Here is a 115,343-nt window from a genome sequence, read left to right as displayed (position 1 = left end):
CGTCACCTGGAAATGGCTGCGCGGATCGGTGGAGATCATCACGGGGATACCCAGCCGGCCACTGGCTGCGATCTCCTGCAACCGGTTGTTCTCCGTCGCGAACTCGACCGGTTTCACGGCCATGCGGGTGATCATGGAGGTGACATGCCGGTCCAGGATCATGGCGCGCGCAGGCTCCAGATCATAGGCCGGACCAGCCGACATCATGCCGCCCTGAACGGGGGCGGTGCCATGCACCGCCTCCCCTGCCTTCTCATCCAGGGTCATGCGCGACACCAGATCGGCGGCACGCACCTCCGGCGACAGGCGCCAATCCTCATAGGGGTTCAGTTTGCCGTCGCGGTTCAGGTCGCGGAAGGTCAGGCCATCGGCCTTCACCTGCGGCTGCCCCCTGGGCAGGGCCGGCTGCGGCGGTGCTGCAACGCTGCCGGCGGCCAGCAGCAACGCACCGAGCGAGACCATGCCGGCAGTGGTTCTGTTCGACATCTTGGCCCCCTTACGGCTTCAGCGTGCGCTGGCTGACGCGAGCCTTGCCCGATAGCACGGTCTGCGCAGCGGACGGTCCGACGGCCACGTCGTAATCGCCGCCATCGATGCGCCACTGCCGACCGGCCTCGTCAAAATGGGCCAGCAGGCGCGGATCGGCCTTCACCGTCACGGTGCGGCGCTCACCGGGCTTCAGGTCGATCTTCTCAAACCCGATCAGGCGGCGCAGCGGTTTGCCGGCGGCACCGGCCAGATAGATCTGCGGCGCGTCCTTGCCCTGCAACTTGCCGGTATTGGTCACTTCAAAGCTGACGGTCAGCGTATCGCCACCCTTCACCCGCAGCTTGTCGTAGGTGAAGGTCGTGTAGGATAGGCCATGGCCGAACGGGAACAGCGGCTTCATGCCCTTTGCCGCGAAACGGCGGTAACCCACGTCGGAACCCTCCTCATACACCACATCGAACTGCTGCTTTTCCGGCAAACCCCAGCCGGGCAGGTCGCGGCGCGGATACTGGTCCAGGCTGGCCGGGAAGGTGACGGGCAGGCGCCCGGAGGGATTGACCTTGCCGGTCAGGACATCGGCAATGGCCTCGCCCCCCTTCTGCCCGCTGTACCAGGCGGAAACGACGCCGCCGACCTTGTCCAGCCAGGGCATCAGAACCGGGCCACCCGTCTGCAACACAACGATGCTGTTGGGATTGGCGGCTGCCACCGCCTCAATCAGCTGATCCTGTCCCTGCGGCAGGGAAATATCGTAGGCGTCCAACCCTTCGGACATCCACTGGTTGGCGAAGATGATGACGACATCGGCATCCTTGGCCAGGGCAGCAGCAGCAGCCGGGTAACGGCCATCATTGAAGCTGACCGTAGCGCCGGGCAGTGCCGCGCGCAGGGCCTTCAAGGGGGAGGAATTATGGAACGCCTGACGCAGCCAGGCCGCCATGAAGCCTTCACCACCCACCGGTATCACTGTGGGATTGCCGCCATGGCCGGTGACCTGGGACGAACCGGCGCCGGACAGGACACCGCTATCGGCATGGCCGCCGATGATCGCTACCTTCTTCACACCTGGCGCCAGGGGCAGGATGCCCTTGTTGGCCAAGAGCACGATGCCTTCATCGGCCACCTGCTTGGCAATGGCTTCATGAGCGGCAATATCGATGGCCGGTGCCGGCTTCGCCTCAAATAGGCCAGCGGCGAACATGGAGCGCAGGATGCGGCGCGACATGTCGGAAAGGTGTGCTTCTGGAATGGTCCCGGCGGCTACCGCCTGCTTCAGGGGTTCACCAAACCAGACCTGATCATCCAACTGCTCGCCCGACTGCTGATCCAGGCCCTTGGCGGCATAGTCGGTGGCGTGCACGGCACCCCAATCCGACATGACCCAGCCCTTGTAGCCCCAATCACCCTTCAGTACCTTGTTCAGCAGATGATCGCTGCCACAGGAATAGTCGCCATTCACAAGGTTGTAGGCGCACATTACGGAGCCGGGCTGGCCCTTCTCAATGGCAATCTGAAAGGCCAGCAGGTCGCTTTCGCGGTGGGCCGCTTCGCCGATGACCGAGTTGGCCCAATGGCGGTTGGTTTCCTGGCCGTTCAGGCTGAAATGCTTGACGGTGGAGACGATGTTCTGGGACTGGATGCCCTTGATGCTTTCACCGGCCAACGTGCCGGCCAGCAGCGGATCCTCGCCCAGATATTCGAAATTGCGGCCATTGCGCGGGTCGCGGGCCAGATTGGCGCCGCCGGCCAGCAGAACGTTGAAACCCTTGGCGACCGCTTCCTTGGCGATCATCGCGCCGCCATCATGGGCCAACTTCGGATTGAAACTGGCGGCCAGTGCCAGACCGGACGGCAAGGCGGTGGCGGTGTCGCCGGGGCGGATGCCCATGGGATTGGTGACGCCCAGGCTGGCGTCGGTTTCCTTCAGCGCCGGAATGCCAAGACGCGGCACGCCGGGAATATAACCGGCACCACCAATGGCGCCTTCCGGCAACCGCTCGATCTTGAAGGGCAGCGCCATGGGACCATGCAGCAGACCGATCCGCTCATCCGGCGTCAGTTCCGCATCCAGCAGCTTCGCCCGTTCATCGGGCGACAGCGTCGGGTCCCGCCAGTCCTTGGCCTCTGCCATGCGGATGCCGGTGGCAAGCGCCGTCAGGCAGAGGCCGGCGGCGAGGCCGCCCTTGATCAAGCGGTGGATGTTCATCAATGCCTCCAGGTTGGTTGGAAAAAGCGGCGCGGGGGGCCCGTTCTGCGGTGGGATGGAAGGGGGATGCACCATGCAGCCCCCCGCGCCGGAGGGAGATCAGAAGTCGATACCTAGGCGCACGCCGTAGGTGCGCGGCGGGGCGTAGAAATCACCGGTGCCGTTGGACGCCAGACCAGCCGTCGCATTGGGGCCGGACGTCGTGCGGATGTCGTCATTTTCCAGGTTGCGGACGAAGGCCATGACCGTCCACGCACCCTCTGCCGGCTTATAGGTCAGTGTCAGGTCGGTACGGGTGAAGTCGTCCTGCTTGTTTTCCAGGAATCCGTGATATTCCAGATACTTGGAAGATTCGTAGTGGGTCTGGACGCGTGCCGTCAGACTGGCGCCATCGGCCATGGCGAATTCATGCTGGTATCCCAGGTTGATCGACCATTCCGGCGTGCGCGCCATATGGCAGCCAGAGAAATCGGCCGGGCGCGGTGCCGGTGCGGCATAATTCGCACTGTAGCAGCGGGCGATATTGGCGTTGGCGGCATTGTTGGAGAAGGCGTCGCCACGCGGCAGCAGGAACTTCTTGTACCGCGCATGCAGCCAGGAAACGCTGGCATCAATACGGTCGGCTTCGGTCAGCAGATAGTCGGTTTCCAGCTCCAGACCATAGATTTCCGCCTTGTCGGCATTCAGGGTCACGGTCGCATCCTGACCCGCGATGGTGCCGATGGCCGAGATCTGGAAATCCTGATAGTCGTAATAGAAGGCCGAGGCGTTCAGTTGCAGCCGGTTATCCAGCAGCCGGTTCTTCACGCCCAGTTCGTAGGATGTGATGCTCTCCGGCTTGTAATCATTCGGCTCCACCCCGTCGAAATAGCCACCGGCCTTGTAGCCTGTGGCAATATTGGCATAGAGCAGGCTGTCTTCGGCCAGATCATAGTCGACACCGGCACGCCAGTTCACACGGTCCCACGTATTGTCCGACACGTTCAGGGTCACAGTGCTGGTAATGGCGCCGGCATTATTGGTGAAATAGGTGCCACCATTGCGGCCTTTGCGATCCTTGGTGTAGCGCAGGCCACCCGTGAAACGCAGTTCGTCAGTCGCCGACCACGTCGCCTGGGAGAAGACGGCCTTGGTGGAGGCGAAGACATCGGGCTGAATGAAGCTCAGATACCGGTTGTCGGCCAGGAAAATACGGAAATCGACGTCATTGTCTTCCTTGAAATAATAAGCGCCGATCACCCATTTTAGCCTGTCGGTTTCCCCACCCAGACGCAGTTCATGCGACCATGTTTCATCAATACCATAGAAGTAATTCGGAGCATGGGTGGACGGGTTCTCGCCCACGCGGTCATCCTTGGCCGAATTGAAGCCAACCAGATAGGTCAGTTGGGCAAAGTCCAGGTCGTAATTGACCTCCGTCCCCGCACTCCAATAGGTATTGTCGCGATAGGTGTTAACGCGTGACAGGATGGTGCGCGGGTCACCCGTTTCCATCGGATAGGCAACGTCGCCGCCATTATTGCCGCCACGGGCCAGCCAGTCGGCACGCAGATTGATCGACAGGTTCTCCGCCGGCGTCCAAAGGGCCTGGATACGGGCCGACTTGTCGTCCTGGCTGTCCTTGTCATTGCCGGCCACGGGACCGGGCGTGATCGACTTCTGATAGCCGTCATGACGGGTCGTCTGGAAACCAGCGCGCACCGCGAACGTGTCATGCAGCGGCACGTTCAGGACGCCACTGGTGGTCAGCGCGTCGTAATTCCCGAATTCCACCGCGGCAGAGCCTTCAAGCTGCTGCGTCGGCTTCTTGGTGATGACATTGATGGCGCCTGCGGTCGCGTTGCGGCCATACAGTGTCCCCTGCGGCCCGCGCAGCACCTCAACCCGGTCGATGTCATAGAACAGGGCGCCCGTAGCCGTCGCGCGGGCGATGTAGATACCATCGATGTGATAGGCGACGGCAGGATCACCCACCTCCGTCACGTTGGTGCTGCCGATACCGCGCATGAAAATCTGCGAGGCGCCACCACCGGTATTGGTGATCTGCAGGCTGGGGACCGTTGCCGACAGGTCGACAACGCTTTTCACGCCCGCACTTTCCAGGCCTTCGCCGGTGATGGCGGAAACGGCCAGCGGCGTTTCCTGAAGGTTTTCGGCGCGGCGCTGTGCCGTGACGACGATTTCGTCCAGCTGCAGGGCATTGTCTGCCGTCTGTGCCAGGGCGGTAAGGCCGGGCGCCATGGCAACGATGGCGGCACCGAACATCAAAGAGGATTTGCGCATAAAGTCACTCCCTTTTCGTCTTTTGATCGTTATGGGAAGCGAGCAAGAGCATCCGACGTCCATCAGGCGACGACCGGTCGTTTCCGTCACGGAAGACCCGTGCGGATGGATGAAGGCAAGGACCGGCCGCTGACGCGGGAAAGCGTCAGGTGGCGGTGATGGCGCGTGCGGATAGGTTCATTGTCATCTCCCTGGAACCGTCCCCTTATGGGGCTCTCGCTCACGGTTGGCTTTTTAGGGACAACGTTGTCCCCACCAATCCGAAAATAGCCGGTCTCTCTACCGGTCACAAAATCTGTTACCATCGATAATTATCCATCCGCAAGCAAAAAATGTCCAACGTTGTCCCTTCTGTTGCCCACGTCGGTTCCGATAGGGTAAAAGCAAGTATCAACAAGGATTTGGCCGGAGCGCCCCTTCTCGTGAGCAAGCCCACCATCCATGACGTGGCCCGCGTGGCCGGTGTATCGATCAAGACCGTGTCGCGCGTGCTGAACGGGGAACCGAAAGCCAGTCAGGCGACGCGGGAACGGGTGATGGCGGCGGTGGCGTCGCTCGACTATTCTCCCAACTTGTCGGCCCGCAGCCTTTCCGCCTCACGCAACTTCATGATGGCCTTTTTGTTCGGCACCTATCCCGACGTGCCGAACGTATCCTTGCAGAACGAGTATATCGCCGGCCTGCAGGTGGGAGCGGTCACGGCGGCCCGGGCGGCGGGTTTTCATCTGCTGGTCGAGCCGGTGGAAATGGTCGATGACAAATTTGCCGAGCGGGCGGCGCGCATCATTGCAATGCCCGCCGTGGACGGCTTTCTGATCATGCCGGGTCTTGCCGATGATCCAAGGCTGTTGGGGGTGCTGACCGAACGCCGTGGGCATTATGTCCGGGTCAGTCCGGGCGTGGAACTGCCGGAACTGCCGGCCATGGTGCGGATCGATGATTACCGCGCTGCAGCCGACATGACACGGCATCTGCTGGAACTGGGTCATCGCCGTATCGGCTTCATCGGTGGCCGGGCGAATTTCGGTTCCGCCGAACTGCGTCTACAGGCCTTTCGCGATGTTACGTCGGCAGCGGGTGTCTTCGACCCAGCGCTGGTACGTAACGGCGACTATACGCGGGAGTCGGGCCGCACCGCCGGTCGGGAACTTTTGGCGCTTGCCGATCAGCCTACGGCCATCTTCGCAGCCAATGACAGCATGGCCATCGGCGTCATGGCCCTGGCACAGCAACAAGGCCTGTCGGTGCCGAAAGACCTGTCCATCGCCGGGATTGATGATATCAGCATGGCATCCGCCATCTGGCCATCCCTGACGACAGTGCGGCAGCCGATCATTGCAATGGGTGCGGCAGCTGCCGGTTATATCGTTGCGGCCAGCCGATCCGATGTGACGCCCCCGGCCCTGCCCTTTTTCGCGCATGAACTGATCATCCGCGAGAGCACGGCACCACCCGCCCGATAATATTCGGTATCCGATACTTTTGGTCGTTCACGGATGGATTTCCGGCAGCACACGGCCGCCTGCCACTACCGGCTTTGCCTCAATCAGGACAAAGGCGATCCGGCAGGCCTGATCAGGTGACGGGTTTCGCCACAGATGGTTGGTGGCCCGCTGCACCACAATGTCACCCGCCGCCAGCGCCGTCACCGAGCCGTCATCCAACTCCAGTTCGAGCACGCCCGAGAGGATGATCCCGTAATCGATGGACCAAGAGCGGTGCAGCGGTGAGGCGCGACCCGGCAGCATGTCGACAATTCGGATCACCGAGCCGCCATGCAATGTCTTGCCCGCCCCCAGCAAGCCGTCCGTCCCGTCATTGAGATTCGCCGGTACCGTCGGCGTGGCCCACACCAACTGAAAGGCGGCATCCCCGGTATCGATCAGGCTGGGGGTGAGCGTGTCGATGGACCGGATGACGGACAGACCGGTATCATCATGACAGGTTACGATACGACGGAAAGACGCGGTCATGCTGGACTCCAACGCGAACGAAACAACAGAAGAAGCGACATCAGCCCCACCAGCAAGGAGCCAGCCGCAATGATGGGGAAAGCATCAACGGTGCTGCCGGTGGCAACCGCCAGGGCCGGCACCACCAGGGCGGACATGAACTGACCGATGGCAAACGCGGATTGCCACAGTCCCATGCCCCGTCCCCGCACCTCAAACGCAAGGGTGGACATAGCCCAGGTTAGCAGCGTCGGCAGCAGCAGACCCGCTGCCGCCTGCCCCACAAAGGCACCCGCGATGAACCATGCTGCATCAGGGGCATGGGCCATGGCGATGAACGCGACAGCCATCAGCGCGAATTCCATTCCCAGCAGCAGGCGCACATCCCGCCGCGCCACTGTCCAGAAGATCAGACTGCCCACCGGCGTACCGATGCTGGCCACAGCAGAAAACAGGCCGATACGAGCTGGATCGGTGATGCCGAAATCAGGCAGCACTGTGCTGACATTAATCTGGATCGTATAGAACAGGGTCGCCGCCAGGATAGTGGTGACCGATGTCAGCGCCACATGTCGTCCCGGCAGGGCCGACCAGCCCGGCACCTGCCGCTCTACCCGTGGCGGTTCGCGCACCAGCAGAAGTACCGCCAACGCCATGGGCCATATCAGACCATAGATAAGGAACGGCCCCTGCCATCCCTGTCGTCCCAGCAACCCTCCCAGCGCCAAGAACAGCAGGGCGGAAACCGACGCCACCGCCGTCTGTGATGCCAGCCAGCGTTCCCGCGCCCGGCCCGAGAACAGATCACCGACCAGCGTTGTGCACAAAGTCATAATCAGCGCTTCACAGACCCCCACCACCACGCGGCTGGCCAGGATCTGATAAATGTCAGACAGGAGCATCGGTGCCATGCCGGCCAGTCCGTAGACAAGCATGGCACCGATCAGCAGACGCCGGCGGCCCAGCCGGTCGCCCAGCAACCCTGCCACGGGGGAGAACAGGGCGATGCAAAGACCCGGCAGGGTCAGAAGTATGGGCACCAGGAAATCCACCCCCGGCACATCGGAAAAGGCCTGCATCATCTGTGGTGCCACCGGCACCAGCAGCAGGATGCCCATCACAGCGGAGGTGGGGGGCAACAGCAACGCCACCCCCTGGGCAAAGCCCGCCTTTACGCCCTGTTCCATCGTCATCCCCGATCAGAAGCTGACCGAGCCGCGCAACCCGTAGGTGCGTGGCGGGCGTAGGCCGTTATAGACGACGTTCAGGATGGGCCGGGTGGTGGATGTGGAATAGACATCCTTGTCCGTCAGGTTGTTAACATAACCCGTCACGGACCAGCCCTGCCCCGGTGCCTCCAGCGTCAGCCAGGCATCGGACGTCATGTAGCCGCCCTGGTGCTGTTCGGGACGGTAATCGATGGACATGAACCGCCCGCTTTCGATGCGGCTACGCGCGCCCAGGATCAGGTCATGATCAGCCGACAGCTCGAACGTGTGGCTGTAGCTAAGGTTCAGCGACCATTTCGGCGCATTCACCGCCGACCTGCCAGAACAATCGACCGTGAACAGCCGGGCCGGGGCCGCCACCGGCAGAGAGGTATTCGGCGTCACAGCACAGCCGCTAGGCAAGGGCGCACCGCCTGCCGAGATAGCGGTGTAAACAAAGCTTTTGTACTTGCTGTCCAAATATTGAAGATTGATGCCAATCTCGTCATTGCGGGTGGCCAGGAACTGCGCCTCCAACTCCATGCCATACATGCGGGCCTGACCGACATTGGCCGTCACAGAGGCCTGACCATAAACACCGGGGCGCACCTCAACAGGGCCGATATAGCCGATCTGCTGATCCTTGTAGTCCCACCAGAACGCCTCGGCGTTCAGTTGCAGGCGGTTATCCAGGAACCGGTTCTTGGACCCGACCGTGTAGGCTGTCAGCTTTTCCGGATCGAAGCTGTTCTTGCCCACTGCAGGGTAGAAGCCGCCGGCCTTGAAGCCCGTTGCGATATTGGCATAGAGCAGTGATTGTGGCCCTGCATCATATTCGATACCGGCTTTCCAGGTGACGCTGTTGAAATTCTCGTCACCGATAGCCGTCACGAAGGGTGGGTTGGGGTTGCTGACGCTACTCTGGCGAACAGGGGTTTCCTGCTGCTTATTCTCATGCGTGTAGCGGACACCGGCAACCAGACGCAGGCCCTCAGCAACGTCATAGGTACCCTGGCCGAATGCCGCCTTGCTGACCAGTTCCTGGTGCGGCATGAAGGTTGTAGTAGACAGCCCGCCCTGGAAGAAGCTGTTCAGCGCATTGACCTCATCCCGGAACCAGAAGGCACCAATGACATATCGGAAGGCACTGTCTTCAGCAGACGCGAAGCGCACCTCCACCGAGCTTTGCTTGGATACTTCCTGTACTCTGCCCTGGAAGCCGACGCTGTAGAAAAGGAAGTCCGGGCGGCTGTCGCGATAGGCGGGCAGGACCGTCAGAGTGCCCGCATCGAACTGGTAATCCAGCGTCGCCGCCACACCCCAGAAGGTATTGTCATTGAAACCGTCATTTTTGGGTGGGACCACCAGCCCAGGATTAATCAGGCCCGGGAAGCGCAGGCGCAGTTCGGCAATGCTGGCCGCTTCCGAACCACCAATCCGGTCCTTCACGGCGGGTGCCGTCGGACTGAGGCTGCCGGGGACCAGAATGCCGCCAACCCCCTTGCCACCCTGGTGAAAATAATCGCCGGACAGCAGCAGGCTAAACCGGTCATCCGGCTCCCACAGCAGTGAGGCGCGGGCCGCTTGGCCTTCCTCATCGTCGTAACCGTCCGAGAGGTAACCGTCGCGGTCCACCACCTGCCCCGCCACGCGCAGGGCCAGCGTGTCGCTGACAGCGGCATTGATCATGCCATTGGCCTTGCGCAGGTTGTAGTTCCCAATCTCAACCCCGGCCTCGCCAGCATTGCCACTGCTGTCGGGGCGATTGGGGATAACGTTGACGGCACCGCCGGTGGCGTTGCGGCCATACAGTGTGCCCTGCGGCCCCTTCAGAACTTCGATGCGGGCGAGATCGAAGAAGGTACCCACCGGTGCCGTGGGCCGGCCGATGAAAACGCCGCCATAATTAAAGGCGATGGCATTTTCGGAGAAGGAGTTGGGCCCCAGCGTGCCGACGCCCCGCAGATAGAAGCCGGTATTGGACCCGCCGCCCGGCTGTACTACCAGGGCCGGCACCAGCTTGGTCAGGCCTGTCGTATCCGTGACGCCGGCTGTCACCAGATCGTCTGCGGACACGGCCGATACCGCCACGGCAACCTTTTGCAAGTTCTCCGACCGGCGTTGGGCGGTCACGACGATCTCTTCCAGCACACCTGCATCGGTGGATTGTGAATGAGCCGGTATGGCCGCGATCGCCACGAGCGCAGCGGTCGACAAAAGCAGTGGGGCACGCATTCTGGCTTCCTCCATGGTTCGTACCCCGTACCCAGACAAGGCGGGGGCGTTTCCGGACGTCGCGCCGGATTAAGACCAGGAACCAAGAAGCAGGCGGATTGGGGGGGTACAAGGGACCCGTAAACGGACCCCCTCACCTGCATGTGATGAAGGCGGAAACACTGCCGCCAACGACCGCCAATGCGGCACTCTCCCCGACCGCCGGCCTCTGGGCCGGTCTGATGTTTTTTGGTCAGGGAACCATATCAGCGACGAATACATCGCCGAAATCGTATTTTCCGATCCGACCTATCGCTCTGGCCAATGGTTCAGCCGGCGTCCTGTTCAGCGGCAAGGCGGCGCATCAGGTTACGGAACCAGATCAGTGCCGGATCACGCTGAAAATGCCGATGCCATTGCGCCATCTCCGTCAGTACCGGAAACTCAATGGGAAGCGGCAGGATACGCAGGGGAAGGCGCTGCACGTAAAGCCGCGCCAGCCTTTCATGCATGGTAGCCAGTAGATCGGTCCCGATCAGCATGCTGGGCACGGTGGTGAAATCGGCAACGAACAGTTCGGCATTACGGGTATAGCCGAACCGGTCCAGGAACCATTGGTCGAAGCTGGGAGCCCGCCTCATACCAAACCGAACTAGCACATGACCCATAGCCATATACTTCTCAAAACTGATCGTATCTCCGACCATTTTGTTCCCGTCCCAGACCACGACGACATGGGTATCGGTGAACAGTTTCTCCTTGGGGTGGTCGGGATGGGTGAAATTGTCCGGCGTGATCACGAAATCGACCTGCCCCCGCGATAGGCGTTCCATCACGAGATCGTCCATCCCGTCGATTTCCACCTTGATACCGGGGGCCAGTTGCCGTGCCTCCCGGATCACGCGGGCCATCAGCACCTCCGTTACATAATCGGACGCGTGCATGCGGATGGTGCGGGTGGCGCTGGCGGGATCGAAGCTTGGCTTCGTCTCAATAGTGGCCTGGATCTGCATCAGGATATCGCGCACGGGTTCCGCCAGACTTTCAGCCAGCGGTGTGGGCACCATGGACCGCCCGATCTGGGCCAGGATGTCATCGTCGAAAAACTCGCGCAGCCGGGCCAGATTGCCGCTGACAGCGGACTGGCTGAGGTTCAGGCGGTTGGCCGCGCGCGATACGCTGCGTTCCTCCAACAGCACATCCAGCACGACCAGCAGGTTCAGGTCCAGTTTCTGGAACCGCATTATTCATCCCCCATCCATCGGTCACACCGATAGTTTGGTTCAGTAAATACGATTTCGATGATGAACGTACAGCCCCTATCGTCATCTGATCGACTTTCCCAGCCAAGGAACCCTCATGGACGCGACCGATTATGGCCGCCTGTTCGACCTGTCCGGTCGCCGCGCCCTGGTCACCGGCGGGCAGCGCGGGCTTGGCCTGGGCATTGCCACCGCCCTCGCCAGACACGGCGCAGATCTCTGGATTTGCAGCGAGGAAGAGGCGGGTTGCGCCGATGCGGCGGAGCGGTTGCGGATTCAGGGACTGACCGTTCGGGCGGTCACCTGTGACGTCACCGACCGCGCGGCGCTGTCTGCCATGGTAGAACGGGTGACGGCAGCGGGGCCTCTGGACATCCTGGTCTGCAATGCCGGGGTGGCCCCCCATGCGGGTCCCGTCACCTCCGCCAGCGACGTCGACTGGCAGGTGACAATGACCATCAACCTGCAAAGCGTGCTGTGGCTGGCCGGTATGGTCCTGCCCGGCATGGCGGCGGCGGGTGGCGGCAGCATGATCATCATGTCCTCCATCGCCGGTCTGCGCGGCAACCGGGCATTGGGCCTTTACGGTCTATCCAAGGCGGCCAATGCCCAGCTGGCCCGCAATCTGGCCGTGGAATGGGGGCCAGCCAACATCCGGGTCAATGCCATCTCCCCCGGCTTCATCCGCACCGATCTGGCGCGCGACCTGCTGTCCAACCCGGCCTTCATGGAACGACGCATGGCCATGACGCCCCTGCGCCGGCCGGGCGAAGTGACGGAGGTGGCGGGTGTCGCCGTCATGCTGGCATCTGCCGCCGGGGCCTTCATCACGGGACAGAATATCGTCGTTGATGGTGGCACCCTGATCACCGACGGCAATTAAAGAATAACCGGAGGAACGCCATGCATATCCTGATCACCGGCGCCGACGGCTTTGTCGGGCGCGCGCTTGTCCGCCGTCTGCTGTCCGGCACCGACACAGCCTTCACCCGCCTGACCCTGGTGGATCAGCGGTTTGGCGACCTGCCCGCTGATCCACGTGTGGTCTCTGTCGCCGGCAACATTGCCGACAGCGCACTATGGACCGATGCCTTGTCGCTTCCTGCCGACATCGTCTTGCATCTGGCCAGCGTGCCGGGCGGGTTGGCAGAGCAGGAGTTCGACCTGGGCATGTCGGTAAACCTTCAAGGGACGCTGGGCCTGCTGGACGCGCTGCGGGCGCAGGGGCGGACGGCAAGGTTCGTCTTCGCCAGCAGCGTCGCCGTCTATGGCGATCCGTTACCCGATACGGTCGATGATACCACCCCTCCCCGCCCCACCCTGTCCTATGGCGCACAGAAGCTGGCGGCAGAGGTGATGGTGGCGGACTATAGCCGGCGTGGCTTCATCGACGGGTGCAGCCTGCGCCTGCCCGGCATCGTGGCCCGTCCGCCCGCCCCGTCGGGCCTGATCTCCGCCTTCATGAGCGAGGTGATGTGGGCGGCGGCGGAACGGCGGCCGGTGAGCCTGCCGGTCGGCCCCGATGCTGTCTGCTGGTGGATGTCGGTGGCGTCCGCCGTGGATGCGCTGCTTCATGCCGCCAGCCTGCCCGGACAGGGCCGCGTCTGGCTGCCACCGGTCCTGCGCCTGACCATTGCCGAACTGCTTGGCGCCCTGGCCGAACGCTTCGGCCCCGTCAATGTCACCTACAATCCTGACCTGGCAGTTGAAGCGCGGTTCGGGCGGCAGCCGCCGCTTCATGCCGACCAGGCACTGGCGGTGGGTTTCCGCGACGATGGCGATGTGGGCGCGCTGATCAAAGCGGCTTTGGGATGATGGAGAAACACCATCGTCGCCCCACGCGCAGAAAAAGGCGGAACTCTGAAAATTCGCCACAAGCAGATTACAACAATGGAGGAAACATGAGCACCAGACGTGACCTGTTCCGCATGGCACTGGCCGGTTCAGCGGCCATGCCGGCTTCGGCGCTTGGGCTTTTTACAGCCAAAGCCGATACACCGGGGGAAAGGGCGGAGGCCACCAACTGGGCGCGTGGGATTGAGGGGCAGCGTCGTGCCGACCTTGGCGACGGAACCTTTCTGAACCCGATCCTGGCCGGTGACCACCCCGATCCCAGCATCCTGAAGGATGGGGATGATTACTACATGACGCATTCGTCTTTCGAAGCGTCACCGGGCCTGCTGATCTGGCATTCACGCGATCTCGTGAACTGGACCCCGCTCTGCACGGCCTTGGAAAAGCCGCCTGGAATGGTCTTTGCCGTCGATCTGATCAAACATAAGGACCGGTATTATATCTATATCCCCTTCTTGAAGGTTCCATGGGCCACAACCCTGCCGGCACCGATCAATATCTATGTCATTCATGCGCCGAGCATTACAGGGCCGTGGAGTGCGCCGATTGATCTTGGTCTGCGGGGCATGATCGATCCGGGCCATCTGGTCGGTGAGGATGGGCACCGCTACCTGTTCCTTTCGGGTATCAGGCGTGTTCGCCTGTCCGATGATGGTTTGTCCACCATCGGGCCGGTGGAAAAGGTCTATGACGGCTGGCGCTACCCCGATGACTGGATCACGGAAGCCTATGCGCTGGAGGGGCCGAAACTGCTGCGGCGGGGGGACTGGTTCTATCTGATCAGTGCTGTTGGCGGCACCGCCGGCCCGCCAACCGGCCATATGGTCATCGCCGCACGCTCCCGGTCCGTCCATGGGCCCTGGGAAAACTGCCCACACAACCCGATTGTCAGAACCACGGACGCCAACGAACGCTGGATGTCGCGCGGGCATGCCACCCTGGTCTCTGGGCCAGGGGACCAATGGTTCATGGTCTATCACGGCTATGAAAACGGCTACCGCACCCTGGGGCGGCAGACGCTGATGGAACCCGTCGAATGGACGGAGGATGGGTGGTTCAAGGCCACGGGTGGCGACCTTGCGCATCCGTTGCGAAAGCCGCTGAATATCCCGTCCGCCCCCCACGGGGTGGCCCGTTCCGACGACTTCTCAAAGCCGTCCTTTGGCTCCCGGTGGAGTTTCTACGCCGGTGGTCCGAATGAAATTGAACGGGCCAGCCTGACCAAGGGCGGACTTGTCATGCGTGGCAAGGGCAATGGGCCGCATGATTGCTCCCCCCTGACCCAGATGGCCGGCGACCATGCTTATGAGATTTCGGTCACCGTCGCATTGGACGGCAAGGGCGAGGCGGGCCTGCTGCTGTTCTTCAATGACCGTCTGTTCCTGGGCCTGGGGATCAATGGCGAACGCATGAAGACCTATAATGGCGGTAAGGAAAGCCATTGGCGCGAACCGGCACCGGCAGTCAACCGTCTGCATCTGCGGATCACCAATGACCGCTACATCGTCACTTACTATTACAGCCTGAACGGAACGGACTGGATACGGCATGGTGTCCGGGCAGAGACATCGGGCTATCACGCCAACACGATCGGCGATCTGGCAAGCCTGCGCCCGGCCCTGTTCGCGGCGGGGCAAGGGTCAGCGACTTTCAGTGATTTCCGTTACCGGGCACTCTAAAACGAATACGGGGCACCGGAATCTGTCTGGTGCCCCGCGAGCGTTACAACCGTCCGCTTTTCCCACTCAATCCGGCATGATCGCCACGGCGCGAGTCCAGCCGGCGGATGCCGCCCGCACCTTCACGGGGAAGCAGGCTACTGTGAAGCCCGTGGCGGGCAGGCTTTCCAGGTTGGTCAGTTTTTCCATGTGGCAGTAACCGACATCCTTGCCGACATAATGCCCCTCCCAGATCAGGGACGCATCGCCCGTTTCCTTGAACTTCGCGGCGGTGAAGGGGAATGGGGCATCCCAGCTCCAGCCATCGATACCGGTCACGCGCACGCCGCGTTCAACCAGATACAGCGTCGCCTCCCGCCCCATACCGCAGCCCTTAGCCAGGAAGTCGGGGCGGCCATAGGCAGCACCGGCGGCGGTGTTGACCAGCACGATATCCAGCGGCTGCAGCGTGTGGCCGATGCGGGCCAGTTCGGCCTCCACCTCTGCCGCCGTGACGACATGCCCGTCGGGAAGGTGGCGGAAATCCAGCTTCACACCGGGCCGGAAGCACCAGTCCAGCGGCACCTCGTCAATGGTGATGGCGCGTTTGCCGCCATCCATCGTGGAATGGTAATGCCAGGGCGCGTCCATATGCGTGCCGTTATGGGTGGTCAGTTCCACCCACTCCGCCGCCGGGCCCTCACCATCGGGCAGCTGGTCGGCCTTCAGGCCAGGGAACATCTGACAATATTCAGCCGCCCCTTCGGCATGGCTGGCGTAACGGATCTTGGGCCGCATGAAGGGCGGGTCGGCAGGCACGTCATTTTCCAGATGCACCGACAGATCGATGATGCGCGGCATGGCGCTTACTCCGGCTGGATGATGTCAACGCGCAGCCCACAACCGGGCCGCATCTGGCAGGCAAGGCGAATGGCAGGGTCGGTGATGGCAAGCTGGCGGCGCAGATGCGCCTCATCCTGCCCCATCGGGCCGGGATCCCCATCGAGAACCCGCACCCGGCAGGTACCACAAACACAGCAACCGCCGCACAGAGCCGTGATCATCTCACGGTTCCGGGCGGCGATGGCCTGGAACAGGGAATGGCCGGGGGGGACGTCGACCGTCACCACCCCGTCCGCCCTATGCAGTGTCACACTCACGCCGTATGTCCACCCAGCGTGTCGGCGAACCAGTCGGCGATGTAATCGCGGCCGAACGACATGTTGTCGGCCCCGACATGTTCCACGCCCCCTTCCCGCTCGGTGAAGATTTTCAGCTCACGCTGGGGCGAGTTCACCAGTTGATCATAGGTCTGGTGGGCGTAATCGACCGAGATTTGGCGGTCCTTGGCCCCGTGGGTGACCAGGAACGGCACCTTGATCCGGTCCAGCACCCCGTTCAGATGCATGCCTTCCGCCTTGGCGAAGAAATCATCCATGTCCTTGGCGCCGAAGACCCAGCGCACGTGGCCCCAGTAGTGCGGAACCGGGTTCTCTCCTTCCCGCTTCAGGCGCTTCTGCTGCACTTCGCGCCAATCATGATTGGCACCCCACACAGCACCGCTGGCAAAGCGCGGCTCGAACGCTACCGCACGCGGGGTGAAGTATCCACCGAGGGAGATGCCTACCATGCCGATCTTGTCAGCGATGACGTCGGGTCGCGCGGCCAGATAATCAAACACCGGCGTGGCCCAGCGTTCGGTTTCATGCGTGGCGTACAGGTTGTTGGCGCGCAGTGCCTCGCCTGTGCCCGGCTGGTCGATACACAGGGTGGAGATGCCACGCTTGGCCAGGGCATGCGGCAGCCAGGACCAGAATAGCAGCTCCTTGCAGCTGTCCAGGCCGTTCACATAGAGGACGCAAGGGGCGGGACCGTCCACCCCTTCGGCCTTGGTGAACAGGCCGGGGATGAAGCTGTCGCCGAAGGGGATTTCCACGCGGGCGCAGTTCTCCCGCGCCAGGGAAGTGCCGCGACGGAAGGCGTCCTGACCCTTTGCGAAGGTCTCTGCCCGGCCCGGATGGCCATGGCCCTGCATACGTTCCGCCGTGATATAGTAGAGCGACGCGCGTTGCAGCTTGGCCCCAGCGGAAAGGGCACGGCCCCGTGCCTCATCCTCACTGGCCAGGCCGACCAGCTTGTCGCCCATGGCTACCCATTGCGCCAGGAAGGCGCCGGTGCCGGCATCCTCGCCCCGCGCCGCAGCCTCCAGCAGGGGGCGGCACATATCCTCGATCTCACCAACCCGGCCACCGCTTTCGATGGCGATGTTGACGGACAGGTTCCAGATGTAATTGTTGGGGAAGTACTGGAAAAGCGCCATGGTTCAGACCCCCACGGCCTGGAACAGGCCGGCATCGGGTGCGGGATGCGGCATGGTCTGCGGCCCCCCGCTGCCGGCCCCCCACTGATCCATGGTCTCTGGCGTCGGCTTGTGCACGGTGGCGACCCAGGTGGCGTCATCCACCTTCTCCAGCTCCGCCGTATATTCAACCGCAAAGCCCGACGGGGTGGTGAAATAGCTGAAGGTGTTGTTGCCCGCCGTGTGCCGGCCCGGCCCCCAGCGCAGCTCAACCTCCGCCTTTTTCAGCTTGCCCACGCCGCGCATCATCGCATCCATGTCCGGCATGTCATAGGCGACATGGTTCAGGCAGGGCGGGCCCGGCAGGAAGGCCACCCGGTGGTGCCATTCATTACAGCGCAGGAAGCACATGAAATCGCCCAGCCAGTCCGACACGCGGAAGCCCAGGACATTACAGAAGAAATCCACCGCACCCTTGTGATCGGGTGAGTGCATGACAACGTGGCTGATCTTTTCCGGCAGGGCTTCCTTGGCCAGCACGGGCCGCGACGGCCCCTGCTCCACCCCGGCGGAGATCTCAAAGGTCAGGCCGTCCTTCCCGAAGAAGCGGAAACCATAGCCGCCGCCGAAGGAGGCAAGCTCCGTCGGTGCAAAGATCACGCGGCAACCGGCGGCCACAACCTTGTCATGCAGGGCGTCCACATCGGCATTGCTGTCAGCGGCGAAGGCGATGACATCGACCCGCTTCACATCCGATGCACGCAGGCGGACGACATACAGTTCCCGCGCGCCCTCGGCTGCGAAATAGACCATGCCATCCTTGGCCGCCACCTCGCGCAGGCCCCACTTGTCGCGGTAGAAGGCGCGTTCGGCCTCCAGATCCGTCACGCCATAGCCGACATAGCGGATATCCGTCACACGGGTCATCTCAAGCTCACTCCCAATATCAAAGTGGTTGGGCCAGGGCGGCCATGGTCTGGTTCATCAGGCGGGGATGTTCGTCGCTATGGACGCCGCTCAACTCGATCTCGCCCAGGCGGACGGAATTGTTCACCACCATGGCGCAGCGGTCATAACGGCGGGTCATGAAGGCGCTCAGCGCGGCGGACAGGCTGTCACTGGCCGACAGCACATCGCCCAGCACCACCGCATCCTCCATCGCCATGCCGGCACCCGATGCCAGATGCGGGGTGGTGGCGTGGGACGCATCACCGATCAGCAGGCCACGCCGCGTATGCCACGGACCAGGCAGCAGCAGCGTCTCCAAGGGGCGGAAATTCACCACCGACTGGTCGCTGATCTGATCGCGGACAAAGCCGACAGACCCGCCGAACCCCGCCAGCCGTGCGCGCAGAAGACCGGGCAGGTCCGCCTCGGCATGCCGGGTGTTGGGGGCAATGGCCTCCAGCGCGAACAGATACATCTGATCGGGCGAACAGGGGTTCACGCCCGCCTTGATCGGCGCGCCCAGGAACATCTCCACACCCTTCACCCCCTGCGGTCGGGGGGCGGTGACGCGCCAACAGGCCTGACCTGTGAAGCGCGGCTTGGGCGCATCGGGGAAAAGCAGGCCGCGCGTGCGGGAATAGATGCCGTCGGCCCCGATCACCAGATCGTAACGCCCCGTGCGGCCATCGCTGAACGTCACGTCCGCGCCGTCCGCATCCTCGGCATAGTGATCGATGGTGATGCCCAGGCGGATATCGGCTGCGGCCTTACGGGTGCGGCTGGCCAGGATTTCATGCAGGATGGGCCGCATGATGCCGCCGCCAGACGGCAGGTCGGCGGCCAGCGGCGGGATCGCCACCTCCCCAATCGGGTGGCCGGTGGGCGTGAACAGGCGCGTGCTGGCCGCGCAATAACCGTGCTGGCGGAAATCATCCAGGATATCCAGCCGCTGAAACGCGCGCAGCGTCGGGCCGGTTATGGAGATACCGGCGCCATAGACACGCCAGGCCGGGTCCTGGTCGATCACATCAACCGATACACCCAGACGTGACAGCACCAGAGTGGCCGACATGCCGGCGATGCCACCGCCAACGACAAGCGCATTAAGGATCAAGGACACATGCTCCTCCCAGGCCACCCACCCAGGGGGCGGCAGCCGGACATGCCCGCCAGTTCGGCGGGTCTTTATCGTGGATTGGGGCGGAGGGCCGCCGTCGCGGACCTCCATGCCACCAACCATAAGCCCGCCGAACAAATCACCAAAGCCGTTTATACCGATACAATGCATCGGCCACGGTGATAGAGCCCATTCAGCCCTTCACGACCTCTTGGTCGATGGCGCCGAAGACACTTTGCCCGTCGTGCAGCACTTCCATCCGCACCCGGTCACCGAAACGCATGAAGCCGGTGCGGGCAGCACCTTCATCCAGCATTTCGATTCCGCGCCGTTCGGCGATGCAACTGGACCCGACCTGCCGGTAATTCTCGTTCGATACCGTGCCCGAGCCGATGATGGTACCGGCGCACAGGTCGCGGGTGCGGGCGGCATGGGCGATCAACTGTCCGAAACAGAAACCCATGGCCCCGCCATTGGCCGCCCCAAAGCGCGCCCCGTTCCAGTCGACCAGCAGGTTCAGATGGATACGGCCATCGGCCCAGCTTTCCCCCAGCTCATCAGGCGTTACGGCGATGGGTGCCGCCGAACAGGCGGGTTTGGCCTGGACCCAGCCGAAGCCCGTCTCCATTTCCGCCCGGCCCGGGACACGAAGCGACCAGTCATTGACCAGCATGACCAGACGGATATGGGCGCGTGCTGTGTCGGCATCCGTTCCCATGGAGACATCACCGGTCACCACCGCAAATTCACCCTCGAAATCGATGCCGTCGGCTTCGGTCGGCAAGGGCACGGGTGCGGTCGGGGCGATGAAGCGGTGGGACATGCCCTGATACATCAGGGGCTTGTCATGGTGCGGGTTGGTGATGCCGAATACCTTGGCCATCAGTTCGCCATGCGCATGGAAGGCCGAACCGTCCAGCCATTGCCAGGCGCGCGGCAACGGTGCCAGGGCCTTTGCGGGGTCAAAGGCAAAGGCATCCGGGGCGGTACCGGCCTCCAGCGCTGCCGACAGGGCCAGCAGCCTGGGTTCCGCCACCGCCCAATCGTCAAGGGCGGCCTGCAGGGTTTCCGCGATGCCGGTCGCGGCGACGGCGCGGCGCAGATCGCGGGAAACCACCACCAGCCGTCCGTCACGGCCACCAAGGTCAAGGCTTGCGAGCTTCATCTTCAATCCCATGGCGTTCAGCGTTGAACGGCGACATAGGCATGGGCTGTCCCATCCGTTAAGTCGGGATTGCCGATCCATCCTATCGGCGCCAGCGATAGATGGGCCGGCGACGTTTTCGTATGATCAATATTGTTTCAAGACAGAATGTAAGCCTCACGTCCAATCTCGGATCAAACCCACATTAAGTGGCACTATCTTTTAGGAAAAATTTTTCATATAAGAAAAGCGCAACAGGGAGAGCTGGGATGTCCTTATCATCGCCGCCCGATCCGGGACCCAAGCGGGAAGCCGATGCCCGCGCCTGGTACGCCATCGTCATCTTCGCTTTGGCCGCCGTTCTTTCCTATACCGACCGCCTGATCCTGAACCTGCTGGTTGCCCCGATCCGGTCGGAAATGGCGATCACCGATACGCAGGTGAGTTTCCTTCAAGGCGCCGCCTTTGCCATCATCTATGCCTTTGCCGGCCTGCCCATGGGCCGGCATGCCGACCGGCATGGGCGGCGCAACCTGATCCTGGCCGGTATTGGCCTGTGGAGCCTGGCGACCGCGCTCTGCGGTCTGGCGCAGTCCTATGGGCAGTTGTTCGGGGCTCGTATCCTGGTGGGGATCGGGGAGGCGGCATTGGCACCAGCCGTGCTGTCCATGGTGCCAGACCTGTTCCCGCCGCATCGGCGCGGGACAGCGGTTGCCATCTTTATCGGTGGCATGGTGATGGGGGCCGGCATGGCCACACTGGTCGGCGGTATCCTGATCGATGTCTTCAGCCTGGGCGCCCTGTCCGGTCTGGCACAGTCCGCCGGGGTAGCGCCCTGGCGTGCCGTGCTGCTGACCCTGGGGCTGGCCGGTGTTGTCCTGGCCCTTCTGGTCGCCACCATCCGTGAACCGGTGCGGCAGGAAAGCCTGGGCGGTGATGTGAAGCCGGGTTTGGATACGCTGCGCCGCTATCTGGTTGATAATCGGTGGGCATTCGGTCTGCTGCTGGGCGGGCTGACCCTGACACAGATTGTCGATTACGGGGCCAATAGCTGGACACCGTCGCTGCTGATGCGGGTGCATGACTTCACCCCGTCGCAGACGGGAACGGCGCTGGGCTCCATCCTGATCGGGGTGGCGGGGCTGGGCACCATTGTCGGCGGGCTGCTGGCCGATTTCCTGGAGGCACGTGGCCATTCCACGGCCAAGCCGATGGTTGCCGCCGCCGCTGTCAGCCTGGGCGTCCCCTGCCTGCTGTTCGGGGTCATGCCGGGGGTCGGCCTGACGCTGGCCCTGTTCACGGCCTATGCCTTCCTGCTGGCCATCGGGGCCGGGGTCGGCATCGCGGCCATCCTGGATCTGGTGCCATCAGAACTGCGCGGCATGACGACGGCAGTGCAGGCCTTTGCCTATACTGCCTTCGGGCTGGGCCTGGGTCCGACGCTGGTGGCGGTGACCACCGACCATGTTTTTGCCGATCCGCTGGCGGTCGGACTGTCGATCAGCGTGACCGGCATTCCGCTGCTGGCGCTGTCAGCGCTCGCCATGTGGCGGTCGCTGCCCCATTACCGTGATGTGCGCCAACGGTTGGCCCGCGCGGCAAATACTTGAACCAAAACAGAAACCAACGAACAGGGAACCAATCCATGATATTGCCCAAAAGCCTGATCATTCCGCTTCTGGCCGCAACCTGGCTGTCCGCCGTACCGGCGGTGATGGCCCAGGACCCGGCCCCCGCCGCCCCAGGCGCGACCGCCACCGCACAGACAGCCGCCCCTATCGCCCATCCTCTGACCAGGGACGATGTGGAACTGATGGTCGATGGCTTCCTGCCCTACGCGCTGAAGCGCGGGGACATTGCAGGTGCCGTGGTCACGGTGGTCAAAGATGGGCAGATCCTGTTTGCCAAGGGCTACGGCGTTGCCGACCGGGAAACGAATGAGCCTGTGGACCCGGATAAGCATCTGTTCAGGCCCGGTTCCATCTCCAAGCTGTTCACCTGGATCGCGGTGATGCAGCAGGTGGAGGCGGGGCGCATCGATCTGGATGCCGATATCAACCAGTATCTGGACTTCAAGATCCCTAATAGCTGGCCCGAACCCATCACCATGCGCCATGTCATGACGCATACGGCGGGCTTTGCCGAGACGGTGCGCGACCTGATCGTGCGCGGTCAGGATCACCCGCTGGAACTGGAAAAGCTGCTGTCGCGCTGGGTCCCGGAACGGTCCTACAAGCCGGGCACCGTTCCCGCCTACTCGAACTATGCCACCGCACTGGCCGGTCTGATCGTGCAGCGGGTCAGCGGTGAGAAGTTCGAGGATTACATCGACAAGCATATCCTGGCGCCCGCCAACATGAAGCATTCCAGCATGGCGCAGCCCCTGCCCGCCCATCTGGCCCCGCTGATGTCCAAGGGCTATGCCTCCTCCCGCGAACCGGCGCAGGACTTCGAGATTGTAAACCATGCCCCGGCGGGTTCGCTGACGGCCAGCGGGGCCGATATGGGCCGGTTCATGATCGCCCTGCTGAACCAGGGCGAGGGGCCGGGTGGTCGCATCCTGAAGCCGGAAAGCCTGGCGCAGATGTGGAAGCCGCAATACCGCCCTCTGCCCGGCCAGGAACTGGCCATGGGCCTGGGCTTCTATGAGCAGAACCGCAATGGCTACCGCATCATGGGCCATGGCGGCGACACCACCCTGTTCCATAGCGATTTGGCCATGTGGCTGGACGAGGGGGTGGGCCTTTACATCTCCTTCAACAGCACCGGCGATGACATGTCGCGCGGGCCAATCCGCAACGAACTGCACCGTATGTTCGCCGACCGCTATTTCCCGGCCAAGGCCGCCCCGGAGCCTGCCAAGGCTGAGCCGGTGACGCGCAAGGTGCCGGTTGGCGGCACCTTCTACATGTCGCGCCGGGCCGAGGGCACGCTGGTCAGCATGATCAACCTGTTCGGCCAGGGCGACCTGATCACCAATGAGGATGGGACCGCCACCTTCACCCTGTTCCGGGATTATGTCGGCATTCCCAAGCGCTGGCGCGAGGTGGCGCCCGACCGCTGGCAGGAGGTGGGCACCGACAGCCTGATGCACACCAAGACCGATGAGAATGGCCGCGTTACCGGCATTACCACCGATGACTACCCCGCCATCTTCATCGCTCAGCCGGTGCCGACGGGCATCAACAAGGGCTGGAACCTGCCAGCCCTGGGCATCGCCATGGCCATCGCCCTGTTTGCCGTCATCTGGTGGCCCGTGGCCGCCCTGGTCCGCCGCCGCTATGGCTGGCCCCACCCGCTGACGGGCCAGCATCTGCTGGCTGACCGGCTGGTGCGGGGATCGGCGCTGATGATGGTGGGCTGCCTGACCGGCTTTGCACTTGTCATGACGCTGGCCATCGATCCGCTGATGTTCGGGGAGATCGATCTGGTCCTGCGGTTGCTGCAACTGGCGGGGTTGCTGGGTGTGCTGGGCCTGCTGCCGGCGGGGTGGCGCGCCTGGAAGCTGTGGACCGATCCGGCAGCCGGGTGGTGGGCGCGTATCCGGGCCAGCCTGATGATCCTGGTCTTTGCCTATTTCCTCTATTTCGTCGAGCAGTTCCACCTGATCAGCTTCGCGCTGGATTACTGAGCCGTTTCAATCGTTCCCGCCCCCGGATGGCCCATGCCGTCCGGGGGTTTTCTTTGCCCCTTGCGGAGTTCTGAACCCATGTCCGTCGCCCCTGCCCTTTCCCCCGCCATGCCTGCCGGTGACCTGATTTTCCTGTCGGGCCAGCTGGCCTTTGCTGCCGATGGCGCCATCGTGGCGCCCGATGATGTGGCCCGGCAGACCGAACAGGTCCTGGCCAACCTGAACCGCGTGCTGACCGGTTTCGGGCTGGACCTGTCGGACGTGGTGAAGACCACGGTCTGGCTGACCGATACCGCCGATTTTCCAGCGTTCAACGCCGCCTATGCCGCCAGCTTCGGCAGCCACCGCCCAGCCCGGTCCACGGTACGGGCAGATCTGATGCTACCCGGAGCCAGGGTGGAGATCGAGGCGGTGGCCAAGCGGCGGTGACCGGGTCGCAAACCCCTCATTCGGAGGTAATGGCGTGTCCACTCCGACCGAAAATCGGCTTCGTGCAACCAGATGAAACAGAAAATAAAGGGGTGTTTCGCCGTTCACGCCCCGTCCGCGCCCCCCAATGGGGGGCGTTGGATGGAACGGGCACACGGGTGGCGTTGATGGGGTGGATCATAGCAAGGATTGCTCAGGAAGTCAGCAATCACACCCCCTTCCACCTACTCCAGCCCCGTAAAGAAAAAACCCCGGACGGCGGGCCGTCCGGGGTTAAGTCCCTCAACTGGAGCGAACTGCCGTCAGGTATCCAGACCCAACGGATCAGCCACGCGCGGCCAGAAATTCAGCGCGCGCGTGCGATAGGGGATGGTGGTGAATTCTGGGGCGATGGCACCGGGCGTGGAGACATACTGAACCATGGAGGCCATGGGCCCGAACCCGGCATAGAAATGCTGGGTCGATTTCACCACGATCAGGTCCAGGTCCGACAGGTCGATGCCCAGGCCTGTGAAGGCATCGGGCTGAAACACCTGGCTACGCTGGCTGGCCAGCACAATATGCAGGCCGCCCGGCCCTTCCAGCCAGACCGACAGGCCGAGTGCGGTCGGTTCCTTGTCGAGACCCGTCTGGACATGATTGTTCACGATATTGCGGACAGTTACCGGCAGATCGACGGGATCACCCGAGGCCGGGCCGCATTTGCCGCCCAGCCGCAGATCGAAATGCGAACCGATGCCGGCATTGACGCAGATATTGATAGCGCCCAGATCCCAGAAACAGCCGATGGCGGCATTGCCGATGCCCCGGTCCAGCAGGCGGCGCAGGATGAAGGTACTGTCGCCCGCCGCCCCACCACCGGGATTATCGGCAACATCGGCCAGAACCGCTGGGCGGCCCAGCACCTTGGGTGCGGCCACAACATTGTCCAGGGCGGTGTCGATACTGGTGACATTGGGGCGCAGGCTTTCCCGCTGCCGGTACAGCCGTTCACCGAAGGACCGGGCGGTGGATACGGCCTTTGCCGCATCGCCATCGGCCACCACCCACATGCGCGTGCCGGTCCAGGGCGTGTCGCCCCAGGGGAAACCATGGGCGAGCGATACCGACAGGATACCGTCATGACCCTCCGCCGCCTTCATGTCGGCGACGAAGCTTTTCATCGGTTCCACCGTTGTCGGGTAGAGCGTGATCATGCGGCAGTCGAAATCGCGCATCAAAGGGCGGATTTCACGACGCGCCGTCGCCAGGCACAGGTCGAACAGTTCATCGGCACGTTCGACGCCGTCAGTATGCGGATATTCCTTCATGGCAATCAGGATATCGGCACTGTCCAGCATGGCGGGTGACAGGTGGCAATGCGGGTCCAGTTCGGCCCCGATCACCACATCCGGCCCCACCTGTGCCCGGATGGCGGCCAGAAGATCACCCTCGCAATCATCCTGGCCCACGGCCATCATGGCCCCGTGCAGCAGCAGCAGGACCATGTCGACGGGGCCGGCCTTGGCGATGCCGTCCAGCACCTCCGCCTTGAACCCGTCCCAGACGGGGGCCAGGGTGCGGCCCGCTGGCTGTGCATAGGCGCAAAGCCCCTCCACCACCTCGATCCCCGCCGCTTCGGCCCGGCGGTGCCAGTGGCGCAGGAAGGCCCCACCCTCCGTATCCGGCCGGCGCGAGGCGTCGCCATGATAGATGCCATATTCCTGGAAACTGCCCAGGCCGGTGGGCATGGGCGCGAAGCTGTTGGTTTCGGTGGCCACGACGGCCATGAACAGGCGCATGGGTCAATCCCCTTGGCAGCGGTCGGGCGACAGGTCGGCGATGGTGACGCCAGCATCGGCAATATCGGGTGGCAGCACGCCATGGTCCAGCAGGCTGGCCCCCACCCGCGCCAGGGCCGGTGCCATCTGGATACCGTACCCACCCTGGGCGGCGAACCAGAAGAAGGCGGGCTGACTGGCGGGCGAACCCACCACGGGGCTTCGGTCGGCCACGAAGCTGCGCAGGCCGGCCCAGCTGCGCGATACGCGGCGTACCGGCAGGTCGGCGGCGTTCTGCACCCGGTCGATGCAGACGGCGATATCCCATTCATCGGCCTGCGCGTCACAGGGCGGTGACGGGGTTTCATCGGCGGGGGAAGCCAGGATCATCCCGGCATCCGGCTTGAAATAGAAGGAGCCGCCCGCATCGATGACAGCGGGCCAGCGGTGAATATCAAAGCCGGCAGGCGGGTCCAGCATCATGGCGGTCCGCCGCAGCGGCATCAAACCAACGGTCGGCACGCCCGCCATGCGGGCCACATCATCCGCCCAGGCGCCGGCGGCATTCACCAACTTGCCGGCACGCACCGGCCCGCCGGGAAAGGTCAGGGTCCAGGCGGAACCATCCCAGGATGCCGCCTGCAACGGGGCGTCACTGTACAGTTCCACCCCACCGGCCTTGGCCCGGCGCAGGAAACCCTGATGGATGGCATGGACATCCATATCCATGGCGTCGGGTTCCAGCAGCGCGTCGCGCAACGGGCCGGGTTGCAGGATGGGCACCATGTCGCGCGCTTGGCCCGGGGTCAGCGGCAGGGCGCGGGTGCCGGTGCGGGCTGCGGATTCCCGCACCTCGCGCACGGCATCGCTATCCACCTGATCGCTGATATACAGCACCCCGCGCGGGGTCAGCAGCGGATGTTCGGCAAAACCCGGTGGCGGATCGTTGAAAAAGGCGCGGCTGGCCGCCGTCAGCACACAGACGGTGCTGTTTCCATAAAGGACAGAATACAGCGCCGCCGACCGGCCCGTGGTGTGATAGCCGGGGAAACCTTCCCGTTCCGCCAGCAGCACGCGCCGGCCCGGAACCGCATCCGCCAGCATGGCGGCCAGCGAAGCGCCGCCAATACCGGCACCGATGATCGCGATGTCGAATTCCTGCATCTGGAACCTCCCTTGCCCGCCATGGTCAGCATTCTTGGCGGATATGTCAAATATTTTTCGTATAGTAAATGTCATGGATAGCGAACAAGGCGTTCTATGGCTGCCTGCTTGCCTTCGCGAGGTTGGAGGCACCTTCTGCAGCGGCGTTCTTTTGATTAGAAACTTGTTTTCTTCGTCATCCCGGCGCAAGCCGGGACCTAGCGTGAGGCACGGTTAGCGCTGATATGACCCATGTCGCGGCGGACGCCGCTCTACGCTGGGTCCCGGCTTTCTCCGGGATGACGATAGGGGGCGCCTAGAGTCGCGGTAAACCCAATCCAAAGAGGGATTCCTCGCAAATACCCGACAACATCATAAAATTTTCGCATAGGAATAATCATTGTTGACCACTGTGCGGAACCCTGTTTTAATTTTCTGGTAATCAATGAAACGTGCCTCCGCGACCGGCCGCCCACCCCCTGTGGGTAGGGCCGGAACCGGTTCGTGCGTCCCAACGCCAAGGGGTCGGCCAACGGCCCCAGCCTCGGACAGGAAAGGCAATTTCCATGGTTTTCAGGTGTGAGACACCGCGTCGACAGGCGCGGAAGGGATTTCTGGCCGGTATCGCTCTGGCAGCACTTCCGCTGTTGCCGGCAGCGGGACAGGCGGCCAGCACGGAGCCGCTGCTGCTCGAAGAGATCATCGTGACGGCACAGAAACGCCTGGAAAATCTCCAGACAGTGCCAGCCTCCGTATCGGTTCTGAGCGGTGAGCGTATTGCCCGGTCAAGCCCGACCGGCGTCGCCGACTATGCCGCCTATATGCCGGGTCTGGCCATCAGCAGCGGCGGCACGCCGGGACAGGTGTCGCTGGCCCTGCGCGGTGTCGCCCCGGTGGGGCCAGGCGCCACGGTCGGCACCTATATTGATGACACGCCGCTGGGGTCCAGCGCCAATTATGCCCGCGCCGCCATCTATGCGCTGGACCTGTTCCCCTATGACATCCAGCAGGTGGAGGTTCTGCGCGGGCCGCAGGGAACGCTTTATGGTGCCAGCACCATGGGCGGCCTGCTGAAATATGTGACGCGCAAGCCCGACCTGAAGGAAACCCAGATACGGCTGGGCAGTGACATGTCGGCCACCAACAGCGCCGGGGGCGCCAATTGGGGTGTCCGTGGACAGGTCAACCTGCCGCTGATCGAGGACCGGCTGGCGGTGCAGGCCAGTCTCTATAAGCAGAAGAACCAGGGCTATATCGGCAATGCCCGCAGCGGCGCCGATGACATCAACGACAATACCCAGAAGGGGGCGCGCGTTGCCTTGCTGTGGCGTCCAGCGGAACCGGTGACGGTGCGCCTGCAGGCCCTGTTCCAGAAGGTCGACAGCCGCAACAATGCCGTCGTCGCCTATGATGCGGCGACCGACCGGCCCATCGCCGGCAGGCTGGACAGTCAATATTATATGGACCAACCCTTCACCAAGGATCTGGACCTCTATACCGCCACCATCGACTGGGATCTGGACTTTGCCAGCCTGACATCGGCCTCCTCCTATTCCACGGCCAAGGTGGACACGGCCCAGGATGCCAGTGCCATCTATGGCGTTGCCTTTCCGGCCCTGACGGGTGGGGCGGTTCCGGCGGGCCTGTCGCGGTTCGACCTGCTGCTGGATCATGAGAAATTCACGCAGGAAGTGCGGCTGGCATCGCCCAGCGGCGGCGGGTTTGAATGGATGCTGGGCGGGTTCTATACCTGGGAGGACAGCACCAATCTTCAGACGGCCAGCGCACAGACCATGAGCGGCAGTTCCATTGCGGGACTGGACCCGCTGGCCATCGCCAGCCTGCCCACGACCTATGAGGAGGTGGCGGTGTTCGGCAATGCCACCGTCGCCCTGACCGACCGGTTCGACATCACCGCCGGCCTGCGCTGGGCCCACAATAATCAGGATTTCGCACAGATTTCCGATGGTGCCCTGCTGGGCGGTGCGCAGCGGGTGCCGGGCAAATCATCGGAAAATGTGCTGACCTTCATGGCCAGCCCGCGCCTGCGCGTGGATGAGGATGTGACGCTTTATGGCCGGGTCGCCAGTTCCTACCGCCCCGGCGGGCCGAATGTGGCCCTGCCCAATGTGCCGCCCAGCGTGGATGCCGATACGTTGGTGAGTTACGAGGCGGGCGTGAAATCCACCCTGCTGGACGGGCGGCTGCAGGCCAACGCGTCGGTTTTCTATATCGACTGGAAGGATATCCAGATCGCCGGTTCCAATGGCGGGGTTTCCTTTCTGCAAAATGGCGGCAAGGCGCAGAGCAAGGGGCTGGAATTTGAAACCGTGTTCGTGCCGGCGGAAGGCTGGCGTCTGGGGGCCAACGGCGCCTACACCGACGCCAGCTTCAAGGGCGACATCCCGGAGGTGGGTGCCCAGGATGGGGACCGTCTGCCGCTGATCCCCCGATATTCCTTTGCCCTGACCGCTGATTATGAATGGAGCCTGTCCGCCGACTGGACGGCCAATGCCGGTGCCGGCTATCGCTGGACAGGGGCAGTGCACAGCGATCCCGAAAGCTCCCCCGAATTCGTGCGGACCAGGGCCTATGGCGTGCTGGATATAAATGCGGGGGTGCAGAATGACGTCGTGGCCGTCCGCTTCTATATCCGCAACGCCGCCAATTCCCATGCGACGACCACCGCCGATCTGATCACCAGCGCGCTGGGCAGCCCGGTGCAGATCGACCGCACCGTTTTGCAGCCGCGTACCATCGGGCTGAGCGTCGATTTCACTTATTGATACCAGCTGTATTGGATCGTGACCGATCCAATACAGCTTCATTCTCCCTCAGGCGCCGGGCGGCGGTATCCGCCGCCTTGGCTTTACGGCGCACAAGCGCCGGGCCGGCAGTCGCCGACCTGCAGAAGCACGCGTTTTAGCGCGTGCTTCTGCTTCAATTGTCTGGTTTGTAACGCTCCCGCTTCAACTGCTGTGACTTGCCACAGGGAAAGGGGTTTCATTCCCCCCCGCCCCTGTGGCATTTTTTATTTTCCGAAGCGCTAACCAAACCCGCAGGAACGGAAAATGCGGGGTGAACCGGGGGTTGTGAGCAGATGACGCGGAGAGCACCGATCGGCAAGGCACTGCGCCGTCTGCGTCTTCAGAATGACTGGACCCTGGCCGATGTGGCAGAGCGGACGGGTCTGGCCGTTTCCACCCTGTCGAAGGTCGAGAATGACCGCATGTCCCTGACCTTCGACAAGATCGTCAGCCTGTGCGAGGGGCTGGGCGTCGATATAGGCACCCTGTTTACGGGCGATCCGGCCCCGGCAAGCGAGCCGGTTGCCCCCTCCACCGCACCGGTCGCCATGATGACACGGCGCAGCATTGACCGGGGTGGTGGGGAGGATGCGGAGGTTCCCACCAAGAATTACCGCCACCGCTATCTCAACACCGACATCACCCACAAGAAGATGATCCCCATCCTGGTGGAACATCGCGCCCGCACCATGGAGGAATTCGGTTCCCTGGTCCGCCATCCGGGGGAGGAATTCATCTATGTGATGGAGGGCGCCATCGAAGTTCACACCGAATTCTATGCACCCACCATCGTGAAGGCCGGGGAAAGCATCTATCTGGACAGCACCATGGGCCATGCCTATCTGGCAGCATCCGACGGCCCATGCCGCACCCTTTCCGTCTGTTCCAGCCCGGAACCGGCGCTGGCCCGGGCGCTGATGGTGAATGAACCCACCGTCAGCCTGAAAAAGCCGGAAAAGGCTTGAGCGCAGCAGTAACCAGGCTTATGCGCCGAAGGGCAACGGGGCAGCCGGATTGACCAGACCGGCGGCGCGCAGATCGCGCCAGAAATCGGTGGGAATGATTTCCGCCAGGGCCGCGCTGTCTTCGGCGATGCGGTCGGGACGGCTGGCGCCGGGAATGACGGCGGCGACGGCGGGATTGGCCAGCGCGAACTGCAGGCCGGCGGCCTTCATGCTGATGCCGTGGTGGTCGGCCAGGGCCTTGATGCGCGCCACCTTGTCCAGGATGGCGGGCGTGGCCGGTGCATATTCGAAGTTCGGACCACCGACCAGGGCACCGGAGCTGTAGGGGCCACCGACAATGATGCCCAGACCGCGTTCGGCCACCGTCGGCATCACCCGCTGCAAGGCCTTGTCATGGTCGAGCAGCGTATAGCGACCGGCCAGCAGGAAGCCGTCGGGACGGTTGCCCTCCAGACCCAGCAGCAGCTCGATCGGCTCCACCCGGTTGACACCCAGACCCCAGGCCTTGATCACCCCCTCATCCCGCAGCCCGTCCAGGGTCTTGAACGCACCCTTGCGGGCGGATTCAAAGACATCCAGCCATTCATCACCGTAGAAATCCTGGGCCACGTCATGCACCCAGACAATGTCGATCCGGTCGGTCTTCAGCCGCTTCAGGCTGTCCTCGATGGAGCGTAGGGTGGCGTCGGTGGAATAGTCATTGATGATGCGGTTGGGCAGGCCGTGCTTGAACACCTCCCCCTTTTCGCCCAGGTCACGGGCGGAGACATCCTCCACCTCGTCCAGGATCAGGCGGCCAACCTTGGTGCCGATGACATATTCGTCGCGCGGCTTGCCGGTCAGGGCCTGACCCATGCGGATTTCCGCCAAGCCGGCGCCGTAGAAGGGAGCATTGTCGAAGAAGCGGATACCGTCATTCCACGCCGCCTCCACGGTGGCCAGCGCCTCCTCCTCCGGAATGGCGCGGAACATGTTGCCCAGCGGGGCGGCACCGAAGCCAAGGCGGCTGGTGAGGATATTCTTGAGGCCCATGATCAATTCCTTTCAGGTCTGAAGGTCGGAGGGCGCTTACAGCAGGCCCAGAAGCAACGTGGCGGCGGCAGCGGAGGATTGCGGGTTCTGGCCGGTGACCAGATTGCCATCCAGGATGACATTGGAGGTCCAGTCGGGCGCGCCATGATGGATGGCACCCAATTCCTTCAGGCGAGTTTCCAACAGGAAGGGCACCTTTTCCACCCCGTCCACGGCCCACTCCTCGGCATCGGTAAAGGCGGCGACGGTGCGGCCCGCGATGAAGGGCGTTCCGTCGGGACGGCGCATACCGGCAAAGACGGCGGGGGCATGACACAGGGCGGCAATCACCCGGCCCGTGGCATCGAAGCGGAACAGCAGATCGTGCAGTTGCTTGTTATACGGCATGTCGAAGACGGTGCCATGGCCGCCCGGCATATAGACGGCATCGAAGCCATCCGTATCCAGCGTGTCAAAGGCTGGCGTGTCGGACAGCGCGGCAATCGCCTGCTCCCAGGCATTGGCCTGCTCAACGGTCGGCGCGCTTTTCGGATCGACCGGAACCTTGCCGCCGGCGATGGAGGTCACGGTGACTTGATGGCCGGCGCGGGTGAAGGCCAGATAGGGAACTGCATGTTCTTCCAGCCAGACGCCTGTCGGCTCGCCATTCAGCATGCGGTCATGGCTGGTCAGGATGAAGAGGATCTTGGACATCGGGTCGGCTCCGTGGCTTGGGATGTCCAGATCATGCCTTTGCCTAATATATTTCGGCAATTTATCTTTCCTATTTCAGACATTCATATGACATTATAACTGATGCGCTACGATCTGAACCTGCTGCCCACCTTCATCGCGCTGATGGAAGAACGTAACGTGACCCGCGCCGCCGAACGGCTGGGCATGACGCAACCGGCGCTGTCCAACGCGTTGAACCGACTGCGCGTGATGCTGCGCGACCCCCTGTTCATCCGCGAACGCTATGGTATGCAACCGACGGAGAAGGCGCAGGAACTGGCGCCCGTGATCGCCGCCGCCCTGGCCACGCTGGACGATATCGTCCTGGGGCAGCAGGATTTCGATCCGGCGCAGGCCAACCGACTGTTCACCATTGCCCCAAACAGTTACGTCGAATATGTGCTGATGCCGGCGGTGGTGACGCGGCTGCGCGAACAAGCGCCGGGGATCAAGCTGCGCCTGACGCCGTTCGGCACCGATCTGGCTGAAACCGGCGTGGTGTCGGGCAGTACCGCCATGGTAATCGGCCGTATCACCGATCCGCCCGACAATCTGGTGGTCCAGCACATTATGGATGACGGTCTGGCCTGTGTGGTCCGCGCCGACCATCCCACTGTAGGAGACAGCCTGTCGCGCGAACAGTATGAGGCGTTGAAGCATGTGAACATGTTGCCGCCCGGCCGGTTACGCGCCGGCCTGTTCCAGGCATTGCAGAAGCAGGCCTTGAAGCGGGAGGTGGCGGTGTCCGTCACCCATTTCCTGGCGGTGCCAGAACTGGTGGCGGTCACCGACTATTGTTCCACCCTGCCCCGCCTGATCTGCCGGCAGCTGGCCCGCGACAAGCGGTTGAAGGTCATGCCGGCGCCTGTCGATCTGGGCACCTTTCCGGTGGAGATGGCCTGGCATGTCCGTTATCGCCATGATCCGGCCCATCGCTGGCTGCGGGGTCTGGTGGCCGATGTGGCGCGGGAGATATCGGCGGCTTGACCCTACTCCGTCAACGACAGCGGCCCCTCCGCCGCGTCGATCAGCGGGTCCGGCTTTGAAAAGGCCACCAGTTTCGCACGGTCCTGGATCAACAGCCGGTTACCCTGGACCGACAGGCCATGGTCACGCAGGGCTGAAAAGGCGCGGGACAGGTTTTCCGCCGTCATACCAAGGCGCGAGGCCAGGATGCGCTTATCGACGGGCAGCACGACCTCTTCACCCTCACCCGCCAGACCCAGGACGTAGCAGCCCAGACGCTGCACCCCGGTGCGCAGCTTCAAATCCTTGATCTGCCGGACCAGACGGCGGAAATGCTGTGCCAGTTCCGCCATCACGGGGGCAGAGAGAGCGGGATCGGCGGCAACTGCGTGGCGGAAAATTTCCGCATCCAGCAGCAGCACCCGTGACGGCAGCAAGGTGCGCGCCGACATCAGATAGGGTGCCCCCGTCAGAGCGGCGGCCAGGATGAAGCTGTCCACGGGAAACAAGGTTTCCACCACGGCTTCACTGCCGGCCTGGTCCCTTGCGAACAGTTCCACCCCGCCTTCCAGCAGAACCATCAGGAAATCGGCGCGGTCCCCCTCCTGGAACAGCAGGGTTCCGCGCGGATAGCGCTGCAATGATCCCCGTGCGGCCAAGGAGGATAATTGTTCTTTTTCAACCTGCCGGAACATGGGAAGACTGTGTACCAAACTCAGGTCTTCAGGCTTCATGGTTGGATTCCGGCTTATTGGCGGGTTCGGGTGACCCGCGAGATGCTGACCCTTGGTACGGGAACCGGCCCATTGGCGTCAATAAACCATGGGTACCGTCACGGCAGGCCAATGTGACATATTAAGCATATAATAATTCAAATATGACGTGCCTGCGCGTATGGTGGCCGTCAAGCGGCCCCCGCCATGGTCGGAAGATGCCGGGCATGGTGGGCGCCAAGGGGAAACGGGGGAGGATATCGATGGAACTGTCCACATTGGACATTGTTATTGTCGTGCTCTATGGCATCGCCATTTTCGGGCTGGCGCAATATGTGTCACGCGACAAGCCGGGCACCGCGCCCAAGGACACGACTGATTATTTCCTGGCGTCTAAGAATCTCCCCTGGTGGGCCATCGGCGCCTCGCTGATCGCCGCCAACATCTCCGCCGAACAGATCGTGGGCATGTCGGGGTCGGGCTATGCCATCGGGCTGGCCATCGCGTCCTATGAATGGATGGCGGCGGCGACGCTGCTGATCGTGGGCAAGTACTTCCTGCCCATCTTCCTGAAGAATGAAATCTATACGATGCCGCAGTTCCTGGAACGGCGGTATGGTCCGTCGATCCGGACCCTGATGGCCATCTTCTGGCTGGTTCTCTATATCTTCGTGAACCTGACCTCCATCATCTGGCTGGGTTCCATCGCCGTCAACAAGGTGGCGGGCGTGGATCAGAATCTGGCCCTGATCGGCCTGGGCACCTTCGCCCTTCTTTACCAGCTGCGCGGCGGCCTGAAGGCGGTCGCCCTGACCGATATCGTGCAGGTGTCGCTGCTGGTGATGGGTGGCCTGATCATCGCGGGCCTGACGCTGGGAGAGATCGGCGGCGAAGGCGGCATCCTGGCTGGATGGCAACGTTTGACCACGGAACTGCCGGGTCATTTCCACATGATCCTGAAAGCTGACAACCCGCATTACATGGACCTGCCGGGCCTGTCGGTGCTGATCGGCGGCATGTGGATCGCCAATCTCAGCTATTGGGGCTTCAACCAGTACATCATCCAGCGCGCGCTGGCGGCCAAAAGCCTGGACGAAGCGCAGAAGGGCGTGCTGTTCGCGGCCTTCCTGAAGTTGTTGATGCCTGTCATCATCGTGCTGCCGGGTATCGCCGCCGTCATCCTGGCACCCAATCTGGCCAAGCCGGACGAGGCCTATCCCTCTATGATGCGGCTGTTGCCCACGGGCCTGCTGGGTCTGGTGTTTGCGGCCCTGATCGCGGCGATCATCGCCTCCACCGCGTCGAAGATCAATTCCATCGCTACCATCTTCACCCTGGACGTGTTCGCGAAGTTCCGCCATGTGCGCGAAGGCGGGGCCGGGCAGGAACGAAAGTTGGTGATGGTGGGCCGTATCGCGGCCACGGTTTCCATCCTGCTGGCCATCCTGACCGCCCGCCCGCTGCTGGGTCAGTCGGAGCAGGCGTTCCAGTTCATTCAGGAATTCACGGGCTTCTTCACGCCGGGCATCACCGTGATCTTCCTGCTGGGGCTGTTCTGGAAACGTGCCAACGAAGCGGGCGCCATCACGGCGGCCATCGCATCGGTCGCCCTGTCCTGGGCGATGAAGGTCTGGTGGGCCGACCTGCCCTTCATCGACCGGATGGGCATCGTGTTCATCATCTCGTTGGTGCTGGCTGCGGCGGCGTCGCTGGTTATCCCGTCGCGGGCGGGCAGTGACACGATTGATACTGGCACTGTCAGCTATCGCACGGGAACCGGCTTCAATGCCGGTGCAGTGGGCGTGGTCCTGGCCCTGGTGGCGCTGTACGCAACCTGGTGGTGACCGCACCCTTTACGGGCGGCCGGTAAAGGCGGCGGGTCCGGTGAGGCCCGCCGCCTTTTTGCATTTTGGACAAAGCTGTCGCCGCCACATCATGGTAAAGGGAAAAACCAATCCATACAAAGCTGGCAAAAGCCGGCCATATCCGCAGACAGGAGAACAGGGGCATGAGTTTCTGGGGGCGGCGCAAGGCGCTGGACGCGCTGACGCATGTTGACGAGTCACGGCAACTGAAACGCACACTCAGCTGGCCGCATCTGGTGGCGCTGGGCATCGGGGCCATTATCGGCACGGGCATCTATACGCTAACCGGCATTGGGGCAGAGCGTGCGGGTCCCGCCGTGATCCTGGCATTCGCGGCCTGCGGCATCCTCTGCGTCTTCGCGGCCCTGACCTATACGGAGATGGCGACCCTGATGCCGGCGGCGGGCAGCGCCTATACCTACACCTATTCGGTGCTGGGTGAGGGGCTGGCGTGGCTGGTGGGGTGGAGCCTGATTTTGGAATATGCCGTCACCTGCTCCGCCGTGGCCGTCGGCTGGTCCGGCTATATGGTGGGCCTGCTGGAAAGCCTGGGCGTGCATCTGCCGGCCTGGATGATTTCGGGCCCGCATGGCGGGGGCATCATCAACCTGCCCGCCGTCCTGATCACCCTGGCCGTGACGGCGATGCTGGCGCGCGGGGCCAAGGAAAGCGCCACCCTGAACATCGTGCTGGTGGCCATCAAGCTCCTGGCGCTGGCCGTGTTTGTCGGCCTGACGGCGCCGGCCATCATGCCGGAGAATTTTACGCCCTTCATGCCCTATGGCTTTGCCTCGCACAGTGTGGACGGGCAGGTGCGCGGCGTGATGGCAGCGGCCGCTATCGTGTTCTTCGCGTTCTTCGGCTTCGATGCCGTCTCCACCTCGGCAGAGGAGGTCAAGAACCCGGAGCGCGACCTGACCATCGGCATCATCGGGTCCATGGTGGTCTGTACCCTGATCTATATGATTGTCGCTGCCTGTGCCGTCGGTGCCTGGCCGTTCGCGGAATTCGCGACCAGCGGGGAGCCACTGGCCTTCATCCTGCGCGGATTGGAACATCCGGGTGCGGCCTTCGGCATCGGAGCGGCGGCCATCATCGCCCTGCCGTCCGTGATCCTGGTGATGATGTTCGGGCAGACACGCGTGTTCTTCGTCATGGCGCGCGACGGGTTGCTGCCCCGCTCGCTCAGCCAACTGGATGCACAGCGGCGCGGGCCGCTGCGCCTGACCTTCCTGGTCGGCGGGTTCGTGGCGCTGGTGGCCGGCTTCTTCCGGCTGGACCAGATCGCCGAACTGTCAAATGCCGGCACGCTGACCGCCTTCATCGCGGTATCGGTCTGCGTCATGGTCCTGCGCCGCACGCGGCCCGACCTGCCGCGCCTGTTCCGCTGCCCTGCGGTGTGGATCGTGGCGCCGTTGGCCGTGATCGGCTGTCTTTACTTCATGATCAGCCTGCCCACAGGCACCCTGGTGCGCTTTGCCATCTGGAACCTGATCGGTGTCGGTGTCTATCTGGCCTATGGACGGCGGCGTAGCCTTCTGGCTCAGGCCGGCAGTTGAATTCCGGCCCGTTCCACCTTATGTCCTGATGCCGGCAGGGGGCATGGCAGACCCCGCCGACAGAAAGATAAAAGGCAGCATGTCCGCGTCATCCCCCTCCCCCGTTCCCGCCGCTGAAACGGAAAGCGGTGCCCTTTCCCCACGTGCGCTGGCCATGCGCCAGCGCCTTATGCAGGCGGGGGCGGAACTGTTGGGGGAGGTCGGGATCGAGCGTATCTCCACCAATCTGGTCGCCGCGCGGGCCGGCGTGACACCGCCCGTCTTCTATCGTCATTTCAAGGACAAGTACGACCTGCTGGCGGCCCTTGGCGAGGACCTGATGCTGCGCCAGAATACAGTGCTGGCCGCCTGGCTTGAGGGGCATGGCGACAAGGGGTTCGATGGCCTGATCCAGGCGCATTATCAATTCCTGCTGTCATCCATCCAGGTCACGGCCACGCAGCCGGGGGCGGTGTGGATCATGCGGGCACTGCGGGCGGTGCCATCCCTGTCCAGCGTGCGTACCCAGTCGCACGAACTGGTGACCGACCGGATCATGGAGGTGATCCTGTCGCTGCTTCCCAATGCCAATCCCGCCGAACTGCGCCTGCGCACCCGCATCGCGGTCGAGGCCGGATACAGCATCATCGAACTGGCCCTGGAAGACCCTGACCAGTCGCCGGAAGCCCTTTGCCATGGCCTGACCGCCATGTGGCAGGGCGGTCTGCGCAACGGCCTGGAACAGGCCTGACCCCACCACATCACCATCATCGTCATTTCGGAGCGGGCACCGGCGGTGGCCCGCATTATCCGCTTGCGTCGGGCACAAGGATTAGTTATCACTAACTTCATCAGTTAGCGATCACTACAGGCCATCATTGATAGGGGTGCCATGACGACGCCGTTGAGCGTGCGGGCGCTGCCGGGATTGCTTTGCCTTGCGTTCCTGGCCCTGGGGGCCTGCGGACAGAAGGAAACACCGCCGCCGGACGCCGCCACCATCACCGCCCTGCGTCCCGCCGATCCGCGATTGGCGGAGATCTATGCCGCGTCCTGCCTTGCCTGCCACACGATGGCAGATAGCGGGGCGCCGCTGACGGGTGTTGTGGAGCAATGGCAACCACGCCTGAACAAGGGGATGCCTGTTCTTCTTAAAAATGTTGTTGAGGGTGTGAATGGTATGCCGGCAGGGGGGCAATGCTTTGCCTGCACGCCGGAGGATTACACCGCCCTGATCCTGTTCATGAGCCAGCCGCCGCGCTGAAAGGGGAAATGATGGTTTCACGGCGTTCACTTTTCCTTGGCATGGCGGGTGTGGCAGCGGGGGCTGGTGCCGGCGGTTGGGCTGCCAGCCGGGTGGGTGTGCAGCCCGAACCACCCGCACCACCGGGCCAGGACGAGGCGGGCCGGCTGCTGTGGCGCAACTGGTCCGGCATTCAGCACGCCTATCCGGCGCAACGCGCGGCCCCCGGCAGCGAAGATGAACTGACGGCGCTGTTGCGCACGGCACCGGGTCCGCTGCGCGCGGTGGGATCGGGCCATTCCTTCATGCCCCTGGTGCCCACGCCCGGCACCCTGATCACGCTGGACCGGATGACGGGCCTGATCAGCCATGACAAGGCCACCAGCACAGCGGTGGCATGGGGGGGTACAAGGCTGGCCGATCTTGGCGCCGCATTGGCCGGGATCAGACAGGAAATGCCGAACCTGCCCGACATCAACAAGCAATCGCTGGCCGGCGCCACCGCCACGGGTACACACGGCACCGGCGCCACCCTGCCCGCCCTGCACGGCAATATCACGGCCCTGCGTCTGGTCACCGGGCGCGGTGACATTCTTGATTGCGATGTCGCACGTAATGCGGAGTTGTTTCAGGCGGCGCGCATGGGCCTGGGTGCCTTCGGCATTGTCACGCAGGTGACCTTGCAGAACAGCCCGTTAAAGCGGGTGGAGCGGAATGTCTGGCTACAACCGCTGGAACAGACATTGGCCGACTGGCCGCGCCTGCATCAGGTCCACCGCAATATCGAGTTCTACTATCTGCCCTTCACCGACATGACCGCCGTCATCACCCATGACGAAACGGATGCGCCGGCCACGGTACGACCGCCCGCACAGGATAATGAGGCCCTGCTGGACCTTAAAAAGCTGCGCGACTGGCTTGGCTGGTCGCCGACCCTGCGCCGACGGGTGGCACGGCAGGTCATGTCGGGGCTGGAGCCGGAACGGGTGGTGGATGAAAGCTGGCGGCTGCTGTCCAACGAACGGCCCGTGCGCTTCAACGAGATGGAGTTTCATCTGCCGCTGGAAGCGCAGATCGAGGCGTTGAAAGAGGTGATCGCCGCCATCGAGGGGCAGCGCAACGATGTGTTCTTCCCCATCGAGGCGCGGGTCGTCGCCCCCGACGATGCCTGGCTGTCGCCGTTCCAGGGCCGGATGACGGGGTCCATCGCCGTCCATGCCTATTACAAGGATCAGTATGATTTCCTGTATCAGCTGGTGGAGCCGATCCTGCGCCGGCATGGCGGGCGACCGCATTGGGGCAAGCTGAACAGCCTGAAACGCGCCGATTTCGCCGCCCTTTACCCAAGGTTCAACGATGCAACCGAACTGCGCCGGCAGATGGACCCGGAAGGGCGGTTCCTGAATGATTATCTGCGCGGGGTGTTCGCCGATGCCTGACGCGCCCGCCGCCTATTTCGCGTCTCTGTCCGCCGCGTTGAACCGTGCCCGGATTGCCGAACCGGTTTTGATCCTGGACCGGTCACGGATGGATGCGAATATCAGGACGGTGGCCGATACGCTGCGTGGTGGGGCGGCGGTGCGGCTGGTGGTGAAGTCACTGCCCTGCGCGCCGCTGCTGCGTCACCTGTCCACATCGCTGAACAGCAACCGTACCATGGTTTTCAACCGGGCCATGCTGCTGTCGATGCGGGATGTTGATCCGACGTCGGATATCCTGTTGGGCAAGCCGCTGCCAGTGGGTGCTGCCCGTGCCTATTACGACGACGCCGGGATCGACGGGCCTGGCCCGCGCTGGTTGATCGATAATGTGGAGCGGCTGGACCAGTACGCCGCCCTGGCCCGCAGCCTGGGGATTACGCTGGATGCGGCGGTGGAGGTGGATGTCGGCCTGCATCGCGGCGGGGTGGCGGGACCGGCGGCCCTGGCCGCCCTTCTGGACCGGGCCGGACCGGAAATCCGCCTTACCGGCTTGATGGGCTATGATCCGCATCTGGCCAAGCTGCCCCCGGCAATGGGTATCCGGTCACGGGCCTTTGCCGCCATGTGCCGGGATTATGCGGCGATGGCAGGGGTGCTGCGGTCACGCGGGGTGGTGGACCCGCTGCTGAACAGTGCCGGCAGCCCGACCTATGCCCTGCATGCCAAGGGCAGCCCGGCCAATGATCTGGCCATCGGATCGGCGTTCGTGAAGCCCTCGGATTTTGACATTGGCACGCTGTCGCACCATGTGCCGGCCTGTTTCATCGCCACACCCATTTTGAAGGTCGCGCATCCCGCCCGCGTGCCGGGCCTGGGCAGCCTGCCTGCCCGGCTGTTTGCGGGGCATGCACAGGCGCATTTCATCCATGGCGGCAACTGGCTGGCCGACCCCGTCTGGCCCACCGGTCTGCGGCGCAGCGCCATCTTTGGACCATCCAGCAACCAGGAATGCTGGCTGGGGCCACACGCCCCGGCCCGGCAGCCCGGTGACTGGCTGTTTTTGCGTCCCCGGCAATCGGAGGCGCTTTTCCTGCAGTTCGGCTCCCTCACCGTTTTTGACGGGGGGGAGATCACACAGGCATGGCCGGTCTTTCCGGCATCGGCCTGAACAAAGCGGCGAATGCCGCATGCGATGAACAGGGTTGTCTGAACAGGGGAAATGCCATGAAGAACAATGGGTTGAAACTCTTGCTGCTGTCCGGTGCCGTTATCACCGCCCTGCCCGCCACGGCACAGGAGCTGGTGGTGCTGGAGGAAATTGTCGTCACCGCCCAGAAGCGGCAGCAGAACATGCAGGATGTGCCCGTCAGCGTCACCGCCCTGTCGGGTGCGGCGCTGCTGGACCAGGGTGTGCGCGACGTGCAGGATCTGGGCAAGCTGGCGCCCGGCCTGATGATCCAGAGCACCGATGCGTCCGCCAACCCGAAAATCTTCATCCGGGGTGTCGGCCTGTCGGACTTCAACGCCAATGCGGCGGGGGCGGTCGGCATCTATGTCGATGGCGCCTATGTCGCCTCCCCCCTGGCACAGACGGGACAATTCTTCGATCTGGCGCAGGTGGAGGTGCTGAAAGGGCCACAGGGCACGCTTTATGGCCGTAACACCACGGGCGGCACCATCAATGTCACCACCCGCCGCCCGGATTTCACCGTCGGCGGTGAGGGCCGCATCGATTATGGCCGTTACAACGCCATCACGGCGCAGGCCGCCACCAACGCACCCCTGGTGGAAGACAAGGCCGCGATGCGCATCGCCGGCATCTGGGAACGCGATGATGGCCGCACCCTTAACCGGGTCACAGGACGCCATGTCAACGATACCGATCGCTGGGCCGGTCGTGGCAGCCTGCTGCTGACCCCGTCCGACGGGTTCGAGGCGCTGTTGCAGGTGCATGGCGGGCGCAACCGGGGGGACAGTATCCATGCCCAGTCGCGTCCCCTGCTGCCCGGCATTCCCGCCGCCGCGGGCCCGGACGGGCTGTGTGCATCAGGGCTTTATGCATCAGGTGGCTGTACCGACGCGCTTGGCTATGCCGACACGGATGGCGATCCCTATAAAGGCGATTACAATCTGGACGGCAAGGACCGCGTCGACCTGATCGGCGCCACCTTGAACCTTCGCTGGGATCTGTCGGGCGTCACGCTCTATTCCATCACCGCCTGGGACCATGCCAAGCGCAATGATGTGGAGGATACGGACGCCAGTCCGGGCCGCCTGATCGAAACGACCTATTTGGCCAAACAGCGCGATTTCTCCCAGGAACTGCGCCTGGAAGCCGCCCCGACCGACAAGGTGAAGGCCGTCGCGGGCCTTTACTACCTGCACGATTACCTGGATACGGATAGCCAGTATGACGTTCTGCACGACTTGCGCCCCCTGTTCACCACGCCGGACAATCCAACCGGTCTGTCGATTGAAAATAATGTCGCCATGGTCGGCTTTCCCTATCGCCAGACCACGGACGGCTATGCGGCCTTCGGGCAGGTTGATTTCAGCGCCACAGAGCGCCTAACCCTGACGGCGGGCCTGCGCTATTCCAAGGACAAGAAGGATTTCCATTATGCCAGCACGGTGGAGCAGGCGGTGGAACTGTTCGACCTGTCTGCCGACAAATCCTTCGACAGCGTATCAGGCCGGCTAGCCGCAGCATTGACCCTGTCCGACGATGCCATGGCCTATGCCAGCTATAATCGCGGCTACAAAAGCGGTGGATTCTTCGGTGGCTATACCCGTGATCCGGCGGACCTCGAACCCTATGACGATGAGACGGTGGACGCGTTCGAGGTGGGAACCAAGACCGAATGGCTGAACCGTCGCCTGCGCCTCAACCTGTCGGGCTTCTATTATGATTATCAGGATTTGCAGGTTTTCCAGTTGATTGAACGCGACGGCCTGACCGTTCAGACCTTCGACAATGCGGCCAGTGCCCGCATCCTGGGCCTGGAGTTCGAGATGACGGCCCTGCCGGTTGCCGGGCTGGAACTGGGGCTGTCCGGGTCGCTGATCGATTCGGAATATAAGGATTTCGTGTCGCGCGGAGAGGATTTGAACGGCAACCGCCTGCCCTCCACCCCGCGCTGGTCGTTGACGGGTACCGTGTCGCACAGCCAGCGGCTGGACGGGATCGGTGAGATCGGGCTGACGGCCAATCTCTCCTACCGCTCCAGGGTCTATTTCGACAGCCGCAATCTGGAACGCCTGTCGCAGTCCGGTTACTGGCTGGCCGATGTCACCCTGGGCTGGACCAGCGATGATGGCGCCATCGGGGCGGGTATCACTGTGGCCAACCTGTTCGACAAGGATTATGTCGTGGACATCAACAACCTGGAAAGCTTCGGCCTGGATGCCGTCAATTATGGCCGCCCCCGGCGCATCGGCGGCTATTTCCGCTGGCAATACTGACCGGCGGGATGATGTCCATGCATGATCAACTGAATGAAGCCTTTACGCGGCTTCGCGACGCCGTGATGGCCGATCCCAACCCCGATGCGGCAACGCGGCGGGGTTGGCTTCACGCCCTGGCCGACGGGCTTGCCCGCCGGCAAGGGGATTTCGTGGCTGCAATCGATGCGGATTTCGGGGGACGGTTGGCGCACGAGACGCTGTTCGCGGAACTGTTCGTCACGGTTTCGGCCCTGCGGCACAGCGCGTCGCGGCTGAAAGGCTGGATGAAGCGGCGGCGGCGGTCGGTGCCGCTACCATTGCAACCCGGCCGCGCCTGGGTACAGCCGCAGCCGTTGGGCGTGGTGGGGGTCATCGCACCCTGGAACTATCCGTTGCAACTGGCCCTGTGTCCCTTGGCCTGCATCCTGGCGGCGGGTAACCGCGCCCTGCTGAAACCATCCGAACTGACGCCGCGTACCACTGCCCTGATCGCCGAAATGGTGGCCGATGTGCTGCCGCCCGGTGTGGTCACCGTGGTTACGGGCGGGCCGGACATGGGGGAACGGTTCAGCCGCCTGCCGTTCGACCATCTGCTGTTCACCGGTTCCACCCGCGTGGGGCGGATGGTGATGATGGCGGCAGCGGAGAATTTGACGCCGGTCACCCTGGAACTGGGCGGGAAATCGCCGGCCATCATCCTGCCGGGGGCCGATCTGGCCGGTGCGGCGGCGGACATTGCCTATGGCAAATTCACCAATGCCGGCCAGACCTGTGTCGCGCCCGACCATGTGCTGCTGCCCCGTGCAGAGATGGAACCATTCCTGGCCGCCCTGAGGGCCAAGGTGAAGGCCTATTTCCCGACGGAGATGAGCAATGTTTTCGGCGAACGCGGGCGGCAGCGGGCGGGTGCGCTGCTGAGCGAGGCTGTTGAACGCGGCGTGCGGGTGGAGCGTCTGGCCGACAGTGCTCATGCGCTGATCGATCCGCCCGACGATCTTGCGGTCATGCGGGAGGAGATATTCGCGCCGCTGCTGCCCATCATCCCCTATGACCGGGTAGAGGATGCGCTGGACCGCATCCGGCGGGGGGAAAGGCCGCTGGCCATGTACCTGTTCGGACGCGACCGCGCCCTGATCGACCGGGCGCTGGATCAGAGCTGGGCCGGGGGCGTGACAGTGAATGACACGCTGATCCATGTCGCGGTCGACAGCCTGCCGTTCGGTGGCGTCGGACCCAGCGGGATGGGCCGGTATCACGGCCAGGACGGTTTTGACAATTTCAGCCATCTGAAGCCGGTGTTCCAGCGGGGCTGGCCCCGCACCGACCGCATCATTCGCCCGCCGCTGAATGATCTGCACCGCCGCCTGCTGCGTTGGCTGGTGAGATAAACGGCCCTGGAGGCCCCCTGATGTCCGCTTCCCCCATCACGCATGGCCGCGCCCTGGCCTATGGCACCGGGTCCATTGCGGCGGCCAGTTTCGTGGTCGCACCGCAATTGCTGCTGCTGTTCTTCCTGACGGAGACATTGTCGGTGCCGCCGGCCTGGGCGGGGCTGGCGGTGCTGGTGCCCAAGCTGTGGGAGTTTCTGTTCGATCCCGCCGTGGGCATGCTGTCGGATCGCACCAAGCGGCGGTCGGGCCGGCGCTGGCCCTGGCTGCTGGCCGGTGCCCTGCTGCTGCCGCCCTGTTTTATGATGCTGTTCGCGCCGCCAGTGCTGGATGATTGGCGGCTGACGCTGGGCTTCGTCACTCTGGCCTTTCTGGTATCCACCAGCGCCTATTCGATCTTCGCCATCCCCTTCGTCACGCTGCCGGGGGAGGTGTCGGACGATCCGGCGCAGCGTACGCGGGTGGTCGCCTGGCGCATGGCCTTTGTCGGCGTCGGTGTGCTGGCGGCGGGCGGACTGGCCCCCGCACTGGTACAGGCGGGCGGTGGCGGACGGGCCGGATTTGCCCAGATGGGGATGGTGCTGGCCCTGCTGTGCGGTGCGGGCATGCTGCTGGCGGCCTTTGCCGCGCGCGGGTTCCGGCAGGATAGGCCACCGGCGGCCATGGCGGCGGAAAGCCCGCTTCGCCATCTGCTGGCCAACCGTCCCTATCGCTGGCTCTGGGTCACCTATGTGGTGCAGATGGTGGCCATTGCCGTGACGGCGGCCCTGCTGCCCTATGCGGTACAGCATGTCATGAAGGCGCCGGGCGATATGGTGGCCGTGCTGTTCGTGTCGCTGACAGCGGGGTCGATCCTGACCATGCCGCTCTGGGTCCGCATCCGGGCGCGGTTGGGCAGCCTGCCCGCCTATCTTCTGGCCACGCTGGTCTGTGCGGGCGGGACCGCCACGCTTTATGCAGTCGCGGCGCAGGATGTGGTGCTGGCCTGCATCGCGACCTTCCTGGCCGGCGTGGGACAGGCGGGGCAACAACTCCTGCCCCTCACCCTGCTGCCCGCCGCGACGGAGGCGGCGGAGGGTCAGGCCGGGGTGCGGCATGCGGGCCTGTTCGCCGGCGTCTGGGTGGCGGGGGAAAAGCTGGGCATGGCGCTGGGCGGGGCGCTGGCGGCCCTGATGCTGGGCGTGGCGGGGTATGTGGAGGGGGGCGGGGCACAAGCGGCAGGCACGGTGGCGGTCATCCCCGTGCTGTTCGCCCTGCTTCCCGCCGCCATCCTGCTGTTCAGCCTGCTGCCCCTGAGCCACCTGACCCGCCATAGTCCGGGGCTGGGCGACAATCAGGCCAGTCGGGCCGGGTCCGGCAGATAATCGCGGTCGGTGTAGTCGAACCAGTCGAAATCCGCCGGATGGCCGGTTCCGGCCATATCCTGACAGGCCATGCCCACGAAGGCCCCGGTGAAGTTCGGCGCGCCAGGGCTGGTCGCCTCGTCCGACAGGATGCTGGCGTCGAATATCTGCGGCAGCCAGATCCAGTCCCCGCCGTCCAGCCGATAGGCGAAGCGCAGCCGTTCATGATCCAGTTCAGCGCGCAGGCTGATGGGGCCGGGGGGTAGCGGGATGGGATCGGTGAAGGCATCGGCCTGGGTACTGTCTGGCAGGGCCGACATGACGCGCAGATGCTTTCCCACCCCGTCCTCATGGCTGACATGGAGATAGTGGAATTTCGTTCCGCTATAGTAACAGACAAGGCCTGCTGCCTGCTGGAAGTGGCTGGGTTCGAAATCCAGATGGGTGGCGACGCTGACACAGAAGGATTGCAGGCGCCTTGCGACCAACGCCTGACGATAAAGGCTGCCGATCGTTTCACGACCGAAAAGACGCAACCAGCCTGGACGGGTGGTCAGGCTGAACAACTCGTCAGGATGGGGACTGCGCAGCCATTGGAAATCGACGGGCAATGACGGGCCATCGAAATCCGTGCGGGCCGGGATGGTGGGGAATGGATGCGATGGCAGACCGGGTGACGGCGTCGTCAGGCTGGGCAGCCCCTGCCCGTCCACAGTTCGCAGCCAGCCGTCGTCGCCCCAGACCATGCGCTGGATCGCGGTTTCCCGGCCCAGGATGCAACGGCCCCGGTTGGGCAAGGGCCGGCCACAGAGATAGACGGCATAGGTATCGCCATCCGCCGTTTCCACCAGATCGGCATGGCCCGCCCGCTGCAACGGTGCGTCGGGACGGGTGCGGGAACTGAGGATGTAGGTGTCGGGGTGCAGGTCATAAGGGCCGGTAACGTGGCGGGACCGCGCCATGGTCACGGCATGGTTCCAGCCGGTCCCCCCCTCCGCCGTCAGTAGATAGTACCAGCCACCGCGCTTATAGAGATGCGGTGCCTCCGTGAGGCCCAGGGCCGTGCCCTTGAAGATCATCTGCCGGTCCCCGATCAGGGTGCGGGTCTTCGGGCAATATTCCTGGGCCACGATGCCGGCAAAGCGGTTGCGACCGGGCCGGTGGTCCCACAGCATGTTCAGCAGATACTTTCGCCCGTCATCGTCATGGAACAGCGAGGGGTCGAAACCGCTACTGTTCAGATGGACGGGATCGGACCATTCACCATCGATCCGGTCGCAGGTGACCAGATAATTGTGGAAATCGCGCAGTGAAGCGCCCGACGCCCCGCCTACCGTCGTGCGGCCATATCGCTTCACGTCGGTGTAAATCAGATAAAACAGGCCATCGGCATGGGTCAGGCACGGTGCCCAGACGCCACAACTGTCGGGCGCGCCCAGCATGTTCAACTGGCTGGGCCGGGTCAGGGGCCGGGACAGCAGGCGCCAATGCACAAGGTCACGGGAATGATGTATCTGCACCCCCGGAAACCATTCAAAGGTGGAGGTGGCGATATAGTAGTCGGCCCCCACCCGCACGATGGACGGGTCCGGGTTGAAGCCGGGCAGGATCGGGTTACGGATCATGGCCTTACCTTTCCCGTACCAATGTCCAGAGCAGGATAGCGCCCAGCAGGTCAAGCACGCCGAGTGCCAGGAAGAACGGATCATAGCCGACCGTGGCGACCAGCCCGCCGATCAGCAGGGAGAAGATCAGCACACCGAGATTGCCCATGGTCCCCGCCATGCCGGCCACGGTGGCCACCTCGTTCCGGCGGAACAGGTCCGAGGCCATGGTGATGACGGTGACGGACAGTGTCTGATGCGCGAACCCGCCCAGACACAGCAATGCGATGGCCAGATAGGCGCTTTCCACCCGGCCCACGAAGGCCATCCCCACCATCAGCACCGCGCCAACCGTGAAGGCCCCGCGCCGGGCATTAAGCAGGCTGAGGCCACGGCGGTGCAGGAAGGCCGCCACGGTGGGTCCGAACATACAGCCCAGATCGGCGGCGACAAAGGGCAGCCACGCAAACATGGCGATGGCCGTCAGGTCGAAGCCGCGCACCGTCGTCAGGTATAGCGGCACCCAGAAGGCCAAGGTCCCCCATGTCGGGTCGGCCAGGAAACGCGGCAGGGCGATGCCCCAGAAATTGCGCTGTTTCAGCAATTGCCGAAAATCGGGCCGGGCACCGTCGCCCGACAGATGGCTTTCCTGACCCGCCGCGATATGGGCGCGTTCTTCATCGGACAAAGCCGGGTGTGTAGCCGGCGACTGATAGAATTTCAGCCAGGCCGCGACCCAGACCAGCCCCAGGGCGCCGGCCATGACAAAGGCCATCTGCCAGTTCCAGAACAGGATGGCCCAGGCCACCAGCGGCGGGGCCAGCATGGACCCGACCGAGGCACCGATATTATAGACACCACCCGCATGCCCACGCTCGCGCGCCGGGAACCATTCGGCGACGGCCTTCATGCCAGCGGGATTGGCGGACCCTTCGGCCAGCCCCAGCAGCCCGCGCAACCCCATCAGCATGGGCCAGTTATGGGCCAGCCCATGCGCCATAGTCAGCAACGACCAGGCCGTGGCAAAGATGGCGAACCCCATCTTTAGACCGATCACGTCCAGCACATAGCCGCAGAGCGGCTGCATCATCACGCCCAGCTGAAAGGCGGCGGTGATCCAGCCATATTCCTCCGACGTGATGTTCAGATCGGTCAGAACGGTCGGGGCCGCCACGCCCAGGGTCGCCCGCGTCAGATAATTGATGACAGCGCCCAGCATGATCAGGCCGATCATCCACCAGCGCAGCGCCTTGATTGTCCGCGTTCCCATCAGCACCTCTCCCGGTTCGCGGTCAGCGCTGGCTGATCGTCAGCGATTCAATCACGGCATTGTCATCGATACGCCAGAGTTTCACAGTGTGGCGGCCCGCCTTGATGCCGTCGAACCGGGCCTCCACAGTGTGGGCGTGGTTCTTCACCGCCTCCACCCAAGCGGCCTGTTCGGGGCTGTTGACGGCACCCGGCGTGGGGATCAGGTGGGAGGTGACGGTCTGCACCGGCCCATCATCAAGGGAAACGCCGACGCGGATACCCTGCCCGCCCGTGGTGTCCAGGGTCGGGGCCAGCCGCAGCGAGACAGTGGCCGCGCCGTCGGACGGCAACGTTACGCCATAATCAAGCCGCACACCGTCCGCCGGGGTTGTGGACGCCCGCCCCTGCGGCAGGGCGACGACGGCGTCGCCACGGCCCAGATAGGGCACCACCAGCCAGGACAGGCCCTTGCCCGCCACGGCCTTGTCGAACTTTGCCGCCGACAGGGTGATCACCGCCGGATCGGATTTCCGGTCGGTCGTGAACTTGATCTGCGCGGCCAGACGGTCGGGCGGGGTGTCGGCGGAAACGCGGCTGATGCTGGGCATGGATTGCTTGGTGGGCGTCTGCCAGATCACATAGCTCATGTGGACCTGATTCATCATGCCGGCCCATTTGCCGCCATTGATGCTGTGATACTGTGCCGTCAGGTCGGCATCACGCTTGAAGGTTCGCTCCACCTCATTCGCGAAGTAATCGGCGCGCGGGTCATTGCGGGTCATCAGCCGCTTGTTCCAGGCTGCCGCGTAATACATCTCATAGAGGTTCGACAGGGCCAGGACCGGATGTTCGACCAGCTGGAAATAGGCGTCCTGTTGATCGGGGCGCAGGCGGGTCTTGATACCCTCCATCTTCACCACCAGGGTGCGCCACTCCTCCACCATCTGGCCAAACGGCCCCCCATCCAGGACCGGCCCCATGCCTTCACCCAGCGGGAATGTATCCTGGTCGATCAGTTCCGGCTTCCGGCGCGAGGCATAGGCGGCGTAGGTTTCCATCACCTGCGCAATCTCCGGCCCCAGCGCGTCACCGAACATCTGCGACGACCAGCGACTGGGCCATTTGGACAGGGCGTCCAGCGTCATCGCCTCCGGGTTCCAGGCCATATCCAGGAAGAAATCGAGCGGATATTCCACCGGCTTGATATCACCGACATTGACGATCCAGATGTTCCGCGCCCCGGTTTCATAGGCGAGGTCCATCTGTTGCCAGACCTTGGATATCTGGTTGGTGTTGATCCATTTGTAATTTCGGGGACCACCGACATAGTCAAAGTGATAGTAGACACCATAGCCGCCGACCCGGTTCACCGGGTCACGCCCGGCCACGGGCAGGCGGCGGATCTGGCCCCAATTGTCATCGGCAAACAGCAGGGTGACATCGTCGGGCACCCGCATGCCGTGGTCGTAGTAATCCTGTACTTCCTTGTACAGCGCCCAGAGCTGCGGTGTCTGTTCGGGGGGCTTTCCCGTCACCTCGGCAATGATCTTGCGCTGATCGGCCACGATGGTTTCCAGCATCTGGGTGGCCGTTTCCTCTGACATCGGCTCATCCCCGTCGCCGCGCATGCCAACGGTCAGCAGGGTTTCATAGCCCTTGCCATCGCCCTTCGACATCATGCGTTCGATGCCGCCGCGCCAGAAGGCGCGCAGATTGTCGGCATTGGTGGCGTAGTCCCAGCGACCGCCGGTAATGCCCTTATCCTTGTTGCGGTGCCATTCATGCTGCGCCCTGGTCAGCGGCTCATGATGGGAGGTGCCCATGACCACCCCCATCTCATCGGCCAGCACCATGTTGCGCGGGTCATCATCATTGAAGGCCTTGGGCGCCCACATGGCGGGCCACAGGTAATTGCCCTTCAGGCGCAGCAGCAATTCAAAGACATGGCCGTAGAGATCGGCATTGATGCCGCCGAACTTCGCCTTGGCCCAGCCGCTGAAGGCCGGGTCTTCATCATTGATGAAAAAGCCACGATATTTGACGCGCGGATGGTCCGCGCGGGAGCCGGGCAGCAGATACAGGTCGCGCTGGCGCACCACCGGCACATCGGCCCACCAGACCCAGGGCGAAACCCCGATCCGTTCCGACAGGTCATAGGTGCCATAAACAGCACCCCGGCGGTCGGCGCCGACAATGACCAGCGCCTTGGGAATGCCCGGCGCCGGGCGGTCCACCACCACCTGCCGGTACCCTTCCCACTGCCCGGCCAGCCCATCCAGGGTCAGCTTGCCATCCTGCAGCAGACCATCGATGGTCGGGCTGTTGCCCAGCACGCCGATGATGATCACCGGTCCCTTGGCATCCACCAGGGATGACAGTGCCGACGGTGCCTGACCCGCGACACGGCCAAAATCGGCGCGCAGATCATCCGCCGCGTGTTTCACCGCCGGGTCGGCGCCGGCATCGATGAAGACCGGGACGGCCTGACCGCCAAGGATCAGCGGCAGGCTGCCCGGCTTGGCCTTCGTGCATGTGCTGATCGGCACGTCGCAGGCCCATGCCGCCGTGACCGGGGTCAGTGACAGCAGGGCGGCCAGAACGAAGGAGCGGAGCCCTGGGCGGGCGGGGGAAAGGCTGTTTGCATCCACCAAGACGTTTCCTCGACAAAGCCGCCGATGTTTGCCACCGGTCACGGGTTTCCATAGGGGCGAACCAACACCGAAATGATAGCGCTACCATTTTAAAGCGAGGGAATGGCCCGACTGGTATGGTAGTATGTAAACACCCGATGGGCAACCGGCATTGTCATTTCAACGGACGAAAAAGAACAGGGCGGCGGATGGATATCCGCCGCCCTGTTCCGGGATGCATCAATGCGGGAATGGCAAACGCTGATCCTGTCCCCTATCACCCAACTGGCAGTTGGATAGGCAGGTCTACACTGTTCCAACCGACCAGGATATGGTGCGGCCCCGTGGCATTGGTCCAGCCGCCGTCCCATGTCTGGAACGCGCGTGCCGGGACCGAGAGGGTAAAGGAAAGGGTTTCACCCGCTGCAACCGTGACGGCGGCAAACGCCCACAGGTGACGTACATTATCAGCCCCGGCGACATAGAGCTGGGGCACCGCCTTGCCGGGCCGGTCAGAGAGATTGCGTATCCGGCCCGATACGGTAACGCCATGGGCAAGTTCACCGGCAACCGCCGCCTCCAGCAGGTCGAAGCGCGCATAGCCGAAACCGGTGCCGAAGGCATGCAGCGGATCGGCGCCCGCCGCCTGCATGCCTTTGTAGCCGATCAGGTGACCTTCCCGGTACGGCACAGCACCACCGGCCTGCGGCTTCAGGTCGAAGGCGGGGTAATCAGCGTCGCGGGCAGCGATGCTGAGGGGCAGGCGCCCGCCTGGTTCACGGTCACCGGCCAGGACCTGGGCCAGGGCCGGGCCATATTGCTCACCCGGATACCAAGTGATCATCAGGCCGCGCACCTTGTCCTGCCAGGACAGGTCGAAGGCATGGGCGACATTGCATATGGCGACGATGTTGGTGTTTACATGCCGGATACGGTCGATCAGATCGATCTGCGCCGACGGCAATGCAGTACCCGCGCGATCCTTGCTTTCCACACCGGCATCCGCCGTCTCACCCAGCATGAGCAGGACCAGATCGGCCTTGGCAGCGGCGGCAACGGCACGGGCCAGCATGGCGTCGGGCAAGTCCGGGCCGCGCACCCCGTACCACAGGCCCTGCGCGCGGGCGGGGCTGTAGGTCAGTTCGAAACGCAGCAGCACCGGCTGCCCGGCTTTCAGGTCGACAATGACAGACTGACTGTCACCGCCCTTCAGGATGCCCATCAGGTCCGATGGCGACACCGGGCCACCGCCGGCAAAGACCTGTTCGCCATCAACCGACAGCGTGACCGTACCGGTACCTCCAACATGCAGGCGATGCGGGCCGCTGCGTTCCGGGGTGATCCAGCCGGTGGCTCGGATACGCCCCGGCTGTTTCAGGGCGTCGGTGCCCGGCAGCCCCACGAACCAGGTCAGGGAATTGGTGTCGCGGGTTTCGGCATGGACAGGCGTTTCGCCATCCGCCGGCAGCCATTCCACCGTCAGGCCGCGCGTGGCGCCGTCGCCCAGGTCGCGGGCGGGGGTGGCGCTGATCGGCGGCAGGCGGTATTCCGGCTCCACACCCTGTTCATACAGCACCTCGCACTTGTCGCCGAACCGGTCACGGATGGCCTGCAAGGGGGTGATGAAATCCGGACGGACGGCGATCTTGGCGAAGGTGCCGCCCTGCAGGCAGGGACTGGCAGCATTGGGGCCGATGATGGCGATGCGGCGCACCCGCTTGGGCAGAACCGGCAGAACGTCGCCGTCATTCTTCAAAAGCACGAAGCCAGCCGCCGCCGCCTCCACCAATGTGGCATCGGGATTGGCGACGGGCGCCTGACGCGGCAGGGCGTCGATGCGGGCAACGGCGTTGGCAACGCGGCCCGTGGCATCGGCCAGCCGTTCCAGCGGCACCTGTCCGTCGCGCACCGCCGCCGCGAACTTGGTGCCCAGCACCCGGTCCGGGCCCGGCATGTCCAGGTCCAGCCCAGCCTGGGCCGACCGCAAAGTGTCGCGTCCACCGAACCAGTCCGACACGATGAAGCCGGCGAAGCCCCAATCGCCCTTCACGATGTCGGTCAGAAGTTCCTTATGCTCCACGCAATAATCGCCATTCAGGCGGTTATAGGCGGCCAGCATCCCGACACATCCCGCCGCCGCCGCCATTTCGAACGGCAGCAGGTAGCCTTCATGCAGGGCGCGGTCGCTGGCCACCGCATTCATGCTGTCGCGGTCGGTCTCGCTGTCATTGCAGACCAGATGCTTGGCGACGGAACCGACACCCTGGCCCTGCAAACCGCTGATCCAGGCGGCACCCAGGTGCCCCGCCAGAAACGGGTCTTCGCCATAAAGCTCAAACGCCCGACCGCAGAGCGGGCTGCGCTGCAGGTTCAGATTGGGGGCCAGCACGGCATCGACGCCCAGGCGCCGCGCCTCCATGCCCACAATCGCCCCCACCCGCGCCACCAGATCGGCATCAAAGCTGGCGCCCAGCGCCGTGCCGCAGGGCGTCAACACCGCAACATCGCGTTCATCGACGCGACCCGACGCGATCCCCATGGGCCCATCGGCCATCATGATCGAACGGATGCCCGGCAGCGCGGCAGTGGACCACATGTCGCGGCCACTGGTCAGCGCCGCGAGATCAAGCGGATGGGTGGACATGGGTTCTTCCCTGATAGGAGCTTATTGTTGTTTAGCGCCGCGCCAGCGCCATGACCTGTGCGGCCTGGGCATTCACCTGCGCGATGATGTCGGCATCGACCAGACGGCCATCGGCATCGAACGGCTTTTGCGCGATGGTGTTGATGGCGATGCCCAGCGGCGTGGGCCAGCCGCGCATGGCATGGGTGATGCCGCGCAGCGCCGACAGGGTCACCCCGCCCGCTTGCCACCCCGCCGCCGTCACGATCAGCCCCACGGCGCGTCCGTCAAAATAGACGCGGGCGTCGGTGCGCAGATCCTCCAGCAGGTCGATGGCATTCTTCACCAGACCCGATACGCCGCCATGATAGCCGGGCGAACCGATGACGATGCCGTCAGCGGCGCGCACCGCCTCCACGAACTCAATCTGCTCCACCGTGCGGCCCGGATTTTCCGGGGCGAAATGCGGCATGGAGGCCAGGGCCGCCCCACCGAACAGGCGGGTTTCAGCGCCCAGCTGCTCGGTGGCTGCCAGAACGGCAGCCACCATCCGCTCCCCGGACGAGCCGGGTCGGGTGGTGCCCCCGAACCCGACGATCAGCGGCTTGGCCATCACGCACCCCCCTTCAGGGCGGGCATGACGATGCGCGACAAATAATCCATGGTCTGGTTCGCATATGCCTTGCGTTTGGCGGTCAGCGGACCGGTGAGCAGACCGCACAGCACATTGCCGATGCCCAGTTCCTGATAGGGCTTCAGATGTTCGATCACCGTTTCCGGGCTACCATACAGGCACCAGGTGCCGATCCAGTCGTCGGTCAGGGCGTTGGGCGTGCGGTCGGTCTTTTTGTTGGCCTCCGTCGCCTCTGCCTTGGCATTGAAGGCGGCCTCACGCTCCACGGCAGCCTGATAATCGGTCAGGATGTCTTCCAGCTCGGCACGGGCCTGTTCGTCCGTCTCCGCGATATGCACGCATTGATAGGTGTGCGTGGTCCAGGACAGAGCATCGGCGACACGTTCGGCGGAATGGCCGGCAACCAGCAGCAGATCACGATAGATCGTAAAGAATTTCTGCACATGCTTGAACGGTTCGGTCCCGCCGATCTGCGGCGGAGTGAAGGCCGGGATGAAGGCCGGCCAGCCGAACTGTGCGGCGCGCCGTGCACTGCTTTCCTTCATCGCCACCGGCATCAGCCGGGCATGGCCGGGCGTGTAGGCGACGGGGGCGATGCGCTGCACCACCTCACCCTTGTAATGGCCATTGTCGAAGGTGACGGGCGCATCTTCCGCCTTCTTGGCCCAAAGCTGTTCGGCAATGGCCAGGTTCTCTTCGGCCAGACGCGAGGCTTCCTTGTAGTTCACGCCAAAGCCGATCATCTCCTCCGGTGTCGTGCCGCTGCCGACACCGACCAGAAGGCGGCCTTCCGTCAACTGATCCAGGATGTTCACGCGCTCAACAAACCGTACGGGATGGTGCAGCGGAACCGTGGTCACGGAGAAACCGAAATGCATGCGCTTGACCCGCGCGGCCAGATACGCGGCGAACATCATCGGATCGGATGCCATGGGCATGTAGCCGGTGAAATGATGATCAGGCAGGAAGACAGCGTCGAAGCCCGCCGCCTCTGCCTTTTCCACATGCTCCACCAGATCCAGCAACAGGTCACGGTCCTGTTCCTCACCCATGCAGCGGGCATTCAGAAAGGTCGAAAAACGCATGGTTTCCTCCTGTGCGGCCATCGGTGCGTTCCGGCAGCGCCCCGTTCAGGGGTACGGTCACGGCGTCCATGGCTTTCGAATTAGAATTGCTATTCTGAATAGCTAACGGAGCAAACAGCTTGGTGTCAACCGAAACCAGCGGCGGATGGCTGCATTTTTTTTCCGTGCCTTATGGCACTATCGGCGTTGCAATTACCGCATTGACAAAACAGTTCCGCCGCCAGCATCATTATTGGAATCATAATTCTGTTATGGTGCTCGTTGCGCCATCTGGGAGGAAATCCATGGCTGATCAGGCCATCGCGGCGCCGGCATCCGGCGACGTGCGCAAAGCAGGCATTGCCCAAGCCATCATTCTGGTGATCAGCGGCTTCCTGCCGATTCTGGCCATTGTGTCGCTGACCCCGGCGGTTCCCACCATCCTTGACCATTTCAAGGATGTGGCGAATGCCTCCCTGCTGGTGCCGGTGCTGGTTTCGGCACCCGGCCTTGCCATCGCCATCCTGGCGCCGTTTGCCGGCATGCTGGTAGACCGGTTCGGTCGCCGACGGCTTCTGGTCTGGTCGACCTTCTTCTATGGGATCGCCGGTTCACTGCCCTATTTCCTGGATAGCCTACATGCGGTCATCGCCTCGCGCCTGCTGCTGGGTGTGACGGAAGCGGCGATCCTGACCATCGTCAACACTCTGATCGCCGACTATTATGATGCCAAGGGCCGGCGCCGGGTCCTGATGATCCAGGGGCTGGCCGGACCGGCCATGGCATCGGGCGTCATCGCCCTGTCGGGGCTTCTGACGACGCTCAGTTGGAACGGCATGTTCCTGATCTATCTGATCGCACTGCCCATTTTCATGGGCATGCATTTCATGATTTTCGAACCCGGCAAGACTGTCAGCGGCGCACCGGCTGCCAAGCCGGCGGATGAGGGTCCGGCCCTGCCCTTCCCCACCCGTGCGGTGGCACTCTATGGCGTTGTGACCCTGTTTGCCTCCACACTGTATTATGTCTTCATCATCCAGGGTGGTCTGGCCTTCCGCGAGGTTGGGGTGGACAATCCCGCCCGCGTCGGCTCCCTGATCGCGCTGGCCAGCCTGGGCGTGCCGGTCGGGGCGCTGATCTTCGGCTGGATCGGCAAGCGCACCCTGTCGCTGCAGATTTTCTGCTTCTTCGCCTTCCTGGGTGTCGGTCTGGCCGGGATCGGGCTGGCCCCGGATTACAAATCGATGATGGTGGTGCTGGTGATCCAGCAGATGGGCGCTGGCATGACCATCCCCATCCTGATCGCCTGGGCACAGAGCAAGCTGCCCTTTGCCCATCGCGGACGTGGCATGGGCATCTGGGCCTCCTGCTTCTTCCTGGGCCAGTTCACCAGCCCGTTCTTTGTTGCCGGTGCCAAGTCCGTCACGGGCGGCACGGTGCAGGCCGCCTTCCTGACCATGGGGATCGCCGCCCTGATCGGTGCCGCCATCGCCCTACTGGTCCTGGCCAAGGGCAAGGCCGACACCGGCATCCGGTACTGACCCCATCCGGGGGCCCTGTTTTAGCGCTTCGGCGCCAGGTTCGCATGCGCGGGCCGCCGGTGACCACTACCCGGGTTGTCGCCGGTCAAACATGTCCCGTCTGGAGGACATCCATGTACCTCGCCGCCTGTATCGAGTGGCTGTTCGCCGCCGAACACCCGACCTTTGTTGACCGTATCCGCGCCGCCAAGGCAGCCGGCCTTGACGCAGTGGAATTCCATCTGTGGCGGGAAAAGCCGTTGACGGAAATCCGCCAGACCCTGGAAGAGACCGGGGTGAAGCTGGCCAGTTTCGTGGTCGAACCGCGCCGCAGCATCGTTGATCCGGCCCAGCATGGGGAATTCCTGGCCGCCGTGCGCGACAGCCTGATCGCGGCCGGCCAAGCCGGTGCGCCGGCCCTGGTCGTCGCATCCGGCTTCACCCGGCCCGATGTGCCGCGTCAGGATCATTTCGATGCGGCCGTCACGGCCCTTCGTCAGGCAGCGACACTTGCGGAGGAAGCCGGCATCATGCTTCTGCTGGAACCGCTGAACGACCGGGTCGAACATCCCGGCATGTATCTGGTCAGCACGACCGAAGGGCTGGACATGGTTGAGGCTGTAAACAGCCCCAATCTGCGCCTGCTCTATGACATGTACCATTCCACCGTGATGGGGGAAGACCCGGCCAAGGTACTGGCGGGGCGGTTCCATCTTGTTGGGCATGTACAGGTGGCCGACGTGCCGGGCCGGCACCAGCCGGGCAGCGGCACCATCGACTGGCCCCGCTATATCGGCATCCTGCGTGACCTTGGCTACAAGGGGGCCATCGGCCTGGAATACAAGCCGACAGGCCCGACACTGGACGGCCTGACCCAGGCGCGCAAGACGCTGGGCCTGTAAGAAACGCGGAGGAAACGGCGATGTCGATCAACCAAGAGGGGGGCGGCATCGCCGCCCCGCCGCTGTCCTGGCGCGCCAAGCTGAGCTATGGCGCGGGGGATTTCGGTTTCGGCCTGACCTGGAACATGGTCGGGGCGTTTCTGCTGTACTTTTATACCGATGTGGCGCTGCTGCCCGTGGGCGTGGTGGGAACGCTGTTCCTGCTGTCACGCCTGCTGGACGCGGCGTTCGATCCGCTGGTCGGGCTGGCAGTGGACCGCACACGCAGCCGCTGGGGCCGGGTGCGGCCCTATTTCCTGTTCGGGGCGGTTCCGTTCGGCCTGTTCTGTGTGGCCAGTTTCTATGTTCCACCGCTGGATGGGACGGGCAAGCTGCTGTGGGCCTGCGTCAGCTTCGTGGTACTGGGGCTGCTCTATTCCATCGTCAACATCCCCTATGGCGCCTTGATGCCGATGATGACGGTGCGGCAGGATGAACGGGTGCAGTTGGGCAGTCTGCGGGCCGCCGGCACCGCCCTGTCGGTGATCGTCGCGACGGCGGCCACCATGCCGCTGGTCCAGGCGCTGGGCAGCGGGGATCAGGCCCAGGGTTTCCTGTGGGTCGCGGTCCTGATGGCGGCGGTTACCGTACTGCTGACGCTCAACCTGTTTGCCAGTTGCCGGGAGGTAGTGCCCCCGCCCGTGGGCCAGCAGGAAACCAGCCTGTCCTCCATCCGCGACATGCTGCGCAACCGGGCCTGGCTGGTGGTGTTCGGCTTTGCCAGCCTGAACTTCATCCGGTTTGGCGCGGTTCTGTCGGTCACCGCCTATTTCGCCATCAACATCCTGAAGCAACCCTGGATGATCTCCATCCTGCTGCCCGCCGTGTCGGGCACCCTGTTGATCGGGTCGGCCATCGCCCCGCCCTTCCTGAAACGGCTGGGCATGCGAAACGGCAACCGGGTGGCACTGGCGGCGGCACTGGTGCTGTATGGCGTCCTTCCGTTCACAGAGGCGGTGCCGGCCCTGTTCCTAACCGTCTATATCCTGTCCTCGATCCTGATCAGCATCTCCATGACCGCCATCTTTGCCATGGCGGCAGAGGTCGTGGATTATCACGAGGCGCAGTTCGGCACCCGCAATGAGGGGTTGCTGGCTGCCGGCGTCAATCTGTCGATCAAGATCGGCATGGCGCTGGGCGGGGCAATTGTCGCCTTCGGTCTGGCGCAGGCGGGATACGACCCCGCCAATGTCGGCGATGACGCGCGCCGGATGGTCCATATCCTCTATTACGCGCCCGCCATGCTGGCCATCGCGGCCCAGATCGTCTGCATCGGCTTCTGGCCGGAACGGCGGGGGTGACACCAAGGGTCAAAAATTTTGAGCCTTGGTACGGCGGCGACTGGCGCCGCGCGGCACGTGCCGCGTAAGCCAAGCCACTGGATGGCGGCACCCGGCGCATAAGGGTCCAGGATACTCAAACAAAACGGGGCACGGCGTTGATCGCCGTGCCCCGCAGTTTACCGAACCTGAGGGATATGAGGGGAGGTCAGGCCGGGATCACCAGTTCCTTCGTGTCACGCGTGGTGGGCACGAAGGGCAGATAGGAAACGCGGATACGTTCGGAAAGCTGGACCTTGTGCCGGCCCGGCGTCAGGCCGCCGTCGCGCAGCACGGTCACCAGCGCCTTCTCCGCGAAGTTCCAGCGGTCGGTATATTCCGTTTCCATCTCGTCCAGCGTCCAGGTGCGGCCCCGGACGGAGAAGCGGATGTCCTGGCGGGCGACCGGTTCGCCATCGATGATGACGCCGATATCCTCGACCATGGACAGGCCGATGCCCCGGTAATAGGGCAGACGGGCCTGAAAGGCGAAACCGACGGTACGGCCATCCTGCTGGACATTGCCGAAGCCATCTTCACAGATCATGTATTTATCGAACATGGGTATGGCTCCTCAGGCGGCGGTGACGGCGGGTTCGCCGATCAGCTTCTTGAACATTTCCTGCTGACGGCGGACCTGTTCGATGCTGTCCACGGGGAACGCATCCTGAATCCAGCGGTTGCCTTCATACTCGGAGCAGATATAGCCCTTGTAGCCGCCCTTCTTCAGCACCCGGATGATCTCGTCATAGGGGATGCAGGGCTCCACCAGATCCTCGTCCATCTGGTAGAACTTGGCATGGATGTTCCAAATGCGGTCCATATGGTCCAGCATGCGCTTTGGCTCGAACGCCGCATTGTGGCGCAGCGTGGTGGCCATGCCGATGGCCGGACCGACGCCGCCCATCTTCTCCACTTCCAGGATCACATATTCGCTGAGCGTGCGGTCCTCGTACGCCTTGCAGATATAGTCGGCGATATGCTGCGGCACGCCGTCACGGATGAATTTCTCCTTCCAGACGGGCGGGAACTTGAACAGGAACATGCCCATGTCGGGCAGGAAACCCAGATATTTCGATCCCGACTTCTCGAACGCCTCGGCATGGCGGATGATCCAGGGATGGTCGAAATGCAGCGGTGCATGCACCTCGATCAGAATGCGGACATTTTTGCTTTCCGCATAATCGGCGCAGGCGACCAGCACGTTCGGATCGATGGAGACAAGCGCACGCGTATAGGGGCAGCCCAGACGGGCGGCATGGTCGATATCGACCTTGCAACTTGCCACCTGCTCCTCGAACGGCATGGGCCGGTTCTTGTACTTCTTATAATCCAGCATGAAATCATGGCAGACCGGGGTCGTGCCATATTTCGCCATCAGGGCATGCCAATTATCGTAAACGGACTGGTCCAGCGGATTGGGATAATTAGGGAAGGTCTGCTCGCTGATCAGCTCAATCCCATTGGCACCCATCTCGGCGGAGACCTTGATCAGGTCCTCCAGAGACTTGGTACCCAGGAAATATTCCTCCTGATAACTGTAAAGGCTTACGCCCCTTTTGATGTCATAGTTCGACATGGAACCGGTCCTGTCAGGTGCGGCCCCGCCGGGGGCCAAGGATGGCGGCGGTCTCAGGCAAAGCCCGATGGGGGAAGAGCGCAGCCGGCCCGTCCTGGAAAAATCATCAGGAGAAGGAGCCGACGATGCCCGATATCAATATAAGAATTATCATTCTTTTTTTGGCAAATCAATCGCCGACCGATCAGAATAGGCGCTTGTTGTGATTTTTTATAACTGATTGATACAAAATGAAAAGCCGCTCCCCAACCCTCCGCGGAAGGTCGAAGAGCGGCTTTGAAACGTGATCAGAGGCCCAGCAGGCGGCGGTTCAGATCGTCATCCACACCGCTGGCCGCGAAATCATCGAAGGCGTGTTCGGTGACGCGGATGATGTGATCGTGGATGAAAGTGGCCCCTTCCCGTGCGCCATCTTCGGGATGCTTCAAGGCACATTCCCATTCCAGAACGGCCCAGCCGGCGTAATCATAGGCAGTGAGCTTGGAGAAGATCGCCTTGAAATCCACCTGTCCATCCCCCAATGACCGGAAACGACCGGGGCGGTCCACCCAGCCCTGGTAGCCACCATACACGCCCGATTTTCCATTGGGCCGGAACTCCGCATCCTTCACATGGAAGGCGCGGATTCGCGTGTGGTAATGGTCGATGAAGGCCAGATAATCCAGCTGCTGAAGCACAAAATGGCTGGGGTCGAAGAGGATGTTGGCGCGCGGGTGATTGTCCACCGCACCCAGGAACCGCTCAAACGTGACGCCGTCATGCAGGTCTTCGCCGGGGTGAAGTTCGAAGCAGACATCCACCCCAGCCTCGTCAAACGCGTCCAGGATAGGACGCCAGCGGCGGCCCAACTCGGCAAACGCCTCCTCGATCAGGCCGGCGGGACGCTGCGGCCAGGGATAGACATAGGGCCAGGCCAGCGCGCCGGAAAAGCTGGCATGCGCCGTCAGGCCCAGATTGGCGCTGGCCTGCGCCGCCAGCCGCATCTGTTCTACAGCCCAGGCCTGCCGTGCCGCCGGATTGCCGCGCACCGACGGGTCGGCGAAGGCGTCGAACTGTGCATCATAGGCCGGGTGAACGGCCACCAACTGTCCCTGCAGATGCGTGGACAGCTCGGTCACGGCCAGACCCTTGGCCGCCAGCTTGCCCGTCACTTCCTGCGCGTAGGTCTTGCTTTCCGCCGCCAGACGCAGGTCGAACAGGCGGCCATCCCAGGACGGGATCTGGATACCCTTGTAGCCCAGGTTTGCGGCCCAGTCGGCGATGGCATCCAGGCTGTTGAACGGGGCGGCGTCGCCCGCGAACTGTGCCAGGAAGATGCCCGGCCCCTTGATCGTGCGCATTTTTCCTCCCTTTGTTCTTCAGATATCCAGCCGGACCCAGCCGGCGCGGGCGGCAGAGTTGGCGACCGCCGTTTCGATGAAACCCATGCCGCGAAGGCCCGCCTCCAGCCCCGGCAGGCTGCCATCAGCCGGCATGGCGCCGGCACGGATGGCGGACGCAAAGTCGCGGTACAGATTGGCGAAGGCCTCGATATAGCCCTCCGGATGACCGGTCGGCAGGCGCGTCGCGTTACGGGCGGCAAGACCCAGATTGCCGGCGCCGGCATGCAGCACTTCCGTCCTTCCATCCAGGCCATGGATGGTCAGGGTGTTGGGCGTCTCCTGCGACCAGTCCAAGCCCGCCTCCGTCCCATAGACGCGCAGGCGCAGGCCATTGCGGTCACCCGCCGCGATCTGCGACGCCTGCAGCACGCCCGGTACGCCGCGTTCGCTGCCATCCTCAAACCGCAGCAGGATGTTGCAATCATCATCCAGCCGGCGGCCCGGTACCATGATGGACAGGTCGGCGCAGAGTTCACGCACCGGGGCACCGCAGACATATTCCGCCAGATTGAAGGCGTGCACGCCGATATCACCGATACAGCCACCCACCCCGGACTTGGCGGGATCGGTGCGCCAGCCGGCCTGCTTGCTGCCCGCATCCTCCAGCGGGGTGGACAGCCAGCCCTGGCTATATTCCACCACCACCTTGCGCAGCCGTCCGATCCGGCCCGACGCCACCAGCGCCCGTGCCTCCCGCACCAGCGGATAACCGGTATAGGTGTGGGTCAGGGCGTAGAGCCCTTTCGACCCGGATGTCGCGGTTGCCAGCTGCTTCAGTTCGGCCAGCGACAGGGCAGCGGGCTTGTCGCACATCACATGCAGACCTGCCTTCAACGCGTCGATGCTGGCCGGCACATGCAGGTGGTTGGGGGTAACGATGGCGACAAGGTCGATACCGTCGGGCCGCGCACCTTCCGCCGCGATCATGGCCTGGTGGCTGGCATAGGCGCGGGCGGGATCAACGCCGTAACCGGCACCGGCCTGTCGTGACCGCTCCGCATCACTGCTGAAAGCGCCGGCGACCAGCCGGATCTTCCCGTCCAGTTCCGCCGCCATGCGGTGAACCGGACCGATGAAGCTGCCGGGACCACCGCCGATCATGCCCAGGCGCAGCACAGGCTCACTCATCACAACATCCTCCCATCATTTCTTGAAAAGCCGCAGATCGCGCGGCAACCGCGTGATCAGAAAACCAACCATCATCAGCAGAAGGACCAGCAGCGGCATGGTAGCCAGGAAGGCATTGCGCGCCGCCTCTGCCGTCAAACCCTGGGCCAGAGTGAAATAGGTGCCGCCGATCAGGGCCGCGCCGGATGCCGCCCCCAACTGCTGCACCGCCTTCAGTGTCCCGGACGCCGATCCGGCATGGATCAGTTCCACATCCGACAGGGTGATCGGCCCCGTCGGCCCGCCGACAAGACCCATGCCGATACCAGTAATCAGCAAGGCAATGCCCACCAGCACCAGCCCGCCCTGCCCCCAGATCAGTGCGGCCAGCGCCAGCATGCCCGACAGCATCACCGCCACGCCCAGCAGGGGGAGGCGCAGACCCATGCGCGGCAGGGCCCGCCGGGCCACGCCACCGATGGCGACCGACGCGCCCAGCGCATAGGGGACATGGACCAAGGCGGTTTCCAACGGTGTGCAGCCCAACCCATATTGCAGCGTCAGGGTCAGGATGAACAACAAACCCGCCGTCGTCGCCTGGAAACAGAGCGACATGCCCAGCCCAATTGAAAAGCCCCGATTGACGAACAGGACAGGATCGACCAGCCCGGTCCCCGCCCCGGCCCGAATCCTGATATGGCGGATGAACAGCAGCGCCAGCAGTGGGGCGCAGGCCAGCAGGATCAGGCACCAGAGCGGCCATCCCGCCTCCCGCCCCTGCAACAGCGGCAGCATCAAGGCCAACAGGGTGGCCGCGATCAGGGCGGTTCCAGGCAGATCGACACCGCCGCCATGCGGCGACCGGCCCGAAGGCAGCAAGCGCCAAGCGGCATAAAGACCGATCAGACCCAGCGGGCCATTGATCAGGAAGATGGGCCGCCAGCCCAGCCCGAACAGGTTGGCCTCGATCAGCAGCCCGCCGATCACCGGCCCCAATACGGCAGCGACACCGCCCAGCACGCCGAACACCGACAGGGCGGCGATCCGTTCGGCGGGCGGATACATGACCTGGATAAGGGACATGACCTGCGGCAGCATCAGCGCCGCCGTCGCCCCCTGCGCCAGCCGCGCCACCACCAGCATCGGCCCGCTGACCGACAGGCCGCAAAGCAGGGAGGTCAGGGTGAACCCAGCCATGCCGATCATGAACAGCCGGCGGTAGCCATGGGTATCGCCCAGCCGCCCGCCGGTGATCAGCAGGATGGCGAAGGCCACGGCATAGCCGGCGACCAGCCACTGCATCTGGGCCGTATCGGCGGACAGGTCGCGTTGGATCGACGGCAGTGCCACATTGACGATGGTCAGGTCGATCAGGTCCATCATGAAGGCGCCGGCCACCACCACCAGGGCCATCTGACGCCGTTTCGGCGTCAAGGCGGCAGCCTGATCGATGGCGGATAGGGCCGGCCCCCGCTTGCCCCCCGGGCTGGCGGCGGATGCCATGGGATGTGCCTTTCCATTGGGTCTGATCACAGCAGATCAGAACAGAATCGTAATTCTGTTTATAAACGGAACGCCCCATCCGTCAACGGGTCATCGGTTGCCGTTGCGCAGATAGGTGGAGCACATCACACCCACTTCGGTTTTAAGGTTCTTCCAGTCTGCCTTGGTGCCCGTATCGCCAACCGTGCCGAAGCCCAGATAGCGGGCAAAGGCCGAATAGGCGATCCGCAATGTCATTTCACAGGCGAGCTCCGGCAACTCATGGCCAATCTCATCGCGCCGCGACAACAGCGTGGACATGACCTTTTCAACCAAAGAATCATAGCCCTTGCGCCCCATTGCGCGCACCACGGGGTCGGATGACGCGCGTAGCATCATGGGCCGTAGAACCGGCGCATTGCGTTTCAGGAACTCGGCCAGTTCCTCCACGAAATTGCGGACAAGCACATCCAGGCTGGTGGATTTGTCGGTCAGGCGGCCAATCATCTCCGCCTCTTCTTCAGCCATCTTTTCCATGAACCGGCGCTGGATCGCCTGTATCAGGTCATCCTTGCTGTCGAATCGGCAATAGATGGAGCCGATAGAGACCTTGCCGCGCTTAGCCACATCGGTGAGGGCAAAATCGTCATTTCCGCGTTCGATCAGCAAATCCGTAGCGGCGGCCAGCATCCGTTCGAACGAGGCGCGGCTGCGTCCCTGTTTGGGTTCACGACCCGTTGGGTTCAGCAACGGTTCGACTTCCTGATCCTCATCCACCATCGACACTTTCACGCCCCATCATTCATGTGATCGCCCGCGGATGGCGCGATCTGAAAACAAAGTACTGATTCTATATGGTTTATCATAGGCTGCACCCCCACATGACGCCAGCGTAAAAACCCCTGCCACGCAGCAGGTTTCCTGTGCGCATACATTCGTCGCTGAATCCGTCACGGAATGGCTTGACGTCCGAACGATCCTTCGATTACATAGTTTTCAGAATTAGGGTTCTAGTTTTAGAAAAGAACCCAGAGCCTGGCCGGTAAACAGTGCCGGCCTCATCGGGAGGAACCAGAATGCGCATCCGTTCGATGCTCCTGCTTGCAGCAGGGGCAACCACCCTTCATGCCGCTTCCGCCATGGCACAGACCGAAAGCAACAACGCTTTGGTGCTGGAAGAAATCGTGGTGACCGCGACCAAGCGCGCAACCAACCTGCAGGACACGCCCATCGCCATCCGCGCCTTTACGGGCGATGATCTGGTCAAGTCCGGCGTGTCAGACGTCAATGGTCTGGCGCGCCTGGCGCCCGATCTGAATGTCACCAATGACACGATCTTCACGAAGATTTCGGTGCGCGGCGTGTCCAGCCAGGACATTTCCGAAGCGTCCGACCCGGCCCTGACCATCGGCATCGATGGCGAATATATCAACCGTCCGGTCGCGCTGAATGCCAGCTTCTTCGACCTGGAACGGATCGAGGTTCTGCGCGGTCCGCAGGGTACGCTCTATGGCCGCAACGCGACCGCAGGCGCCATCAACATCATCGCCGCCAAGCCGCAGTTGGGCAAGACCGCCGGCTTCCTGACCGTCGGCTATGGCAATTACGACGCCAAGCGGGCCGAGGGTGCCGTCAATGTCCCGCTGGGGGATACGGTTGCCGTCCGTGTCGCCGGCATGCACACCGATCACAAGGGCTATCGCAAGCATGGCGCCGTCGGTCGTGGTGAGGATCAGAATGTCGATGCGGCCCGCCTCGCCATCGCCTGGGAGCCCACGGAGAATATCCGCACCTATCTGGCCGGCGAATATGTGAATGTCGATCAGCTGCCGCCGTCGCAGTTCGGCATCCTGGTGGCCCAGAATGGCGTTCTGACCAATGCCGCCTATTCCGCCGGGGTCATCGACGCCATCCCGTCGACCACCGCGTTTGAAAATAATGGTATTCCCGCCAACCTGACCTTCAGCGGCATCAACACCAAGAATTACCCCCTGGGCGACCTGGGCAATTTCAATAGCGAGCAGTTTGCCCTGCGCGGTCGGATCGAATTTGATTTCGACCTGGGCACGCTGGCTTATCTGGGCGGCTACCGCGACAATGAGACCAACAGCGCCCTGCCGCTGAACGGCTATCTGCCCGCGACCTTCACCTTCCGCAACAACAAGCTGAATTCGCAGACGCAGAGCCACGAGCTGCGCCTGTCGAACACGCTGGATAACGGCCTGTTCTATCAGCTGGGCGGCTTCTACTTCCGTGAGAAGGTTGACCTGTCCCGCGGCCTGTATCTGGAACTGCCCCGCGCCTTCCTGAACTATTTCTACCGCCCGGACATCCTGTCCAAGTCCAAGGCCGCCTTCGGGCAGGTCACGGTGCCGGTGGCTGGTCCGGAACTGACGGTGACCGGCGGCCTGCGCTATACCGACGACGCCAAGAGCGCCACCTTCTACAATTACGGCCCGCGCTTTGGCCGTGGCGAAGGCACGACCCCGCCGGCATTCGGCTCCGCCGGTGCCACCATCCTGCGCCCGCGTTCTTCTTCCGATCAGGTGACGGGCAATATCGGCATCGACTGGAAGCCGGCAGATGACAGCTTGGTCTATGGCAAGCTCAGCACCGGTTATAAGAGTGGCGGTTTCGACAGCGTCGGGGCCTATGAGCCGGAAGAACTGGTTGCCTATGAAGTCGGTACCAAGAACCGCTTCAATGGTGGCCGCCTGCAGTTCAACGCCTCTGCCTTCTACTATGATTATAAGGATCAGCAGATCCAGGTGTTTGTGGACAACAATGTCGGTGCCCGCACCCTGAATGCCGGTAAGTCGCGCGTCTGGGGTATCGAGACCGATACCAGCATCCTCTTGACGGAAAATGACGAACTTTCCTTCACCGTCAATTACCTGGATGCCAAGGTGCAGAGCTTCGCCACTTCGTTGATCGGGGTGAACGGTACCCCCATCAACGATGCCGATCCGGTCACCCCCGGCATCCAGCAGTTCAACCTGAAGGGCAACCGTCCGCCGCAGGCCCCGAAATGGACCCTGTCCGCCGGTTACAGCCATACGTTCGAGCTGGGTGATGGCGCGAATGTCGTGGCCTCGGCCTTCAGCCGGTACAAGTCGGCCCATTACCTGTCAGTCGTGAACTGGGCTGCCCTGCGCCAGAAGGGCTATATGATGACCGACCTGTCGGTCGAATATAACTCGGGCGACGGCAACTATACGGTCCAGGCCTATGTCCGCAATCTGGAGGACAAGCAGCCGCTGGCCTTCGCGAACTTCAACGCCGCTGCCGGTTCGCTGATCTACAATTCCATCTATGGCCCGCCGCGTACGTTTGGCGTGCAGGGCACCTACCGGTTCTGATCGCCGGCGCACTTTAATGGCTTGAGGACATGGATGCCGGGGACCTTCCCCGGCATCCATGTCCGGCTTTAAGGCGGCTTTCAGTATCTGGAGGTGTAAGGTGCGGTGGAGTTTTTCCATTCTGCGGGTTGGTGCATCGTTGCTGGCCCTGTATGCCATGCCGTCAATGGCGGGCGCTGCACGCCCGGACGCCGTGACGGAGGCGGGGAGTGTGGCAGGGTCCACCCAGAACGGTGTCGACCGTTTCCTGGGCATTCCCTATGCCGGTGATACTGGCGGTACCAACCGCTGGCGCCCGCCGCAGCCTGTTGCGGCATGGTCCGGCGTGCGCGACGCCACGCAGTTCAGTGCCGATTGCCAGCAAGAGCCCCCCTATATACCGCCCGGCGGTTCCCCCTGGTCGGCGGAGTATTTCCCAACCCGTCCCATGAGTGAGGGTTGCCTGTCGGTCAATGTCTGGCGCCCGGCGGGAGCCGGCAATGCCAACCATCCGGTCATGGTATGGATCCATGGCGGCGGTTTTGCAGGTGGTTCGGGTTCTGTCCCCCTGTATGATGGGGAGAAGCTGGCCGCACGCGGCATCATCGTCGTCACGATCAATTATCGCGTCGGGATCTATGGCTTCCTGGCCCATCCGGCGCTGACTGCCGAGGCGGGGTCTTCGGGCAATTACGGCCTGATGGATCAGGTGGCAGCCCTGCGCTGGGTCCAGAACAATATTGCGAATTTCGGGGGTGACCCCAAACGGGTGACCATCGCCGGACAATCGGCGGGTGCAGCTTCTGTCCATGCCATACTGTCTTCGCCCAAGGCAGACGGGCTGTTCATCCGCGCCATTGCGCAAAGCGGGTCCGGCATGGGCATTCCCAGCCTGCCACTCTCAGATGCCGAGGTGCGGGGGCAGAAGGTCATGGATGCCGCCGGCGTGACCGGTATCGCCGCCTTGCGTGCCCTGTCGCCCGAACAACTGGCCAAGGCGGCAAAGGACCCGTCCGTCGGGCCGCCGGGCCTGCGCTTCTTTCCCATCACGGAACCAGCCATCCTGCCCAACCCGGAGCGGCAGCGGCAGGACATCCCCGTCCTGACCGGTCTGACAACGGATGAAAGCAGCAATGGCCCCGACTGGCATTTGACCACAGCTGCCAAGCTGAACGACCTGATCGACCGCCGCTTCGGCACACAGGCGCCGTCCTTCCGCCCCTTCTATCGGGCGAGTGACGGTCAGGAGGCGGGTGAAGCGGCCAAGGCCCTGTTACGCGAACAGGCCACCGCCTCCATGCTGATCTGGGCGCAGGCGCGGCAGCCCGGTGCCGCCCCGGTCTATGCCTATCTGTTCCAGCACCCGCAGCCCGGCAGCGATCCGGCCCGGTTCGGCACCTTTCATTCCGCCGAACTGCCCTATGTGTTCGCCACGCTGGACAAGTCCACCCGCCCCTTCACAAAGGCGGACCATGACATCGCCGCGACGCTGGGCCAGTACTGGGCCAATTTCGTGAAGAACGGCAACCCGAACGGTGCGGGGCTGCCCGACTGGCCGGTCCTGGCGAATGGCCGCGTAATGGGCCTTGGCGACAGGACCGGGGTGATCGAACCTTTGTCCCCGGCCAAGCGTCAGGCCTACAGTGCCTTCGTGGCCAGCGGCGGGAAACTGGGCCTGTTCTGACCTTCGGCGGAGAAGGAGAGTTTTGATGCAGGAAGAGATATCGCGCGCCGGCATTGGCCGCCGTGGTCTGCTGCTGTCGGGCATGGCACTGGCCCTGACCCCGGCGGATGTGTGGGCACAGGTGGCAGCGGGCGCCCCCCTGCCCGACCGCCACCGTACCCTTGTTACCCGCGTCTGCGATCTGGTCATTCCCGATACGGACACGCCGGGTGCGGTGAAGGCCGGCGTTCCCGCCTTTCTGGCTCTGGCCATCGGGCACGGAATATCGGGATCAAATGCGCCGGTCGCGGCAGCGCTTTTCACCGGCGGCAAGGCCCCGGCGGAAGCCGGCATCCTGGACTGGCTGTCCTTTGAACTAGACCTCAAGGCGGGCCGGGCGTTCCTGTCGGCCAGCCCTGACATGCAGATCCGGGTGCTGACCGACCTGGATTCACAGGCCTATACGCGCGGCAATGAAAAATCGCCCTGGCGCACGCTGAAGGGTCTGATCGTCACTGGCTATTACACGTCGGAAATCGGCGCCAGCCAGGAACTGCGTTTTGAACTGGTGCCGGGCCGCTTCGACCCGGACATCCCCGTCGGCCCCAAGGATCGGGCTTGGTCAAACGACTGGACAGCGGTGGAATTCGGATGAGCAAAGATTTCGACGCCATCGTCGTCGGCTCCGGCATCACCGGCGGCTGGGCGGCAAAGGAACTGACCGAAAAGGGCCTGAAGGTTCTGATGGTCGAACGGGGCCGCCATATCGAACATGGCGCAGACTATGTCACTGAAATGAAATCCCCGTGGGAGATGCCGTTTCGGGGTGTGGGTGATCCGCAGCTTTATGCGACCGACTTTGCCGTTCAATCCAAAAACCGGCATTTCACCGAATATACCCAGAACCATTTCGTCAATGACCGTGAAAACCCCTATTCCGTGGCCGAGGGTACGGAATTCAACTGGTGGCGCAGCTATCAGCTGGGGGGACGCTCACTGACCTGGGGGCGCCAGTCCTATCGGATGAGCGACCATGATTTCGGGGCCAACAAGCAGGACGGGCATGGCGTCGACTGGCCGATCCGTTATGCCGATCTGAAGCCCTGGTACGATCATGTCGAACGGTTCATCGGCGTGTCAGGGCAGAATGAAGGCCTGTCATCCCTGCCCGACGGCATATATCAGCCGCCGATGGCGCTGAACGTGCTGGAAAAGCATGCCAAGGCCGCGATTGAGGCGAAATGGCCCGACCGCCGCCTGACCATCGGGCGCACCGCCAATCTGACGCAGGAAAAAGAAGGCCGCAGCGCCTGCCAGAACCGGATGATCTGTCAGCGCGGCTGTTCCTATGGCGCCTATTTCAGCACACAAAGTTCCACCCTGCCGGCAGCGCAGGCCACGGGCAACCTGACCCTGATCACCGACACGGTCGTGGAAACCGTCGATTATGACGCCAAGACCAAGCGCGCCAGCGGCGTGTCGGTATTGAATGTTAAGACGGGGGAGCGCCGCCGCTATGCCGCCCGCATCATTTTCATGAATGCGGGGGCATTCAACACCAACCATGTCCTGCTGCGCTCCCGCTCTGCCGCGTTTGCCAACGGGTTGGGCAATAGCAGCGGTCGGCTGGGCACCCATATCATGGACCATGCCAGCACGGTGGGGGCCATCGCCCTGTTCGACAGTTTCCAAGACCGCACCACCTTCGGCAATCGGCCGACGGGCATCGTCATCCCCCGGTTCCGCAATCTGGGTGACCATGCGGAAGGGGATTTCGTCCGTGGCTACAGTTTCCAGGGCGGCGCGCTGCGCAGTGCCTGGACACGCGGCAAGCGGGAACCCGGCATTGGCGCTGGCTTCAAGGAGAACCTGCGCAATGTCGGCCCCTGGCGCATGGTGCTGGTCACCTTCGCCGAAAGCCTGCCACGGGAAACGAACCGCCTGCGGCTGGACCCGGCAAAGGTGGACGCGTTCGGCGCGCCATTGCTGCAGGTGGATTTCACCCATGGCGAGAATGAGCACAAGGCCCTGACCGACGCCGGGAAGGAGGCCAGCGCCATGCTGACCGCCGCTGGCGGCAAGGTGATCATGTCGCTGAACCGTCCGGGCGTGGGCGGCAGCGCCATCCATGAAATGGGCGGAGCCATGATGGGCCATGATCCGCGCACGTCGGTCACCAACCGTTGGAACCAGTTGCATGACGTGCCCAACGTGTTTGTGACCGATGGTGCCGCCATGGCGTCGTCCGCCTGTCAGAACCCGTCGCTGACCTATATGGCCATGACGGCCAGGGCCTGTGACACGGCGGTGAAGATGCTGAAGGAAGGGCGGATATGACGCCATGCTGGACCGAAAGCAGTTCCTGTCTTTGGCCGGTATCATGCCCCTGGTGGCCGCAGGCGGGGCGCAGGCCATGGCCCCGCCTGCCCTCGACATGTTCTGCACCCTGTTCTATCGGCAGAAGCAGGTGCGGGCGGCCTTCGAACGGTACGTCGCCGCCGATTACATTCAGCACAGCAACGGCATGGCGCAGGGCCGGGAGGCCGCCATCAAGGTGCTGGAACCGATGTTTGCGCGCCCGGAGTTCCTGATCAATCCCGTCAGCACCATCAATCAGGGTGCCTTGTCCATCGTGATGCTGGATGTGCGTGTCGGCACCGGGATACGGGCGGCGGTGATGGATATCTTCCGCTGGCAGGATGGCCTGATCCGGGAACATTGGGATTTGAAACAGGAACTGACAGCCGATCAGGCCGCCACCTATTTCGATCGCCTTCGCCCGTAATCACGCATGGTGGCAAATCTCGCCCATGCCTTGCCAGGGAAGCCAGCCATGCCGCAGCCGATATGTCGCCGCCATCTGATGGGGATGGGAATGAGTGGTGCGTTTGCCACTGCCCTGGCCCCCATCGCGATGCGTCACGCGCAAGCTGGTCAGGAGGCCGGCTGGACACCCCTGTTCAATGGCAAGGACCTGTCCGGCTGGACCTTCTTTCAAGACGGGGTGGGCGACACGGATACCGGTGGTGTGCTGGATATCCAGGATGGGACCCTGCATGTGCTTGGGCCGACATTCCGGGGGGATGGCAAGGTCGGTTTCGGCCATCTGGCGACCACGCAGGAATATGGCAACTACCATCTGCGCCTGGAATTCAAATGGGGCAAGCGACGGTTCGCCCCGCGCCGTCTGGCTAAGCGCAACAGCGGCATCCTCTACCATATGAAGGCCACACGCGGTGTTCTCTACCCCGATTCCGTTGAATTCCAGGTGGAGGAAACGGATGTCGGCGATGCCATCATGATCAATACCCAGGCCCTGGAAGGCCCGAACCTGGGCGGCACGGCCCTGTGGCCCAACTATCCGCCCAGCTTTCCGCGTGAATATGCACCTCCCATCAAAGCCGGCCCCATTGAGCGGCAATGGTTCCGCAAGACGGGCGATTTCGAGCGGCTGGACGGTTGGAACCAGCTTGATCTGATCGCGTTTGGGGATCAGGCGGCGCATCTGGTGAATGGCCGGATCGTCACGACCCTTTTCGCGATGCGCACACGGCGGGAGGATAATCCCGCCGAATGGCGGTCCCTTACCGATGGCCGTATCGCCCTGGAGATTGAGGCTGCGGAAATCAGCTTCCGCAATATCGCCCTGCGGCCATTGTCGGATAGCGACATCAAGGCGGTTAGGGACGGGTCCTACTAGGCCTCCAACCGGGACTGGGTGCCACGTTCAACATTCTGACAGGGTCCGGCGGGACGATTTTCATCGTTCCGCCGGTTCCATTTCATGCCCCCGCTTTCTTCGTAAATCGCCCGCATGCCATGCTCCAGAGGAGTGGGGCGGGCATGGTCGGGCTTCTTTATCAATAATATTCACACACACGATAGTGAATGTTGACAGGGGCAAGTGCTTGCCCCATTCTCCCCTTCAAGCACGCTGGCGAAACGACCGGCGGCCAATAGGGAGAACGCTTCACATGAGGGCCAAGCTGCTCGCTTCCGCCTGCGCGGTCGCGCTGACCACGATTTCGACCCATGCCCTGGCGCAGGATACGGCACCCGCCCGCAAGGCCGCGACGCAGGAAGATGCGTTGCAGGAAATCATCGTCACCGCCACCCGCCGCGCCCAGAATATCAGCGAAGTGCCGCTGTCCATCACCGCCTTCTCGCAGGAAGACCTGAACATCAAGGGCGTGGTCGGGTATGAGGGGCTGGCGCGGGAGACACCGGGTGTGGTGCTGAACCGGCCCAGCGCCAACTTCAACAATTTCACGGCACGCGGCATCGCCACCAACGGCTATGGCGCCAATCTGCAAAGCACGGTGGCCGTCTATATCGACGAATTGCCCATTTCCACCATCGGCAACACCACCGTGCTGGACCCGACCTTGTTTGATGTAGAGCGGGTGGAGTTCCTGCGCGGACCGCAGGGGACCTTGTTCGGCTCCGGCTCACTGTCCGGCGCCATGCGCATCCTGACCAAAAGCCCCGATCTGCGGAAGTTTGATGCGGCGGGTCAGGTGGATTACGGCCTGACGGGGTCGGACAGCCTGCGGCAGCGCTATAACCTGATGCTGAACACGCCGCTGGTCGAAGATGAGCTGGCGCTGCGCGTCGTCGGCTTCTATCGGCATGAGGAAGGCTATCTGGATAATGTCGGTACCGGCATCCACAATTCCAACACGCTGGAAAGCTGGGGCGGGCGGGCCATTCTGCAATGGAAGCCGTCGGAACGGATGTCGGTGAGGGTGCTGGCGTCGCGCGAAGACAGCAACCCGCGCGACAGTTCGCTGACCAGTCCGTCGCTGGGCCGGGAGAAGCGTATCTCCGACCGGCCCGATCTCTATTCCGGCGTGCTGACCAGCTATAACGCCACCATCGATTATCAGTTCGATGGCGCCAAGCTGACCAGTTCATCGACATATTCCACGTTCGATCAGAAATTCTGGGTCGATCTGGCCGGCACCTTCAATCAGGCCATCGCGTTTGGACTGGATGCCAATGGCTATCAGGACACGTTCGTGGAGGAGGTGCGGCTGGCATCCGATCCCGGCGGGGATTGGGACTGGACAATCGGCGGCTTCTATCTGGATCGCCGGCATGACGTTGATTATTTCTACCGCTCGTCGCCCGCCTTCCTGGCGGCACGCCGCATCACCGGCCTGCCGGATGAATATTACCAGCGCCAGTATGTCCACACGATCTCCCACGAGCTGGCGGGGTTCGGTGAGCTGACCTATCATGTGAATGAGAAATTCTGGCTGACGGGCGGTCTGCGCTACGGAAAGCTGGATGCGCAGGGTTTTACGGAAGGCGGCTATAACTCCGCCTACCTGACCTGGGCCCTGACAGGACAGTCCGGGCAGTTGCCCACGGTGCCCATTCCGGCCGCCACTGGGGTGAAGGCCAAGGGCTCCAAGCCCTCCTACAAGGTCAGCGCCTCATACCGCGTCAATGACCCCATCACCACCTATGCCAGCGTCTCCACCGGCTTCCGGGCGCCCGTGGTCAATGCCTATGCTGGGCGGCCCAGCGTGGTGAACGCCAACGACCTCATCATCCCCTATGGCGCCAGTTCGGACGATTTGACCAACTATGAGCTGGGGCTGAAGGGACGGTGGCTGAACGGCAAGCTGACGGCGCATCTGGCCGCCTATTACATCGACTGGAAGAATATCCAGGTGCAGGCCAACAGAACATCCGACAGCGTGCAGTTCGCCACCAATATCGGGGCGGCGCGCAGCAAGGGTATCGAGTTTGAAATCGCCGCCGTGCCGGCCACGGGCTTGACCATCGGCCTGAACGGATCGGTCAACACCGCCAAGGTGACGAAGCTGTCGGCGGCGGAGGCCGCAATCTCCGGCGCCGTGGAGGGGGCCCGCCTGTCGTCGCCGCGCTTCCAGGGGTCGGTCTTCGCCCAATACTGGTTTAATCTGGCACCGGAGCTGGATGGGTTCACCACGGCCAACTGGCAGCATGTGGGCTCCTTCCCCTCCTCCTTCCCCAATGTGCCGGGCGCGCCGAACCGCGTCAGCCCGACCTATGGCAAGACCGACAGCTACAGCAATGTCAATGCCAGCTTCGGTTTGACCAAGGGGAACTGGACAGCGACCGCGTATGTGGAGAATCTGTTCGACGATCATTCGATCACCTACATCCACCCGGAGGCCTTCCTGGCCAGCCGCTTCGGCACGATGCGGCCGCGCACTGTGGGCGTCCGCATCGGCTATGAGTATTAAGCCATGAATGCCGCGCCTTCCCCCTTGCACAGTCCGGTGGCCCACCCGCCGCCGGACGCCCGCGCCTGGTACGTGCTGGGTGCGCTGTGTTTCGTCTATGTGCTGAACTTCCTGGACCGGCAGTTGCTGTCGATCCTGGCCAAGCCTATCCAGGATGATCTGGGGGTGACCGACGGGCAGCTGGGCCTGATCAGCGGGCTGTATTTCGCCCTGTTCTATTGCACCATCTCCATCCCCGTGGCGTGGCTGGCCGACCGGGCGAACCGGGTGAAGGTGCTGTCCATTGCATGTGCGCTGTGGAGTGCGGCGACGGTCGCCTGCGGCATGGCATCCACATACCCGCAGTTGGTCGCGGCGCGTATGGCGGTGGGGGTGGGAGAGGCCGGCGGCGTTCCCCCCTCCTACGCCATCATCACCGACTATTTCGCGCCGGGCCAGCGGGGCACGGCACTGGGCCTGTTCAATCTGGGTCCGCCGCTGGGTCAGGCCATGGGGGTTGCCTTCGGCGCCTCCATCGCCGCCGCCTATAGCTGGCGCAGCGCCTTTGTCGTGCTGGGCGTGGTTGGCATCGTGGCGGCGGCCATCGTATGGCTGACCATTAGGGAGCCGAAGCGTGGCGGGCTGGATTTGCCAGCACCGGGCACCGCACCAGCCCCGATGGAGAAGGCCAGATTCATGGAAACCGTCTCCATGTTCTTTGGCCGCAAGGATCTGGTGCTGCTGTCGCTGGCCTGTGGCGCCACACAGTTCGTCACCTATGCCGTGATGAATTTCACCGTCCTGTTCCTGATGCGGGAAAAAGGCATGAGCCTGCAGGAGGTGGCGCTTTATTACGCGCTGCTGATCGGGGTGGGCATCAGCCTGGGCATGTATGCGTCGGGGCGCCTGATCGACCGGTACTCCGTGCGCTACCGGCAGGCCTATGCCCTAATCCCGGCGGTGGGTCTGGTGGGGGCGGTGCCGTTCTTTGCCGGTTTCGTCTGGGCACCGGGCTGGGAGCTGGCGCTGCTGTTCCTGATCGGGCCGACCTTCTTCAACTACTTCTACCTGTCGCCCGCCGTGGCCCTGGTGCAGGAGGCGGTGCGCCCCAATCAGCGGGTGATGTCGGGTGCCCTGCTGCTGCTGGTCATGAACATGATCGGGTTGGGCCTGGGGCCGACATATCTGGGCGCGGCCAGCGATTATTTCCGGGCGGCCAACCCGGACAATTCCCTGCAAATCGCCTTTTACAGCCTGATCCCCTTCTATTTCCTGGCCATCGGCATGTTTTTGATGCTGGCGCGGGTGTTAAAGGGGATGGCACACCGGAACGGAGGCCACTGATGCGCCTTTCCCTTCGCTTGGGCGCCTGCGCGGCGACCGCATTTCTGTCCTTTGCCGCCATGGCGCAGGACAATCCCACCGTCACCGCCCCGGCAGGTGCGGTTGTGGGCCGCGCCAAGGATGGGCTGACCATCTTCAAAGGCATTCCCTACGCCCAACCACCCGTGGGCGACCGCCGCTGGAAGGCACCGGAACCGCTGCCCACCTGGACCGGCGTGCGCGATGCGGGTGATCCAGGCCGCGCCTGTGTGCAGCCGCGCCCGCGTCTGGCCAGCATCTACGCCAACCCGCCCAAGGAGATGGGAGAGGATTGCCTGTCCTTGAATATCTGGGCACCGGAAGGGGCGAAGAATGCGCCGGTCCTGGTCTGGATCCATGGCGGATCGCTGACGGGCGGGTATGGGCATGAGGAAATGTATGATGGATCGGGCTTAGCCAAGCAGGGGTTGATCGTCGTCTCCATCAATTACCGGCTGGGCATCCTGGGCTATCTGGCGCATCCGGGGTTGAGCGCGGAGAACCCGGACGGCATCTCCGGCAATTACGGCCTGCTGGATCAGATCGCGTCCCTGCGCTGGGTGCGCGACAATATCGGCGCCTTCGGTGGTGATGCCGGCAATGTGACCGTGGCAGGAGAGTCCGCTGGCGCCCTGTCGGTCATGTATCTGATGGCTTCACCCCAGGCCAAGGGCCTGTTTGCCAAGGCGATCGCGCAAAGTGCCTACATGATCTCCACGCCCGAACTGAAACAGCCCCGCAATGGGGAGTTCGCGGCGGAAGGAATTGGTGCCTATGTGGCCGGCAAGGTCGGGGCCGCCGATGTCGCCGCATTGCGTGCCATGGACCCGGAAACCCTGACGGCGGAAGCGGTGAAGGCCGGCTATATCCCCTTCGGCACCGTCGATGGCAAGGTGCTGCCGGCACAGCTGGTCGAGGTTTTCGACAAGGGACAGCAGGCGCCCGTCCCCATCCTGACCGGGTTCAACAGCGGCGAAATCCGCTCCCTCCGGTTCCTGCTGCCGCCGAAACCTGCGGATGCCGCCGCTTATGAGGGGATGATCCGCGAACGGTATGGCGATCTGGCTGACCTGTTCCTGCGGCTTTACCCGGCCAGCAATATCGAGGAGAGCATGCTGGCCACCACCCGCGACGCGCTGTATGGCTGGACCTCGGAACGGCTGGCCCACAACCAGACGGCGCTGGGCCAGAGCGCCTATCTCTATATCTTCGACCATGGCTATCCGGCGGCCGACGAACATGGGCTGCACGCGTTCCACGCCGCCGAAATCCCTTATGTGTTCGGCACCGCCGACCGTACCCCGCCGCTCTGGCCCAAGGTGCCGGACAATGCGACCGAACGCCGTCTGTCGGCGGCCATGAACAGCTATTGGGCCAGTTTCGCCCGCACCGGTACGCCGGTGGCGGATGGACAGCCGGCATGGCCCGTCTTCGGCAAGGATGAGGGCTATATGGCCTTTGCCGGCACGCCGAAGCCGGGGGTGCGGATGCGACCGGGCATGTTCGCCCTGCATGAGACCACGGTCTGCCGCCGCCGGGCCGCCGGCACCCTGGCTTGGAATTGGAATACCGGCGTCGCCTCACCCGTGCTGCCGTCCAAGGGGAATGTCTGCTGATGCTGGACGGAACCATGCAGGATTTCCCCCTGACGCTGGATCAGTTCCTGCGCCATGCCGCCAAATGGCACCCCGATGCCATGCTGGTGACGGCACGCGAAGGGGGAAAGCCGACCCGCATTTCCTATGCCGACCTGATGGACCGCAGTCTGGCCGTGACCGGTATCCTTGGCTTCTATGGCATGCGGCGGGGCGGCCGGGTGGCCACGCTAGCCTGGAACAGCCAAGCGCATGTGGAGGTCTGGTACGCCATCATGGGCGCAGGTGCCGTCTGCCACACCCTTAACCCCCGCCTGACGGCGGAACAGCTGGCGGCGATGCTGGATCAGTCGCAGGCGCGCATCCTGGTGGTCAGCGCCGACCTTGTGCCCCTGGCCCGGCAGGTGGCGGCACAGGCGCTGGGCATCATCCAGGTGCTGGTGATTGATGGCGCCGCCCCTGATGACTGGCCGTTGGCCACCGCGCTGGACCCATTGATCAACGGGGCGGCGCGCGATGCGGCGTGGGGCGGGTTTGCGGAAACCGCGCCCTCGGGCCTGTGCTTCACATCGGGCACGACGGGCGCGCCCAAGGGCGTGACCTACACCCACCGGTCCAGCTTCCTGCATACCCTCAAACTGCTGCAGGCCGATGTCATGGCCCTGTCGGGGCGCGACAGCGTGCTGGTCGCCGTCCCCATGTTCCATGCCAATGCCTGGGGTCTGCCCTTTGCCGTGCCGGCGGTGGGTGGGCGGCTGGTGCTGCCGGGGCGGCAGACGGACGGGGCCAGCCTGGCCCGGTTGATCGCATCCGAAGGCGTCACGGTGGGTGTCGGTGTACCCACCGTCTGGCTGGGTCTGGTGGAATATCTGGATGCGACGGGGGGCGAGGTGCCCAGTCTGGAACGCATCATCGTCGGCGGTTCCCCCCTGCCCCCGGCCCTGATGGAACGGATCGAACGGCGACTGGGCGTCATCGTGCAGACAAGCTGGGGCATGACCGAACTATCCCCGTCCGGTACCGTGGCCCCTGCCACCGATGGGGTGCGTGACGCGGCCCTGTCTGGCCGGCCATCGGTGGGGGTGGATCTGCTGTTAACCGACGCGGATGGCAAGCCGCTGCCCCAGCAGCGGGGGATGGAGGGGCATCTGCGGGTACGCGGCGTCGCCGTCATCGACCGTTATTTCGGACAGGATACACCAGCCACCGATGCGGAAGGCTGGTTCCCCACCGGCGATCTGGCCCGCATTGACGGGCGCGGCAACCTGATGATCACGGGCCGGGCCAAGGACCTGATCAAATCGGGCGGCGAATGGATCAATCCGGCAGAGATCGAGGCGCTGGTCGGCGCCCTGCCGGAGGTGTCGCTGGTCGCCGTCATCGGGCGGTCCCACCCCAAATGGGGCGAACGACCCATCCTGCTGGTGGAAACACGGGACAGCATCGATGATGAAGGGCTGCTGGCCCCGTTGCATGGCAAGGTCGCCCCCTGGTGGCTGCCCGATGCCGTAATCCGGTTGGATGCCATGCCGCTGGCGGGAACCGGCAAGATCGACAAAATCCGCCTGCGGGTTCAATATGGTGGCGGTTGAATTGGTGGAGGCGCCCCACGCGTCTTCCGCCACAGTACTGGCAATGACGGAAAGACGAACCGGTGTCTGAACAGGTGAAATCCCGCCGGCGCTCCACCAAGGCGGAGCAGCGCGCGGAGATGATGGAACAGATCCTCGACGAGGCCGAGTACCTTTTCTCCAAGCACGGTCTCTATGGCGTCACGCTGAAGGATGTGGCGCAGCGCGTGGGTGTCCACCATACGCTGCTGAATTACTATTTCGAGGATAAGAAGAAGCTGTTCGACGCCGTCTTTGCGCGCCGTGCCGCCGTGACCAGCGAGCGGCGGATGACCGTGCTGGACGAATATGAAAAGGCAACCGCCGGCAAGCCCACGGTCGAGGGGGCGCTTCACGCCTTCCTGGACACCGACCTTGACCTCTATATCGAGGGGGGGGAGGGCTGGAAAAACTACGCCGCCCTGGGCGCGCAGGTTGCCAATACCCCAGAATGGGGGGCCGAACTGATGGACAAGCATTTCGATCCGGTCGTCCTGCGCCTGATCGAATTGCTGAAGAAGGCCCTGCCCGGCTGTACCGAGGAGGATATCTTCTGGGGCTACCATTTCGTGACAGGGGCGCTGCTGCTGACCCTGGCGCGCACGGGGCGTATCGACAAGCTGTCGGGCGGTCTTTGCAAATCCGATGATTTCGCCGCCGTGAAGGCCCGAATGGCCGCCTTCATGGCCGCCGGCTTCAAGGAAGTCTGCAAGGTGCGGGAGGGGTGATGCCCCTCCCGTAGTGATGGCTTACCGCGCCACGGCCATGACCGGCTGGCTCCAGCCGCTGGCGGCCAGTTCGCGTTCGGCCTGCATGAAACCATATCCCGGCACGATCTCCCCGGTGCGGTCCGTGACCTCGTCCAAGCGGGCCACCACCCTGGCACCCGTTTCAGGATCGCTGCCGATATAGCAACCCTGGGTCAGGGTGATGTTGGCTGCCGCAAAATTGCCGCCGCCAGCGCAGAGGATGGTCCGCGTCGGAGCGTCATCGCACACCAGCGGCAGCAGGGCCGGACTGACCAGGGACGGGTGCAGCCGTTCCAGACTGTCACCCGACAGTACGCCATCGGTCATCTGCGTGGCGGCGGTTGGGGCCAGACAATTGACCCGGATGCCGTACCTCTCCCCCTCGATCGCCAATGTCTGCATCAGGCCGACCAGCGCCATCTTGGCCGCCGCGTAATTGGCCTGCCCAAAATTGCCGTAAAGACCGGAGGAGGATGTGGTCATTACGATGCGGCCATGGCGCTGGGTCCGCATGATCTCCCACACCGCCTTGGTGCAGATGACGGCACCCATCAGATGCACATCCAGGACGATACGGAAATCATCCAGCCCCATCTTGGCAAAGCTCTTGTCACGCAGGATGCCGGCATTGTTGACCAGTATGTCGATCCGGCCCCATTGCGCCATCGTACGGGACACCAGCGACGCCACCGCCGCCTCATCCGTCACCGATCCGGCAACGGCCATGGCATCGCCACCCGCCGCGACAATCTCCGCAGCCACGGCATCGGCTGCTTCCTGGCTGAGATCATTGACAACAACCTTGGCGCCCTGCCGGGCCAGGAACAGCGCATGCTGACGGCCCAATCCACCACCAGCACCCGTGACAATCGCGATACGGTCCTTCAACGCCATTTCGTGGCACCTCCCTGTTTTATCCCTGGCCCTATATACCGGATCAAATATTAACTCACAAGCTAGTGAATATCTTGCTGGCTCAAAATTCCCCCGCTGCCCAAAGCCATCGGGCAGCGGGTTGACGGACCCGGGATTAGCAGGGGCTAAGGCTAAGGCTGCACCACCGGTTTGAGGCTACTTCAGCCGTTTTCCCGTTCCGGGCGGCATCCAGGGTGACGGGCGGTCACACGCCCCAGGCGCCCTGGAACCCCTTCGGCAATCCGGCATCCGGGGTGAAGCCGTACATCTCCGTGTCCGGCAGGGCCGACTTCACGATATCCCGCACGGCCAGCAGCCTTTCAAGATCGACCCCGGTCTCATAGCCCATGGCGGCCAGCATGAAGGCCAGATCTTCGGTCACGATATTGCCGGACGCACCGGGGGCGAAGGGGCAGCCGCCAATCCCGCCCAGCGATGCATCCAGGGTGGTGATGCCTTCATCCAGTGCCGCCAGCGCATTGGCCAGACCCAGGCCGCGTGTGTTGTGCAGGTGAACGCCGGAACAGGCGTGGTGCCCCACCACCCCACGTACCGCGCGGATCAGGCGCTTGACCTGGGCCGGGTTGGCATAGCCGGTGGTGTCGGACAGGCCGACCTCATCACAGCCGGCCTTCATCAATGCCTCGGCGATTTCCAGCACCTTGGCCTCTGGCACCACCCCTTCCAGGGTGCAGCCGAAGGCTGTGGAGAGGCCGCCTTCAAATTTGGGCCGGCCGCCCTGCGGCTGCGCCTTGATCAGGGCGGCGATGGCGGCGGTCTCTTCCAGCATCTGGGCATGGGTACGGCGGACATTGCGCAGGCTGTGCGTCTCGCTAACAGATAGCGGGATTGTGATCTTGTGTGCGCCAGCGGCCACGGCGGCCTCCGCCCCCTTCAGATTGGGCACCAGCACCGCGACCGTCAGGCCGGGGATGGTGCGGGCGAAGGATACCAGTTCGGCGGTATCGGCCAGTTGCGGCAGTATCTTGGCCGGAACGAAGGACCCGACCTCAATCTCCCGCACCCCTGCCGCCGCCTCTGCGGCGATCCAGGCCTTCTTGGCCTCGGTCGGCATGATCGGGCTGATGCTTTGCAGCCCGTCGCGGGGACCGACCTCGGAAATCTCGATGAAGGTACCGGTCATGACTTACCCCTCCGCCTGAACGACGAGACCGCGCGACAGTAGGTCCTGGATGCGGGCCGGGTCGTACCCCAGTTCGGTCAGCACCTCGCCCGTATGCTGACCGGGCTTGGCCAGATCATGCTGGATCGCGGGGCGCTGACCGTCGATCTCGACCGGCAAGGCCGGCAGGCGGATCGGGCGTTGGTCGTCGGGCAGATGCAGGTCCAGCAGCCCGCCAGAGGCCGCCAGATGTGCATCATCAAACAGATCCTCCGGTCGGTTGATCGGCGCGAAGGGCAAACCGATCTCCTCCAGCTTGGCCAACAACTCGGCCTTGGTGAAACTCTTGAACAGGTCCTGCACGCGCGGAATGATCCGGTCGCGGGCCTGCACCCTGCCATTATTCTTGGCCAGCGTCTCGTCGGCGGCGAAATCATCCAGACCGAACGCCTTGCAGAAGCCGACCCATTGCCCGTCGGTGACGACACCGGCAAAGACGGTCTGCTCATCCTTCGTCTGGAACTGGTCATAGATGGCCCAGGCGGAGATACGCACGGGCATGGGGCGCGCGGCGGTGCCGGTCACGACATACTGGGCCATGTGCTGTCCCACCAGGAACACGCAATTCTCATACAGGGCCGATTTCACGGTCTGGCCCCGGCCCAGCGTACCGCGCTGGATCAGCGCTGCCAGCACGCCGATCACCCCGAACAGCCCGCCGATCACGTCGATCACCGACGCCCCGGCGCGCAGGGGGCGGCCCGGCGGACCGGTCATATAGGCAAGGCCGCCCATCATCTGCGCCACCTCATCCAGCGCGGCGCGATGTTCATAGGGACCGGACAGGAAACCCTTGGCGGAGCAATAGATCAGGCCCGGATTACGCGCCTTCAGCGCCTCTTCCCCAAAACCCAGCGCATCCATGGCACCGGGGCGGAAATTCTCGATCAGGACATCGGCCTTATCGATCAGGTCAAAGGCGATCTGCTTGCCTTCCGGCGATTTCAGGTCCACCGACAGGCTGCGCTTGTTGCGGCCATACATGGGGAAATAGCCCGCACCCGAGCCCAGAAGGCGACGGGTATTGTCGCCCCCGATCGGTTCCACCTTCACCACATCGGCGCCCAGGTCACCCAGCACCATGCCCACCGTGGGACCCATGACCATGTGGGTGAATTCCACCACCTTCAATCCAGCCAGGGGTAACGGGGTGGCGGTCTTGTCGTCCTGCGACATGAGAAACCTCGAACGCTGAAAGTCAGAAGAAAAGCCAGGGATTGCGGGCGCGGTAGCTGCCTTCGAAATCCCTGATGGCGGGCAGCCGTTTCAGGGTGACGCCGATGGCATCCAGCCCTTCCAGCAGCATTTCCTTGTCGGCGGGCGCGATGGTGAAGGGCAGTTCGGTGCCGTCGGGCACACGCACACTTTGCGCGGCCAGATCGACGGTCAGGAGCTGCGGCGTTGCCGCCTGCGCCAACGCCGCCACCGACGGTTCCGGCAGCACCAGCGGCAGAATGCCGTTGCGCACGCAATTGCCCTGAAAGATCGCCCCGAAGCTGGGCGCAATCACACAGCGGATGCCGTAATCCTGCAGCGCCCAGACGGCATGTTCGCGTGACGAGCCACAGCCAAAGTTGGGACCGGCCAGCAGGATCGGCGCCTTGCGGAAGCAGGGCCAGTTGAGGATGAAATCCGGGTTCTCGACCCTGTTTGCCACATCGCTATAGCGCCAGTCGGCGAACATGCCCTCGCCCAACCCCTCCTTCGATACTTTCTTCATCTCGCGTGAGGGGATGATGGCGTCGGTATCGACATTGGCGCGGAACAGCGGGGCGGCGATGCCGGTCAGGCGGGTGAACTTTTGCATGATATCACCCCTCCCCCAGAAATGACCGTGGATCGGCGATATGGCCGGCGATGGCAGAGGCCGCCACGGTCACGGGACTGGCCAGATGCGAGCGGGTGCCCGGCCCCTGGCGGTTTTCGAAATTGCGGTTGGTGGAGGTGACAACACGCTGCCCCTTGCCGAAATGTTCGCCGCCCGCGAAGAAGCACATGGAACAGCCGCTTTCACGCCATTCAAAGCCGGCAGCCTGAAACACCAGATGCAGCCCCTCAGCCTCTGCCGCCGCCTTCACCTGCATGGAGCCGGGAACGCAGATGGCGCGAACGCCCGCCGCGACCTTCCGCCCCTTCAGCACGGCAGCCGCCGCGCGCAGGTCCGACAGGCGGCTGTTGGTGCAGCTGCCGATAAAGGCCCCGTCAATGGGCAGACCGACCAGGGCGTCACCCGCCTTCAGGCCCATATAATCCAGCGCCCGGCGCCGCGCCTGCGCCGCTGTAGCATCGGCAGCGATATCGGGATCAGGCACATAGCCGGTCAGCGGCACCGCATGCTGCGGACTGGTGCCCCAGGTGATGGTGGGTGCGATGGCGGCGCAGTCGATGCGGATTTCCTTGTCGAAGACCGCATCCGCATCACTGACCAGCCCCTGCCAGTCGGCAATGGCGGCATCCCAAAGATCGCCCTTGGGTGCAAAGGGGCGGCCCTTCACCCAGTCGATGGTCTTGGCGTCAGGCGCAACCAGCCCCGTCCAGGCCGCGAATTCAACGGCCATGTTGCACAGGGTCATGCGCGCCTCAACCGACAGGGCAGACACCGCAGATCCGGCAAATTCGATGGCGTAGCCCGACCCGCCGCCGGCCCCATGGGCCGCGATCAGGTGCAAGATCATGTCCTTTGCGCCCACGCCGGGGGGCAGCGCCCCGTCGAACCGCACGCGCATGGTCTTGGGCCGTTTGACCACCAGCGTCTGGGTGGCAAGCGCGTGGGCGGCTTCCGTTGATCCGATGCCCCAGGCCAGGGCGCCCAGACCGCCCTGCGTGCAGGTGTGGCTGTCGGGACAGACCAACGTGGCCCCCGGCAAGGCGATACCCTGTTCGGGGGAGACAACATGCACGATGCCCTGACGGACGTCACCGATATCGAAGACGCGGATGCCGGCTTCCGCCGCCGCCGCCCGCGTTTCATGGATGAAGGCGGTACCGCCGGGCATGATGGTCGTGTCACTGCGCCCCGGCAGCGTATCGACAATATGATCCATGCAGACAAAGGCGCGGTCGGGATGGCGTACGGCGCGCCCCTGTTCCTTCAACCCCTTCAGCGCCATGGACCCGGTGCGCTCATGCAGCAGCACACGGTCGATATAAAGCAGGTCGGTACCGTCGCCCAGATCGGCCACGCAGTGACGCGCCCACAGCTTCTCCACAAGGGAAAGGCCCATTTCCTCACCCCCCCGTCGCGGGCCTGGCATCATCGCCGGGCAGGCTTTCCGATGTGGGGTAACGTCCCATGGTCAGCAGCAGGGCCGCACCGGTCAGCAGGGCGATGGCGCCATACAGCAGGGCCGTGTCGTAATGGCCGCTTTGGACGAACATCCGCCCGAAAATGAAGGGACCGAAACCCGCACCGAAGGCAAAGAAGCCGTACATCATGCCGTAAATGGCGCCATAGGACCGCATGCCGTAATAGCGGCTGACCATGAAGGCCAGGATGTCATATTCGACACCCGCCGCGAACCCGATTAGCAATACCGCCACAATGGCGGGCGTGGCCGTAACGCCGTCACCCGTCAGCAGCAGACAGGCCGCCGCCGGCAAGGCCAGCAGCACAAAGGCCACGCCCGGTGCCCAGAACCGGTCGATCAGCCAGCCGCCGATCAGGCGTCCCGCAATGACGGACGGGCCGATCAGGCTGGCAATCTGCACTGCCTGCTGCGCATCCAGCCCCTTGGAGCCCAGGATCTTTTCCAGATTGGGGATCGGGCCGCCAACGGCGAAGGCGATGGGCACAAAGGCAATGGCCAGCACCCAGAACCGGTAGGTGCGCAGTGCCTGACGCAGGGTGAAGCCGCGATGCGCCACCTTGGCCGGCGCCCCCGTTGCCCCCTTGTCCGTCACGTCATGGAACAGAAGGAACGCAACCGGCAGCGCAAGCAACAACGGCAGCAAAGCCAGGCCGACATAGGCCATGCGCCATCCGACCACGCCGATCAGGTAATTGGCATAAAGCTTGGCGAACGCCCCGAACAGGCCCGTGCCCAGCAGCGACAGTCCCAGGGCCAGACCACGATTGGCGTTGAACCAGTTATTGACAGCCCGCGTCCAGGTGATAGGCAGGGTGCCCGCCCCCAGCGCCGCCATCATCATCCAGTTGATGTAGAAAAGCGTCAGCGACCCGTTCGAAAGCGCGAAGCCGGCCAGCGTCACGCCGAACAGCGCCACGGAGATCAGCACGACACGCCGCACACCGAACTTGTCAGCCGCCATGCCGGCAACCGGTCCCATGACCATGGCCCCGAGGGTCATGATCATCAGCGCCAGCATGATCTGATCGACGCCCCAGCCGAATTCCGCCGACAGCGGCGCCACGAAGACACCCATCGTGTAGAAGGGAATGGGCGACAGCCCGGTACCGATGCCAAGGGCGGAGGCGGCGACCACCTTCCAGCCTTGCCTGAATTCAGACCGATCGACAGACATGCACGCCCCCGGCTTTAAATGGTATAATGATATGTCTTTATCATGACACCATCAGCCTTCACCAATGGGAATGCTGGCCGGCGGAAAGTTTTCATCGTCCCATCCACCCAGCGGACAGTGGCGGCGCTGCCAATTGCAGCAGCGGCCCCTTCATCCGTCCACAGGACGGGCCATCCCTGTCCACCTGACAGATGAATGCGGCGCCGGCCATTTCAAAACCCGCCGGTCTGTTGGAAACAGGGTCAGTTCACTTACCAGACGGAAAGACGATACGATGCGGTTCGAGCCGACGATGGTGCGGGAAGAGAAGACGGCCCGCCAATTGTTTGAACAGGTGAAGGCCAATCCGACCCGCGCGAAGTTCGGCTTCGGCAGCAGGGTCGCCATCGTGAATGTCGATTTCCAGCAGGCCTATACGCGGCCCGACCTGTTCCCCAAGACGGCCTATGTCACCGACCCGGATCAGATCGCGCATGTGAACCGGATCAGTGCCGCCGCCCGCCGGCTGGGCATGCCTGTCATCTGGACCCGCGTGATGTACAAGCCCGACGCGGGCGATGCCGGCGTCTGGGGCACGCGCACAAACACGCCTGACAGCCTGCAGAACATCAAGGCCGACAGTGACCGCCACGCCTTCGACCCGCGTGTGGAGATCGATCCTTCCGTGGACTTCGTCTTTGACAAGCGCATGCCATCCGCCTTTTTCGAAACGCCGCTGCCCAGCTATCTGGTCTGGCACAAAGTCGATACGGTGATCGTGACAGGCGGAAGCACATCGGGCTGCGTCCGCGCCACGGCGGTGGACAGCCTGTCCCGCGGCTATCGCACCATCGTTGCGGAGGAATGCGTGGCCGATAAACACGAAAGCTACCACTACGCCAACCTGACCGACCTTCTGCTGAAATATGCCGACGTCGTGAATGTGGCGGAAGTGGACGCCCATCTGGCGGCCCTGGCCGGTTGAGCGGGAGGACGGAAGTGATGCACAGCGATCCCAACCTGTACGATTTCTGGCCCTACCGCGACCGGCCCAAGATCACCTGGCCGGGGAACAAGAAGGTGGCATTCTGGGTGGCGCCGAATATCGAGTTTTATGAACTGGACCCGCCCATCAACCCGTCGCGCAAGCCCTGGGGCCGGCCGCATCCCGACATCGTGCCCTATTCCGCCCGCGACTGGGGCAACCGGGTCGGGCATTGGCGGCTGATGGAAGTGATGGACGAGTTCAATGTGCGCGGCAGCATCAGCCTGTCCGTCGCCATGCTGGACCATCACCCGGAAATCATCCGCGCCTGCGTGGACCGTGACTGGGAATTCTTCAGCCACGGCATCTACAACACCCGCTATTCCTACAACATGACGGAGGCGCAGGAACGCGCCGTGCTGGAAGACAGCATCAAATCCGTCATGGATGCCACGGGGCAGCGCATCCGGGGCTATCTGGCACCGGCATTGACCCATACCGAACGCACGCTCGATCTCTTGGCCGAATATGGCTTCTGGTATAGCTGCGACCTATTCCAGGACGACCAGCCGCAACCCGTGAAGGTGAAGGGCGACAACCGCCTGATTTCCATGCCCTACAGCCTGGAGGTCAATGACGTCATCACCTATGGCATCTATCACCAGAGCCCACGCGCCTATGCCGATGCCCTGAAGCGCCATTTCGACCAGTTGCTGGAGGAAGGGGCGGAGACAGGGACCGTCATGTGCATCCCGCTTCATGCCTATCTGGTCGGCCATCCGCATCGTATTGGCCCGTTCCGGGAGGCCTTGCGCTATATCACCAGCCACCGCGACGATGTCTGGGTGACTACGGCCAAGGAAATCGCCGAGTTCTATATGGCCAACCATTACGACCAGACCCTGGCCGACATCGCCCGGCGCGGCGATGCGCGGCCTGGCACCGGTTTCAATCCGCAGGGGGGCCTGTGATGAGCATCCTGCCCGACAGCTATTTCACCTATGCCAAGCGTCATGCCGGCCCGGACCATGACCATTATCCGGCATCCCCCATTATCGACCGCACGCCCATCACCCTGCCGGGTGGGGCGAAGCTGGGCCTGTGGGTAGTGGTCCCGCTGGAATTCTTCACCCTGAACCCATCGGGGCAGCCGTTCAAGGCGCCGGGTGCCATGCAGACGCCCTATCCGGACCTGCGCCATTACACCACGCGTGATTATGGCAACCGGGTCGGTGCCTATCGTCTGCTGACACTGTTCGGCAAACTGGGACTGCGCGCCACCTTCGCGGTACAAGGCGCGGTCGCGGAACGCTATCCCGGGCTGGTGCGGGATGTCCTGTCCGACGGGCATGACATCTGCGCCCATGGCTGGGATACGGACAGCCTGCACCATTCCGGCCTGTCGGCAGAGGTGGAGGATGGCTACATCACCCGCACCCTGGACGCGGTCCAGACGGCCTGCGGGTATCGCACCGACGGGTGGTTGAGCCCGGCACGGGCCGAGGGCTTTGCCACACCGGCCCGGCTGGCGGCCAAGGGGATAAGCTGGTTCGCGGATTGGGCGCATGACGATCTGCCGACCCGGTTCCGGACGGAAGCCGGCGATCTGGCGGCCCTGCCCCTATCCAATGAGTTGGACGACTGGCAGATCCTGATCAACTACGCACGGCCTGAGCATGAATGGACCACGCAGGTGGCGGATGCCGCCGACTGGCTTCTGGACGAGGCGGGCAGGTTCAACAGCCCGCGCCTTCTCACCCTGACCGTGCGCCCCTATGTCAGCGGCCTGCCTTATCGCGTCAAAGCACTGGGCGACAGTCTGAAGGGCGTGCTGGACCGCGCCGGGGCCGCCGGGGTGACGCCGCACGACCTGACACGCACCCTGTCGGCATGAGGACAGAACGCTTCCGACCGCAACGCCATCCTTGTGCGGCAGGCATAAGATGCGGATAAGTCGGGAGCATTCCCTTCCCATGCCCCCTGGACGCCCCTTCATGGACCAAGAATTGACCCCGGCGGGATTGAGCCCGGATCAACTGGACCCCAGCACACCGGTCCCGCTTTATCACCAGATCTATCTGGTGCTGCGGGAGAAAATCCGCACGGGCGAATTCCCGGCCCATTCGGTGATCCCCGGCGAACAGGAATTGGCCCGGCTGTTCGATGTGTCCCGTATCACGGTGAAACGCGCGCTGAACGAACTGGCGGCCCATGATCTGGTCAGCCGGCATCGCGGGCGTGGCACATTGGTCACCGCATCCGCCGCCCTGCCCCAGGTCCATGGCAGTTTCGACAATCTGATCGACAGCCTGAAGACCATGGGGCTGGAAACACAGGTGCAGGTGCTGGAACTGGCTGATATGCCGGCCCCGCCCGCCGTGGCGGCACTGCTGGATATGGAAGCCGGCACAATGGTGCAGCGCGCCGTACGCCTGCGCAAACTGTCGGGCGAGCCGTTCAGCTATCTGATCCAGTACATGCCCACCGATATCGCCGCCCGCATCAGCCGGGAGGAGATGGAAAGCATCCCCACCCTGGTCCTGCTGGAACGGGTCGGCGCCACCCCGCATGAGGCGGAGCAGTGGATCACGGCAGTCGCAGCCGAACCGCAGATGGCGGCCGCCCTTGACCTCGCCTCCGGATCGCCTTTACTCCGGGTGGAACGGGTGATGCGGGACAAGGCTGGCCGCGCGGTGCAGTTGATCCACGCCCATTACCGGCCAGACCGCTTCAAATACCACATGCGTTCCACCCGCAAATCCGCCGGAAGCTGGCGCGCGGACGGGTGAGAGACAAAGACAAGGTGTGACATGTCCGACAAGGTTATTCTGCGCCGCGACGCCGATGGCATCGGTCGCCTGATCCTGAACCATCCTGCCAAGCGTAATGCCCTGTCGCAGGAAATGTGGCGGCTGGTGCGCGTGCGTCTGGGTGAGGCGGCGACTGACCCCGCCATCCGCGTGCTGGTGGTGCAGGGGGCGGAAGGAACCTTTGCCGCCGGGGCCGATATTTCCGAATTCGAAGCCGCCTATGAAACACGCGAAAGCACCGCCGCCTATGCTGGCGACATTGCGGGCGCCATGGACGGGCTGGCCGATTTCGTGAAGCCGACAATCGCCATGATCCAGGGGGCCTGTGTGGGCGGCGGGCTGGGTCTGGCCCTAGCCTGCGACCTGCGCTTTGCGGCATCCGACGCCCGCATGGGCATCACGCCGGGCAAGCTGGGCCTAGTCTATCCGCTGGGCGATACCAAGCGGCTGGTGCAGGCGGTGGGGCCAAGCCATGCCAAGGACCTACTGTTCACGGGCCGTCTGCTGGGCGCCGACGAAGCGCTTGCCATGGGGCTGGTCAACCGGGTGACGGCGGTGGATGCGCTGGAAGGCGCAGTGCTGGATTATGCCGGACAGATCACGGCGGCCAGCCAGTACACGGCACGCGCCACCAAGCGGATGATCAACCGCGTGCTGGGCGGGCAGTTGACCGACGATCCCGACACGGTGGCAGAATTCCTGGACGCCATCGAAGGTGAGGATTTCATCGAAGGGCGCAATGCCTTCCGGGAGAAGCGCAAACCGAACTTTACCTTTGGGTAAAAGGCTTCACTCCCGCTCCCGGTTGAAGCTCATCGAATAGACGAAGCGGTCGGCGGGATGGATGCTCTCGCTGGCCAGGAACAGCACGCCCTTGGCATCGTGATAGGTGCGGCGGGTACGCAGGGCCGCTGTGCCCGGTTCACAGCCCAGCAGGGCCGCGTTCCGGCTGTCCAGCACCATGGCGCTGATCTGCTGGTCGATACGGCTGGGTGTCAGGCCGAACCGGGCCTCGATCGCGTCGGCCACGGTTGGCGTCTCCTCAATCTCCGCCTGCAAGGGGGCGCAATCGGTGCGGATCAGGATGCGGGTCAGACCCACCACCTTCGCCCCGTCGCGGCGCAGGCCGCGCAATTCCCGCCAGTCCCCCGGCATCAGGCCAAGATCACGGGCCATGCCGTCGGTGGGTGCGGGAACATAAGCCAGAATGGTCAGCCGGGCCGTGCGGGCATATTGCAGCAGATCTTGAAATCCCCCCAGCGGCTGCACGAACAGGGCCGGCTCCGCACTGGCCGCCACCACGGTGCCCGCCCGGCGCTTGCGGGTCACCAGACCGGCATCGGTCAACAGGCGTAGCGCATCGCGGGCCGTGTGGCGGGAAATGCCATGGGTGGCACAAAGCTCCTGCTCCGTCGGCAGAAGGTCGCCGACCTTATAGGTGCCACTGGTGATGGCGGCGCGCAGCATCTGGGCGATCTGCTGGTATCGGGGAACGGCCACGCTGCACTTTCCTTATCTGCGGACGGGGGATGAAACCTCCCGCAAGGCCGCTTCGTCAACCGTGACAGGGACTCCGCATCTCCACCTGTCGGACGGGCGGCATGAAATCCATCCCGTCCCGCCATCGCATGGCTGTTTGATGCCGGGAAGCATGGTACGGAGTTTTGTCCGGACAAATAGGGTCATGATGATGCTGATCGCCCAGTTCGCCGACCATCTTTCCCGCCCGGTTCCCACCGCGATGCGGCGGCGGGCGGCTGTTCATCTTCTGGATTGGGCGGGATGTGCCGTGATCGGGGCGGCAACACCGGTTGCCGACACGCTTGCCGCTGTCTTCCTGGATGGTGCAGGCGGTCCCTGTACCGTGATCGGTCGCGCCCATGGTGCGGGCGCGGAAGCGGCTGCACGGTATAACGGCGCACTGGGCAACATTTATGAAATGGATGACGTGGACAAGCGGGCAAGGGTGCATCCCGGCCCCATAGTCATCCCCGCCGCCCTGGCCTTGGCCCAGGCGACGAACGCCAGTGCCGATGCCCTTCTGGATGCCATTGTGCGCGGGTATGAGGCGGTGATCCGCCTGGGCCGCGCGCTGGGCGACGGGCATTACCGCGTCTGGCATACCACTGCCAGTGCCGGAACCGTCGGCGCGGCGGCGGCCTGCGCCAGCCTGCTGGGCCTTGACCGCGACGGCATGGCCCAGGCCATGGCGCTGGCCATCACGCGCACCGGCGGCCTGTGGGAGACACGCAACGACCCGCGGTCCAGCGCCAAACAGGTTCACAATGCCCAGGCCGCCGGTGATGGGCTGCTGGCCGCACGCATGGCCGCCGCCGGCCTGCGGGGGCCGTCACAGATACTGGAGGGCAAGGAAGGGCTGTTCGCGGCCACGGCCCCCGGTGCCACGCCCGCCGACCTTCTGGCCGGGGTCAGTCCTGCGGGATGGTGCATCACCGATGTCAGCCTGAAGCCCTGGCCCGCCTGCCGCCACGTCCATCCGGTGATCGACGCGGCCCTGGCCCTGCTGTCCAAAACGGGTCGCGAAGGGCTGGACCTGCGGGAGGTGCGGGGGATTGCCATTCAGACCTATGGCGATGCCATACGCTTTTGCGACCGGCCCGCACCGCGCACTGTGATTGAGGCAAAATTCTCGCTCCAGCATGCGGTGGCTGTCAGCCTGTTGGGTGGTCCCCCGCCGCTTTCGGCCTTCGATCCACCGATGATTACCGACCCCACCGTGGCCGAACTGCGGTCGCGGGTGAAGGTGACGGTGGGCGAACCCTATGCCGGGGCCTATCCTAATCATTTCGGGGCACGGGTGGTCCTCAACCTCATCAGTGGCGACCTGCTGGTGCATGAGCAGCCAGACGCCCTGGGCGATCCGGAGAACCCGCTCTCCATCGACCGCACCATCGACAAGGCGCGTGGCCTGATGCAGGCGGCGGGGATGGGGGCGGCGGAGATTGGCATGCTGGTGACGGAATGCCTGGAACTGGCGGAAGGCCGCCCCCTGCCCACGCAATGGCCGGGACGTTTGACGGGAGAAGCCGCATGACCGCCTCGCAAATCATGGCCCGTCACGCCTTGTCGGTGGAATGGGTCACCCTGCCTGAACCGGCGCGCGACGCGGTACGCACCTTCCTTCTGGATACGCTGGGGGTGGGGATCGCGGGGGCCAGGGCGCCATTTGCGCCAGAGATCGGTACCGTGGCGCAGGCATGGGGCGGGGATGGTCAAGCCCCCATCCTGGGGCGCGGATATCGATTGAGCGCGCCGCAGGCGGCCTTCATCAACGCCTTTCAGATACATGCCCAGGAATTTGACTGCGTGCATGAGGTGGCGGTGTTGCATCCGCTGGCCACCATCCTGGCCGCCATGATAGCGGACACGGCACGCCAGCCCTTGCCCGTGACGGGGGCGGAGTTCGGTGCGGCACTGGCCGCCGGTGTCGATATCGCCGTGACACTGGGCCTTGCCGCCAAGACGCCCCTTAAATTCTTCCGCCCGGCCACGGCGGGGATTTTCGGTTGTGTGGCGGCCATGGCCCGGCTGCGGCGACTTGATGTCGATACGACATGCGACGCCTTTGGCCACGCCCTCGCCTTCGCGTCGGGCACCATGCAGGCGCATGTGGAGGGCAAGCCCGGCCTGCCGATCCAGGTGGCACATGCCGCCCAAGCCAGCCTGATGGCGCTGGATCTGGCAATGGCCGGCATACCCGGCACGGCGGGCAGCATCGACGGTCCGTTCGGCTATCTGGCGATGTTCGAAGCAGCAACCGACCTGCCGCCGCTGCTGGACCGGTTGGGCAAGGATTGGCGTATCGCAGAGGTCAGCCACAAGCCTTTTCCCACGGGCCGCGCCGCGCATGGGGGGATCGTCGCCCTACAGACGCTGATGCGCGACCATGGGGTGACAGCCGCCAATCTGGAAAGCCTGATCTACACCGCGCCGCCGCTGATCCAGCGGCTGGTGGGCCGTCCCCTGCCCGCGTATCCGGCGGCACTGACGGCCAATTACGCGCGGCTTTGTTTTGCTTGGCTGGGCGCGGTCGTACTGACGCGCGGCACCGTCGGCCTGTCGGATTTCGCGGGAAGCCGGCTGTCGGACCCGGCACTGCATGCGCTGGGCAGCCGGATCAAGGTGGTGGCGGACGACAATCCCGACCCCGCCGCCTTCACCCCCGGCATCGCGGAGGCCGTCCTGACCGATGGGCGCATCGTGAGGGCCCATATCGACAGCCAGTTGGGCAGTCCCATAAGCCCGCTCAGCCGGGAACAGCATCTGCGGAAGTTCCGCGCCTGTCTGGATTTCGCCGGTGCCGCCGATCTGGCTGATCCGCTGATCCAGGCCATCGACGATCTTCAGGACCAGGCCGACATGGCCCGTCTGCTGCGCCGGGCCGCCGGCCTGTCAGACTGATATCAAGGGAGCAATTTTGCCATGGACGGGCACAAAACCTATTTCAACGCCGTGGACTGGGATGCCCTGCAGAAGGACCATCCGATCGGTGACGATTTCGTGCGGTTTGCCACGCAGACCAGCCGGGACGCACTGACCGCGCATCAGAACCGCCTGTTCATGCGCTGCGTCGCCCGTGCCTGGGCCACCCCCTTCTATCAGCGCCTGTGGGGCAAGGCCGGGATCGAGAAGGGCGACATCCGTTCCATCGCCGATCTGCCGCGTCTGCCCATGTTCGACAAGTCGGACATCATGGCCAGCCTGGAAGTCGCCCCGCCCTTCGGTGACTTCTCCGGTTTCTCCAGCTACCCCGCCGGGGAGCGTCCGCCCGTCGTGTTCCACACGACCAGCGGCACCACCGGCAAGCCGCAGGTCCTGCTGTTCGGGGCCAGGGGGCGTGAGGCGCAGAATCTGCTGCTGGGCCGGCTCTACCGGTTCCAGGGCATGCGACCCGACGATGTGGTCCATTCCGTCTATGGCCATGGCATGATCAATGGTGGCCATTATGTGCGCGAAAGCGTGCTGCACTGGACCTCCTCCATTTTCATGTCGGCAGGCACGGGCGTGGAAACACGGTCGGCGCAGCAGGTGCAGTTGATGAAGGAGTTCGGGGCGACCGTGATTGTCGGCTTCTCCGACTACATCAAGAAGCTGGCCGAGGTGGCGCGGGAGAACGGGATCGACCCTGTCCGCGACCTGAATATCCGCATGATCTCCGGCCATCTGGGCAAGGAGGACAAGGCAGGCCTGTCGGCGGCCTGGGGCGGGGCGGAATGCTTTGACTGGTACGGCGTGGGGGATACGGGCTGTATCGCCGGCGAAGGGCCGGACCGTGATGGTCTTTACGTCATGGAGGATGCGCAGGTCCTGGAGGTTTGCGACATCGACACGGGCGCACCGGTGGCCGATGGCGCCCTGGGCGACATGGTCGTCACCTGCATCTACAAGGACGATATCCACCCCATCATCCGCTTCAACACCCATGACGTGACGCAGGTGCGTACCGGTTCATCCAGCATCGGTGTCGGTTTCAAGCGGATCGAGGGGTTCCTGGGCCGGTCGGACAATATGGTGAAGATCCGCGGCATCAACATCTTCCCGCAGGCCATAGGCCCCATGCTGAACGGCGTGGCCGGGATTACGGGCGAGTATATCTGCAAGGCCGTGCGTGATGCCGCCGGGCGGGATGAGTTCATTGTCATCGCCGAGACGAACGCGGCCGGCAATGACCGTCAGGACGTGGCAGAACGCAGCCGCGCCGTCCTGAAACAGAAGATCGGGATCGAAGTCGGGGTCGAACTGGTCGATCACCGCGCCACCGCCGGCCTGACCCAGATCGACGTGCGGCAGAAGCCGATCCGCCTGATTGATGAGCGGTACAAATGAGCGACGCCATCCTTTCCGCCGGCATTACCGGCCTGCCCGACCTGTACCGGCGGGGCGACGCCGACGCCCTGTCGGTCACCCGCTGCTATCTGGACCGGATCGCGGCCCTGGACGGGCATATCCGCGCCTATAATCAGGTGCTGGCCGACAGTGCCCTGGCGGCGGCGGCGGCATCGGCCCGGCGCTGGCAGGAAGGCCAGCCCCTGTCGGCGATTGACGGGGCACCGGTGGCCGTGAAGGCGAACATCGCCGTGGAGGGTGCCTTCTGGCACGCCGGTATCGGCGCATACCGCGACCGGGTGGCACAACAGGATGCCGACTGCGTGGCGCGACTGCGCGCGGCGGGTGCTGTCATCCTGGGAACCGTCAACATGCATGAAGGGGCCCTGGGCGCCACGACCGACAATGTCTGGTTCGGGCGCACGCAGAACCCGTTGCGCGACGGGTATACGGCGGGTGGGTCCAGCGGCGGATCGGCGGCATCCGTGGCCGGCGGGCTGGCGGCGGCGGCGCTGGGGTCCGACACGATGGGGTCGGTGCGCATTCCCAGCGCCTATTGTGGGATCGTGGGGTACAAGCCGGCGCGGCATGCCATCAGCCTGGATGGCGTCATCCCGCTTTCCACCACGTTGGACCATGTCGGGGTACATGCGCGGTCGCTGGCCGACTGCACCCTGCTGGCTGCCCATGCCGGGGACCGGCGGGCGCTCCTGCCCGTGGATATTGCGGGCCTGCGCCTTGCCATTCCGGACTGGCACGCACGTGTCGATGCACCGGACTTCATCTGGAAGGCATGGGAGGAAGCGGCGACCCTGCTGCTTTTGAACGGCCTGAAACGGGTAATGTCGGACATGCCGGGTTACCAGCCCGGCCAGGCCCGCCGCCTGGGCCTGCTGGTGTCGGAGGTGGAAGGGCTGAACGCCCATGCCGACCGGCTGGCCCAGGGTGAGGATGGTTTCTCACCGGAATTCCTGGGACTTTTACGCTGGGGCGGGCGGCAGCCGGCAACGAAGCTGGCCGCTGCCTATCAGGGGCTGGATGCAATCCGCACTGGCGGCAGCGCCTGGCTGGAAGAGGTGGATGTGGTGCTGCTGCCCACGGCACCGCAGACCGCGTTTCCCTTTGACACCCCAGTACCGGCCAATCAGGCGGATTTCACTGCACTGGCCGATTTCATCGGCTGCCCCGCCGTCGCCATGCCCTTTGGCATGGCACCCGACGGGTTGCCCTTGTCGGTACAGGTGATGGGCCGAGACGCGGCAAAAGTGCTGGCCGTCGCCGCGTGTCTCGCCTGAGCCCCATCGCGACCGCGTGGTGGACAGGCGTGGTGTCAGGCTTGAGCGGTTTCCAGGCCAAACACATCATCCGCCGAACGACCAACGCTCAAAGTTCCGATCCATCCCTGAAAAAAACCCGTGGAACCCCGGTTCTTCACGGAGGGGCGGAGCTTTGCGTGCAAGGCGGGCCGACAAGTGCCCGGCATGCTTTCTGGGACCATGTTTCGACTGGGAGACAAGAATGAAGGAAGTGAAGTTTAAGCCCCCGTCCGGCGCATCACGCCTGGCCATCACCATGGCCATCGGGGCATCCGTGCTGGTATCCGGCGCGCATGCGCAGGAGACAGCCAAGACCAGCAACGGTGAGACGATCCAGCTGGAGGAAATCATCGTGACCGCCCGCAAGCGGTCCGAAAACATCCTGAAGACGCCTGTTTCCGTCACCGCCGTCACGGCGGAAGAGGTGGAGCAGCGGGGCATCACGTCCGTTCAGAACCTGTCCGAACAGACGCCCGGCTTCAACATCAACAATAACAGCAGCGGCCGCGGCGACCGGTCGTTCCAGCAGTTGATCCTGCGCGGCTTCACGCCAGCCACGACCGACAGCACGCCGGTTGCCACCTTCATCGACGGCGTTCCGGTTTCCTCTCCCACCGCGGTGATGAGCGTATCCAGCCCGGAACGCATCGAGCTGCTGCGCGGGCCGCAGTCGGCCTATTTCGGGCGTAACACCTTTGCCGGTGCCCTGAACGTCGTCAACAAGGAGCCGGGCAACGATTATGCCGGCAGCCTGACCACCATGATCGGCACCCGCAACACCCGCCGTGTTCAGGCCGAGCTGGAAGGCCCGCTGGTGGAGGACAAGCTGTCCTTCCGCGTTGCCGGCGACTACAACGCCAAGGACGGCACGTACAAGAACTACGCCAACCCGTCCATGACCCTGGGTGACCAGTCGTCGCGCAATGCCAACCTGCTGCTGGTGGCGACGCCGACCGAGAACCTGACGATCAAGGCGTTCGGCATCCTGTCCCATGACAAGGACGGCCCCGCCGCCCTGGGTCTGATCAGCGCGCGCGCCATCACGGACAGCACGGGCCGCGTCGTCGTGCCGGCACAGGCGAACTGCACCCTGGGCGGGTTCAATCCGTTCATGTGCGGCACCGTTCCGTCCCTGCCCGCCACCACGCCCGCCGGCAACTACAATGTCGACAGCTTCGTGCGCAACGCGCTGGCCGTAACCACCAACCGTCTGATCGACCCGAATGACAGCGTTGACAGCTATGGTCTGGTGCGTGACTACCGCCACGCCCATCTGGTGGTGGATTATGAAATCCCCGATACGAACTTCACCATCAGCTCGCTGACCGGCATCAATCACGAGGAATGGGGCTCGCTGTCGGATATCGGCAATTACGACAGCTCCGGCATCGCCAACCCGGCCTATACGGCCACCAACGGCCTGCGCTCCTATTTCAGTTCGGCCTATCTGGTGGAAAACGTCTCCAAGGACATCTCTCAGGAACTGCGCACCAGCTACGATGATGGCGAGGCGCTGCGCTTCGTCGCCGGCGTGTCGTATCTGGGTGCGAACGGCAAGCGGACCGTCGACACCCTGGATAACATGATCCTGAACAAGCAGGTCACGCCGTCCGGCAAGACGGAATCCAAGACCTATGGCGGCTTCTTCGGCGTCACCTACGACATCACCGACAAGCTGACCGCCAGCGTCGAAGGCCGTTATCAGATCGACAAACTGTTCGCCTATATCTCGCCGCTGGCCGATGCCGTGGTCACCGACCCCACCTTCGTACCGGTTGGCACCTACAAGGCTGGGTCGAAGCTGGCGGAACAGACCTACAAGAACTTCCTGCCCCGCGTGATCGCCCAGTATCAGTGGACCGATCAGGTCATGACCTATGCCTCCGTGGCCAAGGGCGTGAACCCGGCATCGCTAAATTCCGGTGTGACCACCTATACCGGTCAGGCCGCGACCATTGCCAAGACGCTGGGCATCGACCTGTTCGTCAGCCCGGAAAAGGTCACGACCTACGAGATCGGCCTGAAGGGCACCGCCGTCGATAACCGTCTGCGCTATGCCTTTGCCGCCTATTACTCGCAGTGGCGGGATCAGCTGAACCAGGTCATCCAGACCTTCGTGACGCCCACCGGTGGTTTCGGCAGCGTGTTCGGCACCATCAATAGCGGCAATTCCGACATGAAGGGTCTGGAGTTCGACGGGTCGTTCCGTGTTACCAACATGATCACGCTGACGGCAGCAGGCGCGCTGAACGACAGCAAGATCAAGGATTACAACGCCCCGCTGGTTACGTTCCTGGTTGGCAGCAGCGATTTCTCCGGCAATGAACTGCCGTCGACGTCCAAGTACTCCGCCTCCGGCGGTGTGATGTTCAATGGCGAGTTTGACCAGTGGGAAGATGCAAACTGGTTCGCGCGCGTCGACTATAACTACAAGTCCGGCGTCTGGTCAGATGTGGCCAACGTCGTGAAGACGGCCGAAACCCATATCTTTAATGCCCGGGCCGGTGTCACTGTTGGTGCTGTGTCGGTCGATGTGTTCGCCAATAATGTGTTCGACAGCCGCCGTTACACCACGGTGAACAATAACATCCTGTTCACGCCGGCCCCGTCCTTCACCTACTCGACGCTGAATGTCGGTCTGCGTGAAGGCCGCACCCTGGGCGTCCAGGCGAAGTACAAGTTCTGAGCATAAAGTCACGCCCCTGGGGACAACCTTGTCCCTAGGGGTAATGTGTTTCAGGCCCACGCCACGCCCTTCGAGGAGCGATCATGCGCCAGCTTTTACTGTCCGCCGTTGCCGCCCTGCCGCTTGTCCTGGCAACCCTGCCAGCCCAAGCGGCCCAGCCCGCCTGTGAGGCCCGGACCTTCTTCCAGCCGCCGCTGGAATATCAGTCGGTCGAACATCTGCCCGACGGTCGCGTCACCTTCCGCCTGTGCGCCAAAGACGCCAAGGAAGTCGTCGCCCTGCCGCAGGAAATGAACAGCGTCCCCATGGGTATGGATGGCAAGCCGCCGGGCCTGCCCATGACCAAGGATGCCGATGGCTACTGGTCGGTTACCACGACTGGCTCCGTCGATGCCGGCGTCTATACCTATGTCTTCAAGGTCGATGGCATGCGCATCGCCGATCCGCGCGGCACCCGCTTTGCCGAAGCTTTGGGTGGCGTGCAATCGATTGTGCAGCTGCCGGGTGACGGCAAGTCCAATCAGTTCTACAAGGCCGAGGTGCCGCACGGCGTCGTGTCAGTCGTGGAGTATCCGTCTTCCACCCTGGGCATCACGCGCCGCGCCCATGTCTATACCCCGCCGGGGTATGAGGCGGGGGGTAAGGACCGTTATCCGGTGCTGTATCTGGTCCATGGCTATAGCGACAGCGACGATGCCTGGACCATGAAGGGCAACGCCAATTACATCCTGGACAACCTGATCGCGGCGGGTAAGGCCAAGCCGATGATCATCGTCATGCCCTATGGCCACACGCCGACGCGTGACGGCGTGCAGGGCATGGAGAATACCGATTTCGGCAGCGACCTGCACAAGGACCTGATCCCCTTCATCGACAAGCATTTCCGAACCCAGGCGGCGGCCAAGACCCGCGCCATGGTCGGCCTGTCGATGGGCGGGGCGCACACGATCCAGTTCGGCCTGCCGCGCGCGGACGTGTTCGGCTCCATCGGCGTCTTCTCCATCGGCATGTTGTCGGCGGAACAGACGGCGAATTACCGCAAGGTCAATGACGCCGCCCTGAAGGCCCGCGCCAAGGCTGGCGGTCTGGTCTTCTATGCCGTCGGCAAGGAGGATTTCGTCATCCAGATGGCACCGCCCTTCCGCCAGATCCTGGGCGATTACGGTATCAAATATACCTATGTCGAAAGCGGCGGCGGCCACACCTGGACCAACTGGCGCGCCTATCTGGAACAGATCGCACCGCTTCTGTTCAACTGACGGTCAGACGCAGCGAACAGACAAGTCACGGCCTTCCCCGTCGCGTATCGGGGAAGGCCGTTTTCTTTTGCACAGGGGATCGCCGATCATGGCCACCGATCTGAATGCCGATTATGCCCAGGCCGGGTTCGGCAACCGCCTTGGCTGGGGCAAGCGCCCGGCCCTGCTGATCATCGATTTCGTGAATGCCTATCTGGACCCCGCCTGCCCGCTTTATGCCGGGGTGGAAAAGGCGCTGGCGGGGGCGGTCACGCTGCTGACTGCCGCACGCGCCGCCGGCATTCCGGTCTTCCACACCAATGTCGCCTATACGCCAGGCGGCGTGGATGGCGGGGTATTCTTCCGCAAGGTAAAGGCCCTGTCCTGTTTCGAACGCGGCCTGCATCCGCACTGGGCATCGTTTGCCGATGGGCTGCAGCCGGCGGCGGGGGAACCGGTGATCACCAAGCAATATGCCAGTGCCTTCTTCGGCACCTCTCTGGCCTCCACCCTGGCGTCCAGCGGCATCGACACGTTGTTGATTTCAGGCCTCTCCACCTCCGGCTGTGTCCGCGCCTCGGCCCTTGATGCCTGTCAGCATGGGTTCGTGCCGCTGGTGGTGCGCGACGCCGTGGGCGACCGCGATGCCCGCGTGCATGAGGCCAACCTGTTCGATCTGAACGCCAAATATGCCGATGTCATCGGTATTGAGGAGGCGATTGCGCAGTTGGCGAAGTGCTGAAATGAAAAGGGCCGGCGGAATATCGCCGGCCCCTCCAATGTTTACGGCTTCATCACGCGTTTTGTGACCTTGGCGGTGCCGGTCAGGGCGACCGTCGACGCCGATGGCCCCACCGTCACCTCATAGGTGCCGCCCGCGACCCGCCATTGCCGGGCCGCCTCGTCAAAGTTCGCCAGCAGGCGCGGATCAGCCTTCAGCGTTACCACGCGCGTCTCCCCCGGCGTCAGATCGACCTTGTCGAAGCCGATCAGACGTTGCAGCTTCACGCCCCCGGCTCCGGTCAGATAGACCTGCGGCGCATCCTTGCCGGCCACGGCACCGGTATTGGTGACACGGAAACTGACGGTCAGCGTGTCGCCACCCTTCACCGACAGCTTGTCATAGGCGAAACTCGTATAGGACAGGCCGTGGCCGAAGGGGAACAAAGGCTTCATGCCCAAGGCGGCGAAGCGACGATAGCCGACATCGGCCCCTTCATCATAGACCACGTCGAACTGCTGCTTCTTGGGCAGTCCCCAGCCGGGCAGATCGCGGCGCGGATACTGGTCCAGGCTGGCCGGGAAGGTCAGCGGCAGGCGGCCCGACGGGTTGACCCGACCGGTCAACACATCGGCGATGGATTCCCCGCCCTTCTGCCCGCTGTACCAGGCGGCGACCACGGCCCCAACCTTGTCCAGCCAGGGCATCAGGACCGGGCCACCGGTCTGTAGCACCACGATGCTGTTGGGATTGGCGGATGCCACCGCCTGGATCATCTCATCCTGGCCCTGCGGCAGCGACAGGTCATAGGCGTCCAGCGCCTCTGCCATCCATTGGTTGGCGAACACGATGGCGATATCGGCGGCCTTGGCGGCGGCCGCCGCCTCCGCCGGGTAACGCCCGTCTGCGAAGGTAATTGTGGCTTCCGGCAGGGCGGCGCGCAGGGCCTTCAGCGGGGAGGAGGCGTGGAAAACCTGCCGCCCCCACATGGCCATGGGGCCGTCGCCACCGATCGGCACCACGCGGGCATTGCCGCCGATGCCCGTCACCTGTGATGAACCCGCACCCGACAGCACGCCGGCATCCGCCTGCCCGCCGATCACCACGATTTTCTTACCGGCCCCACCCTTGAGCGGCAGGATACCCTTGTTGGCCAACAGCACGATGCCTTCATCGGCCACTTTCTTGGCCACCGCCGCATGGGCAGCGGCGTCGATCTGAGGCTTCACCGGCTTGCCGTCAAACAGGCCGGCAGCGAACATGGAACGCAGGATGCGGCGCGACATGTCGGACAGGCGCGCCTCCGGTACCGTGCCGGCCAGGGCCGCCTGTTTCAGCGGTTCGCCGAACCAGATCTGCTTGTCCAGTTGCTCGCCCGACTGCTGATCCAGACCCTTGATGGCATAGTCGGTGGCGTGGACCGCCCCCCAGTCCGACATGACCCAGCCCTTATAGCCCCAATCCCCCTTCAGCACGCCGTTCAGCAGGTGATCGTTGCCGCAGGAATAGTCGCCATTCACAAGGTTGTAGGCGCACATGACGGAGCCGGGCTGGCCCCGCTCTATGGCGATCTGGAAGGCCAGCAGGTCGCTTTCGCGGTGGGCGGCCTCCTTGATGATGGAATTGGCGTAGAAGCGGCCCGTCTCCTGCCCGTTCAGGCTGAAATGCTTGACGGTGGAGATGATGTTCTGGTCTTGGATGGCCTTGATGCTTTCACCGGCCAGAATGCCGGCCAGCCATGGGTCCTCCCCCAGATACTCAAAATTGCGGCCATTTCGCGGGTCGCGGGCCAGATTGACGCCACCGGCCAGCAGCACGTTGAACCCCCGCGCCGCCGCTTCCCTGGCGATCATGGCACCGCCTTCATAAGCAAGCCGGGGATTGAAGCTGGCGGCCAGGGCCAGACTGGCCGGAAGGGCCGTGGCGGTATCGCCGGGCCGCACCTCACCGGGATTGCTGATGCCCAGGCTGGCGTCAGTTTCCGTCAGCGCCGGAATGCCCAGGCGTGGCACACCGGGGATAAAGCCGGCCCCACCGACCGACCCCGCCGGAATGGGCGGACCGCCAGGGAAGGTCAGGGCCATCGGCCCGTGCAGCAGACCGATCCGTTCATCAAGCGTCAGTTCCGCATCCAGCAACCGGGCCCGTTCATCCGGCGACAGTGACGGATTGCGCCAGCCCTCCCCCGCCGCCAAAGCGACAGCGGAACAGGAAAGGCTGCCCAAGCAAAGGCTGGCAGCCACGAACGGCATCAGTACCCGGTTTTTCGACATGAACTTCCCTCTTGCAGGAATAACGGCAACGCCAATCATTCGGTTGTTGAAGTTTCCTCAAGCCTGCCATGGAAAGAAACCGTCGTCAGAATGACCGCACCGGTTATCCGCCACGTGGTCAGACGAATAATGGACAATTGATGGTCAAATTTGTCGCAGGCTTTGGACAGAAAAGATCACAATTACATTTATCGCCACACAGCGGATAAAGGAGAGATTGAACCTGCCACACTGCGTTTCCTTACCCACAATTACCTTCCAGAACGACAGCACCGGCCATGGTAGCTGTGACGGAACCTGGGAGTTACGGGATATGCAGATCGAAAACATCGCGCCGGCACAGGAAACTGTCCGCGAATGGCTGAAGAAGCCGCGCCATCAGTTGCTGATCGGTGGGCAATGGGTGGACCCGGCGGCGGGGCGCACGCTCCCCACTATCAATCCAGCCACCGGTGAGGTTCTGGCGGAGATTGCCGCCGCCGATGCCGGGGATGTGGACCGCGCCGTCGCGGCGGCGCGCAAGGCGTTCGATGATGGCGAGTGGCGGTCGATGACGCCGGCCCTGCGCGCCCGGCTGCTGTGGCGCATCGCCGACCTGATCGACGCCCATATTGATGAACTGTCGGAACTGGAAACGCTGGACCAGGGCAAGGCGCTGTATGTCGGGCGCTGGGCTGAAATCCCGATGGCCGCCGAACAGTTCCGCTTTTTCGCCGGGCTGTGCACCAAGGTGACGGGCGATACGATCCCATCCAGCATCAACTATCAGCCGGCGGGCAAGCGCATCGCGGCCTATACCACCAAGGAACCGGTGGGCGTGGTGGCCGCCATCACGCCTTGGAATTCGCCGCTGATCATGCATGCCATGAAGCTGGCCCCGGCGCTGGCCGCCGGCTGTACGGTGGTGCTGAAACCGGCGGAGGAAACCTCGCTGACGGCCCTGCGTCTGGCAGAACTGCTGGTCGAAGCGGGCGTGCCGGCAGGTGTGGTCAATGTCGTGACCGGTCTGGGCTCCGTCGTCGGGGCGGCGCTTGCGGCACACAAGGACATCGACAAGGTAGCCTTTACCGGCTCCACCCAGACGGGCCGCGCCATCCTGGACGGGGCGAGGGGCAATCTGAAGAAGGTGACGCTGGAGCTGGGTGGCAAATCGCCGGTCGTGATCATGCCGGATGCCGATCTGGACGCCGCCATCGCCGGGGCCGCCAACGCCATCTTCTTCAATGGCGGACAGGTCTGCGTGGCCGGTTCGCGCCTTTATGCCCACCGGTCGATCTTCGAAAAGTTGGTGTCCGGTGTGGCGGAGATCGCCCGCAGCATCCGCCTGGGCCATGGCTTGTCGCCCGATACCCAGATGGGCCCGCTGGTCAGCAAGCGGCAGGCAGACCGCGTGAAAGCCTATATCGATCAGGCCGTGGCCGATGGTGCCACCCTGGTGACCGGCGGCGGGCAGAAGGGGCCGGCAGGCACCTTCATCGAACCGACCGTGATCATTAATGCCGATCCCAAATCCGCCATCGTGTGCGAGGAAGTGTTCGGCCCCGTGGTGGTCGCCGCCCCGTTCGATGACGTGGCGGAAGTTGTCGCCGCCGCCAACGACACCGAATTCGGGCTGGCGGCCAGCGTCTGGACCCAGGACCTGTCGGCGGCGCACCGACTGTCGTCGGACATCCGCGCTGGCACGGTCTGGGTGAACTGCCATTCCTTCTGGGATGTAGCGCTGCCCATCGGCGGCTTCAAACAATCCGGCTGGGGCCGCGAAAGCGGGGCCGGCGCCATTGAAAATTACTTGGAAATCAAAACCGTGTGCATGGTTCTGTGACCTGCCGGTATTGTGACCCTTCGACCAAGGATAGACACCTGATGTTCCGCACCCGCAATTCCGGCCGTTCCCTGCTTCTGGCCACCACCATCGCCGCAACCGCACTGCCGGCCCTGGCGCAGAGCGACACTCTGGTTCTGGATGAGATCATCGTCACGGCCCAGCGCCGCGAAACCTCGCTCCAGACCACGCCCGTCGCGGTCACCGCCCTGACCGCCGACGCCCTGGCCGAACAGAATGTCAGCAGTGCCGAGGATCTGGCCGCAATCGTGCCCAGCCTGATCATGATGCCCGTCACGGCCAGCCGCTCCACCCTGCAGGTCGGCCTGCGCGGCGGTACCGAACAGTCGGGCGGCCTTGTCACCTCCGAATCCGCCGTCGCCTTCTATGTCGATGATGTCTATCGCGGGCGTCTGGCCGGGTCGAACATGGAACTGGCCGATATTCAGCGGGTCGAGGTTCTGCGCGGGCCGCAGGGCACGCTCTATGGCCGCAATTCCTTCTCAGGCGCCATCAAGATCGTCACCCGCACGCCGGGCGAGGATGAATGGGCGGAGGTGCAGGGCGGCATCGGGTCGCAGGACATGGTCTATGGTTCCGCCTCCTGGGGCGGCGACGTGATCGAGGATGCGCTGGGCGCGTCCCTGTCGGTCCTGTACCGCGACCAGGATGGTTATGTACATAATCAGGCCCTGAACAAGGATGTTTTCGGGCAGGAGAACCTGGCCCTGCGCGGCAAACTGCATTTCTATGGTCGCGAAGGGCTGAAGGCGACCTTGTCGGTCACCCACACCAAGGACCGCAATGACGGCCCGGCCAACCTGATCCCCGTCACCTTCGCCGGCACCTATCCGACGCTGGCCGCCAACGCCGTTTCCACCACCGACGCCACCCCGCGCGCCGGGTCGCGCTTTGTCAGCCTGTCGACCACCGATCCGGACGGTTACACCGACCAAACGGCAGTATCGCTGGATATCAGTGCCGAATGGGGCGATGTGACGGTGCGGTCCATCTCCGCCTTTGTCGGTACACAGGACGGGTTCGTCTTCGACCTGTCGGGCGGCATCCGCAATCCTGACGGCACCTATCGCCCCAACGGTCTGGTCCGTGACGGGCGCGGCAGCACCGATCAGTACAGCCAGGAAATCCAGTTCCAGGGCGATGGGCTGGACAGCAAGCTGAACTGGATCACCGGCCTATATTACTTCCGGGAGGAAAGCCATCAGGTGCTGAAGGACCAGCTGGTGCTGGGTCAGTTCTTCACCATGCCCGTCCTGCCGCAGACCATCGACACCACCACTGACAGCTACGCCGCCTTTGTCCAGGGCACCTATCAGGTGGATGACCGCCTGTCCGTGACTGGCGGCCTTCGCTATACCGAGGACAAGAAGAAGCTGGATGGCACCATCCAGAACTACCTGCCCTTCGCGCCCGGCCCGGCCATCGCCCTGGTGCCCGTGAAGCGGGAGCCGAAATTCAGCTCCTGGTCGCCCAAGGTCGGCGCCGATTACAAGATCACCGGCGATGTCTTTGCCTATGCCACCGTCTCGCGCGGGTTCAAGGCCGGCGGCTTCAACGGGCTGGCCGTCGCCAACCCGGTGGTGTTCGGCACCGTCTATGATCCGCAGACCGTCTGGGCCTATGAGGGCGGGTTGAAGGTGACGGGGCTGGATGGGCGCATGCGCGCCAACCTGTCCGTCTATCGCAACGACCTGTCCGATCTGCAGCAGACCGAACAGGTCGCCGCCGGTTCCTATGCCATCAAGAATATCGGCAATGCCCGCGTCGATGGCGTGGAACTGGAACTGACCCTGAAGGCTGCGGAAGGGCTGGACCTGTTTGCCAATCTGGGTCTGATGGACGACAAGTACAAGTCCAAGAACCCGCTGTCCGACAGCGCAACCGCCGGGGCCAAGCATCTGCCGCTGGTGTCGCCGTGGAGCGTTCAGGCCGGCTTCACCTACGAGACCCCTGCCTTCTGGCAGGATCAGGCGCGGGTGCGGCTGTCGGCCAATTATCAGTATCAGGACGATTACTATTCCACCGTCGCCAACCTGATCCAGACGGAGACGGTGGGTCTGGTCAATGGCGCCATTGCCCTGGTGTCGGACAATGACAGCTGGAGCCTGACGCTGGCGGCCAAGAACCTGACCAACGAGAGCTACTTCACCACCGCGCCCAGCAACGCCGCCATCGCAGTGGCGGAGCCGCGCACCTGGACGCTGACGGCGGGGTACAAGTTCTGACCCCAGTCGGCGCTTACATTCGCAGGTAAAGACAAGCCCGCTCCGATCCGGAGCGGGCTTTTGCATGAGGCGATCTTTATCAGACCAGGGATCGCTGCACCTCCAGCAAAAACTCCTGCGCCAGACGGGACGGCGTCACCAGGGACGAAGTCACGAAGGCATAGTCGTGGCGCAGGTCGGGGCGGAAAGGCCGCACCACCAGCCGGTCCCCCAGATAGGACCGGGCCAGCATCTCATTAACGATGGAAATGCCGATACCGCGTGCGGCCAGGGCGCAGGCGGAACCGATCGTATGTGTTTCCACCCGCACCTCTGGCCGCACACCGGCCCGCGCGAAGGCCGCATCGATATGGGCGCGCGACAGCCGGCCCAGACCCAGCAGGACCAGCGGCACGCCCTTCAGGGTTTTGGGGTCCAGCCAGGCGCGCGCCGCCAGCGGATGGTCGGCGGGCAGCACACAGACGGTACCGCTGCTGATCACCGGAACCGAAGTCAGGTCGGGCCGGTCCAGGGGCAGTTTCAGGAAGCCGCCATCGACAGCGCGGGTGGCGATCAGGGTCTTGGCCGTTTCCACACTGCGGCTATCGATGGTCAGGTGAACCTTGGGAAAGCGGGTCAGGAACCGGTCGATAATGTCGGGCAGCACACCTTCAGCAAAGCTGGGCGGGGCGACCAGACGCAGTTGACCCACACGGAAATCCGCGATGTCACGCACCAGGGCGCGCACCCGTTCGACATTACCCAGCGCCAGATCCACCTCATCAAATAGCAAAAGCCCGTCCGGCGTCGGCACCAGCCGCCCCTTGTCACGGTAGAATAGGTCGAAGCCGATGGTCTGTTCGAACTGCGCCAATAGACGGCTGACGGCGGGCTGGGTCAGGCCCATGTCGGTCGCCGCCGCCGTTACCGATCCCGTCTTCACGATGGCATGAAAGGCACGCAGCGCCCGCAGGCCGAAATCAGGGCCATCATTGCTCATACCCGAACCCCCTTGTCAGGTATCATCGGGCAGAATGGGAAGGATGATATGGGACGGGTGCAGCGGCCCCATATGCAGGCTGTTGCGCGCGATGACGGGAATGCCGGGGTCCTGACCCGCTGGCGCACCGGTGCCGGGATTGACATCGAAATGTGGGAAATGGCTGCTGGCCACATCCAGCCGGATATGATGGCCGGCCTGGAACCGGTTGGCGGTGGGAAACATCTCAATCTCGAACGCATAGACCTGTCCCGGCAGCATAAGGCGCGGCTGTTCAAACCCGTCACGGAACCGCGCCCGGATGATGCCATGGCACAGGTTCATGGCAAAGCCGGGCGTGCCGTCCGCGCCCGCCGGATACTCATCCACCAGCTTTACCACGATGTCGGTATCAACCGCGCTGGATGACAGGTAGAGACGCGCTCTGATCGGGCCGGCAACCGTCATGTCCCTTTCGAGGGCCGGTGTGCGGAAAACCACGACATCGGGCCTGTCGGCCAGCGCCCGGCCCGGCTGTGGGCACGCCATCCAGCCCTCACGTTCCCGCTGATCATAGGCACCTGCGGGGATGATGGCCCCACCGCTGGCCACCGCCCCGCCGATGCTGGGGACCGGGTTGTGCGGGTCATGGTCCCAGGAACGGGTGCCCGGTGTACCGGGCCTTTCCGACAAGGTGCCATCGGGCAACAGGTGGAAGGCAGTTGAGCGCACCTGCGCCGGCGGCCAGGCGGCGAATGACCGCCAGTGCCCGCCATGGCGCCACCGCCCCTCCCCGTTCCGCCCGCCGGGGCCACCGCCCATGATGAACAGGCTGACCGGTTGGGGCAGCGGGTCGGGCACATCGGCGCGGCGCAGCAGGTGGTAGTCCAGGAATGCCCGGCGCAGGGCCGTGTAATCGGGGGCCAGATTGCCATCCAGGGTCGCCGCCGGGCCGAAATCCACCTCCCCCGCATGGGTGACGGACCGCTGTCCATGCGTCCAGGGCCCCATGATCAGCCGGCCCGGCGCCTGCCGCCCCCCGCCCGTCAAGCCCTGGAAATTCTGCGGTGTGGACAGGGCATAGGGGTCGTACCAGGAACAGACATGCAGCATCGGTACGTCGGGAAAGACATCATAGTAGCCGCACGCATAGAGGCCCGGTCGCTGCCAGCCGCTGCTGAAACATTCGTCCGCCCATTGCCGGACGATATAATCCTCATACTCAGGCGCAGCACTGACCGGGGAATGGCCGGTGCGCCAGGGATTAACCGCCATCCAATGCCGGATGTCCTGTGCCGCCAGCGCCGCCTTCCGGTCCGGGTCCGCCGCTGTGCGGGGGGACAGGGCCGCATGTTTGACAGCCCAGGTCAGTTGTTTCAGCTCATAGGCGCCACCCTGGCGGATGCCGCTGTGATAGGCGCTGGCGAAACCACCGCTATCCATGATCATGGCACCAACGCCCGGCGCGCCCAGGCTGGCCATCGCCGCCTGGGTATGGGCGCTGTAGGACAGGCCCAGCGTACCGATGCGGCCATCGCACCAGGGCTGACCCCGCAACCAGTCCAGCATGTCGATGCCGTCTTCGGCCTCGTTCACATATTTCGTGAACTCCCCCTCCGATCCGAACCGCCCCCGGCAATCCTGCAGGATATAGGCATAGCCGGCGGCGGCGAATTCTGCCGCGATGTCGGGTTTGGAACGGGGGGCCGGCTCTGCCAGGCTGCGGTCGGCATGGTTGGTGCCGCGCTTGTTATAGGGGGTGCGTTCCAGAATGACGGGCCAGGCACCGGGTCCCGGCAAGTAGATGTCGGTCGCCAGCCGGACACCATCCCGCATCGCCACCATCACATCGCGCAGAACGATCATGGTCATGGCGACACCACGGGCAGATGATAGGCCACGGCGGCACCCGGCCCGACCGGCAGTTCAAGGGCGACCCAGCCCATCACCAGCAGGCACCCCGCCCCCAGGAAGGCCAGACCATAGGGCAGCATCAGGGCCAGGACGGAGCCGACACCCGCCCCCTTGTTCCACCGCTGACAGATGACCAGCACCAGGGGGAAGTTGGACATCAAGGGCGTCAGGATGTTGGTGACGCTGTCCCCCATGCGATAGGCGGCGGTGGTCATTTCCGGTGAAATGCCCAGCAGCATCAGCATAGGCACCACCACAGGCGCCATGGCGCTCCATTTCGCGGATGCCGACCCGATGAACAGGTCGAAACCTGACGACATCAGCAGAAGGCTGACCAGCAGCAGGGGCCGGGGAATGTCCAGCGTCCGGAGCGTCTCGGCCCCCTTGATGGCGATGACGGGACCCAGGTTGGACCAGTTGAACAGAGCCACGAAATGGGCGGCAAAGAAGACGATCACCAGATAGGGGGCCATGGTCTTCATGCCATGGCCCATCATGGCGACGATATCGCGATGCGATTTCACGGTGCCCACGGCCCGGCCATAGGCCCAGCCGCAGGCCAGGAACAGCAGCATGAAACCGCCGATCAGGGCGCGGTAGAAGGGAGTGGTCCGCTGCGGCCCCTCCGCCGCGCGATCCAGCAGCGGGGTGAAGCCGGGCCAGAAGGTGAAGGCCGCGAACAGGCCGATCACGGCCAGCGCCGCCAGCCCCGCATGGGCCAGCCCGCGCCGCTGCATCTTGGTCAGCCCTTCATGCGGCACGACCAGGGCAGCGGCTTCTGCATCGGGCCGCCAGGGACCCAGGCGCGGTTCCACGATCCGGTCGGTGATGAACCAGGCAACGGGTGCAAAGGCCAGGCAGATGCCGATGCTGAACCACCAGTTGCCCAGCGGGTTCATGGTGAATTTCGGATCGATCAGGCGGGCGGCCGCCTCCGTGATGCCCAGCAGCAGCACATCCACCTGTCCCGGCACCACATTGCCGGCAAAGCCGCCGGAAATGGCGGCGAACGCCGTGGCGATGCCAGCCATGGGATGGCGCCCCGCCTCGGCATAGACCAGGGCTGCCAGGGGGATGAACACGACATAGGCGGCATCTGACGCGTGATGGGACAAGAGGCCGATGATGAATACCGACGGTGTCAGGGCCCAGCGCGGCACCTTGCCGATCGACCCGGACAGCAAGGCCGTGAACAGGCCCGATCGTTCGGCCACCGCCGCACCCAACATGACCACCAGCACCAGACCCAACGGCGGAAAGCCCG

88 protein-coding genes (2 of these 88 running past the window's edge) are annotated in these 115,343 nt (G+C 63.7%); 47 read left to right on the top strand and 41 right to left on the bottom strand.

The features are described from left to right. The 3 genes from ACT6Q8_RS10950 to ACT6Q8_RS10940 all read right to left on the bottom strand — a co-directional run. A protein-coding gene (locus ACT6Q8_RS10950; protein WP_444732205.1) for a glycoside hydrolase family 3 protein crosses the window boundary here: on the bottom strand, window positions 1-486 show its 5' portion. It extends 1,467 nt beyond the left edge of the window; 486 of the gene's 1,953 nt are visible here — the first part of the coding sequence; the start codon lies at window positions 484-486; its stop codon lies off the left edge, out of view. A 10-nt stretch (window positions 487-496) separates the two neighbouring features. Next, window positions 497-2,695: a beta-glucosidase gene (locus tag ACT6Q8_RS10945; RefSeq protein ID WP_444732206.1), complete on the bottom strand. Its 2,199-nt coding sequence runs from the start codon at window positions 2,693-2,695 to the stop codon at window positions 497-499. 99 nt (window positions 2,696-2,794) lie between these two features. Further along, entirely contained in the window at window positions 2,795-4,978 is a 2,184-nt protein-coding gene (locus ACT6Q8_RS10940; protein ID WP_444732207.1) for a TonB-dependent receptor, read from the bottom strand. A gap of 422 nt (window positions 4,979-5,400) precedes the next feature. On the opposite strand from ACT6Q8_RS10940, the gene ACT6Q8_RS10935 reads away from it, so the two are divergent. Further along, window positions 5,401-6,441, top strand: a complete 1,041-nt coding sequence (locus ACT6Q8_RS10935) for a LacI family DNA-binding transcriptional regulator (RefSeq protein ID WP_054166492.1) — start codon at window positions 5,401-5,403, stop codon at window positions 6,439-6,441. Window positions 6,442-6,468: 27 nt separating this feature from the next. Here ACT6Q8_RS10935 and ACT6Q8_RS10930 read toward each other — a convergent pair whose 3' ends face one another. The 4 genes from ACT6Q8_RS10930 to ACT6Q8_RS10915 form a co-directional block, all read right to left on the bottom strand. Beyond that, window positions 6,469-6,951, bottom strand: a complete 483-nt coding sequence (locus ACT6Q8_RS10930; RefSeq protein ID WP_444732208.1) for a cupin domain-containing protein — start codon at window positions 6,949-6,951, stop codon at window positions 6,469-6,471. After that, a complete protein-coding gene (locus ACT6Q8_RS10925; RefSeq protein ID WP_444732209.1) occupies window positions 6,948-8,117 on the bottom strand; it encodes an MFS transporter in 1,170 nt (389 codons plus the stop codon). The genes ACT6Q8_RS10930 and ACT6Q8_RS10925 overlap by 4 nt, the downstream gene beginning before the upstream one ends. A gap of 12 nt (window positions 8,118-8,129) precedes the next feature. After that, entirely contained in the window at window positions 8,130-10,373 is a 2,244-nt protein-coding gene (locus ACT6Q8_RS10920) for a TonB-dependent receptor (protein WP_054166490.1), read from the bottom strand. 308 nt (window positions 10,374-10,681) lie between these two features. Next, window positions 10,682-11,596: a LysR family transcriptional regulator gene (locus tag ACT6Q8_RS10915; RefSeq protein ID WP_054166489.1), complete on the bottom strand. Its 915-nt coding sequence runs from the start codon at window positions 11,594-11,596 to the stop codon at window positions 10,682-10,684. 115 nt (window positions 11,597-11,711) lie between these two features. On the opposite strand from ACT6Q8_RS10915, the gene ACT6Q8_RS10910 reads away from it, so the two are divergent. The 3 genes from ACT6Q8_RS10910 to ACT6Q8_RS10900 all read left to right on the top strand — a co-directional run bounded on the left by ACT6Q8_RS10910 (window position 11,712) and on the right by ACT6Q8_RS10900 (window position 15,147). Beyond that, window positions 11,712-12,497 (top strand): SDR family NAD(P)-dependent oxidoreductase, encoded by a 786-nt coding sequence (locus tag ACT6Q8_RS10910; RefSeq protein WP_444732210.1) that lies wholly within the window; start codon window positions 11,712-11,714, stop codon window positions 12,495-12,497. A gap of 20 nt (window positions 12,498-12,517) precedes the next feature. Next, window positions 12,518-13,429, top strand: coding sequence for an NAD-dependent epimerase/dehydratase family protein (locus ACT6Q8_RS10905; protein WP_444732211.1), 912 nt, complete (start codon window positions 12,518-12,520; stop codon window positions 13,427-13,429). Between the two features lie 86 nt (window positions 13,430-13,515). Next, complete coding sequence (locus ACT6Q8_RS10900) at window positions 13,516-15,147, top strand: family 43 glycosylhydrolase (RefSeq protein WP_444732212.1); 1,632 nt, start codon at window positions 13,516-13,518, stop codon at window positions 15,145-15,147. A gap of 66 nt (window positions 15,148-15,213) precedes the next feature. Here the strand turns inward: ACT6Q8_RS10900 and ACT6Q8_RS10895 are convergent, their stop codons facing one another. The 6 genes from ACT6Q8_RS10895 to ACT6Q8_RS10870 form a co-directional block, all read right to left on the bottom strand. After that, a complete protein-coding gene (locus tag ACT6Q8_RS10895) occupies window positions 15,214-15,987 on the bottom strand; it encodes a cyclase family protein (RefSeq protein ID WP_054166485.1) in 774 nt (257 codons plus the stop codon). 5 nt (window positions 15,988-15,992) lie between these two features. Continuing rightward, a complete protein-coding gene (locus ACT6Q8_RS10890) occupies window positions 15,993-16,286 on the bottom strand; it encodes a 2Fe-2S iron-sulfur cluster-binding protein (protein WP_444732213.1) in 294 nt (97 codons plus the stop codon). Next, the gene (locus tag ACT6Q8_RS10885) at window positions 16,283-17,446 is read right to left on the bottom strand and encodes an alpha/beta hydrolase family protein (protein ID WP_054166483.1); all 1,164 of its coding nucleotides are present in this window, start codon (window positions 17,444-17,446) and stop codon (window positions 16,283-16,285) included. The genes ACT6Q8_RS10890 and ACT6Q8_RS10885 overlap by 4 nt, the downstream gene beginning before the upstream one ends. Window positions 17,447-17,449: 3 nt before the next feature. Further along, window positions 17,450-18,352, bottom strand: a complete 903-nt coding sequence (locus ACT6Q8_RS10880) for a VOC family protein (protein WP_054166482.1) — start codon at window positions 18,350-18,352, stop codon at window positions 17,450-17,452. Window positions 18,353-18,371: 19 nt separating this feature from the next. Next, window positions 18,372-19,493 (bottom strand): FAD-dependent oxidoreductase, encoded by a 1,122-nt coding sequence (locus ACT6Q8_RS10875; RefSeq protein WP_444732214.1) that lies wholly within the window; start codon window positions 19,491-19,493, stop codon window positions 18,372-18,374. Window positions 19,494-19,683: 190 nt separating this feature from the next. After that, window positions 19,684-20,655, bottom strand: a complete 972-nt coding sequence (locus ACT6Q8_RS10870) for a fumarylacetoacetate hydrolase family protein (protein WP_054166602.1) — start codon at window positions 20,653-20,655, stop codon at window positions 19,684-19,686. A gap of 248 nt (window positions 20,656-20,903) precedes the next feature. Here ACT6Q8_RS10870 and ACT6Q8_RS10865 point away from each other — a divergent pair, with 248 nt between their 5' ends. From ACT6Q8_RS10865 to ACT6Q8_RS10855, 3 genes are all read left to right on the top strand, one after another. Next, window positions 20,904-22,244 carry an MFS transporter gene (locus tag ACT6Q8_RS10865; protein ID WP_444732215.1) on the top strand — a complete coding sequence of 447 codons (1,341 nt, stop codon included), beginning with the start codon at window positions 20,904-20,906 and terminating at the stop codon, window positions 22,242-22,244. A gap of 35 nt (window positions 22,245-22,279) precedes the next feature. Continuing rightward, entirely contained in the window at window positions 22,280-24,265 is a 1,986-nt protein-coding gene (locus tag ACT6Q8_RS10860) for a serine hydrolase domain-containing protein (RefSeq protein WP_444732216.1), read from the top strand. Between the two features lie 78 nt (window positions 24,266-24,343). After that, window positions 24,344-24,694 (top strand): RidA family protein, encoded by a 351-nt coding sequence (locus tag ACT6Q8_RS10855; RefSeq protein ID WP_444732217.1) that lies wholly within the window; start codon window positions 24,344-24,346, stop codon window positions 24,692-24,694. A gap of 302 nt (window positions 24,695-24,996) precedes the next feature. Here ACT6Q8_RS10855 and ACT6Q8_RS10850 read toward each other — a convergent pair whose 3' ends face one another. Beyond that, window positions 24,997-26,475 (bottom strand): M81 family metallopeptidase, encoded by a 1,479-nt coding sequence (locus ACT6Q8_RS10850; protein ID WP_444732218.1) that lies wholly within the window; start codon window positions 26,473-26,475, stop codon window positions 24,997-24,999. Window positions 26,476-26,478: 3 nt separating this feature from the next. Next, on the bottom strand, window positions 26,479-27,618 hold the full coding sequence (locus ACT6Q8_RS10845; protein WP_054166477.1) for an NAD(P)/FAD-dependent oxidoreductase: 1,140 nt from the start codon (window positions 27,616-27,618) through the stop codon (window positions 26,479-26,481). 545 nt (window positions 27,619-28,163) lie between these two features. On the opposite strand from ACT6Q8_RS10845, the gene ACT6Q8_RS10840 reads away from it, so the two are divergent. Both ACT6Q8_RS10840 and ACT6Q8_RS10835 read left to right on the top strand, forming a co-directional pair. Next, window positions 28,164-30,383, top strand: a complete 2,220-nt coding sequence (locus ACT6Q8_RS10840; RefSeq protein ID WP_444732219.1) for a TonB-dependent receptor — start codon at window positions 28,164-28,166, stop codon at window positions 30,381-30,383. A gap of 314 nt (window positions 30,384-30,697) precedes the next feature. Further along, window positions 30,698-31,369, top strand: a complete 672-nt coding sequence (locus ACT6Q8_RS10835; RefSeq protein WP_444732220.1) for a helix-turn-helix domain-containing protein — start codon at window positions 30,698-30,700, stop codon at window positions 31,367-31,369. An 18-nt stretch (window positions 31,370-31,387) separates the two neighbouring features. On the opposite strand, the gene ACT6Q8_RS10830 is transcribed toward ACT6Q8_RS10835, so the two are convergent. Together ACT6Q8_RS10830 and ACT6Q8_RS10825 are read right to left on the bottom strand one after the other, a co-directional pair. Continuing rightward, window positions 31,388-32,401, bottom strand: a complete 1,014-nt coding sequence (locus tag ACT6Q8_RS10830; protein ID WP_444732221.1) for an aldo/keto reductase — start codon at window positions 32,399-32,401, stop codon at window positions 31,388-31,390. A 36-nt stretch (window positions 32,402-32,437) separates the two neighbouring features. Next, the gene (locus ACT6Q8_RS10825) at window positions 32,438-33,094 is read right to left on the bottom strand and encodes a type 1 glutamine amidotransferase domain-containing protein (protein WP_444732222.1); all 657 of its coding nucleotides are present in this window, start codon (window positions 33,092-33,094) and stop codon (window positions 32,438-32,440) included. 102 nt (window positions 33,095-33,196) lie between these two features. Here ACT6Q8_RS10825 and ACT6Q8_RS10820 point away from each other — a divergent pair, with 102 nt between their 5' ends. Continuing rightward, a complete protein-coding gene (locus ACT6Q8_RS10820) occupies window positions 33,197-34,102 on the top strand; it encodes a LysR substrate-binding domain-containing protein (protein WP_054166473.1) in 906 nt (301 codons plus the stop codon). 2 nt (window positions 34,103-34,104) lie between these two features. On the opposite strand, the gene ACT6Q8_RS10815 is transcribed toward ACT6Q8_RS10820, so the two are convergent. Further along, window positions 34,105-34,815 carry a cyclic nucleotide-binding domain-containing protein gene (locus ACT6Q8_RS10815; protein WP_082372020.1) on the bottom strand — a complete coding sequence of 237 codons (711 nt, stop codon included), beginning with the start codon at window positions 34,813-34,815 and terminating at the stop codon, window positions 34,105-34,107. A gap of 242 nt (window positions 34,816-35,057) precedes the next feature. Here ACT6Q8_RS10815 and ACT6Q8_RS10810 point away from each other — a divergent pair, with 242 nt between their 5' ends. The 9 genes from ACT6Q8_RS10810 to ACT6Q8_RS10770 all read left to right on the top strand — a co-directional run bounded on the left by ACT6Q8_RS10810 (window position 35,058) and on the right by ACT6Q8_RS10770 (window position 47,057). Beyond that, window positions 35,058-36,638: a sodium/sugar symporter gene (locus ACT6Q8_RS10810; RefSeq protein ID WP_444732223.1), complete on the top strand. Its 1,581-nt coding sequence runs from the start codon at window positions 35,058-35,060 to the stop codon at window positions 36,636-36,638. 164 nt (window positions 36,639-36,802) lie between these two features. After that, window positions 36,803-38,218 (top strand): amino acid permease, encoded by a 1,416-nt coding sequence (locus ACT6Q8_RS10805; RefSeq protein ID WP_444732224.1) that lies wholly within the window; start codon window positions 36,803-36,805, stop codon window positions 38,216-38,218. A gap of 79 nt (window positions 38,219-38,297) precedes the next feature. Further along, complete coding sequence (locus tag ACT6Q8_RS10800; protein ID WP_444732225.1) at window positions 38,298-38,948, top strand: TetR/AcrR family transcriptional regulator; 651 nt, start codon at window positions 38,298-38,300, stop codon at window positions 38,946-38,948. Between the two features lie 141 nt (window positions 38,949-39,089). After that, window positions 39,090-39,461: a c-type cytochrome gene (locus tag ACT6Q8_RS10795; RefSeq protein WP_444732226.1), complete on the top strand. Its 372-nt coding sequence runs from the start codon at window positions 39,090-39,092 to the stop codon at window positions 39,459-39,461. 8 nt (window positions 39,462-39,469) lie between these two features. Next, on the top strand, window positions 39,470-40,879 hold the full coding sequence (locus ACT6Q8_RS10790; RefSeq protein WP_444732227.1) for a D-arabinono-1,4-lactone oxidase: 1,410 nt from the start codon (window positions 39,470-39,472) through the stop codon (window positions 40,877-40,879). Continuing rightward, entirely contained in the window at window positions 40,872-42,029 is a 1,158-nt protein-coding gene (locus ACT6Q8_RS10785; RefSeq protein ID WP_444732228.1) for an alanine racemase, read from the top strand. The genes ACT6Q8_RS10790 and ACT6Q8_RS10785 overlap by 8 nt, the downstream gene beginning before the upstream one ends. Window positions 42,030-42,085: 56 nt before the next feature. Beyond that, window positions 42,086-44,323, top strand: a complete 2,238-nt coding sequence (locus tag ACT6Q8_RS10780) for a TonB-dependent receptor (RefSeq protein ID WP_444732229.1) — start codon at window positions 42,086-42,088, stop codon at window positions 44,321-44,323. A 17-nt stretch (window positions 44,324-44,340) separates the two neighbouring features. Beyond that, the gene (locus ACT6Q8_RS10775; protein ID WP_444732230.1) at window positions 44,341-45,693 is read left to right on the top strand and encodes an aldehyde dehydrogenase family protein; all 1,353 of its coding nucleotides are present in this window, start codon (window positions 44,341-44,343) and stop codon (window positions 45,691-45,693) included. Between the two features lie 20 nt (window positions 45,694-45,713). Beyond that, the gene (locus ACT6Q8_RS10770) at window positions 45,714-47,057 is read left to right on the top strand and encodes an MFS transporter (protein WP_444732231.1); all 1,344 of its coding nucleotides are present in this window, start codon (window positions 45,714-45,716) and stop codon (window positions 47,055-47,057) included. Here ACT6Q8_RS10770 and ACT6Q8_RS10765 read toward each other — a convergent pair. The 6 genes from ACT6Q8_RS10765 to ACT6Q8_RS10740 all read right to left on the bottom strand — a co-directional run bounded on the left by ACT6Q8_RS10765 (window position 47,027) and on the right by ACT6Q8_RS10740 (window position 56,863). Continuing rightward, the gene (locus tag ACT6Q8_RS10765; protein ID WP_444732232.1) at window positions 47,027-48,661 is read right to left on the bottom strand and encodes a glycoside hydrolase family 43 protein; all 1,635 of its coding nucleotides are present in this window, start codon (window positions 48,659-48,661) and stop codon (window positions 47,027-47,029) included. The two genes, ACT6Q8_RS10770 and ACT6Q8_RS10765, sit on opposite strands and share 31 nt — an antisense overlap. 4 nt (window positions 48,662-48,665) lie before the next feature. Continuing rightward, the gene (locus ACT6Q8_RS10760; RefSeq protein WP_444732233.1) at window positions 48,666-49,910 is read right to left on the bottom strand and encodes an MFS transporter; all 1,245 of its coding nucleotides are present in this window, start codon (window positions 49,908-49,910) and stop codon (window positions 48,666-48,668) included. 22 nt (window positions 49,911-49,932) lie between these two features. Then, window positions 49,933-52,539, bottom strand: coding sequence for a glycosyl hydrolase 115 family protein (locus ACT6Q8_RS10755; protein ID WP_444732234.1), 2,607 nt, complete (start codon window positions 52,537-52,539; stop codon window positions 49,933-49,935). A 259-nt stretch (window positions 52,540-52,798) separates the two neighbouring features. Then, window positions 52,799-55,165 (bottom strand): beta-glucosidase H, encoded by a 2,367-nt coding sequence (locus ACT6Q8_RS10750; RefSeq protein ID WP_444732235.1) that lies wholly within the window; start codon window positions 55,163-55,165, stop codon window positions 52,799-52,801. A 31-nt stretch (window positions 55,166-55,196) separates the two neighbouring features. Next, on the bottom strand, window positions 55,197-55,757 hold the full coding sequence (locus ACT6Q8_RS10745; protein WP_054166459.1) for an NADPH-dependent FMN reductase: 561 nt from the start codon (window positions 55,755-55,757) through the stop codon (window positions 55,197-55,199). Next, window positions 55,757-56,863: an LLM class flavin-dependent oxidoreductase gene (locus ACT6Q8_RS10740; RefSeq protein WP_444732236.1), complete on the bottom strand. Its 1,107-nt coding sequence runs from the start codon at window positions 56,861-56,863 to the stop codon at window positions 55,757-55,759. Before ACT6Q8_RS10740 ends, ACT6Q8_RS10745 begins: the two co-directional genes overlap by 1 nt. A gap of 284 nt (window positions 56,864-57,147) precedes the next feature. Between ACT6Q8_RS10740 and ACT6Q8_RS10735 the strand changes: the two genes are divergently transcribed. The 3 genes from ACT6Q8_RS10735 (at window position 57,148) to ACT6Q8_RS10725 (ending at window position 60,604) form a co-directional block, all read left to right on the top strand. Next, window positions 57,148-58,383 (top strand): MFS transporter, encoded by a 1,236-nt coding sequence (locus ACT6Q8_RS10735; protein ID WP_054166458.1) that lies wholly within the window; start codon window positions 57,148-57,150, stop codon window positions 58,381-58,383. 113 nt (window positions 58,384-58,496) lie between these two features. Continuing rightward, window positions 58,497-59,264 carry a hydroxypyruvate isomerase family protein gene (locus tag ACT6Q8_RS10730; protein ID WP_444732237.1) on the top strand — a complete coding sequence of 256 codons (768 nt, stop codon included), beginning with the start codon at window positions 58,497-58,499 and terminating at the stop codon, window positions 59,262-59,264. A 20-nt stretch (window positions 59,265-59,284) separates the two neighbouring features. After that, entirely contained in the window at window positions 59,285-60,604 is a 1,320-nt protein-coding gene (locus ACT6Q8_RS10725) for an MFS transporter (protein ID WP_444732238.1), read from the top strand. A gap of 187 nt (window positions 60,605-60,791) precedes the next feature. Here the strand turns inward: ACT6Q8_RS10725 and ACT6Q8_RS10720 are convergent, their stop codons facing one another. The 6 genes from ACT6Q8_RS10720 to ACT6Q8_RS10695 form a co-directional block, all read right to left on the bottom strand. After that, a complete protein-coding gene (locus ACT6Q8_RS10720; RefSeq protein ID WP_054166456.1) occupies window positions 60,792-61,184 on the bottom strand; it encodes a C-glycoside deglycosidase beta subunit domain-containing protein in 393 nt (130 codons plus the stop codon). Window positions 61,185-61,196: 12 nt separating this feature from the next. After that, window positions 61,197-62,201 carry a sugar phosphate isomerase/epimerase family protein gene (locus ACT6Q8_RS10715; RefSeq protein ID WP_444732239.1) on the bottom strand — a complete coding sequence of 335 codons (1,005 nt, stop codon included), beginning with the start codon at window positions 62,199-62,201 and terminating at the stop codon, window positions 61,197-61,199. Between the two features lie 287 nt (window positions 62,202-62,488). After that, complete coding sequence (locus ACT6Q8_RS10710) at window positions 62,489-63,541, bottom strand: sugar phosphate isomerase/epimerase family protein (RefSeq protein WP_054166453.1); 1,053 nt, start codon at window positions 63,539-63,541, stop codon at window positions 62,489-62,491. 18 nt (window positions 63,542-63,559) lie between these two features. Then, window positions 63,560-64,711, bottom strand: coding sequence for a Gfo/Idh/MocA family protein (locus ACT6Q8_RS10705; protein ID WP_444732240.1), 1,152 nt, complete (start codon window positions 64,709-64,711; stop codon window positions 63,560-63,562). Between the two features lie 15 nt (window positions 64,712-64,726). Then, a complete protein-coding gene (locus ACT6Q8_RS10700; protein WP_444732241.1) occupies window positions 64,727-66,193 on the bottom strand; it encodes an MFS transporter in 1,467 nt (488 codons plus the stop codon). Between the two features lie 90 nt (window positions 66,194-66,283). Next, the gene (locus ACT6Q8_RS10695) at window positions 66,284-66,964 is read right to left on the bottom strand and encodes a TetR/AcrR family transcriptional regulator (protein ID WP_156344432.1); all 681 of its coding nucleotides are present in this window, start codon (window positions 66,962-66,964) and stop codon (window positions 66,284-66,286) included. 284 nt (window positions 66,965-67,248) lie between these two features. Here ACT6Q8_RS10695 and ACT6Q8_RS10690 point away from each other — a divergent pair, with 284 nt between their 5' ends. The 11 genes from ACT6Q8_RS10690 to ACT6Q8_RS10640 all read left to right on the top strand — a co-directional run bounded on the left by ACT6Q8_RS10690 (window position 67,249) and on the right by ACT6Q8_RS10640 (window position 82,683). Beyond that, window positions 67,249-69,531, top strand: coding sequence for a TonB-dependent receptor (locus ACT6Q8_RS10690; RefSeq protein WP_444732242.1), 2,283 nt, complete (start codon window positions 67,249-67,251; stop codon window positions 69,529-69,531). Between the two features lie 100 nt (window positions 69,532-69,631). Then, window positions 69,632-71,194, top strand: a complete 1,563-nt coding sequence (locus ACT6Q8_RS10685) for a carboxylesterase/lipase family protein (RefSeq protein ID WP_444732243.1) — start codon at window positions 69,632-69,634, stop codon at window positions 71,192-71,194. Window positions 71,195-71,219: 25 nt separating this feature from the next. Continuing rightward, window positions 71,220-71,828 carry a gluconate 2-dehydrogenase subunit 3 family protein gene (locus tag ACT6Q8_RS10680; protein WP_054166447.1) on the top strand — a complete coding sequence of 203 codons (609 nt, stop codon included), beginning with the start codon at window positions 71,220-71,222 and terminating at the stop codon, window positions 71,826-71,828. Then, the gene (locus ACT6Q8_RS10675; protein WP_444732244.1) at window positions 71,825-73,510 is read left to right on the top strand and encodes a GMC oxidoreductase; all 1,686 of its coding nucleotides are present in this window, start codon (window positions 71,825-71,827) and stop codon (window positions 73,508-73,510) included. The genes ACT6Q8_RS10680 and ACT6Q8_RS10675 overlap by 4 nt, the downstream gene beginning before the upstream one ends. Before the next feature lie 4 nt (window positions 73,511-73,514). Then, on the top strand, window positions 73,515-73,958 hold the full coding sequence (locus ACT6Q8_RS10670; RefSeq protein WP_444732245.1) for a nuclear transport factor 2 family protein: 444 nt from the start codon (window positions 73,515-73,517) through the stop codon (window positions 73,956-73,958). Between the two features lie 90 nt (window positions 73,959-74,048). After that, window positions 74,049-74,873 (top strand): 3-keto-disaccharide hydrolase, encoded by an 825-nt coding sequence (locus tag ACT6Q8_RS10665; RefSeq protein WP_444732246.1) that lies wholly within the window; start codon window positions 74,049-74,051, stop codon window positions 74,871-74,873. Window positions 74,874-75,147: 274 nt separating this feature from the next. Next, window positions 75,148-77,409: a TonB-dependent receptor gene (locus tag ACT6Q8_RS10660; protein ID WP_444732247.1), complete on the top strand. Its 2,262-nt coding sequence runs from the start codon at window positions 75,148-75,150 to the stop codon at window positions 77,407-77,409. Between the two features lie 3 nt (window positions 77,410-77,412). Next, entirely contained in the window at window positions 77,413-78,732 is a 1,320-nt protein-coding gene (locus ACT6Q8_RS10655; protein ID WP_444732248.1) for a spinster family MFS transporter, read from the top strand. Further along, window positions 78,732-80,366 (top strand): carboxylesterase/lipase family protein, encoded by a 1,635-nt coding sequence (locus ACT6Q8_RS10650; protein ID WP_444732249.1) that lies wholly within the window; start codon window positions 78,732-78,734, stop codon window positions 80,364-80,366. Before ACT6Q8_RS10655 ends, ACT6Q8_RS10650 begins: the two co-directional genes overlap by 1 nt. Further along, window positions 80,366-81,937, top strand: coding sequence for an AMP-binding protein (locus ACT6Q8_RS10645; RefSeq protein ID WP_054166440.1), 1,572 nt, complete (start codon window positions 80,366-80,368; stop codon window positions 81,935-81,937). Before ACT6Q8_RS10650 ends, ACT6Q8_RS10645 begins: the two co-directional genes overlap by 1 nt. Before the next feature lie 62 nt (window positions 81,938-81,999). Beyond that, window positions 82,000-82,683, top strand: coding sequence for a TetR/AcrR family transcriptional regulator (locus ACT6Q8_RS10640; RefSeq protein ID WP_444732250.1), 684 nt, complete (start codon window positions 82,000-82,002; stop codon window positions 82,681-82,683). 21 nt (window positions 82,684-82,704) lie between these two features. Here ACT6Q8_RS10640 and ACT6Q8_RS10635 read toward each other — a convergent pair whose 3' ends face one another. The 6 genes from ACT6Q8_RS10635 to ACT6Q8_RS10610 form a co-directional block, all read right to left on the bottom strand. Then, a complete protein-coding gene (locus ACT6Q8_RS10635; RefSeq protein WP_054166438.1) occupies window positions 82,705-83,598 on the bottom strand; it encodes an SDR family NAD(P)-dependent oxidoreductase in 894 nt (297 codons plus the stop codon). 226 nt (window positions 83,599-83,824) lie between these two features. Further along, a complete protein-coding gene (locus ACT6Q8_RS10630; RefSeq protein WP_054166437.1) occupies window positions 83,825-84,763 on the bottom strand; it encodes a hydroxymethylglutaryl-CoA lyase in 939 nt (312 codons plus the stop codon). A gap of 3 nt (window positions 84,764-84,766) precedes the next feature. Beyond that, a complete protein-coding gene (locus tag ACT6Q8_RS10625; protein ID WP_054166436.1) occupies window positions 84,767-85,978 on the bottom strand; it encodes a CaiB/BaiF CoA transferase family protein in 1,212 nt (403 codons plus the stop codon). A 22-nt stretch (window positions 85,979-86,000) separates the two neighbouring features. Next, the gene (gene leuD, locus ACT6Q8_RS10620) at window positions 86,001-86,609 is read right to left on the bottom strand and encodes a 3-isopropylmalate dehydratase small subunit (RefSeq protein ID WP_054166435.1); all 609 of its coding nucleotides are present in this window, start codon (window positions 86,607-86,609) and stop codon (window positions 86,001-86,003) included. A gap of 4 nt (window positions 86,610-86,613) precedes the next feature. After that, window positions 86,614-88,026, bottom strand: a complete 1,413-nt coding sequence (locus tag ACT6Q8_RS10615) for a 3-isopropylmalate dehydratase large subunit (RefSeq protein ID WP_444732251.1) — start codon at window positions 88,024-88,026, stop codon at window positions 86,614-86,616. 4 nt (window positions 88,027-88,030) lie between these two features. Continuing rightward, window positions 88,031-89,284, bottom strand: coding sequence for an MFS transporter (locus ACT6Q8_RS10610; protein ID WP_444732252.1), 1,254 nt, complete (start codon window positions 89,282-89,284; stop codon window positions 88,031-88,033). Between the two features lie 274 nt (window positions 89,285-89,558). On the opposite strand from ACT6Q8_RS10610, the gene ACT6Q8_RS10605 reads away from it, so the two are divergent. The 5 genes from ACT6Q8_RS10605 to ACT6Q8_RS10585 all read left to right on the top strand — a co-directional run bounded on the left by ACT6Q8_RS10605 (window position 89,559) and on the right by ACT6Q8_RS10585 (window position 93,841). Further along, window positions 89,559-90,248 (top strand): isochorismatase family protein, encoded by a 690-nt coding sequence (locus tag ACT6Q8_RS10605; protein ID WP_444732253.1) that lies wholly within the window; start codon window positions 89,559-89,561, stop codon window positions 90,246-90,248. Window positions 90,249-90,265: 17 nt separating this feature from the next. Next, window positions 90,266-91,219: a polysaccharide deacetylase family protein gene (locus ACT6Q8_RS10600; RefSeq protein ID WP_054166431.1), complete on the top strand. Its 954-nt coding sequence runs from the start codon at window positions 90,266-90,268 to the stop codon at window positions 91,217-91,219. Then, on the top strand, window positions 91,219-92,142 hold the full coding sequence (locus ACT6Q8_RS10595; protein ID WP_444732254.1) for a polysaccharide deacetylase family protein: 924 nt from the start codon (window positions 91,219-91,221) through the stop codon (window positions 92,140-92,142). Before ACT6Q8_RS10600 ends, ACT6Q8_RS10595 begins: the two co-directional genes overlap by 1 nt. A 100-nt stretch (window positions 92,143-92,242) precedes the next feature. Next, complete coding sequence (locus tag ACT6Q8_RS10590; protein ID WP_444732255.1) at window positions 92,243-93,037, top strand: GntR family transcriptional regulator; 795 nt, start codon at window positions 92,243-92,245, stop codon at window positions 93,035-93,037. Window positions 93,038-93,058: 21 nt separating this feature from the next. Then, window positions 93,059-93,841, top strand: coding sequence for an enoyl-CoA hydratase-related protein (locus tag ACT6Q8_RS10585; RefSeq protein ID WP_444732256.1), 783 nt, complete (start codon window positions 93,059-93,061; stop codon window positions 93,839-93,841). A gap of 6 nt (window positions 93,842-93,847) precedes the next feature. On the opposite strand, the gene ACT6Q8_RS10580 is transcribed toward ACT6Q8_RS10585, so the two are convergent. Continuing rightward, complete coding sequence (locus ACT6Q8_RS10580; protein ID WP_444732257.1) at window positions 93,848-94,558, bottom strand: GntR family transcriptional regulator; 711 nt, start codon at window positions 94,556-94,558, stop codon at window positions 93,848-93,850. 184 nt (window positions 94,559-94,742) lie between these two features. Between ACT6Q8_RS10580 and ACT6Q8_RS10575 the strand changes: the two genes are divergently transcribed. The 7 genes from ACT6Q8_RS10575 to ACT6Q8_RS10545 all read left to right on the top strand — a co-directional run bounded on the left by ACT6Q8_RS10575 (window position 94,743) and on the right by ACT6Q8_RS10545 (window position 104,887). Continuing rightward, complete coding sequence (locus ACT6Q8_RS10575; RefSeq protein ID WP_444732258.1) at window positions 94,743-96,113, top strand: MmgE/PrpD family protein; 1,371 nt, start codon at window positions 94,743-94,745, stop codon at window positions 96,111-96,113. Further along, window positions 96,110-97,480: an MmgE/PrpD family protein gene (locus tag ACT6Q8_RS10570; RefSeq protein ID WP_444732259.1), complete on the top strand. Its 1,371-nt coding sequence runs from the start codon at window positions 96,110-96,112 to the stop codon at window positions 97,478-97,480. Before ACT6Q8_RS10575 ends, ACT6Q8_RS10570 begins: the two co-directional genes overlap by 4 nt. Window positions 97,481-97,501: 21 nt before the next feature. After that, a complete protein-coding gene (locus ACT6Q8_RS10565; RefSeq protein ID WP_054166424.1) occupies window positions 97,502-98,905 on the top strand; it encodes a phenylacetate--CoA ligase family protein in 1,404 nt (467 codons plus the stop codon). Further along, window positions 98,902-100,200, top strand: a complete 1,299-nt coding sequence (locus ACT6Q8_RS10560; RefSeq protein WP_444732260.1) for an amidase — start codon at window positions 98,902-98,904, stop codon at window positions 100,198-100,200. Before ACT6Q8_RS10565 ends, ACT6Q8_RS10560 begins: the two co-directional genes overlap by 4 nt. Window positions 100,201-100,423: 223 nt before the next feature. Next, complete coding sequence (locus ACT6Q8_RS10555; protein WP_444732261.1) at window positions 100,424-102,907, top strand: TonB-dependent receptor; 2,484 nt, start codon at window positions 100,424-100,426, stop codon at window positions 102,905-102,907. 83 nt (window positions 102,908-102,990) lie between these two features. Beyond that, entirely contained in the window at window positions 102,991-104,166 is a 1,176-nt protein-coding gene (locus tag ACT6Q8_RS10550) for an alpha/beta hydrolase-fold protein (RefSeq protein ID WP_444732262.1), read from the top strand. Between the two features lie 88 nt (window positions 104,167-104,254). Then, window positions 104,255-104,887 (top strand): isochorismatase family protein, encoded by a 633-nt coding sequence (locus ACT6Q8_RS10545; RefSeq protein WP_444732263.1) that lies wholly within the window; start codon window positions 104,255-104,257, stop codon window positions 104,885-104,887. A 41-nt stretch (window positions 104,888-104,928) separates the two neighbouring features. On the opposite strand, the gene ACT6Q8_RS10540 is transcribed toward ACT6Q8_RS10545, so the two are convergent. Next, on the bottom strand, window positions 104,929-107,139 hold the full coding sequence (locus ACT6Q8_RS10540) for a beta-glucosidase (protein ID WP_444732264.1): 2,211 nt from the start codon (window positions 107,137-107,139) through the stop codon (window positions 104,929-104,931). 313 nt (window positions 107,140-107,452) lie between these two features. Between ACT6Q8_RS10540 and ACT6Q8_RS10535 the strand changes: the two genes are divergently transcribed. Both ACT6Q8_RS10535 and ACT6Q8_RS10530 read left to right on the top strand, forming a co-directional pair. Further along, window positions 107,453-108,961: an aldehyde dehydrogenase family protein gene (locus tag ACT6Q8_RS10535; protein WP_444732265.1), complete on the top strand. Its 1,509-nt coding sequence runs from the start codon at window positions 107,453-107,455 to the stop codon at window positions 108,959-108,961. Between the two features lie 41 nt (window positions 108,962-109,002). Further along, entirely contained in the window at window positions 109,003-111,207 is a 2,205-nt protein-coding gene (locus ACT6Q8_RS10530) for a TonB-dependent receptor (RefSeq protein ID WP_444732266.1), read from the top strand. Between the two features lie 79 nt (window positions 111,208-111,286). Here ACT6Q8_RS10530 and ACT6Q8_RS10525 read toward each other — a convergent pair whose 3' ends face one another. The 3 genes in view from ACT6Q8_RS10525 to ACT6Q8_RS10515 are tightly spaced (at most 15 nt apart) and all read right to left on the bottom strand, a layout consistent with a single transcriptional unit that may run on beyond the window. Beyond that, window positions 111,287-112,186 carry a LysR family transcriptional regulator gene (locus ACT6Q8_RS10525; protein ID WP_054166417.1) on the bottom strand — a complete coding sequence of 300 codons (900 nt, stop codon included), beginning with the start codon at window positions 112,184-112,186 and terminating at the stop codon, window positions 111,287-111,289. 15 nt (window positions 112,187-112,201) lie between these two features. Continuing rightward, window positions 112,202-114,037: a CocE/NonD family hydrolase gene (locus ACT6Q8_RS10520; RefSeq protein ID WP_444732267.1), complete on the bottom strand. Its 1,836-nt coding sequence runs from the start codon at window positions 114,035-114,037 to the stop codon at window positions 112,202-112,204. Then, window positions 114,034-115,343 carry the 3' portion of an AbgT family transporter gene (locus ACT6Q8_RS10515; RefSeq protein WP_444732268.1) on the bottom strand. It continues 247 nt past the right edge of the window, so only the last 1,310 of its 1,557 coding nucleotides appear in the window; its start codon lies off the right edge, out of view — the gene reads right to left on this strand; it ends in the stop codon at window positions 114,034-114,036. The genes ACT6Q8_RS10520 and ACT6Q8_RS10515 overlap by 4 nt, the downstream gene beginning before the upstream one ends.

It is taken from the genome of Niveispirillum sp., assembly GCF_052437035.1.
Taxonomy (GTDB): domain Bacteria; phylum Pseudomonadota; class Alphaproteobacteria; order Azospirillales; family Azospirillaceae; genus Niveispirillum.
Note: the sequence above shows the minus strand (reverse complement) of the source record. Positions and strands in the feature narration are given on the sequence as shown.

Coding starts and splice junctions, on each gene's coding strand:
- ACT6Q8_RS10945 (WP_444732206.1), bottom strand. CDS start 2,695: ATGAACATCCACCGCTTGATCAAGGGCGGCCTCGCCGCCGGCCTCTGC.
- ACT6Q8_RS10940 (WP_444732207.1), bottom strand. CDS start 4,978: ATGCGCAAATCCTCTTTGATGTTCGGTGCCGCCATCGTTGCCATGGCG.
- ACT6Q8_RS10930 (WP_444732208.1), bottom strand. CDS start 6,951: ATGACCGCGTCTTTCCGTCGTATCGTAACCTGTCATGATGATACCGGT.
- ACT6Q8_RS10925 (WP_444732209.1), bottom strand. CDS start 8,117: ATGGAACAGGGCGTAAAGGCGGGCTTTGCCCAGGGGGTGGCGTTGCTG.
- ACT6Q8_RS10920 (WP_054166490.1), bottom strand. CDS start 10,373: ATGCGTGCCCCACTGCTTTTGTCGACCGCTGCGCTCGTGGCGATCGCG.
- ACT6Q8_RS10915 (WP_054166489.1), bottom strand. CDS start 11,596: ATGCGGTTCCAGAAACTGGACCTGAACCTGCTGGTCGTGCTGGATGTG.
- ACT6Q8_RS10910 (WP_444732210.1), top strand. CDS start 11,712: ATGGACGCGACCGATTATGGCCGCCTGTTCGACCTGTCCGGTCGCCGC.
- ACT6Q8_RS10905 (WP_444732211.1), top strand. CDS start 12,518: ATGCATATCCTGATCACCGGCGCCGACGGCTTTGTCGGGCGCGCGCTT.
- ACT6Q8_RS10900 (WP_444732212.1), top strand. CDS start 13,516: ATGAGCACCAGACGTGACCTGTTCCGCATGGCACTGGCCGGTTCAGCG.
- ACT6Q8_RS10895 (WP_054166485.1), bottom strand. CDS start 15,987: ATGCCGCGCATCATCGATCTGTCGGTGCATCTGGAAAATGACGTGCCT.
- ACT6Q8_RS10885 (WP_054166483.1), bottom strand. CDS start 17,446: ATGGCGCTTTTCCAGTACTTCCCCAACAATTACATCTGGAACCTGTCC.
- ACT6Q8_RS10880 (WP_054166482.1), bottom strand. CDS start 18,352: ATGACCCGTGTGACGGATATCCGCTATGTCGGCTATGGCGTGACGGAT.
- ACT6Q8_RS10870 (WP_054166602.1), bottom strand. CDS start 20,655: ATGAAGCTCGCAAGCCTTGACCTTGGTGGCCGTGACGGACGGCTGGTG.
- ACT6Q8_RS10865 (WP_444732215.1), top strand. CDS start 20,904: ATGTCCTTATCATCGCCGCCCGATCCGGGACCCAAGCGGGAAGCCGAT.
- ACT6Q8_RS10860 (WP_444732216.1), top strand. CDS start 22,280: ATGATATTGCCCAAAAGCCTGATCATTCCGCTTCTGGCCGCAACCTGG.
- ACT6Q8_RS10855 (WP_444732217.1), top strand. CDS start 24,344: ATGTCCGTCGCCCCTGCCCTTTCCCCCGCCATGCCTGCCGGTGACCTG.
- ACT6Q8_RS10850 (WP_444732218.1), bottom strand. CDS start 26,475: ATGCGCCTGTTCATGGCCGTCGTGGCCACCGAAACCAACAGCTTCGCG.
- ACT6Q8_RS10845 (WP_054166477.1), bottom strand. CDS start 27,618: ATGCAGGAATTCGACATCGCGATCATCGGTGCCGGTATTGGCGGCGCT.
- ACT6Q8_RS10840 (WP_444732219.1), top strand. CDS start 28,164: ATGGTTTTCAGGTGTGAGACACCGCGTCGACAGGCGCGGAAGGGATTT.
- ACT6Q8_RS10835 (WP_444732220.1), top strand. CDS start 30,698: ATGACGCGGAGAGCACCGATCGGCAAGGCACTGCGCCGTCTGCGTCTT.
- ACT6Q8_RS10830 (WP_444732221.1), bottom strand. CDS start 32,401: ATGGGCCTCAAGAATATCCTCACCAGCCGCCTTGGCTTCGGTGCCGCC.
- ACT6Q8_RS10825 (WP_444732222.1), bottom strand. CDS start 33,094: ATGTCCAAGATCCTCTTCATCCTGACCAGCCATGACCGCATGCTGAAT.
- ACT6Q8_RS10820 (WP_054166473.1), top strand. CDS start 33,197: ATGCGCTACGATCTGAACCTGCTGCCCACCTTCATCGCGCTGATGGAA.
- ACT6Q8_RS10815 (WP_082372020.1), bottom strand. CDS start 34,815: ATGAAGCCTGAAGACCTGAGTTTGGTACACAGTCTTCCCATGTTCCGG.
- ACT6Q8_RS10810 (WP_444732223.1), top strand. CDS start 35,058: ATGGAACTGTCCACATTGGACATTGTTATTGTCGTGCTCTATGGCATC.
- ACT6Q8_RS10805 (WP_444732224.1), top strand. CDS start 36,803: ATGAGTTTCTGGGGGCGGCGCAAGGCGCTGGACGCGCTGACGCATGTT.
- ACT6Q8_RS10800 (WP_444732225.1), top strand. CDS start 38,298: ATGTCCGCGTCATCCCCCTCCCCCGTTCCCGCCGCTGAAACGGAAAGC.
- ACT6Q8_RS10795 (WP_444732226.1), top strand. CDS start 39,090: ATGACGACGCCGTTGAGCGTGCGGGCGCTGCCGGGATTGCTTTGCCTT.
- ACT6Q8_RS10790 (WP_444732227.1), top strand. CDS start 39,470: ATGATGGTTTCACGGCGTTCACTTTTCCTTGGCATGGCGGGTGTGGCA.
- ACT6Q8_RS10785 (WP_444732228.1), top strand. CDS start 40,872: ATGCCTGACGCGCCCGCCGCCTATTTCGCGTCTCTGTCCGCCGCGTTG.
- ACT6Q8_RS10780 (WP_444732229.1), top strand. CDS start 42,086: ATGAAGAACAATGGGTTGAAACTCTTGCTGCTGTCCGGTGCCGTTATC.
- ACT6Q8_RS10775 (WP_444732230.1), top strand. CDS start 44,341: ATGCATGATCAACTGAATGAAGCCTTTACGCGGCTTCGCGACGCCGTG.
- ACT6Q8_RS10770 (WP_444732231.1), top strand. CDS start 45,714: ATGTCCGCTTCCCCCATCACGCATGGCCGCGCCCTGGCCTATGGCACC.
- ACT6Q8_RS10765 (WP_444732232.1), bottom strand. CDS start 48,661: ATGATCCGTAACCCGATCCTGCCCGGCTTCAACCCGGACCCGTCCATC.
- ACT6Q8_RS10760 (WP_444732233.1), bottom strand. CDS start 49,910: ATGGGAACGCGGACAATCAAGGCGCTGCGCTGGTGGATGATCGGCCTG.
- ACT6Q8_RS10750 (WP_444732235.1), bottom strand. CDS start 55,165: ATGTCCACCCATCCGCTTGATCTCGCGGCGCTGACCAGTGGCCGCGAC.
- ACT6Q8_RS10745 (WP_054166459.1), bottom strand. CDS start 55,757: ATGGCCAAGCCGCTGATCGTCGGGTTCGGGGGCACCACCCGACCCGGC.
- ACT6Q8_RS10740 (WP_444732236.1), bottom strand. CDS start 56,863: ATGCGTTTTTCGACCTTTCTGAATGCCCGCTGCATGGGTGAGGAACAG.
- ACT6Q8_RS10735 (WP_054166458.1), top strand. CDS start 57,148: ATGGCTGATCAGGCCATCGCGGCGCCGGCATCCGGCGACGTGCGCAAA.
- ACT6Q8_RS10730 (WP_444732237.1), top strand. CDS start 58,497: ATGTACCTCGCCGCCTGTATCGAGTGGCTGTTCGCCGCCGAACACCCG.
- ACT6Q8_RS10725 (WP_444732238.1), top strand. CDS start 59,285: ATGTCGATCAACCAAGAGGGGGGCGGCATCGCCGCCCCGCCGCTGTCC.
- ACT6Q8_RS10720 (WP_054166456.1), bottom strand. CDS start 61,184: ATGTTCGATAAATACATGATCTGTGAAGATGGCTTCGGCAATGTCCAG.
- ACT6Q8_RS10715 (WP_444732239.1), bottom strand. CDS start 62,201: ATGTCGAACTATGACATCAAAAGGGGCGTAAGCCTTTACAGTTATCAG.
- ACT6Q8_RS10710 (WP_054166453.1), bottom strand. CDS start 63,541: ATGCGCACGATCAAGGGGCCGGGCATCTTCCTGGCACAGTTCGCGGGC.
- ACT6Q8_RS10705 (WP_444732240.1), bottom strand. CDS start 64,711: ATGAGTGAGCCTGTGCTGCGCCTGGGCATGATCGGCGGTGGTCCCGGC.
- ACT6Q8_RS10700 (WP_444732241.1), bottom strand. CDS start 66,193: ATGGCATCCGCCGCCAGCCCGGGGGGCAAGCGGGGGCCGGCCCTATCC.
- ACT6Q8_RS10690 (WP_444732242.1), top strand. CDS start 67,249: ATGCGCATCCGTTCGATGCTCCTGCTTGCAGCAGGGGCAACCACCCTT.
- ACT6Q8_RS10680 (WP_054166447.1), top strand. CDS start 71,220: ATGCAGGAAGAGATATCGCGCGCCGGCATTGGCCGCCGTGGTCTGCTG.
- ACT6Q8_RS10675 (WP_444732244.1), top strand. CDS start 71,825: ATGAGCAAAGATTTCGACGCCATCGTCGTCGGCTCCGGCATCACCGGC.
- ACT6Q8_RS10670 (WP_444732245.1), top strand. CDS start 73,515: ATGCTGGACCGAAAGCAGTTCCTGTCTTTGGCCGGTATCATGCCCCTG.
- ACT6Q8_RS10665 (WP_444732246.1), top strand. CDS start 74,049: ATGAGTGGTGCGTTTGCCACTGCCCTGGCCCCCATCGCGATGCGTCAC.
- ACT6Q8_RS10660 (WP_444732247.1), top strand. CDS start 75,148: ATGAGGGCCAAGCTGCTCGCTTCCGCCTGCGCGGTCGCGCTGACCACG.
- ACT6Q8_RS10655 (WP_444732248.1), top strand. CDS start 77,413: ATGAATGCCGCGCCTTCCCCCTTGCACAGTCCGGTGGCCCACCCGCCG.
- ACT6Q8_RS10650 (WP_444732249.1), top strand. CDS start 78,732: ATGCGCCTTTCCCTTCGCTTGGGCGCCTGCGCGGCGACCGCATTTCTG.
- ACT6Q8_RS10645 (WP_054166440.1), top strand. CDS start 80,366: ATGCTGGACGGAACCATGCAGGATTTCCCCCTGACGCTGGATCAGTTC.
- ACT6Q8_RS10635 (WP_054166438.1), bottom strand. CDS start 83,598: ATGGCGTTGAAGGACCGTATCGCGATTGTCACGGGTGCTGGTGGTGGA.
- ACT6Q8_RS10630 (WP_054166437.1), bottom strand. CDS start 84,763: ATGACCGGTACCTTCATCGAGATTTCCGAGGTCGGTCCCCGCGACGGG.
- ACT6Q8_RS10625 (WP_054166436.1), bottom strand. CDS start 85,978: ATGTCGCAGGACGACAAGACCGCCACCCCGTTACCCCTGGCTGGATTG.
- leuD (WP_054166435.1), bottom strand. CDS start 86,609: ATGCAAAAGTTCACCCGCCTGACCGGCATCGCCGCCCCGCTGTTCCGC.
- ACT6Q8_RS10615 (WP_444732251.1), bottom strand. CDS start 88,026: ATGGGCCTTTCCCTTGTGGAGAAGCTGTGGGCGCGTCACTGCGTGGCC.
- ACT6Q8_RS10610 (WP_444732252.1), bottom strand. CDS start 89,284: ATGTCTGTCGATCGGTCTGAATTCAGGCAAGGCTGGAAGGTGGTCGCC.
- ACT6Q8_RS10605 (WP_444732253.1), top strand. CDS start 89,559: ATGCGGTTCGAGCCGACGATGGTGCGGGAAGAGAAGACGGCCCGCCAA.
- ACT6Q8_RS10600 (WP_054166431.1), top strand. CDS start 90,266: ATGCACAGCGATCCCAACCTGTACGATTTCTGGCCCTACCGCGACCGG.
- ACT6Q8_RS10595 (WP_444732254.1), top strand. CDS start 91,219: ATGAGCATCCTGCCCGACAGCTATTTCACCTATGCCAAGCGTCATGCC.
- ACT6Q8_RS10590 (WP_444732255.1), top strand. CDS start 92,243: ATGGACCAAGAATTGACCCCGGCGGGATTGAGCCCGGATCAACTGGAC.
- ACT6Q8_RS10585 (WP_444732256.1), top strand. CDS start 93,059: ATGTCCGACAAGGTTATTCTGCGCCGCGACGCCGATGGCATCGGTCGC.
- ACT6Q8_RS10575 (WP_444732258.1), top strand. CDS start 94,743: ATGATGATGCTGATCGCCCAGTTCGCCGACCATCTTTCCCGCCCGGTT.
- ACT6Q8_RS10570 (WP_444732259.1), top strand. CDS start 96,110: ATGACCGCCTCGCAAATCATGGCCCGTCACGCCTTGTCGGTGGAATGG.
- ACT6Q8_RS10565 (WP_054166424.1), top strand. CDS start 97,502: ATGGACGGGCACAAAACCTATTTCAACGCCGTGGACTGGGATGCCCTG.
- ACT6Q8_RS10560 (WP_444732260.1), top strand. CDS start 98,902: ATGAGCGACGCCATCCTTTCCGCCGGCATTACCGGCCTGCCCGACCTG.
- ACT6Q8_RS10555 (WP_444732261.1), top strand. CDS start 100,424: ATGAAGGAAGTGAAGTTTAAGCCCCCGTCCGGCGCATCACGCCTGGCC.
- ACT6Q8_RS10550 (WP_444732262.1), top strand. CDS start 102,991: ATGCGCCAGCTTTTACTGTCCGCCGTTGCCGCCCTGCCGCTTGTCCTG.
- ACT6Q8_RS10545 (WP_444732263.1), top strand. CDS start 104,255: ATGGCCACCGATCTGAATGCCGATTATGCCCAGGCCGGGTTCGGCAAC.
- ACT6Q8_RS10540 (WP_444732264.1), bottom strand. CDS start 107,139: ATGTCGAAAAACCGGGTACTGATGCCGTTCGTGGCTGCCAGCCTTTGC.
- ACT6Q8_RS10535 (WP_444732265.1), top strand. CDS start 107,453: ATGCAGATCGAAAACATCGCGCCGGCACAGGAAACTGTCCGCGAATGG.
- ACT6Q8_RS10530 (WP_444732266.1), top strand. CDS start 109,003: ATGTTCCGCACCCGCAATTCCGGCCGTTCCCTGCTTCTGGCCACCACC.
- ACT6Q8_RS10525 (WP_054166417.1), bottom strand. CDS start 112,186: ATGAGCAATGATGGCCCTGATTTCGGCCTGCGGGCGCTGCGTGCCTTT.
- ACT6Q8_RS10520 (WP_444732267.1), bottom strand. CDS start 114,037: ATGACCATGATCGTTCTGCGCGATGTGATGGTGGCGATGCGGGATGGT.